Below are 113963 nucleotides of genomic sequence, written 5' to 3'. Positions count from 1 at the left end.
AGCTACAAGGGCCGTCCCGTGCTGCGCGACGTCAGCGTCAGCGTGCGCCGGGGCGAGGTCGTGGGCCTGCTGGGCCCCAACGGCGCCGGCAAGACCACCAGCTTCTACATCATGACCGGGCTGATCATGCCCGATTACGGCACCATCACGCTGGACGGGCTGGAGGTCACCGACCTGCCCATGTACCGCCGCGCGCGCCTGGGCATCGGCTATCTGCCGCAGGAGGCCTCGATCTTCCGCGGCCTGTCGGTTGAGAACAACATCCGCGCCGTGCTGGAAGTGGTGGAGCAGGATCGCGACAAGCGCGAGGCCACGCTGGACGAGCTGCTGGCGGAATTCTCCATCAGCCATTTGCGCCGCACCTCCGCCCTGGCGCTGTCGGGTGGTGAGCGCCGTCGCGTGGAAATCGCCCGCGCGCTGGCATCGGCCCCCAACTTCATCCTGCTGGACGAACCCTTCGCCGGCATCGACCCCATCGCCGTCAACGACATCCGCGAACTGGTCAGTCATTTGCGCGACCGCGGCATCGGTGTGCTGATCACCGACCACAACGTTCGCGAAACCCTGGACATCGTTGATCGCGCATACATTCTCCACGACGGTATGGTATTGATGGAGGGACTACCGTCGGAGATCGTGGCGCACAAGGACGTGCGCCGTGTGTATCTGGGGGAACGGTTCAGTCTGTAAATATAAGCGCTTATCGCGCACTTCCCTTTCGGGCCACAGTTCTTATTCGGGCGGGTGATGGCGCTTCAACAACGCCTCGATCTTCGGCAGACCCAGGCGCTGGTGATGACTCCCCAGCTGCAACAGGCAATCAAGCTGTTGCAGCTGTCTAACCTGGAGTTGGCCGACTACGTCGATCGTGAGATGGAGCAGAACCCGCTCCTGGAACGCGACGATAGTGACCGTAATCGCGACCCGGCCCCGGACGGGGTGGACCGCGAGGATCCGGTCGCGCGCGCCGACGACATGCCCGTCCGCGACACCGCCGACCTCACCTCCTCAGACCGGTTGGGCCCGTCCAGCGACGCGCCGCTGGATACCGACTTTGAGAACGTCTGGACCAATTCCAGCGCCGTGGACATGGCTGCGGAGTTGCGTGAGGGCGGTGGCGAGGGGGAAGCCTTCGGATCCTGGTCCGGCCGGGGCGGCAGCTTCGACGACGATGATGGCTCGTTCGAACAGACGCTGTCCGGCACCGTGTCGCTGCGCGACCATCTGACCGAACAGATCACCATGGACATCGTCGATCCGCTGGATCGCATGGTGGCGTTCGCACTGATGGATTACCTGGACGAGGCCGGCTACTTCACCGGCGATGTCGCCCTGGTCGGTGACCAGCTGGGCTGCACCGAACAGCAGATCCTGTCGGTCCTGGAACGATTGCAGCGCCTGGACCCGGTCGGCATCTTCGCCCGCTCGCTGAAGGAATGTTTAGCCCTGCAGCTGCGTGAGCTGGACCGGCTGGACCCCTGCATGCAGGCCTTGCTGGACAACCTGCCCCTGCTGGCCGCCCGCAACGTCCCGGCCCTGCTGAAGGTCTGCCAGGTCGATGCCGAGGACCTGTCCGACATGGTGTCGGAGATCAAGGCGCTGAATCCCAAACCGGCGCTGGCCTTCGACCATGAGCCGGTGCAGACCGTGGTGCCGGACATCATGATGCGGGCCCAGCCCGGCGGCGGCTGGCTGGTGGAGCTGAACAGCGACACCCTGCCCCGGGTGCTGGTCAACCAGCGCTACTACGCCCGCATCCAGGGTTCCGCCCGCAACAAGCAGGACAAGGAATACCTGACCGAACAGTTCCAGTCGGCCAGCTGGCTGGTGAAGTCGCTGCACCAGCGCGCCAACACCATCCTGAAGGTGGCGACGGAGATCGTGCGTCAGCAGGACGCCTTTTTCCTGCACGGCCTGCAGTTCCTGCGACCCCTTATCCTTAGGGATATAGCGGAAGCGATCGGCATGCACGAAAGCACCGTCAGCCGCGTGACGACCAACAAGTTCATGGCCACGCCGCGCGGCCTGTTCGAACTGAAATACTTTTTTACATCAGCCATTTCCGGGGCGGACGGCCAGGCCTCGCACTCCGCCGAGGCGGTGCGCTACCGCATAAAAGTCCTGATCGACGCGGAAAAGGCGGATGAGATCCTGTCGGATGACCGGTTGGTCGAGATCCTTAGGGATGAGGGGATCGACATTGCACGGCGGACGGTCGCCAAGTATCGTGAAGCCATGAAGATCCCTTCCTCAGTCCAGCGTCGCCGGGAGAAGGCCCTTGGGATCTGATGATGCGTTCGGTGCACGACGCATGATGGCCGGCTAAATCAACGCCCTGGCCGGCCGCGGGCCGTATTAAAGGCCGACGGCAAGGCACACGCCGCCGCCACTCCTGGCTTCCAACCAAGCGAGACGGACAGGCCATGCATATAATCGTCAAAGGCAAGCAGCTAGACGTTGGCGAGTCCCTGCGCACCCATGTCGAGACCTCATTGACTGGGTTGGTGGAGAAATATTTCAGCAATCCGTTGGAGGCAACCGTCGTGCTGTCGCGCGAGGCGCACCTCTACAAGGCGGATATCCAGGCCCATGTCGGGCGTGGCATCGTCCTGCAAGCCTATGCCGAGGCCACGGAACCCTATCCGGCCTTCGATGAGGCGGCCGAGCGCGTCGCCAAGCGGCTGCGACGCTATAAACGCCGATTACGCGACCATCACCAACGCGTGCATGGCGAGGCGGAAGCCGCCGTGCCCGCCCGCAAGTACATCATCAACGCCGACGCCCATGACGACGACGCCGATGAGGCGGCCGGGGGTGAGGTGAACGGGACCCACGTGAATGGCCACGCCGACGGCCACCACCCCATGATCATCGCCGAAATGCAGACCAACATCGACATGCTGACGGTCAGCGAAGCGGTGATGCGCATGGATCTGGCCGACCTGCCGGCCCTGCTGTTCCGCAACCGGGCGCACGGGCAGTTGAACATGATCTACCGCCGGCCCGACGGCAATGTTGGCTGGGTGGACCCGTCCGACGGCAAGCCCGCCGCCAACGGCAAGACCCATTAATGGTGCCGCCGGTTGGCTACCCCCATTGACCTGGGAGCAGGGATGCCCGAAGCTGGGTTTGGGGTTTGGACGGAAAAGTTGGGTAAACTTTTCCGTCCTATAAAAGCCATACGACAAGACCGGTGAATGAGTGTGGTGGCAATGCCGTCCCAGTTCCTTTTGACGCCAATGATCGAGCTTCTCAGGCCGGACGGCATTGTCGCCAACCTCAAGGTTTCCTCAAAAAAGCAGGTTCTCCAGGAACTTGCCAAGCGCGCCGCCGACCTGACCGGCCAGGGGGAACGCGCCATTTTCGATGTGCTGCTGGAGCGGGAACGCCTGGGCACCACCGGCGTGGGGCGTGGCATCGCCATCCCCCACGGCAAACTGCCCACCCTGCCCAAGGTCAGCGCCCTGTTCGCCCGCCTGGAACGGCCAGTGGACTTTGATTCCATCGATGAGCAGCCGGTGGACCTGATCTGCCTGCTGCTGGCCCCGGAATCGGCCGGCGCCGACCACCTGAAGGCCCTGGCCCTGGTATCGCGCATGCTGCGCAACCCGCTGTTCTGCGAAAAGCTGCGCGGCGCCGACACCGCCGACGCCATCTACGCCCTGCTGACCCACACGGAAGCCAGCAACGCGGCGTAGCCGCGTTTTCCCTCAGGCGCCGGGCGCCGGCATCCGCCGGCTTGGCTTCCTCGATTTCCAGTCCGCTCCGCTCCCCAGAAATCTCCGGCGGACGCCGTCGCGTCCTACGCTTCGCGCTGGGTGAACTCTTCCGTTGGGGCGGCTTGGTTTCGGTTGCCCGACCGCTATAGTGGTCGGATAAGGAATCGGGAGAGCGTCCATGACCGAGCCTGCGCCCACGTTCGGGCCCCGCGTGACGACCGTACCGCCGGGGGAGGATCGGGAGCGGCTGGTATGCCCGGACTGCGGCTACATCGCCTATGACAATCCCAAGATCGTGGTGGGGTCGGTCGCCCTGTGGGAAGACCGCATCCTGCTGTGCCGCCGCGCCATCCCGCCCCGCATCGGCTATTGGACCCTGCCCGCCGGCTTCATGGAACTGGCGGAGACGACGCAGGATGGTGCGGCCCGCGAGGCGTGGGAGGAGGCCGGCGCCCGCCTGGCCATCGGCCCCCTGCTGGCCGTCTACAACATTCCCCGCATCAGCCAGGTGCAACTGATCTACCTGGCCCGCCTGGTGAACCCGGAAATCGCCGCCGGCCCGGAAAGCCAGGAGGTGGCGCTGTTCGCCTGGGACGACATCCCCTGGACCGACCTGGCCTTCCCCAGCGTCGACTGGGCGTTGCGGGAATATGAGGCGCGGCTGGATGCGATCCGCGCCGGCCACCCCTTCGCCCCCGCCACCAACCCCGTGGAGGGGCTGTGACGACCCGTTCGCCAACAGGCGTATTTACTTTTGTACGTACACATCTTATGCTCAGATCAGCCATAGAGGCAAGGGCTTCCGGCCTTGCCGGATCGTCCATTTCCCCATTCGAACGGAGAGTGACATGACCCAAGCCATCCAGTGCCGCCCAGAGGAGATTCTGGCCAAGGCGCCAACAAGGACTGAAAATTATGGAATTCGAGTGGGATGAGAAAAAGGCTGTTCTAAATTATCGAAAACATAAAATTAAATTCGAAGATGCAATTCATATCTTTTTACGATTTACATTAGAGTGGGAAGACAACCGACATGACTATGGCGAAAGCCGATTTATCGCTTTAGGAACCTTTGATGGACGGGTCGTGTGTTGTGTTTACACGGATCGCGGCGACGTTCGTCGTATCATTTCAGCATGGAAGGCGGATAGCCATGAGCAGCGAACGTATTACACGGCGCTCTCTCGATATGCAGCACAAGGCGAAGACGGATTGGACGGAGTTTGACGCGCTAAGCGATGCCGATATCCGGGCCGCCATCAAGACGGACCCGGATGCGGCCCCCTTTGCCGATCAAAGCTGGATGTCCGAAGCCAAGATCATGGATAACGCGGGTAAAGTGCCGGTCACGATGCGGCTTGATCGGGATATCGTTGATTTCCTGAAATCCAGGGGCCCACGGTACCAGACCCAGATCAATAACATCCTTCGATCGTATGTCGATTATGAGCGGAAGAAAACCGGCTAAGCTGCGGTTCTTTCAGAAGCGGATCTTTTCATTGGAAGCCTGCCGGCTCTCCATGTCGCGCAAGCGATCGCTGGTGGGGTCAGTGTATTCCTCCGGCAGGCCGTCCAGCTTGCCCAGCCAGGACAGCCGGCTTTCCACGCCGCACTGCGCCTCCGGCACCGCCGCCTCGGGCTCATCCAGGCTGCCGATGGTGAAGCTCATCCAGTCGCTGTCGGGATAGGCGAAGGACAGGGGCGTGCCGCACTGGGCGCAGAATCCCCTCTCCGCCACCGAGGATGAGGCATAGAAGCTGGGCCGGCCGGTCCAGGTCACCGTCTCCTTCCGCACGCCCGCCAGGGCGGCGAAGAGATTGCCCACCGCCCGCTGGCACATGCGGCAATGGCAGAGGTGCACGCCCTCCGCCGCCATGGTGCTGCTGTACCGCACGGCGCCACACTGGCAACCGCCGCTGAAACCTTCCGAAGCCATGCCGTCCTCCCCGTTCTTTTCGACAGGATGGACAGCATGCGGCCGCTTCCGCGCGATGTGAAGAGCCGCCCCCAAATAACAACGGCGCGACCCCGGGACGGGCCGCGCCGTTGCCATCGAAAACCGGAAACCGCTCAGTTCAGCGTACGCACGTCCGTCAGCTTTCCGGTCAGGGCCGCGGCGGCGGCCATCTCCGGGCTGACCAGATGGGTGCGGCCGCCGGGACCCTGGCGGCCCTCGAAATTGCGGTTGGAGGTGCTGGCGCAACGCTCGCCGGGCTTCAGCTTGTCATCGTTCATGGCCAGGCACATGGAGCAGCCGGGCTCACGCCAATCGAAGCCGGCGGCCACGAACACCTTGTCCAGGCCCTCGGCCTCGGCCTGTTCCTTCACCAGGCCGGAGCCCGGGACCACCATGGCATAGATGCCGTCCTTCACATGACGGCCTTCCACCACCTTGGCGGCGGCGCGCAGGTCTTCGATGCGGCTGTTGGTGCAGCTGCCGATGAAGACCTTGTCCACCGGGATGGCGTTCAGCGGCGTACCGGCCGTCAGGCCCATGTAGTTGAGGGAGCGCTGCATGGCGGCACGGCGATGCTCATCCGCCTCGGCGGCCGGGTCGGGCACGCTGGCGGTGATGGGCAGCACGTCCTGCGGGCTGGTGCCCCAGGTGACCATGGGGGCGATATCCTCGGCCTTCAGCACGACCTCACGGTCGTAGACGGCGTCGGCGTCGGACGGCAGGGTCTTCCACCAGTTGACGGCCTGTTCCCAGGTGCCGGCCTTGGGCGCGTGCGCCCGACCCTTCAGGTATTCGAACGTGATCTCGTCCGGGGCGATCAGGCCGGCGCGGGCCCCCGCCTCGATCGCCATGTTGCAGACGGTCATGCGGCCTTCCATGGACAGGCCACGGATGACGGAGCCGGCAAATTCGATGACATGGCCGGTGCCGCCGGCGGTGCCGATCTTGCCGATGATGGCCAGCACCACGTCCTTGGCGGTCACGCCAGGCGGCAGCTCGCCGTCCACCGTAATGCGCATGTTCTTGGACGGCTTCAGCAACAGGGTCTGCGTCGCCAGCGTGTGTTCCACGTCCGACGTGCCGATGCCGAAGGCCAGGGCGCCGAAGGCACCGTGCGTGGCCGTGTGGCTGTCGCCGCAGACGATGGTCATGCCCGGCTGGGTCAGGCCCTGTTCCGGGCCCACCACATGGACGATGCCCTGGCGGATGTCAGACATGTCGTAATACTCAACACCGAATTCCTTGGTGTTGATGGCCAGCTGCTCCACCTGGATGCGGCTTTCCTCGTTCTTGATGCCGGCCAGGCGGTCGTGGCTGGTGGGAACGTTGTGGTCGGCCACGGCCAGGGTGGCGGACGGGCGGCGCACCTTGCGGCCGGCCATGCGCAGGCCTTCAAACGCCTGCGGGCTGGTCACCTCATGCACGAGGTGAAGATCGATGTAGAGCACGCAAGTGCCGTCCTCCTGCCGGTGAACGACGTGGCTGTCCCAGATCTTGTCATAGAGGGTGCGCGGCTTGCCCATGGATCTTCACTCTAATACGACCGACATATTGAAACAGCGAACCCGATGCGGCGGGTCTTTTTGTTTCACGGAGGCGCAGAATAACGATCACTCCTGTCGCGGACAAGGCCCGCCACGCGCACCCACCGCATAGGGGTTATGTCAGCCCGGGCGCCCAAGCGCTGCATTCAGCGGCATGGGCATCGGGGCCGTTTGGAGTGAAGCGATAAGCCCCAAGCGGGCGGATACCCCGCCCGCCGCCTGGGGAAACATACAAAAAAAGCCCCGACCTGTGGGGGCGGGGCTTTTTCTCCTATCACGCGCTGATCGGCTCGCGTTCGTCTTCGGTGCCGTCAGGCTCACCTTCATCCCCCGCCTCACCCTCTTCGCCCTCGAAGCCAGGCTGCGACTGGTTGGTGTAACCGCCGCGCGGCTCGGGACCGCCCCGCTGCCGCTGCTCGGACTCGTTGATCTGGGTGATGATACGGAAGTAGTGCTCCGCATGCTGCAGGTAGTTTTCCGCCGCCACCCGGTCACCGGACGACTGCGCGTCGCGGGCCAGGGCCAGGTACTTTTCATGCACCTGGAAGGCGTTGCCACGGATGCGGACATCCGGGCCGTTGCTGTCAAAGTTCTGGTGGCGCAGGGGAACGTTCTGACGGCGGTTGCCGCCACCATTGTTCCCGGCATTGCCATTACCGCCGCCGCCGCCGTTACCGCCGGCATTGCCACCGCTATTGTTACTGCCGCGCCCACGCGAACGCCTGGAGTTCGGTCCCTGTCTCATCCGACTGCTGCTCTAGCCCCGTTGGAGTTCGATGCATGCCTAAAGCCAAAGGGGGCGGATCTTGTCGATCCGCGCCGCCGCATCCGAATTCCGGAATCCACTCCCGTCATCGGGGGAACCATCCGGATCGACCATGCTGGGCAAACTGGCATGCCGTGGTGTTCATCATCGGCCCATGAACGCTAGCCACATCCCCAGGGTTTTCCCCGTTTAGGACCTGGCGCGTCGCCCCTTCGGCCTTCACCACGCAAAACGACCCTAACCGCTGTATCCCACTAATCCAACATCTTTTTTGGATAAGCCGCCCCGCGCCACCGGCATCCGCCGGCGAAAGGGCCCGTCAGGCGCCGGCGACCACCACGCGGTCGTGCCCCGCCAGGTCGTCCACCCGGTCCCGGACCATCAGGCCGGCATCCGCGAACAGGTGGGCAACCTCCGCACCCTGCCCCGCGCCATGCTCCACCGCGATAATGCCGCCGGGGGCCAGCAGATCGCCCGCCACCCGGGCCAGATGGCGATAGGGGTCCAGGCCATCCGCCCCGCCATCCAGCGCCCGCCGGGGATCAAAGGTCCGCACCTCCGGCTCCAGCCCTTCGATATCGGCGGCCGGGATATAGGGCGGATTGGACAGGATGGCGTCGAACCGGGTGCCAACGGCCAGCGCATCCACCCAACTGCCTACCAGGAAGGCGCTGCGGTCGGCGAAGCCCAGCCGCCGGGCGTTGGCGACGGCGGCATGGGCAGCACCGGGGGCGATGTCCACGCCCAGGCCCCAGGCGCCGGGCAGTTCGGACAACAGCGCCAGCAGGATGCAGCCACTGCCGGTGCCCAGATCCAGCAGACGCCGGGGATGGGCGCCGTCCGGCAGGTGGCGCAGGGCGCTTTCCACCAGGGTTTCGGTGTCGGGGCGAGGGTCCAGCGTGTCGGGGGCCAGATGGAACTCCAGGCTCCAGAACTCGCGGCGTCCCAGGATGCGGGATACCGGTTCCCGCGCCGCCCGGCGTTCCACCAGGGCCGCCAGCGCCGCTTGGGCCCCCGGTGGCACCGGACGGTCGCCCTCCAGCAGCAGGACGGTGCGCGACCAGCCCAGCGCCTCTTCCGCCAGCAGGCGCACGTCCAGGCGCGGGCTGGCGCAGCCGGCGGCGGCAAGCCGCACCTCCGCCGCCTTCAGCACGTCCTTCAAGGGAAGCAGGTCACTCACTGCAGTTCAGCCAGACGCTCCGCCTCGTCCTGGGCGATCAGCGCCTCCACCACCTCATCCAGGGCCTCGCCCGCCATGACCTTGTCGATCTTGTAGAGCGTCAGGTTGATGCGGTGGTCGGTCACCCGGCCTTGGGGGAAGTTGTAGGTGCGGATGCGTTCGGAGCGGTCGCCGCTGCCCACCTGGCTCTTGCGGTTGGCCGCGCGCTCCGCATCCAGGGCGCTGCGCTGCTGGTCGTACAGGCGGGAACGCAGCACGCGCAGGGCCTTGGCCTTGTTCTTGTGCTGCGACTTCTCATCCTGCTGGATGACCACCAGGCCGGTGGGCAAATGGGTGATGCGCACGGCGCTGTCGGTGGTGTTGACCGACTGGCCGCCGGGACCGCTGGAGCGGTACACGTCGATGCGCAGATCCTTGTCGTCGATCTGGATGTCCACCTCTTCTGCCTCGGGCAGCACGGCCACGGTGGCGGCGGAGGTGTGGATGCGGCCCTGCGTTTCCGTGGCCGGCACGCGCTGCACCCGGTGGACACCCGACTCGAACTTCAGCCGGCGGAACACGCCCCGGCCGGAAATGCTGGCGATGGCTTCCTTGTAGCCGCCCAGCCCCGTCTCGGAGATCTCCATGACCTCGAAGCGCCAGCCCTGGAAGGCGGCGTAACGGCGGTACATGTCGAACAGGTTGGCGGCGAACAGGGCGGCCTCATCACCGCCGGTGCCGGCGCGCACCTCCAGCATGGCGTTCTTGTCGTCGGCCGCGTCCTTGGGCAGCAGGGCCAGCATGACCTGGCGTTCCAGGGCCGGCAGGGCCTTTTCCGCCTGGACCAGCTCATCCTGGGCCAGTTCCCGCATCTCGGGATCGGCCTCGGCCTCCGCCATGCGGGCGAGGTCGCCCAGATCGGCCCGGGCGCGGCGCAGATGCGCGATGGACTCCGCCACCGGCGTCAGCTCGGCGAATTCCTTGCTCATCCGGGTATAGGCGTCGGCCGCCAGCGTGCCCGTCGCCAGGGCGTCGCGCAATTCGTCATGCCGGGCCGACAGCTTGGACAGCGTGTCCCCGAACCGTTCTTCCAAAGTTGTCATGTTTTATCCGTCATCCCGTGTCCGGGCTGACTAAAGCCCCTCAAGCGCCGGGCGCCGCCATCCGGCGGCTTGGGGCTTCCTCGCTTTCCAGTCCGCTACGCTTCCCGGAAAGCTCCGGCGGCCCCGGTCGGGGCCTACAGCGGCATGAGGCAAGTCCTCATGCCGCTGGCATTTCTCTACTCGGCGGCCGCGGCGGCGGCGTCTTCCGCAGCCTTCGCGGCAGCGGTTTCGGCCTGGATCTCGGCGGCCTTCTTTTCGACCAGCGACACCAGGTGATCGACGATGGCGCCATCCTTCAGGCGGTGGGCCGGCTGGCCGGCCAGGAACACCTGGTGCACGCCCTTGCCACCACCGGTGAAGCCGATGTCGGTCATGGTCGCCTCACCCGGGCCGTTCACCACGCAGCCGATGACCGACACGGTCATGGGGGTGGTGATGTGGGCCAGACGCTCTTCCAGCACCTCGACCGTCTTGATGACGTCGAACTGCTGGCGGGCGCAGGACGGGCAGGAAATGACGGTGACGCCGCGGCGGCGCAGGCCCAGCGACTTCAGCATTTCGAAGCCGACCTTGACCTCTTCCTCCGGGGGGGCGGACAGCGACACACGGATGGTGTCACCGATGCCCGACCACAGCAGCATGCCGAGACCGATGGACGACTTCACCGTGCCGGCGCGCAAGCCGCCCGCCTCGGTGATGCCGATGTGCAGGGGATAGTCGCAGGCCTCCGACAAGCCCTGGTAGGCGGCCACCGCCAGGAAGACGTCCGACGCCTTCACGGAAATCTTGAACTCCCGGAAGTCATGGTCTTCCAGGATCTTGGCGTGGGTCAGCGCGCTTTCCACCAGGGCTTCCGGGCAGGGCTCGCCATACTTTTCCAGCAGTTCACGTTCCAGCGAGCCGGCGTTGACGCCGATGCGCATGGCGCAACCGTGGTCCTTGGCGGCCTGCACCACCTCACGCACGCGGTCGGCACTGCCGATGTTGCCGGGGTTGATGCGCAGGCAGGCCGCACCCGCCTCTGCAGCCTCGATGGCGCGCTTATAGTGGAAGTGGATGTCGGCCACGATGGGCACGTTCACCGCCTTCACGATCTCCTTCAGTGCCGCCGTCGACTCCTCATCGGGGCAGGACACGCGGACCAGGTCGGCGCCGGCCTCTTCGGCGCGCAGCACCTGGGCGATGGTCGCCTGGGCGTCGGCCGTCAGGGTGTTGGTCATGGTCTGGACGGAGATCGGCGCATCGCCACCAACCAGAACGTTGCCGACGCGGATCTGTCGTGAGGTCCGGCGCAGGATCTGGCGATACGCGCGATGGGAGGTCGTCATGGCGGAACTTGCCTCATGCGGGAATTTTGATCGTAAAGTGCTGTCGTCGGGCCCCGGGATCAAGAGCCCATCACACAGGTCATGGGCGCGCCGGTCGCGGGGCGTCCCGATTTATCTGGTAACGCAATCCAGATAATTCACCAGCCGAACCGGTTTGCCAATGGCACAACCGGCCGAATCGATCGCCGTCAGTGCGCCCGGGCCTGCAGATCGTCGGCCTGCAGGGGATAGCTGCGCACCACCTGACCCTTGTTGCCCAGCACCGGCAGGTCCTTGCCGTCCAGGCTGATGACCAGGCCGCCGGCGTTGCCGGTTTCCAGCGACAGGCCCGGCACGTCGGGCGCGCGGAAGCTGTCGCCCGGGTGCAGCACGCGGGACGCCCACAGCGTGCCCTTGGCGTCGCGCACCTGGATCCAGGTCTCATCCGTGGCGCGCACCACCACCCGCGCCGGGCCGGTCTGGCCAAAGACGCGGCCCTTGGCCGGCGTGGCGGCGGCGTTGGGATCCGGTGCCGTGGTGTCAGGCCGCATGGAGGTATCGGCGGCGGCGCTGTCGCCGTCGGCGGGCACAGGCCGGGGCTGGCCCAGGTCGGGCATGGCCGGCGCCTCTTCCTCCGGTGCCTCGGACGCCAGGGCCTGGGCGGCGGGCGGGGCCGCGGCGGGCGCCTTGCCGGGGGCGGCGGGCACCGGAGTCGCCGGCGCGCTCACCGGCGGCTGCGCCTGGGGCACGGGACCCGGCACGGCATCGGCCAGGGGGGATGAGGCGTCGGGGGCGGCCCCCACCTCGGGTGCGGTCGGCTGCGCCTGGTTCAGCAGCGCCTGCACCTCGGGCGCCGGCAGCACACCCGCCGGCGGCGGGGCCTGGTCGCTGCTGCTGGTCAGGTGGGCCAGCCGCTCGGGCAGCTTGGGCACCAGGTCCAGGGCGCTGCGGTCGGCGGAGGAATAGAGGTACCAGCCGCCGTAGAGCACGGCCGCCAGCACGGCGGCCCCCACCAGCAGCAGGCCGCTGGGCACGCGGTTCTCACTGACCGGGATGGGCAGGTACAGCTCGGCCGGGCGGACATGGCCCGCCGTCTCATCCTTGAAACGGTTGATCAGGTCGCCCGAATCGATGCCCAGCAGGTCGGCGTAGCTGCGCAGGAAACCCAGGATGTAGGCCTGGCCCGGCAGATCGCCGTAACGGCCGTCCTCAATGGCTTCAAGATAAGGGCGGCGGATGCGCAGGACGTTGGCCACACCGGTCAGGTCGTAGCCCAGTTCCTCGCGCCGCATGCGCAGGATGTCGCCCACGGTTTCGCGCGGGGCCGGGGGCTCCCCCGCCCCCCGGTTGGCGTCGATCATGTCCCGGTAACGGTCGCGGCGTTCAGTCATGACGGCAGCCCCAGCGCCCATCGGCGCGCGAATTATCCCAACCGCCGGTTAACCTGTTATGCCGACGACGATATCGCGCGGAGTCTTATCAAGCGCGTGACGGCGCCGCAACTGCGCCGCCGTCACACCTTGTCGGAACTGCGGATCGAAACCCTGTGCTTAGTGGGCCTCGGGGGGATGGGCGCGGACGTCCCGCACCTGGGCGGCGGTCACCGGGGCCGCCTCGTTACCCCAGCTCTTGCGCAGGAAGGTCACCAGTGCCGCCACCTCATCATCCGAATAGCGGAGGGCGAACCCGGGCATGCCCAGGTTGGACGGCCGCTTTTCGGTGGCCGGCATGGCCGTGCCGAACAGCACCGCGCGGATCACCGTCACCGGTTCGGGCGACAGCACCGACGGGTTGTTGGCCAGCGCCGGGAAGGCGTTGGGATTGCCCTGGCCGTTCGACTTGTGACAGGCGGAGCAGCTATCGACGTAGATCTCCTCGCCCCGGCCCAGATCCTGGCCCGCCAGCAGGGCCGGCGTGGTGGCATCGTTGCCGGTGAACCTGGCATCCTCATGGGCTGCCGGCGCCAGGGTCTTCAGGTAGGCCGCGATGGCCTGGACATCGGCGTCATTCAGCTTCTGCATGCTGAGGCGGACGACGTCGGCCATGGGCGCGCCGGTCACGGCGTGGTGCGGGTTGCGGCCGGTGGTCAGCGTGGCGACGATGTCGTCCCGGCTCCAGTTCCCCAGACCCTCGGCCTTGTTGCTGCGCAGGTTGACGGCGTACCAGCCGTCGATCACCTGGCCGCCGGCCAGATAATCGGGCGAGCGGTCGTCCAGGCCCTTCTCATTCAAGGTGGGGGAACGGGGCGTGTGACAGGCGCCGCAATGGCCGGGGCCCTGCACCAGATAGGCGCCGCGCGCGACCTCAGGATCCGTATAGCGCGCGGCGTCGAACAGCGGCTGGTCGGCATTGGGTGCAAACGTCTTGCGCCAGATGGCCAGCGGCCAGCGCATGGACAGCGGGAAGGGGATGTCGCCGGCCTGGTTGGCCTGCTTCACCGGCTCCACGCCCTTCATCATGTAGGCGTAGAGGTCGGTCACATCCTGGTCCGTCAGGTGGGCGTAGGACGGATAGGGCATGGCCGGATAGAGGGTGTCGCCATTCTTGGCGATGCCGTGGCGCAGCGCGCGGTCGAAATCCGCCAGGGTGTAATGGCCCAAGCCAGTGTCCGCGTCCGGCGTGATGTTGGTGGAGCGGATGGTGCCGATGGGGGTGGCGAACGGCAGGCCGCCGGCGAAGGGCTTGCCGCCGGGTGCCGTATGGCAGGCGGCACAGTCCGACGCCGTGGCGATGTAGCGGCCTCGCTCGACCGCCTGGGCGTCGTCCAGGGCGGGCGCCAGGGTGATGGCCCGCGTCGTCGTCGGCAGGTAGGCGTAGGTAACGGCGGCGGCCCCCGCGACGACAGCGAGGGCGGCAACCGACAGGATGATCTTTTTCATCGTCATGGCCGGTTCCTCACGCCTTGACCAGGGCGCCGGGGTTTTTCAGGTACTGCTCCCGGATCGCCTTGGCCGCCCAGTAGGTCAGCGCGCCCACCATGCCGGTGGGGTTGTAGCCGTTGTTCTGCGGGAAGGCGTTGGCGCCCGGCGCGAACACGTTGGGCACGTCCCAGGACTGGAGATAGCGGTTCAGCGCCGAGGTCTTGGGATCGGCGCCCATGATGGCGCCGCCGCAGGTGTGGGTGCTCTGGTAGTTGGTGATGTTGTACTTCTCGCCCGCCTTCTTGGCGTCGCCCTTGGCGGCCAGGGGGTTCAGCGACTTCACCATGTCCAGCGCCCTGCCCACCAGGAACTGCGAACCGGCGATTTCATTGTCATGCCAGTTGAAGGTCATGCGCAGCAGCGGCCGGCCGAAGGCGTCCTTGTAGGTCGGGTCCAGGTCCAGGTAGCTGTCCCGGTAGGACATGCACGATCCCTGGACCTCGTAATAGAAGGAATGGCGGAAGTTGTCGGTGACCGCCTGCTTCCACTTGGTGCCCCATTGCGGGGTGCCCGGCGGCACGGCGACGCCGCGGACCGGGCCGTTGCCGGGCTGGCGCGCCCAGATGACGCCGCCGCCGACGAAACCGGCCTTGGGGTTGTCCAGCTGGTTGCCGTTCAGATCGTCGATCACGGCGCCACCGCCGCCGATGCCGATGAAGCCGTTGGCCTGCACGTCCTTGCCGAAGAACAGGTTCACCCGGTTCAGGTTCTGGTAGGAATAATTGCGGCCGATGGTGCCGGTGTTGCTGACCGGGTCATAAGCCTTGCCGATGCCCGACAGCAGCATCAGGTGCACGTTGTAGAGGGAGAAGGCGCACAGCAGCACCAGGCCGGCCGGCTGTTCCGTCTCCCGCCCTTGGGCGTCCAGGTAGGTGACGCCGGTGGCCTTCTTGCCGGTGCTGTCCAGATTGACCTTCAGCACCTGCGCCAGGGTGCGCAGCTCGAAATTCTTGTCCTGCCGCAGGGCCGGCAGGATGTTCACGTTGGGGCTGGACTTGGAATAGTTCAGGCAGCCGTAGTCACTGCAGAAACCGCAGAAATTACAGGGGCCCATCTGGCAGCCGTACGGGTTGACGTAGGATGCCGAGGCGTTGGCCGCCGGGATGGGATAGGGGTTGTAACCCGACTCGCGCGCCGCCTTGTAGAACAGCTCCGCCCCCAGGTAATTCCGGGTGGGCGGCAGGGGGAAGTCGCGCGACCGCGACCCTTCGAACGGGTTGCCACCCGCCACCTTCTGGCCGTTCAGCACACCGGCCTTGCCGGAGGTGCCACAGACATACTCGAACCGGTCGAAATGCGGTTCCAGCTCGTCATAGGTGACGGGGTAGTCCTGGATGGTCATGTCTTCGGGCAGGAACTTGGCACCGTACTTCTGCACCATGTTCGACCGGACGCTGAAATCCTCCGGCAACGCCCGGAACTGGCAGCCCGACCAGTGCGAACCCGCACCGCCCACGCCGGTGCCCGGCTTGAACGAGCCCATCTGGCGGTAGGGTACCGCCGTGTCCTTGATGCCGTGGCGGATGGTGACGGTTTCCTGCGCCAGGCTTTGCAGGTACTTGCGGTGGACGGAGCCCTCAAGCTCATCCACTACCTGCGGATAGGCGAAGTCCGGCTGCGTATCGCGGTCGGGACCGCGTTCCAGCGCCACGACCTTCAGGCCCGCTTCCGTCAGTTCCTTCGCCATGATGGCGCCGGTCCAACCCATGCCGACGATGACGGCGTCGACTTCCTGCTTAACGATGGCCATGGGTTCAGCCCCTGCGTCCGGAAAGGTCAACGGGCGGAAGGGGATAGGGCTTGTCCCGCACCTCCACCCAATCGGAATAGTCGGCGCGCATGCCGGGATAGCCGATCATCTTCCACGAGCCCATGCCGCGATTGCCGCCATGCTTGGGGTCGCTGAAATAACCGTTGCGCACCTCACCCAGGAAATAGGTGAAGAAAGTCTTGGCCGGGATGGCGTCCAGTTTGATGTCGCCCTTCTCCAGCCCCTTCAGCACCGTTTCCTGATCGGCGTGTTCCAGGCCAGCGAACGTCTTGCCGCCGAAGGTGGCGCGGGCGTAGTCGTCCACCGCCCTGATGCCGACGCGGATGATGTCGCGCAGGACCAGGCGCCCCTGGTAGCCGAACTCCGCCGGCGCCTCCAGGAAGGGACCCTGCATGTACCAGATGCCGCCGGCGGCGTAGGAGGTCTGCATGTGGCGGTCCAGAAACTCCGGCACGCCCAGTTCGACCGCGCCAGGCCCGACCTCGTCATGCGGGATCAGGCGGTCGCAGGCGGCCACGACAAAGGCCCATTCGTCGGCGTTGAAGAAGCTGGGCTTGTAGCCGCCGGCGGGTGCGTCTTGCGGGGCGGCGGCCACGGCGGCGGTGGCAAGCGAGGAGGCCGCGATGGGCAGCAGCGAGAAGCCCTTCAGCAGGCTGCGCCGCGACGACAGGGCATCGCCCGGCTTGGCGGGTGTCTTGGACATGGGTTCTTCCGTCTCAATTGCGCCTGCCCGATGCGGGGGGCGGCGCGTTTCTTGGGTCGGCACGTTTTTGGTCGGCAGGCGGGCTTGATCGATGAGGTGGAAACACCCTTCCGGCGGGGACGCCGGATCGAAACAGGCGGGATGCTGAACGATTAGCCCAACGCACGTCAACCGAAATGAATAATGAATTCATTTATGGGGGACAACGATTCCAGCCGGACTGAAGGTCCACGCCAGCGGGGCGGCGCCATGCCGTAACGGACATGAAGGCGGAATCGTTCCCGGGACCGAAGCGATGTCAGTCTATCATGATGGCGGGGCGGTTTTGAAAGTCGGCCCTTGGGCATATTTTACACCCGGGCGGCGCCGCCGGCACCCTAACCTTATGGTTGTGCTGGGTTTCGGCCTCAGCCGACCTTCTGGCCCAAGGCCGCGGCCCGGCCCTTGGCATCGACCATGCCGCGTTCCACCAGGTCGCTGATGGAACTGCGCACCGAGTCAGCGGTGTGGCCGACATGCCGGCGCAGGATGCCGGCCAGGCGCTGGCCGTCGCGGGCCGCCAACGCGCCCATGATCTCATCATGGTCCAGAAGGGCCTGGCGCCAATCCGTCGGTTGCTTGCGCGCCGTATGACGGATGTTCCAGATGCGCTGTTCCAGGTTCCTGTACAGCGCCAACAGGGAACGGTTGCCCGCCGCCTCGAAGATGGCGAAGTGGATGGCGCGGTTCAGGCGGCCGTATTCCAGCCGGTCCTCGTTCCCATAGGCGACGATCATCTGGTGATGCATCGCCGTGATCGCTTCCAGCTGGGCTGCCGTCATGTGCTGGCAGGCCAGTTCGCCGGCCAGCGCCTCCATGCTGCCGATGATGGGGAACAGCTCGTCCAGTTCCTCATCGGTCAGGACGGCGACGCGGGCGCCGCGCTGGGGCAGCAGTTCAATGACACCCTCGGCGGCCAGCGCCTTCAGCGCCTCCCGCAAAGGGGTGCGGGAGATTTCGAGTTGTACGCAGAGTTCCTTTTCCGGAATCTTCTGACCCGGCTCCAGCTTGCCGCTAACGATCATGTCGCGTATGGCGGCAACGATCTCGCCGTGCAAAGTCCGTCGGCCCAGGGCCGTGATTTCGGTCAACGCCTATCCTCAACCACTGGTTCAGCGGCGGCAAGGCTAGCCCATCCGCAGGAAATGCTGCAACAGCCTGTGACCACATGCCGCCCGCCTTGTGATGGTGCGCGCCCGATTCAGCACAACCGTGAAGGGGACAGGCGTCAGATTCGGATGCCGTGATCGCGGGCGAAGGCCAGCAGGTGCAGGCGCAAGGATCGGTCCGCCCGGTCCAGCAGGCTGTCCAGGAAGGGTTGCAGCATGCTCACGTCCAGCGAACGGATCATGGTCTTGACCTCGCCGAAGGCCGACGGGCTCATCGACAGGGTACGGAAGCCGCAGCCCAGCAGGGCCATGGCGTCCAGCGGCCGGCTGGCCATCTCACCGCACAGCGACAGCTGGACACCGGCGGCGTCGCAGCGCCGCACCAGCATGCGCATCACCGACAACATGGCCGGCGACAGCAGGTCATAGCGGTTGTTCAGCATGGGATTGCCGCGGTCGCTGGCGAACAAATACTGCAGCAGGTCGTTGGAACCGACGGACATGAAGTCGATCAGGGGCAGCAGGGCGTCCAGCTGGAACAGCAGGGCCGGCACCTCCATCATCACGCCCACCTGCAGGCTGCGCGGAGGGGCCACGCCGTCCTGGTCCAGGCGGCGCAATTCCAGGTCCAGCACGCGCCGGGCGCGGATGAATTCCGACACCTCCGCCACCATGGGGAACATCAGGCGCAGATCGCGACCCGATGCCGCCCACAGCATCGCCCGCAACTGCTTGCGCAGCATGGCCGGGCGGTCCAGGCCGATGCGGATGGCGCGCCAGCCCAGGGCCGGGTTCTCCTCCCCCAGATCGGGGAAGTAGGGCAGCGTCTTGTCCCCACCCACGTCCAGGGTGCGGAAGGTGACGGGCATGTCTCCCGCCTCGTCCAGCACCTTGGCGTAGGTTTCCTTCTGGACCGCGGTGTCGGGATAGGTGTGGCGCACCATGAAGGGAATTTCGGTGCGGTAGAGGCCGATGCCGTCGGCGCCGGTGGCATGCAGATGCGGCAGGTCGATCAGCAGGCCGGCGTTCAGCATCATGCGCACGGGCACGCCGTCGCGCGTCACCGATTCCAGCAGCCGGTTGGCGGCGAACTCGCGCTTGCGCTCCTCCCCCACCTCCATGCTTTTCAGGAAAGCCTCGGTGATGTCTTCCGCCGGTCGCACGAAGACCTGGCCGTGGTCGCCATCGACGATGACGAAGTCCAGCGGGTCCACCCGGCTCAGCACCCCGGTGCATTGCCCCACCACGGGGATGTCCAGAGCGCGGGCGACGATGGCCACGTGGCTGTAGGCCGACCCCTCCTCCAGCACTAGGCCGCGCAGGCGCGACCGGTCATAGTCCAACAATTCGGCGGGGCCCAAATTGCGGGCCACCAGGATGAACTCATCCGGCAGGGTGCCCCCGTCCGCCTTGTCCTGGCGGCCGGCCAGGTGCTGCAGCAGGCGGTTGGTGATGTCGTCCAGGTCCAGCTGGCGTTCGCGGATGTAGCTGTCGGTCACCGACGCCATGCGGGCGCGGTTGTCGTTCTGCACCTGCTGCACCGCGGCTTCCGCCGTCAGGCCGGTGCGGATGGCCTCGCGGATGCGGGACAGCCAGCCGCGATCGGTCGCGAACATGCGGTAGGTTTCGATGATCTCATGATGCTCACCGCCCGAGTCGCCCGACAGGATCAGCAGGCGGTCGATGGCGGAATGCATGCTGTCCACCGCCTCGCGCAGGCGGCGCAGTTCCAGCTCGGGATCGTCGGCCACCATCTGGCGGATGGTCAGCTGCGGCCGGTGCAGCACGGCCACGCCCATGGACACGCCCCGGTTCAGGCTGACGCCATCCAGGCGTGAGGGCAGCAGCACCAGGTCGTTGGCGACCTGCAGTTCGCGGTTGTCCACCAGCTCGCCCGTGGCCCACCAGTTCGGCCACCACCATGCCGATGGTTTCCAGCGTCTCCACGTCCTGCTCTTCATAGGCGCGGCGGGCGATGTGCTGGATGGCCAGCACGCCGCGCACCCGGCCGCCGCGCAGGATGGGCACGCCCATGAAGCTGTCGAACGGGTCTTCGCCCGTTTCCGGACGGTAGGCGAAATTGGGATGGCTGGGCGCATTGGCCAGCGCCACCGGCCGGGCGTGGGCGGCGATGTCGCCCACCAGCCCCTCACCCACCCGCAGCCGCGTCTTGTGCACGGCGTCGGGGTTCAGGCCGATGGTGGCGAACAGTTCCAGCACCTCGCCCGCGCGCATGACGTAGCAGGAACAGACGTCCGCCCCCATCTCCGCCGCGATCAGCATGACGATCTTGTCCAGCCGTGCCTGGGCGGAACCGCTGGCGGCCATGACGTCGCGCAGACGGGCCAGCAGGCGCCGTGCCGCACCGGCGGCATCGGCGGACCGCTGTGCCCCCACCTTCGCCGGCGGAACGCCTCCGGCCTCCGGAACCTCAAGCCCCGGTTCGATCACGGATGGGGGTGTTCCGGACGGCGACGTCACAAGCCTGCCGCTCCCGCCAACGCCACCAGCGCTGGTCCCGTGCCTTCTTGGGTATGGCCATAGCGACCGGCCAGCGCGGCCTCCGCCTGGGCCACCAGGTCGGCCAGGATGTCGGCCGTGGGCTGTTCGCGCGTCACCATGCCGACCGACTGGCCGGCCATCAGCGACCCGTTCTCCACATCGCCGTCGATGACCGCGCGGCGCAAGGCGCCGGCCCAGAAATGCTCGATCTCCAGCTGGGCGTCCTTCTGGTCGACCTCACCCCGGTTGAACCGTTCCACCACCTCGCGCTGGAAATCCATGAAGCGGCGCGTGCCCTCGTTCTGAAGCGCGCGCACGGGGATGACGGGGAAGCGGCTGTCCAGCTGGCCGGACGGCATGGCGTCGCGGGCCGCGGCCTTGATGAAGGCGCGCTTGAAGTTCGGGTGCGCACGCGATTCGGTGGCGCAGACGAAACGGGTGCCCAGTTGCACGCCGGCCGCCCCCAGTTCCAGATAGGCCACGATGGCCTCGCCCCGGCCGATGCCACCGGCCACGAACACCGGCACGTCGCGAATCTCGGGCAGGATTTCCTGCGCCAGGACGGAGGTGGAAACCGGGCCGATGTGGCCGCCGGCCTCCATCCCCTCGATCACCAGGGCGTCCACGCCCATGCGCACCAGCTTCTTGGCCAGCACCAGGGCCGGCGCGAAGCAGATGACCTTGGCGCCACCGTCCTTCAGTTGCTTGATCACCGGTGCCGGCGGCAGGCCGCCGGCCAGCACCACATGGTGCACACCGTGGGACAGGCAGACATCGGCCAACGCGTCCAGCTGCGGATGCATGGTGATGAGGTTGACGCCAAAGGGCTTGCCGGTCAGGGCGCGGGTGGCGTCGATCTCATTGGCCAGCAGGTCCGGCGTCATGGCGCCGCAGGCCAGCACGCCGAAGCCGCCGCCGTTGGAGATGGCCGCCACCAGGCCTGCATCCGACACCCAGGTCATGGCACCACCCATGACGGCGAATTCGGTGCCCAGGAAATCGCGGCCCCGGCCCCACAACGCGTCCAGCCTGTCACGGGCGGTCCCGGCAGCGAAGGTCGTGGCGTTGGTCGTCATCAAGAACAATTCCCTTATGGCGGAAAGAACCGGGTTTTCGCCCCGTTTCGGCCCGGCATCATATCGATGCGGCCCTTGAAAACAACAAGCCCCGGGCGACCTTTCGGCCACCCGGGGCTTATTGTCGCTCAGATGCTTATGCCTGGTCCAGGCCGTATGCGGTGTGCAGCGCGCGCAACGCCAGTTCGGTGTACTCCTCGGCGATCAGGACGCTGACCTTGATTTCGCTGGTGGAGATGACCTGGATGTTGATGCCGCGGTCGGCCAGCGCCTTGAACATGCGCTGGGCCACGCCGGCGTGGCTGCGCATGCCGACACCGATGACCGAGACCTTGACCACGTTGCTGTCGGCCGCCAGACGGCGGAACTTCAGGTCATCCCGGGCGCTTTCCAGCACCTGGACGGTGCGGTCGAGATCCGCCTTGGTGACGGTGAAGGTCATGTCCGTGGTGGTGCCGTCTTCCGACACGTTCTGCACGATCATGTCGACGTTGATGGCGGCGTCGGTCAGGGGGCCGAAGATGGCGGCGGCGACGCCCGGCCGGTCTTCCACGCCCAACAGGGTGACCTTCGCCTCATCCCGGCTGTAGGCAATGCCGCTGACCAGTTCCTGTTCCACGATTTCGTCCTCATCAACGACAAGAGTTCCCGGCAACGCGCTGCCGGCCGCTTCCTCAAAGGTGGACAGCACCTGGACACGCACCCGGTGCTTCATCGCCATTTCCACCGACCGGGTCTGCAGGACCTTGGCGCCCAGGGACGCCATTTCCAGCATTTCCTCATACGTGATGCGGTCCAGCTTGCGGGCCTTGGTAACGATGCGCGGGTCGGTGGTGTAGACGCCATCGACGTCGGTGTAAATATCGCAGCGTTCGGCCCCCACGGCCGCCGCCAGCGCCACGGCCGAGGTGTCGGAGCCGCCGCGGCCCAGCGTGGCGATGCGGCCGGTGCGCGACACGCCCTGGAAGCCGGCGACCACCGCCACCTCACCCGTCGACATGCGGGCGACGATGTCCTGGGACTGGATTTCCTCGATGCGCGCCTTGCCGTGCACATCGTCGGTGATCAGGGGGATCTGCCAGCCCTGCCAGGACCGGGCGGGAATGCCGATCTCCTGCAAGGCGATGGCCAGAAGGCCGCTGGTCACCTGCTCGCCCGAGGCCACCACCGCGTCGTATTCGCGCTGGTCGGCCAGGCGGCCGACGGATTTGACGTAATCGACAAGCTGGTTGGTCACACCCGACATGGCGGAGACGACCACCGCCACCTCATGGCCGGCGTCGACCTCCTGCTTCACTTTCTTGGCGACATTCTTGATCCGGTCGATGTCACCGACCGACGTGCCGCCGAACTTCAAGACGAGGCGTGCCATAACCCGAGTCTGCCTTTGCGATGCCACCCCAGTGGGGGCGGCGGTGGGTACGAACCGGGCCCTTGGGGGAAACCCTGGGGGAACCGGCGGGTGTTGCCATGCGACCCCCAGGCCGCACAGGGGGACCACCGCATCTTGGCGAGGCCAACCCCAGGCTGATGGGAAGCGCGCTATCCTTACCGCGTCGGGCGCGTCCAGGCAATGAACGGGTAATAAAAGGGCAGGGTTGCGCAAACCGAACGACAGACAGTTTCGCGTTTTGCCCTTAACCGGCCGCCAGAACGCACCGGCCAGGCAACTTTCAAACCAAGTCCGGGTCTTGTTCCGGCGGCGCGAGACGGTGGCTCGTGCCGCCGGAGGCCGGCGACGGCCGGCCCCGCAGTGAGCACCACAGGGCGCAACGAGGAAGCCAAGCCGCCGGACGGCGGCGCCCGGCGATTGAGGGAAGCCTTAATGACCGCTGGCCCACAGCAGGTAGTTCACGTCCAGATCGCGCGGATCCAGTCGGAAGCGGTCGGACAGGGGGCTGTAAGTCAGGCCCATGACCTCCTGCACCGTCAGGCCGGTGGCGCGCAGGCCCGCCGTCAGTTCCGACGGTTTCAGGAACTTGTGCCAGTCGTGGGTGCCGCGCGGCAGCCAACGCAGCACATATTCCGCACCGACGATGGCCATCAGATAGGATTTGGGCGTGCGGTTCAGGGTGGCCATGACGACCAACCCCTCGGGCTTCATCAGGGCGGCCAAGCTTTGCAGGAATAGGGGCACGTCCGCCACGTGTTCCACCACCTCCAGCGACAGCACGGCGTCGAAGCGTTCACCGGCTGCCACCAGATCCTCCGCCGTGGTGTGGCGGTAATCGACCTGGGTGCCGGTCTCGGCGGCGTGGGTGGCGGCGGTCTTGACGTTGCGCTCGGCAGCATCAATGCCCACCACCGTGGCCCCCATACGGGCCAGGGGTTCCGACAGCAGGCCGCCGCCGCAACCGATGTCCACCAGGCGCAGGCCCTTCAGCGGATAGGGGGCCAGCGGGTCGCGACCGAAATGGGCGCAGACGCGGTCACGGATGTATTCCAGGCGCACGGGGTTCAGCTTGTGCAGCGGCCGGAACTTGCCCGCCTCGTCCCACCATTCGGCGGCGATGGCCGAAAAACGTTGGATTTCCCCGGGATCGACGGTGGTGGCGGTCTGGCTCATGGGTAGGCTTCTCGTGAAAGATCGGCGCGGAGTATGGGCCGCCACCGGCCCCAACTCAACCGCGCCGGCCTCATGCCTGCCTGAACCAGGCGCACGGGCCCACACACAAATCGGCGGCATAAGCCGCCATAGGCCCCGACCGGGGCCGCCGGAAGTTTTTGGGGAGCGTAAGCGGACTAAAAACTGAGGATAAGGCAAGCGGGCGGATGCCCGCGCCCGCCGCCTGAGGGAACCCCAATCACTCACGAATCATGCTGCGGCACCCAGGGGATGCGGGTGAAGGCCACCCCCTCGTCCGCCAGGTCGGCGGCTTCCTGGTCGGTGGTCTCGCCATAGATGGCCTTGGCCTCGGTCTCGCCGTAGTGGATCTTGCGCGCCTCTTCGGCGAAGCGGTCGCCGACATGGGTGGCATTGGTTTCCACCTGGCGGCGCACCTCCCGCAACAGGCGCATCATGGCGGCGGGCCCTTCCGCCACGGCCTGGGCCACCGCCGCCGGCGTGGGCTCCGGCGCGGCGGGGACAGGTGCCGGCGGGGCCGCCTCGGGCGCGTCGCCCCCGCGGGACTTGCCGATGCGGGGCGCCATGGGCGCCTTGGTCACGCCGTGGTCGCCGCAGAGGGCACAGGCGACCTCGCCCGCCGCCACCTGCTGGTCGCAGGCATCGGCGTTGCGGAACCAGACGTCGAAGGTGTGGCCCTGGCCACATTTCATTTCGTAAAGGATCATGGGATCGCGCGGCCACCGGTAAGGGCCCAACGGCGGGGAAACCGTGCCGACGGGAAAATGTCATATACAGTCTGCATGTGGGTGGGGAAAGCCGGCGTGGCAATAATCCCGCCCTTGGCATCCCGGAAAGCCTATCCCCATGAACGAGCCCCCCGCCGCCCCGCCGCATCTCGACCCTCGGGGAACACCGTCCCCCTGGGTGCGCCGCTTCGCCCCCCTGGTGGCCCGGGGCGGCACCGTGCTGGATCTCGCCTGCGGCGGCGGGCGGCATGCCCGGCTGTTCCAGGGGGCAGGTCATCCGGTGACCGCCGTGGACATCGATTTGCGCGGCGTGGCCGACCTGGCGGGCGCCGATGGCGTCACCCTGCGTCAGGCTGACCTGGAGTCAGGCCACGCGATCGACCTGGGCGGGCCCTATGCCGGCATCGTCGTCACCAACTATCTGCACCGCCCCCTGCTGCCGCTGCTGCCCGGCCTGCTGGTGCCGGGCGGGGTGCTGATCTATGAAACCTTCGCCCAAGGCAACCAGCGCCATGGCCGGCCCAGCAGCCCGGCCTTCCTGTTGCGTGCCGGGGAGTTGCTGGCCCTGGCCAGCGAGGCCGGGCTTCAGGTGGTGGCGTTCGAGCAGGGGGAGACGTCCCTGCCCCGGGCCGCCGTGGTCCAGCGCCTGGTGGCGGTGAAGCCCAGGCCGGCGCCCGACCTGGACGGCGATCCGGAACCCCGGCCCCTGCCCCTGGCCTGAACACAAGAACGGCCCCGACCGCTGGGGCCGGGGCCGTCTTGGCACTCTTGTGAACAGGCTCAGGCTTACTTCTTCGGCGCGGCGGCGGCTTCGGTGCCGGCGGCTGCCTTCTTCACGTGATGATGGGTGGTCTTGGCCTTGGTCTCGGTCTTGCCGGCCTCGGTCTTCACCTCGGTCTTGGCGCCTTCAACCTTGGCGGCCTCGGGGGCCTTCACTTCCGCACCCTTGGTCTCAACCGTCTTGCCCTCGGGCGCCTTCACCGGGGCGGCGGCCACGGGGGCGGTGACGGCGCCGGTGGCCGCGGGCGTGGCGGCCGGGACGGCGGGGGCTTCCGCCGCGAACGCCCCGTACGACACCATCATGGCCGCGGCGGTCGCGAAGGCCAGCAGGGGACGGCGGTGGGCGAACATGTTCATGGTCTTGGGATCCTTGGAAGATTGGGTCCGGGTTTCGACCGGGCGTCCCACCATCGGGGCGCAGGGTCATAATCCCAACGGATGAGGGCCGCCGTTGGACCGGATTGTGTCAGCCGCGCGATATCATCGCGGCCTTTCCGCCGAACTGATTGCCGAATCGTTAAGACTTCCAGCCGGGGCCACCTGCCGTTAAGCCGACGCTAAGCCTTTCGGCCCCCGGCCTTTTTCCTGATGGGGTCAGCGGGAACCCGCCAAATCCTGTGTCGTTAACCAATTATGGGCGCCAACGGCACGGGCGCGTCATTTCAGGATTTCGACATGGCCACGCAGTCGACTACGGCAACCGGAAACGAACAGGCCAACCGCGAGCATGTGGCCAAGCTGGTGCGGCTTCTGGGTTCCGATTATGAGGGTGAGGCGGTGACGGCATTGGCCAAGCTGCGCCGCATGCTGCCCAAGCGGGGCCTGGGCTTCAACGACGTGGGCCAATGGATCGCCACGCCCGGCCGCACGACCTACAAGGCGGCGCCCGCGTCCCCGCCACCGGACCTCAGCCCTTACAAACACCGCATCGCCACGCTGGAGCGCCAAAAGGACGAGGCTTTACGGGCCCTACGGCAGGCCCAGGCAAGGGCGGATGAGGCCGAGGACCAGGCCGGCCAGCTGGTCAGTGAGTTGGTGGCCACCCGGATGGAGACACGGCAGGCCGACACGCCGGCGCCGGCCGAGGCACCATCCCGCCGCGCACGGCGCTGGCGGCGGTATGTCAAGACCTACGCCTTGGCGGTGGTGGCCGGCGTCGCCCTGGCCATCGTGGTGCATGCCTACGTTCCGTCCGCCGGTGCGGCAAACGTGCGCGATGGCCTGCTGTCCCGCGCGGCAATGATGTTCAGCCCACCGGCGAACACGCAAGCACACCACCCGAGGGGTTGAGCCGGCTTATTTGGGCGCCGCCCCGTCAGTCTTCTTCTGGTCCGCCTTGCCATCCGGCACGTCTTTGGCGGGATCCTTGCCGTCCAGGCGCATGATGTTGTCCTGGGCGGCGGCACCGGCGGCACTGTCGGTGCCCGCCACCTGCACGGCGTGGGCCCAGTCGGCCTTCGCCCCCGGCTTATCGCCCCGGTCAGCCTTCAGGTTGCCGCTGAGCAGCAGGGCCTGGACGTTGTCCGGGTCCAGCGACAGGGCCATGCGCAGGTCGCGTCCGGCTTCCAGGTCGCGGGCCAGGCGGTGCTTGGTCTCCGCCCGCATGACGATGGCGTCCACCCGGGCGCCGTCCAGGGTCAGGGCGCGGTCCAGGTCGCGCAGCGTGTCCCACCAGCGTTCGGCGCCGGCGCGTTCGGTGGCGCGGTCGATCAGCAAGTCGGGGTCGGTCGGTTGCAGGCCGATGGCCTTGGTGTAATCGACGTCGGCCTTGGTGTGTTCCTTGGCGTTGAACCAGGCCCAGCCGGCCTTGCCCCACAGGCCGGCCGTCACCTTGGGCGGCAGGCCCAGCTGGGGAATCAAATCCTCCAGCGCCACCGCCGATTCCTTGTATTCGCCCCGGAACAGCTGGGCCATGGCCTGGCACAGGCGGGCGTCGTTGCCGCCACCCTTGCTTTCCCACAGCTTGGCCTCGGCATAGGCGAAGTCGGGCAGTTCCTTGGCCCGTTCCAGGCAGGTGTCGCGGTTCAGCGCCACGGGGGCGGCAACGGCGGCGCCACACAGGACGGAAAAGGCGAAGGTGCCGGCGGCAAGCCGGACGACGGTGGACTTGAGGGTGTTCATCATGGCGCCTAGAGTCCCGAACGGCGGGTGGATCGCAAGTGCTTTCGTCCCCGGGCCGCGTTCCTGCGACCGGATGCCCCCTGATGTGGGGCGGCGGGACGAGGATACCACGGGCCCCACCCGTCCCGGCAGGCGCACAGACCTGCCATCTTCTGGTTGCGGGTGACGGCCCTCCGTCCCCGTTATGGTTAACGGAGCCTGCCCGCCATGACGTCCCCCACTCCCCAGCCCGGCCGCCTGTTCTGTTTCGGCCTGGGTTTCAGCGCCACCGCCCTGGCCCGGCGCCTGCTGGCGGCGGGCTGGCAGGTGGCCGGCACCTGCCGCACGGCGGAGAAGGCGGCCCGCCTGCGCGACCTGGGGATGGAGGCGCACGTCTTCAGCCCCGACCAGGCGCTGGACCCGGCCGTGCTGAAGGGCGCCACCCACCTGCTGGATTCGGTGCCGCCGACGGCCGAGGGCGATGTGGTGCTGGCCGCGTTGGGCGCCACCATCGCGGCCCTGCCCAGCCTGCGCTGGGTGGGGTATCTGTCCACCACCGGCGTCTACGGCAACAAGAACGGCGACTGGGTGGATGAGACGGCGCCGGTGCAGCCGGCGACGGAACGTGGCCGGGCCCGCGCGGTGGCGGAGGCGCAGTGGATGGCCTTGTTCCAGGCCCACGGCCTGCCCGTGCACCGCTTCCGCCTGCCCGGCATCTACGGCCCCGGGCGCAGCGCGCTGGACCAGATGCGGGCCGGCACCGCCCGGCGGGTGGACAAGCAGGGCCAGGTGTTCAGCCGCATCCACATCCATGATTTGGCCAGCGCCGTCATGGCCAGCATGGACCGGCCCGACCCGGGTGCGGTCTACAATGTGGCGGACGACCATCCCTGCCCCTCCCCCGACGTGGTGGCCTATGCCGCCCAACTGCTGGGCATGGACCCGCCGCCGCTGGTGCCGTTCGACCAGGCCGCCCTGTCGCCCATGGCCACCAGCTTCTATGGCGAGAACAAGCGCATCGCCAACGCCCGCATCAAGCAGGAGCTGGGCGTGACCTTGCTGTACCCCAGCTATCGCGCCGGGCTGGAAGCGCAATTGGCGGCGGAGAAAGCCTGACCTTAACGCGGGGCAGGCGCGTAGGCGGTGAAGGTCACGCGCGCAGTCTGCACCGCCTTTTGCGCCACGTCCAGGCCGGGCGCCATTGGGGCGGCCGCCTCGTCCGTCGCCATTTTGGCCATCGCCATCACCGGACGGCCGCCAGAGATCACCGGCTGGTTGAAGTCCACCCGGCCGACGCGGAAGTCGCGGCCGGGGAAGGCGGCGTTCAGGGCCTTCATCTCCTCGGTCACGCGGCGGTAGAGGGTTTCGCGCAGGCGGGTGCGCGCGGCCTCGTTCTCCGCCAGGGTGGGGGTGAAGTCTATCCCCTCCACCCGGATTTGCAGGCCGGCGCGGCTGGCCTGGCGGGCGCGCTCGGCCAGGCCGCCCAGTTGCGCCTCCGGCAGGCGGGCCTCAAGCTCCGCCCGCCAGCGGTCCAGGCCGGCGGCGTCCTGCTGGCGGTCGAAGGACACCACGCGCCAGTCGCCCTTGTCCGATACCGCCTGGGCCGCCTTCAGCACGTCACCGCGCGCGGAGCCTGCGTTGCCGCCGCCGGCGTCCACCGTCAGGGTCACGCGCGCCGTGTCGGTCTTGACCCAATCCTCCGCCGTCAGCGACAGGGTCACCTGGTCCTGCGCCGGCTGGGCCGCCATCACCTGGGCGAAGGCAGCGGGTGCCGAGACCAGCGGTGCTGCGGCAGTCATGACGAAAAGGGAGGCGGCGAGAAGGCTGCGCATCGGCTTCGACCCATCCGTTGGCGCCCCGGCGGATGACGGGGCTCAAGGCCCCCGTTATGCGACGGGGGCCGTGGCGGATTTATGGCGATGCGCGACAGATCTGCGAGGGATCAGAAATCCAGATCAGCGTAGTGCTTGGGCGGCGGGGCGCCCGGCAGATGGTCGGCCAGCAGGGGGCGGAAGCTGGGTCGGCACTTGATGCGCATGTACCAGTCCTTGGCCTCGGGATGCTGGTCCCAGGGCACGTCGCCCAGATAGTCGATGGTGGACAGGTGCGCCGCCGCCGCGATGTCGGCCAGCGAGAAATCGTCGCCCGCCAGCCATTTGCGGCGGTCGGCCAGATAGGCGATGTAGTCCAGGTGGTAATGGATGTTGGCCAGGCCGGCGCGGATGGCCTGGGCATGCGGCGTGCCCTGGCCGCTGAAGCGCTTGACCAGCTTTTCACCCACCAGGTTTTCCGTCACTTCCTGGTTGAACTTGATGTCGAACCAGGCGGCCAGGCGCCGCACCTCGGCCCGCAGCAGCACCTCACGCCCCAGCAGGGTGGGGGCATGGGGATAGGCTTCTTCCAGGTAATTGCAGATGGCCGCGTGTTCGGCCACCGTCGCCCCATCGTCTTCGATCAGCACCGGCAGTTCGGCAGCCGGATTCAGCGCCAGGAACTCCTCACGGCGTTCCCAGGGCTTTTCGATCTCGAGGTCGGCCTCAAGACGCTTTTCCGCCAGGACGACGCGCACCTTGCGCGCGAACGGGGAGAGGGGGTGGTGGACCAGTGTACGCATGTGGGCCGGCAATCTATCGTAAGCGCGTGAAGTTCAATAGAGCCTAAAGGCCGTAACCGGAGATCACCCTATGGTCACCCCCGCGAGCCCCGCCCTGGAAATTAAGATAGAACCCATCGGCCCGGATGACGAGGCCGCATGGCGTCCCTTATGGGATCAATACTGCGCTTTTTACCAGGTAAGTCTCGGAGACGATGTCACGGCCGCCCTGTGGGGCCGGCTGATGGACCACGGATCGCCGGTCAAGGGGCTGGTGGCGCGCACGGGCGACGGCGCCGTGGCGGGCATCTGCCACTACGTCCTGCACCTGAACACCTGGTGCGTGACGCCGGTCTGTTACCTGGAGGATTTGTTCACCGACCCCGCCCACCGCGGCCGGGGCGTGGGCCGGGCCCTGATCGATCACCTGGTGGCGCTGGGGCGGGAGCGCGGCTGGAACCGCGTCTACTGGCAAACCCACCAGGACAACGCCACCGCCCGACGCCTGTACGACGGTGTGGCCGGCGGCAACGACGGCTTCGTCCGCTACGTGATTAGGCTTTGACGGGTGCCCTCAGGCGCCGGGCGGGCCCATCCGGGCCCTTGGGCTTCCTCAGTTTCCAGTCCGCCTTCGGCTCCCCAGAAACTTCCGGCGGCTGCGGTCGCAGCCTATAGCGGCATGAGCCAACCGCTCATGCCGCTGCTTTTAAACGGTCAGACAGCCGCCGCACCGCGCTTGGGCTTCGCCGCCGCGCGTTCGTGGCTGCGGATGAAGTCGCGGACGCGGGGCATGATGTGTTCGCGCCAGCGGCGGCCGTTGAAGATGCCGTAGTGGCCCACCCCCTGCTGCAGGTGATGTTGCTTCATGTCGTCTGCCAGGCCGGAGCACAGGGCATGCGCCGCCACCGTCTGGCCAGGAGCGGAGATGTCGTCCAGCTCACCCTCGACCGTGAACAGCGCCGTCTGCTTGATGGCCGAGAGATCGACCCGCGCGCCGCGGTATTCCAGCGTGCCCTTGGGCAGGCTGTGTTCCTGGAAGACCAGGGCCACCGTCTCCAGGTAGAACTCCGCCGTCAGGTCCATGACCGACAGGTATTCGTCGTAGAAGCGGCGATGGGCTTCAGCGCTTTCACCGTCACCGCGCACCAGGTGCTTGAACAGGTCGACGTGCGCGCCGACGTGACGGTCCAGGTTCATGGACATGAAGCCGGTCAGCTGCACGAAGCCCGGATAGACGTGGCGCATGCCGCCCGGATAGTAGGGCGGGACCGTGGTGGTCACCGTGCGTTCGAACCAGCCGATGTCGCGGGTCTCGGCCAGCTGGGTCACCTGGGTGGGCGACACGCGGGTGTCGATGGGGCCGCCCATCAGAGTCATGCTGCGGGCCTGGCAGGCATCGTCCATCTGCGCCATGACGGCGGCGGCCACCATCACTGGCACGGCCGGCTGGCAGACGGCGATGACGTGGGTGTCGGGCCCCAGGAAGCGGATGAAATCCATCACGTATTCGACGTAGTCGTCGAAGCCGAAGCGGCCGCGCGCCAGGGGCACCAGCTTCGCGTCCACCCAATCGGTGATGTAGACGTCGTGGGACGGCAGCAGCGCCTCCACCGTGCCGCGCAGCAGGGTGGCGTAGTGGCCGGACATGGGGGCCACCACCAGCACCTTGGGATCACGGTGGGGGGTGGCGCGCTGGAAGTGGCGCAGGCCGCAGAACGGCTTGGACAGCACCGTCTCTTCCGTCACCGCGACCTCACGGCCGTCGATGTGGGTGATGTCCAGGCCGAATTCCGGCTTGCCCCAGCGGCGGGTGGTGCGCTCGATCAACTCACCGGCGGCGGCCATGGCGCGGCCCATCCCGGTGTAGGAGGCGGGCACGAAGGGATTGCGGAAGGTGGCCTGGGTCGCTTCCGCCACCAGGCGGAGGGGGGTCAGGGCGGCGTGGTGCAGATCGAACAGCTGGTAAAGCACGCGGATCATCCTCGTCATTGGACGGGCGGCGCCGGAACCCAGCATCTCGGGGGCCGGCGTCTGGGGGACTACAGGCTTTGCCGCCGTGGCGGCCCCAGGCGCGCCGCATACCCTAACTGCCATCCACCAGTCATACGCCGGAGGGGGTAGGCGGCCATCACTATGCCTCGTCCCTTATCCTAGGTGGGTAAGGATGAAAAGGCCCTTAATGAAGGAGGCGAACGATGCGCCGCCATCCGGGGTCGATCAACATGCGTGATCGAACGATCACATATGATGGCCAAACAACCCATGTTCCCAAAGTGTTCCATGCCCGGCCAAGGACGGGGTCAGGAAGCAGTGGACAGCCGCCCCCGGCAGCCCCTAGATATGGGCGATCAAAGCCTCTGAGCCGCTATCCCTGGCCCTGTTCCGACCATCCGGACCGGCCCGCCCGCGCCTGCCGCTTTCCATTACCGCACCCTCGAGTTCCCCATGAAGCACGCCGCCGGCCTTGACCTGGAACCCGATTTCCCCGGGATGCCTGATGAGGGCGGACCGGAGGGGGGCCTGCCCGACATGGGCGACTTCGTGCCCGACCATTATGGCGACGCGCCCGACCCGCACATCGTGCACGGCGATTGGCCGGAGGATGAGGCGCCCAAGGATCCGGCGATGGCGGCGCGCGACATCCTGAAGCGGGTCTACGGCTATTCCGCCTTCCGCGGGAACCAGGAAGACATCATCACCCACGTCATCCAGGGCGGCGACGCCCTGGTGCTGATGCCCACCGGCGGTGGCAAGTCGCTGTGCTTCCAGATCCCGGCCCTGGCCCGGCCGGGTGTCGCCATCGTCGTTTCCCCCCTGATCGCCCTGATGCGCGACCAGGTGGACACCCTGCGCCAGGCGGGCGTGCGCGCCGCCTACCTGAACTCCACCCTCGACTGGCGTGAGGCGCTGGACGTGGAGCGGGCATGCGAGCGCGGCGACCTGGACCTGCTGTACGTGGCGCCCGAACGGCTGGTGACGCCCCGCTTCCTGGAACTGCTGGACCGCTCACGCATCTCCTTGTTCGCGCTGGACGAAGCGCACTGCGTCAGCCAGTGGGGCCACGACTTCCGCCCGGAATATTTGCAGCTGTCGGTGCTGCACGAACGTTTCCCCACCGTGCCGCGCATCGCCCTGACGGCCACGGCGGACGCGCAGACCCAAGCCGACATCGTGGCCCGCCTGGCGCTGGGCGAGGCGCGGCAGTTCGTCTCCAGCTTCGACCGGCCCAACATCACCTACCGCGTGGCGCCCAAGGACAATGAGCGGCGCCAGTTGCTGGATTTCATCCGCCGCAACCATGCGGAGGATGCGGGCATCGTCTATTGCCTGTCACGGGCGCGGGTGGAGGCGCTGGCCAGCTGGCTGAAGGACCAGGGTCTGGACGCCCTGCCCTACCATGCCGGGCTGGACCCGGCCGTGCGCCAGGCCAACCAGGACCGCTTCATCAAGGGCGAGGGCGTGGTGGTGGTGGCGACCATCGCCTTCGGCATGGGCATCGACAAGCCCAACGTGCGTTTCGTCGCCCACATGGACGCGCCCAAGAGCCTGGAAGCCTATTACCAGGAAACCGGCCGCGCCGGCCGCGACGGCCTGGCCGCCAATGCCCTGATGCTGTACGGCCTGCAGGACGTGGTCATGCTGCGCCAGATGATGGACGCGTCCGACAGCAGCGAACAGCACAAGCGCACCGAACGGCGCAAGCTGGACGCCCTGCTGGGCTTTTGCGAGACCGCGCACTGCCGCCGCCAGGTGCTGCTCACCTATTTCGGGGAGGAGCATGCGGGCAACTGCGGCAACTGCGACACCTGTTTCGAACCGGTGGAAACCTGGGACGGCACGGTGGCGGCGCAAAAGGCCCTGTCGGCCGTCTACCGCACCGGCCAGAAGTTCGGCGTCGGCCACCTGATCGACGTGCTGCGCGGCGGCGCCACCGAAAAGGTGGTGCGCTTCGGCCATGACCAGCTGAAAACCTTCGGCTGCGGCGCCGACATCCCCAAGGGCGACTGGCAGACGGTGTTCCGCCAGCTGGTGGCGCTAGGCCACCTGACGGCCGATCCGGAGGGCCATGGCGGCCTGACGCTGACCGACCAGGCGGCCGCCGTGCTGAAGGGGCAGGAGACGGTACGCCTGCGCCGCGACCGCGCCGTGCTGTCCGGCGAGGGCCGCCGGGGTTCCTCGGGAAGTGCCGGCAACCGCAGCCGCAGCGGCCCGTCCCTGAACCCGCCGGACGACGCGCTGTGGCACCGCCTGAAGGCCGTCCGCCTGGAATTGGCCAAGGCCCAGGGCGTGCCGCCCTATGTCATCTTCCACGACAGCACGCTGATGGAAATGGTGATCAACCGCCCGCGCGACCTGACCGCCCTGGGCCTGCTGCCCGGCGTGGGCGTTCGCAAGCTGGAACGCTACGGCGCCACCTTCCTGGACGCCATCCTGGCGGAAAGCGTCTAGGGCGAAAGGGGCGCAGGACGGATAATTTGGGGGTCGCGTCCAAAACCTTCACCCACACTGTTGCCATCCGCGTTTTGGTCTGCTAATACCCCCGTCCATTCCAAGGGGCGCCCCAATAGCTCAGTGGTAGAGCAACCGCTTCGTAAGCGGTAGGCCGTTGGTTCAAATCCGACTTGGGGCACCATTCCTTCCCAATCCATCATCCGTGATCGTTCGACTGCGCCAACGGCAGGGCGTAGGGTCGATCCGTTTCGTTCCGCATCTGCGACGGACGGTCGCACGATTGCAATACGATGACGGTATGGTGGCGCCCGACCACCACCCTTGCTGGATGCCCGCCCATGTCCGAGCCCTTGCCCCGCCACATCGTCACGTCTTACGAGAACGAGCTGCAGCGCCTGGACGCGCTGGTGGCCGAGATGGGCGGCCGGGCCGAACAGCAACTGGAACAGGCCACCCGTGCCGTGCTGGAGCGTGACAACGCCCTGGCGCGCGAGACCGTGGTCCAGGACCAGGTGCTGGACGCGCTGGAACATGAGGTGGAAAGCCTGATCATCCGCCTGCTGGCCCTGCGCCATCCCATGGCCATCGACCTGCGCCACACCCTGGCCGCCATGAAGGCCGCCAACGCGCTGGAGCGGGTGGGCGACTACGCCAAGAACATGGCCAAGCGCGCCCTGGTGCTGAACGCCGCGCCCACGCTGGGTGCCACCGCGTCGGTGGGCCGTCTGTCGCAACTGGCCCGCCAACAGCTGGCCGGCGCCATCGAGGCCTTCACCAACCGCGACACCGTGCTGGCCGCCGACGTCTGGCGCCGCGACCAGGAACTGGACGACATGCACGCCGGCGTGACGCAGGAGATTTTCGCCTGCGTCGCCAAGGACCCCAGCCTGATCGAGGCCTGCACCAGCCTGCAGTTCATCGCCAAGAACCTGGAGCGCGTGGGCGACCTCGCCACCAACATCGCGGAAATGGTGCAGTTCGACGCCACCGGCCGCCTGGTGGAACCCGACCGCCCGCGCGGCGGCGAGGCGCATTGACCTTACGTTCGCCCTTCAAGTGCCGGGCGCCAGCATCCGCTGGCTTGGGGCTTCCTCGATTTCCAGTCCGCCTTCGGCTCCCCGTAAATCTCCGGTGGCTGCGGTCGCAGCCTACAGCCGCACGCGGCAATACCTCGTGAGGCTGGTGTCATTCGGCCCTGTTTTGGCCCCGGCGGAGCGATTCGCCGGGGTCAGTTTTTCGTGGCTTGGGTGCCGATGAAAAAAGCGGCAGACGCATCGGCCGCACGCCGCGCTGCTTTTCTTTTGCACAAGACCTGATCGGGCGAGGTAGCACTTTGGTGGCTTCGCGGCGTACGTGCAGGGATTGTGCCGTCTTTAAGAGCGATAGTCTTTTTTCTGTAATGACTTAACCCCGTTCCCAGACAAAAAGGTGTGCTGGGGTTGTTAAATCAACCCCAACCTTGGGTTCGGATTTCCATGAATTAACGCATTCACAACTTAGGCTTTTGGCTGGTTTTCAGGAAAGAAATTGAAAACGCCGCGTCTCGTAAAAGAATACGTATCCTTTTGCTACCGGTTCATTGCTTGACATCTTTTGCGGCATCGGCTTTAGGTAAGGTGTCCTGTATCACAGAGCAGGACCCAACTGCCAAAACTCTCGGCCCGCCACTTCTTGAAGTGTGCGGGCCGTATTTTATCCAGGATACACTTAGCACGCGTACCGCACCCGCCGACCGTTACGCGGGCGATCCGGCGCGCGCTTATGCCGCAACCATGGTATGTAGGGTCAATCCACGACCGGAATGGCCGACCTGATGCTGCTCGCCGAACTGACCGCCCTTCTCCAGGTTCTACTGATCGATCTTGTACTGGCGGGTGACAACGCCCTGGTGGTGGGCATGGCCGCCACGGGCGTGCCCGTGGAACAGCGGCGCAAAGTAATCTTCTGGGGCATCGGCGTCGCCGTGATCATGCGCATCGGCTTCGCCCTGCTGGCCACCCGCCTACTGGACATCATCGGCCTGACGCTGGCCGGCGGCATCCTGCTGCTGTGGGTGTGCTGGAAGCTGTGGCGCGAGTTGCGCAACCACGGCAAGGAACAGGCGCACGACCTGCCCGGGAACACCGACAGCGCCACCGGCGCCAAGGGCAAGAGCGTGGCCGTCGCCATCCGCCAGATCGCCGTGGCCGACATTTCCATGTCCCTGGACAACGTCCTGGCCGTGGCCGGCGCGGCCGAGGACCACACCTGGGTCATGGTGCTGGGCCTGATCCTTTCGGTGGCCCTGATGGGGGCCGCCGCGACACTGATTGCCCGCCTGCTGTCCCGCTATTTCTGGATTTCATATATCGGGCTGGCGATCATCGCCTATGTCGCCTGCCACATGATCTGGGACGGCGGCTGGGAAGTGGCCCCCTTCATCCAGCACCTGATTCCCATCAAGTCTTGATTGCGCATCAGCCCGGGTGGTGGCACGCCACCTGACGGCCCGGCCCGTGGCTGACCAGCGGCGGAACCTGGGCCGCGCACAGATCGGTGGCGCGCGGACAGCGGGTGCGGAAGACGCAGCCCGATGGCGGGTCCAGGGGCGACGGCAGGTCGGCCCCCAGGGCCATCGGTGTCCTGGCCCTGACGCCCGACAGCGACGGCACCGCCGCCAGCAGCGCCTGGGTATAGGGGTGCAGCGGCCGGGCATACAGGCTGTCACGGTCGGCGATTTCCATCACCCGCCCCAGGTACAGCACCATCACCCGATGGCTGAGATGGCGCACCACCGCCAGGTCGTGGCTGATGAACAGCAGCGACAGGCCCGTTTGCGCCTGTAGCGCCGCCAGCAGGTTGACGATCTGCGCCTGGACGGAGACGTCCAGCGCCGACACCGCCTCATCACACACCACAAGGCGTGGGGCCGCGACCATGGCGCGGGCGATGGCGATGCGCTGGCACTGCCCGCCGGAGAATTCGTGGGGGTAGCGCCCGGCCAGGGCGGGGGATAGCCCCACCCGGTCCATCATCTCCGCCACCAGCGCGGCCCGCGTCCCCCCGTCCAGATCGGGACGGAAAGCGCTTAGCGGTTCCGCGATCGCCTGCCCAACCGTCCGACGCGGGCTGAGGCTGGCCAGCGGGTCCTGGAACACCATCTGGATGTCGGCGCGGCGGCGGCGCAGGGCCTCGCCCGCCAGCGCCATGAGGTCGGCGCCGTCCAGCAGCGCCCGTCCCGTGATCGACGCGGCATCGGGCAGCAGGCGCAGGATGGCCCGGCCCAGGGTGGACTTGCCGCAGCCACTTTCCCCCACCACGCCCAGCGTTTCCCCCGGCGCCAAGACGAAGCTGATACCCGCCACCGCCTGCAAGGTGCCGCGGCGCGCCAGCAGCCCCGGCAGGCGCACGGGAAATTGGACCGACAGATCCTCCACCCGCAGCAGACCACCGCTCATGGCCGGACCTCCAGCGCGGCGACGGCGCGATGGCAGGCGCGGGAACGGACGCCATCAACCAGCAACGGCGGTTCCGCCGCCCGGCAATCCTCCCCCACCCAGGCGCAGCGCGGTGCGAAGGCGCAGCCCAGCGGCGGTGTCCGCATGTCGGGCGGCTGGCCCGGGATGGTGGCCAGGGGACCGTCCGCGCCATCCAGCCGGGGGACGGAGGCCAGCAGGCCCCGGGTGTAGGGATGGGCGGGGGCGTCGAACAGCGCGGCCACCGGCCCGCTTTCCACCAGGCGGCCGGCGTACATCACCGCCACCCGGTCACACAGGCCGGCCACCGTGCCCAGATCGTGGGTGATCAGCACCACCGCCATGCCCCGGTCCCGTCGCAGATCGGCCAGCAGGTCCAGGACCTGCGCCTGCACCGTCACGTCCAGCGCGGTGGTGGGCTCATCCGCGATCAGCAGGTCGGGATCGCACAGCAGGGCCATGGCGATCAGCACCCGCTGGCGCATGCCGCCCGACAGTTCATGCGGATACTGGTCCAGGCGCCGGGCGGCATCCGGAATGCGCACCAGCGACAGCATGTCCAGGCAACGGCGCCGGGCGTCCGTCCACGAGCATCCCCGGTGGGCCACCAGCCCCTCCGCCATCTGGCGGCCGATGCGCAGATGCGGCGTCAGGGCCGTGCCGCCATCCTGGAACACCAAAGCGATGCGCGTGCCCCGCACCCGGTTGAGGGCGCTGGACTTCAGGCCCAGCAGTTCCTGGCCATCGAAGCGCGCGCTGCCGCCCACACGGGCATTGGCGGCCGACAGGCCCAGGGCCGCCAGGAACAGCTGGCTTTTGCCCGATCCGCTTTCGCCGACGACGCCCAGGCATTCGCCCCGGCCCACCGCCAAATCCACGCCGCGTACCGCCCGCACGGGGCCTTCGCGCGTGGCGAAATCGACCGTCAGGCCGGACAGCTGGAACAGGGGTTCCGCCATGCCCTACCGGTCCCCGGGCTCGAGCGCGCCGCGCAAGCCCTCGCCGATCAGGTTGAAGCAGAACAGGGTCGCCGTCAGGAAGGCGGCCGGGAAGAACAGCATGTGGGGCGCCACCTCCATCTCCTGCGCCCCGTCGGCGATCAGCACGCCCCAGCTGGTCATGGGTTCCTGCACGCCCAGGCCCAGGAAGGACAGGAAGCTTTCGACCAGGATGACAGCCGGCACCAGCAGGGTGACGTAGACGATGACCGGCCCCATCAGGTTGGGGATGATATGATGGGCCAGGATGCCGGCCGGCCGCACGCCGGCGGCACGCGCCGCGTCCACGAATTCCCGCCGCTTCAGGGCCAGGGTCTGGCCGCGCACGATGCGCGCCATGGTCAGCCATTCCACCCCGCCGATGGCGGCGAAGACCAGCAGGATGCTGCGCCCGAACACCACCATCAGGATGATGACGAAAAACATCAGCGGCATGGCGTACAGCACGTCGACCAGCCGCATCATCAGGGCATCCACCCGCCCGCCGGCATACCCCGCCACCGCCCCATAGACGACACCGATGACCAGGGCCACGCCGGTGGCGACCAGCCCCACCATCAGCGAGACCCGGGCACCCAGCAGCGTGCGCACGAACAGGTCGCGGCCGATGGCGTCGGTGCCGAACCAGTGGTGGTTGGCCAGGGTGGGCGGGGTCGCGATGTAGTCCCAGTCCACGTCGTCATAGCTGTTGGGGTTCAGCCACGGGGCGACCAGCGCCAGCAGCACGATAGCCGCCAGTAGAACCAGGGCCACGACGGCCGCGCGGTTGCCCATCAGCCGCCGCCCAGCGTCCCGCCAGGGCGACCGGCCGCCCCTCATCCCCGCCAGCCTGTCCCGCGCCCCGTTCATTCGTAGCGCACCCGGGGGTCCAACAGCCCATAGGCCAAATCCACCGCCAAGTTCATCAGCACGATCAGCGTGCCATAGAGGATGACGGTGCCCATCACCAGGGTGTAGTCGCGGTTGATGGCGCCCTGCACGAAATAGCGGCCGATGCCCGGCAGGGCGAAGATCTGCTCCACCACCACCGACCCCGTCACCAGCCCCGCCACCGCCGGCCCCAGGTAGGACACGACGGGCAGCAAGGCCGGACGCAGCACGTGGCGGAACAGGATGGCCGGGCCGCCCAAGCCCTTGGCCCGGGCGGTGCGCACGAAATTGGCGCGCAAGGCCTCCACCAGGCCGCTACGGGTCAGCCGTGCCACCACCGCCACCTGCGGCAGGGCCAGCGCCGCCACCGGCAGGACCATGTGGGCCAGGTCGTCCGCCAAGGTGCCGTCGCCCCACCCCGCCACCGGCAGCCAATGCAGGGTCAGGCCGAACAGCAGGGTCAGCAGGGGGGCCACCACGAAGTTGGGCAGGGTGACGCCCACCAGGGCCAAGCCCATCACGGCATGGTCGATCCAGCCGTCCCGGCGCAGCGCCGCCACGACCCCCAGGCCCCCGCCCAGCAGCACGGCCAGCATCGCCGCCGCCAGTCCCAGCCGGAGAGAGATGGGAAAACCGGCGGCCAGCAGGTCGGCCACGCTGAAATCCTTGTAGGTGAAGCTGGGACCGAAATCGCCCCGCGCCACGCCGCCCAGATAATGCGCGAACTGCGCCGGCAGCGGCTGGTCCAGATGATAGGCCCGCTTCAGGTTGGCCTCGATCGCCGGCGGCAGGGCGCGCTCACCATCGAAGGGTCCGCCCGGCGCCGCGCGCATCAGGAAAAAAGCCAGCGTGATGATGGCCAGCAGGGTCGGCACGGCCTGCAATAGGCGCCTCAAGGCGTAGGATGCCATGTGCCGTCGATGTCCGTTTTCCCGTTTGCCCCACCCTGCGACCATCCGCGCCGCACGCAGCCCAAGTCAAGCCGGGATGATCGAACGATCACGGGCCTGACCCCGTTTGCCGCCAAATGGATAGCCGGGTGTCGCGCCGGGGATTCTCGGCAGGGGAGGCATGCGGTGTCGCCCATACCGCAACCCTCCGGGCATTTGATCGCGGGGCCAAAAAGCGGTAAACCTCGCGCGCGCGCCTTTCCGCACCCACCCTTCGATCAAGGGCGCCCCCCACCGCCTTGTTACACCTTTTATAAGGGGGCGTTCGCGAGGGTGACGGACCGGCCGTCCGCATGACGGGCCATGACACCCGCTGAAGGGTACCGGCGTGCGGCACCATCCCTTTCCCGAGGAGGCCACTCCTGTGTCCACGATCACCGGTCACGACACGCTGAAAACCCGCCGCAGCTTGAGCGTCGGCAGCAAGAGCTACGACTACTTCAGCCTCAAGGCCGCCGAGGCCGCCGGCCTGGGCGACCTGTCCCGCCTGCCCTACAGCCTGAAGGTGCTGCTGGAAAACCTGCTGCGCTTCGAGGACGGGCGCACCGTCAGCGTCGACGACGTGAAGGCCGCCGCCCAGTGGCTGGTCGACCGCCGCAGCGACCGTGAGATCGCCTACCGCCCCGCGCGCGTGCTGATGCAGGACTTCACCGGCGTCCCCGCCGTGTGCGACCTGGCCGCGATGCGCGAAGCCATGGTGGGCCTGGGCGGCAAGCCGGAGCGGATCAACCCGCTGACCGCCGTGGACCTGGTCATCGACCATTCCGTGATGGTGGACTACTTCGGCGGCCCCGAAGCCTTCCAGAAGAACGTGGACGTGGAATTCCAGCGCAATGGCGAGCGCTACGCGTTCCTGCGCTGGGGCCAGAAGGCCTTCAACAACTTCCGCGTCGTGCCGCCCGGCACCGGCATCTGCCACCAGGTGAACGTTGAGTACCTGGCCCAGACCGTGTGGACCGACGGCGACCAGACCGGCGCCACCGTCGCCTACCCCGACACCCTGGTCGGCACCGACAGCCACACCACCATGGTGAACGGCATGGGCGTGCTGGGCTGGGGCGTGGGCGGCATTGAGGCCGAGGCGGCCATGCTGGGCCAGCCCATCTCCATGCTGATCCCGGAAGTCATCGGCTTCCGCCTGACGGGCAAGCTGAAGGAGGGGGCGACCGCCACCGACCTGGTGCTGACCGTCACCCAGATGCTGCGCAAGAAGGGCGTGGTCGGCAAGTTCGTGGAATTCTTCGGCCCCGGCCTGGATGCCCTGACCCTGGCCGACCGTTCCACCATCGCCAACATGGCCCCGGAATACGGCGCCACCTGCGGCATCTTCCCGATCGACGCCGAGACCGTGCGCTTCCTGAAGTTCACCGGCCGTGACGCCGACCGCGTCGCCCTGGTGGAAGCCTACGCCAAGGCCCAGGGCATGTGGCGCGATGCCGACAGCCCCGAGCCCGTGTTCACCGACACGCTGGAACTGGACCTGAACAGCGTCGAGTCGTCGCTGGCCGGCCCGAAGCGCCCGCAGGACCGGGTGCTGCTGTCCAACGCCAAGGCCGAATTCGCCAACGTGTTCGCCAAGGACTACGCCGGCAAGGCCGACAGCAACCCCGCCCAGGTCGCCGGCTCCGACTTCACGGTCGATCATGGCGACGTGGTGATCGCCGCCATCACCAGCTGCACCAACACCTCCAACCCCAACGTGCTGGTGGCCGCCGGCCTGCTGGCCAAGAAGGCGGTTGAGGCGGGTCTGACCACGAAGCCGTGGGTGAAGACCTCTCTCGCCCCCGGCAGCCAGGTCGTCACCGACTACCTGAACGCCGCCGGCCTGACCCCGTACCTGGACAAGCTGGGCTTCAACCTGGTCGGCTACGGCTGCACCACCTGCATCGGCAACTCCGGCCCCCTGCCGGAAGCCATCGGTGCGGCGGTGGACGCCAACGACCTGCTGGCCTGCTCCGTCCTGTCGGGCAACCGCAACTTCGAAGGCCGCGTCAACCCGCAGGTGAAGGCCAACTACCTGGCCTCGCCACCGCTGGTGGTCGCCTACGCCCTGGCCGGCACGCTGCGCAAGGACCTGACCACCGAGCCGCTGGGCAAGGACAAGAACGGCAAGGACGTCTTCCTGAAGGACATCTGGCCGAGCAGCGCCGAGATCGACGCCGCCATTTCCTCGTCGCTGACGCCGGAAATGTACCGGTCGCGCTACGCCAACGTGTTCCTGGGTCCGCAGCAGTGGCAGTCGATCGAGACCGCCACCGGCCTGACCTACAAGTGGGAAGACGACAGCACCTATGTGAAGCTGCCGCCGATCTTCGAAGGCATGACCACCACCCCGGGTGCGGTGCATGACGTGAAGAAGGCCCGCCCGCTGGCCATCCTGGGCGACAGCATCACCACCGACCATATCTCCCCCGCCGGTTCGATCAAGAAGACCAGCCCCGCTGGCACCTACCTGATCAGCCACGGCGTGGAGCCGGTGGACTTCAACGGCTACGGCGCCCGCCGCGGCAACCACGAAGTCATGATGCGCGGCACCTTCGCCAACATCCGCATCAAGAACGAAATGGTGCCGGGCGTCGAAGGCGGGGTGACCAAGTACATCCCCACCGGCGACGTCATGTCGATCTACGATGCCTCCATGAAGTACCAGGCCGAAGGCACCCCGCTGGTGGTGTTCGCCGGCCAGGAATACGGCACGGGTTCGTCGCGTGACTGGGCCGCCAAGGGCACCCGCCTGCTGGGCGTCCGCGCCGTGGTGGCCGAGAGCTTCGAGCGTATCCACCGCTCCAACCTGATCGGCATGGGCGTCCTGGCCCTGCAGTTCAAGGACGGCGTCACCCGCAAGTCCCTGGGCCTGGACGGCACGGAGATCGTCGACATCACCGGCGTCGAGGCCGGCCTGAAGCCCCGTATGGACCTGACCCTGACCATCACCCGTGCGGATGGCAAGGTCGAGACCGTGCCGGTGCTCTGCCGCATCGACACCCTGGACGAGGTCGACTACTTCAAGCACGGCGGCATCCTGCACTACGTGCTGCGCAACATGCTGAACCAGCCGCAGGCGGCCGAGTAAGCAGGCGTACCGGATCCGGGGGGCCGCAGAGGGCCCTTCGGGTTCAGTCCCGGAAACGGGACATGAAAAAAGGGGCGCTACCCAAGCCGGGTGGCGCCCCTTTCTTTTGGGGAAAAGGCAGCTCAGTCCAGCGCCAGGTCGCTGACGGCGTTGCCGACCTCGGCCACGGGCAGGAGGCCCGCCGCCGTCAGGTCGCCGGCCGCCACCAGCAGGGTGCGGCCGGCGGCACCCGGGATGCCGGCGGCCTGGGCCAGGGTAGTGAGGGCGTCACGCGACGGCGCCTGGCTGATGACGCCGTTGCCGTAGACCAGGATGGAGACGGCCAGGGTGCCCGGCCGGGTCTGTTCCACCAGTGCCGCCGCCTTCACCAGGCCGCGCAGGGTGGAGACGCGGGTGAAGCCGCTGTCGGACAGGACATCACCCTCATCCCCCAGCACCCAGTGGCGGCCGCCCAAATCCTCAACGCCCACCAGGATGGCCAGCGGCATGCCGCGATGGCGCCCGGTGGCCACCGCCACCAGGCCGCCATCCTGCGGCGCCTGGGGCAGTTGCACGGTGGCGCCCAGGACGTGGGACACCCCTGACAGCACGGTGGCGACCGCCTGGGCCAGCGTTTCCGCCCCCGTGGGCCGCATCAGACTGGGCCAGGCGCCGAACAGCAGCGATGCCAGGCCGGCGGTGGTGGTGTCCGCGCCCCGATCAGCCGGGGCGGCGGACAGCGGACGGCGCAACCTTTCCTCCACGGCGTCCAGCCGGCCGGCCAGGGCCTGCACGGCATCCGGCGCCGGCGCGGAAACGGCGATCCCCGGGACCGGGGCGGCTTCGCCCGTCACCTTCTCCCGCAGGTCGCGCATGTCCAGTTGCACGCCGCGGACGGCAGCGACCACGCGCAGCAGCGATTCATGCATGTGATCGACCATGCCGCTCAGCTGTTCCGGCAGCGGACCGGGCGGCACGTCGGGCAGCAGGACACCATTCACCGCCTTGGCGTGGGTCAGCCAGTTCTCCAGCACGCCCACGCGCTGGGTGAGTTCCGTCTGGAGACGGGACAGGTCGCCAGCCGCACGGGCAAGACGCTCCGTCTCTTCCGCCGGGCGGCCGGCGTGGTGGCTGACCACCCCGGTCAGGTGGGCCACCCGCTCGCGCAATTCCTGGATGGATTGGCCCAGCGCGTTGATGCGCATCGTTTCCGGCAACGAAACGACCGCGGAATGCATGGCGGTCAGGTCGGTGCGCAGGTCCCGCAGCCGGCCGCCGACGTGCAGCGCCAGGTCACGGACGATGGCCTCCGCATAGTCGAACGGGTCGACCGTGTCCTCGATCTCCCCCTCATGCACGCGCTCCGCCTCCACCGCCCCGGCCTCGGCGTCGGCCGGAACCGCCGGCGTCATTCCCGCCGGGGGCGAAGGGGCCGCATCGGCGAGAGGGGTGCTTTCAGCAGCGGCCGCCGCGCCGGCGTCGCCATCAGGGCCTTGGGCGTCACGGTGCTCATCGGTCATGGCTTCGCTCATCCGGTCACGGGAAAGGGGGGCATGGGGAAGAAAGGCACGGGCATCAGGTTTCGCCGGAAAGGGTATCAAGCAACCGAGCCCGGCGGGCCTCCGCCACACTCCGGGCGATGCGGGGCACCGCCTTGGATGAGGGCCGGGCGGACGGCGGCCTGGTGGGTGGCGGCACCGGCGCGTCGGAGGAGGCCTGCGGCGGCGCCTCCACCACCACAGCCGTGGCAACAGCGGGTGGTGTGTCTCAGCTTCCGGTGTCGACCGCATGGGGGCGACATCCTTAGGCGTAGCCCGCAAAGTCACGCGGGTGGCGACGGCAGGGATAGTCGCCATGCGCGCGCCGCCGGGCATGGTGGGCACCGGCCTGGAAACAGCGGGGCTGGAGAGGGGGGGCGCCGGAATGGGCCCATGCATGGCCAGCGGCTTGACCGGCGTCGCCGGGGCGGCACGCAAGGACATGGCGCCGGGCACCCGCGTCGTGGGCGTCGGCATGGCCCGCATTTCGGCCCGGCCGGCCGACGTCGCGTCGCGGACCAGCGTGCCAGGCCCCCGGGACAGCAGGTTGGTGAACAACGGCGCGGAACGCGGTGGCGGAACGGCGTCCCCGCCGGCTTCGCCCACCGGCACCGATAAGGCGTCCGCGGCCGGCGGCGTATCGGGTGCCGAAGGCTGCAATCCTGACGGCGGCATGGGTGACGCTACGGCCAGGGCCGCTTCGGCTGCCGGCGCAGTTGAGGCGGCGGCAGGCGCAGCCACGGCTGGGGGCGCCGGTTCATCCACCACGCGGCCGCCATCGTTGATGTCGGCCAGCAGACGACGCAGTGCGGGCGGGGTATCGCCATCCGCCGCCTGGGCGACCGCCTTGTCGGTCAAGGCCGGGTCGATGCTGATCTGCAGGAAACCGAACTGTTCCGCCGACAGCGACCGCACCTGAAGAATCAGGTCATCGGCCTGTTCCGTACCCGCCACGAAGCGACGGATGCCGTCGATGGCGGCGGTGACGACCGCGGCGTCGCGCACGGCGCGTGAAGAGAACACAGGACCACGGGCGCCCTCGCCGCGCCCCTCACCTGCCCGGTCCTGCGGTACCTCCCCATGCGGCCCGTCCCCGTCGGGCCTTGCGGTGGGAGGGAGAGCGCCTGGCGGGGTCGACACGTCATCCCCCTTGCCGGCAATCCAGCCCATCACCTTCCGAAACATGCCACCCTGCCCCCTACAAGAGACCGGATTATGACCCCACGGGTCCCGGCACGGCAAACGGTTTACACCGGCCGTCGATCTGATCCGGCTAATGGTTAGCACGGCCCCCGGCAGCGGTTCAATTTATAGACCCGCTGAATTCTTCCGGCCGGGGCGTCCCAGCCTGCAAGCGAGAACGCGGCGCAAGAAACAACGGCACGCCTGTTAAAGCCCAAGGCCAACGCCAACCGAAATCAATTCGAACAGGCAATGGATTTATCTGCCGGCCAAGTTCCGTGTCGGCAGCGGCGGAGCCCTTATTGCATCACATTTTACTAGTTTTTTCCGCGACTTAATTGCATCCGCTTCGCAAATGCAATTGGCGCGACCGCCAAGTCATCGTACAGTCGCGTGCTTGGGGGAACCGGGTTTGGCCGTCACGCGGCCGGCCCCGTCTGTCCCCTTTTTGGTTTTCGATGATTGGCGGCGGGCCGGCGTTCCCAGTGGGCGACGATGTCGGCGTATGATCCTTAACAGGCCACAGGGAACCGGACGTGGGGCGCTTCAAACGGGGATCGCAGCATCTGGGCCATCCGCCGGGTGGCGGCCCCCGCGCCAGCGCCTTTCCCCTTACGATCAATCGGATTGCGGCCCAGGCGGGCGCCCGCATCGATCTCCTGGAATCACTGAGCCGCCGCGCCGATTCGATGCCCCGCCCGCGGCTGATCCAGCTGGGCCAGTTGATTCTGATGGCATTGAACCACCAGGACGATTCCTGGATGGTGCCCATCCTCACGACGGTAGTCGCCCTGAATTGTGCGGCCTGGGCACCATGGCCGGCCGTGGCCACCTGGATGACGTTGTCGCTGATAGCGCTGGTCCTGTCGCAATGGACATACCGCCGCTTCCTGGGCCAAGTGGACCGGTTGGGTGATCCCCACCGTTGGAACTGGCGCCTGACCGGCGCCCGGCTGGCGCTACCGGTGACGTGGAGCCTGCTGCCGCTGTTCGCCTGGCCGGTCGATGCCACCAGCCGTTCCTTCCTGGTGCTGGTGCTGAGCACCGCCATGGCCCTGCGCGTCGGCGGCATCACCCCGCACAGGCTGGCGTTGAAGCTGCAACTGGTGCCGCCGGCCCTGGCCCTGCTGGTCCTGGTCGCAACCGCGCAGGGGCCCATGCCGCGCCCAGCCATGGTGGTCGGTTGCCTGCTATATCCCGTGTTCCTCTACCGCATGGGCCGGCAGAGCTGGCTGCGCACGCGCCGCATGCTGGAACTGCACGTGGACCTGACGGCGGCCAAGCGCGCGGCGGATGAGGCCAACCGCGCCAAGTCCGGCTATCTGGCCACCTTGAGCCATGAGATCCGCACCCCCATGACTGGTATCCTGGGCCTGACCCGGCTGTTGCTGGACACGGGCCTGTCCATGCGCCAGCGCGACTACGTCCGCACGGTGCATGAGTCGGGCGAATCGTTGCTGGCCATCCTGAACGACGTGCTGGACCTGTCGAAGGTGGAGGCAGGAAGGCTGGAGGTGGAGGCGACGGCCTTCGACCCCGTCGCCCTGCTGGACGGCGTGCGCGACCTGATGGCGGGCCGCGCGGCGGAAAAGGGCCTGGACCTGCAGGTCCGCCTGTCCCCCGATTTTCCGTCCCGCCTGACCGGCGACCCGCTACGCCTGCGCCAGGTGCTGCTGAACCTGGTCGGCAACGCCATCAAGTTCACTGAGCGCGGCTGGGTGCGCATCAGCGCCTCGGCCGACCGGACGCCGGAAGGCGACCTCCGGTTCGGCGTCATCGTGTCGGACACCGGCGTGGGCGTGCCGGAAGCCGCCCAGGACCGCCTGTTCGAAACGTTCAGCCAGGCCAGTGTCGAGGTCACCCGGCGCTATGGCGGCAGCGGCCTGGGCCTGGCCATCGCCAAGCGGCTGGTGGAGGCCATGGATGGGGAGATCGGCTTCCAGAGCCAGCCGGGCGACGGCAGCCATTTCTGGTTCGCCGTGCCCTCCAGCGTGCCGGAAGCAGCAGCCGTCGCGGTGGCCAGCGGTGAAGCAGTGCCCGAGTTGCCGGCGCTGGCCGTGCTGGTGGTGGAGGATGTGACCGCCAACCAGGTGGTGCTGGACGCCCTGTTGCGCACACGCGGCCACCGGGTGACCCTGGTGGCGGATGGTGCCGCCGCCGTGCGCGTGGTGGCGCGCGGCCGCTTCGACCTGGTGCTGATGGACATGCAACTGCCGGGCATCGATGGGCTGGAAGCGGCCCGCCGCATCCGCGCCCTGCCCGACGCCACGCGGGCGGCCGTGCCCATCGTCGCCACCACCGCCAACGGCGACGTCGCCGACGCCGCGCGCTGCCAGGCGGCGGGCATGGACGGCTTCGTCACCAAACCCATCCGGCCCGAAGCCCTGCTGGACGCCATGCGGGGGGCCTGGGCCGCCCGTGGCGGCACCGTCTGGCCGGAGGAGCCGGCGGGCGATACCGCCCTGCTGGACACGCGCCAGATGGAAAGCGTGGCCCAGGCCATCGGCCGGCGTGACCTGCCGGAGTTCATCACCATCACCGTCCAGACCCTGGTGGAAACGGCGGAGCGTTTCCTGGACATGGCCAATGGGGGCGACATCACCGCCGCCGGCCACGCCGCCCATACCCTGTGCGGGGTGGCGGCGAACGTCGGCCTGGCCGCGTTGTCGGCCGATGCCCGCCGCGCGCAGCAGTCGCTGCGCGACGATCCTCCGGAAATTCAGCGGGCGCTGGCCGTGCGCCTGCGCGACAGCACCGCCACCGCCGCCGACACACTGTCGGCTTGGCTGCGCGACTGGCTGGGCGCACTGCCGCCGGAAACGGAAACGGGCTCCGCCGTCGCCTGACTGCGGAGCCCGCTGCTCATACCATCCTCAGACGCCGGGCGCGACCATCCGGCCGCTGGGCTTATCCTCGATTTCCAGTCCGCCTCGCTCCCCGGAAATCTCCGGCGGCTGCAGTCGCAGCCTACGACGGCATAACGCCGTCGAACCATGGCACCAAACGATCAGTGGGGCGTGGCGTCGCCGGACGGCACCGGCGCGGCCGTGGGCGCCCGCGGCGTCAGGGGAATGCCGCCGTCGTTATGCGGGGTCGCGGCGTCGTTGCCGTCATGCGGCGGATGATCGAAACGCCCATCCGGACCGGGGCCGTCGAACCGGCCATCGGGCCCGCGCCCATCGGGACCATGGTCGCGGCGGTCGTCGGGGCCCCAGGGACCATGCGGACCGCCGCCCAGGACGAAGGGCACCTTCATCTCCGCCAGCTTCCGCCGCCCCTCGGGCGACATCTTGGACAACGCATCCACCAGCGAGGCATGACGCGATTCCTCGAACGACCGGCGCCCCTCGGCCACCTGCGCCATCACATGGGCGAAGGCTGGCGCGTCGAAGGTGTCGGCCGCCAGCAGGCGCTGGCTCTCGGCCCAGGCCTCACGGGCCTGCTTGTCCAACGCCTGGAAATCGATTCGGTCCGGCGAAATCGCCTTTTCCAGGATTTCCGCGTCGCTGGGCGACAGGAAATCCGACAACGGCCGGGGATGGAAGTTCAGACCCGGACCGGGTTCACGCCCCGGCACGTCATGATGGCGGAAAAGATGGGGCACGACGGTGCCGGCCAAAAACAGGTTCACACCGACGGACGCGATGAGCAGGGGGCCGCGCCACCGGCTGGAAAAGAACGTCATCGCGCGCCGGTCTCCACCGTGTAGGAGGTGAACAGCAGGCTGGGCATGTCGGTGACACTGGCCTGCGCCGTTTCCACACCGGCATGGCCGCCACCGCTGGTGGCGGTGGTCAGGTTGGCCGCCGGCATGGTGACGGCACCGACCATGATACCGGCGGCGGTGGCACCCGCCAACCATCCAGCCTGCGGCGCGCGCACCGCACACCAGGACAGGGCCGTGCGCACCACGTCGAAGGGCGAGGGCAGGAAGGTTCGCACCTTGGCCGCCGGCGCCGTGGCCGCCGCAGCCTGCGGCGGCAATTCCAGCCGGGCCAGCGCACCAGCCACGACGCGGTCGACCCGCGCCGCCGAAATTTCAGGCTCCGCCACCATGGACAACAGGGCGTCCAGGCGCGCCTCGGCCACAACCAATTCGTGCGCGGCGGCATCTTCCGCCAGCACACGCACCGCCGCAGCCCGGCGGTCGCCCGGCCAGCGGGCGGGGTTGCCGCCGTAAACGGCGGTCAGTTCCGCCAAATCTTCCGTATCGAAGCTAGACCATTCCCTGTCAGTCATGACGACCCCCTAGACCTCTCCCGTATCCTGGACCACACCGGACAGACGCACCCGCAACGCGCGCCGGGCCCGGGCCAACAGCGACTCGACCGCCGAAACAGACAGGGACAGGATTTGCGCAGCGTCGGCGGCACTGCGTTCCTCATAATAACAGAGCGTGACGGCCAACCGCTGCCGTTCCGGCAGCTCCGCCAATGCCTGCGACACCAATTTGGCCGTCTGTTGCCGCGCCATCATGCTCACAGCCGATGGGGTCGGATCAGGCGGTTCCGGAATTCCTTCCAATCCGGCGAAGGCGGGACGCCGCCGCCGGTCCACACACAAATTCACCACCACCCGGTGTAACCAGGTGGAAAACCGGGCGCGGCCATCGGGGATCCAGTTCTTGGCCCCCGTCCACACCCGCAGCATCGCCTCCTGCACCACCTCGTCGGCATCGGCCGCGTTGCCCAGGATGCGCTGGGCCAGCTTCATGGCCTTGGGCGCATGACGACCGGCCAGCAGGGCGAACGCCTGCCGGTCACCCTCGGCAATACGGGCCAGCAGGGCGTCATCCCCCGGTTCCGGCAGGATCGCCGTCACCGGTTTGCAATCAGCAGCGGCCGAGACCACGCCGGAGGCGGGCTTCGGCTGGACAGGTTCGTCCATCAGTTCCCCTGAAGAGTGACCCGGGACGTCTATGTCGCGCAGTGCATACATGACCTCTTATACGGGCCGCGGGCAATGCCCTGTCGATAGGCGTGCCGAATAAAATCTGGGCGACCGGCAGACGGGATCCAAGGCTGGCCATCGTAAAAGGAATGTCACGGGATGCGGCCCTGCCCCAAACCGCCGCCCTCGTGACAGCCCTGCCGGCCCCGATCTAAAGGCAGGGTGGGGCGCTTCGGCGCCCGGCACCGCCCCCGACCTACCGCGATTGCAGCCCCGCCCGCGGAACAGAGGTCGGGGGCGGATTTGCCCGTGACCGCCGCGGGACCGCTCAGCTACCATCCGCCGCAATAATGACAAGGACCGGGAACCGGTCCGCGAATGAAAGGACCGGCAACGACCGGTCCGGCAAATGCGGTGGAGAGAGAAAGATCATGGCCGATACCGACAAGCGCGTCACCGATGCGGAAGCCCTGCTGCTGCATTCCAGCGGGCGCCCCGGCAAACTGGAGATCACGGCGACCAAGCCGCTGACGACCCAACGCGACCTGTCGCTGGCCTATTCGCCGGGCGTCGCCGTGCCCTGCCTGCGCATCCATGAGGATCCGTCGACGGCCTATGACTACACCGCCAAGGGCAACCTGGTGGCCGTCATTTCCAACGGCACCGCCGTGCTGGGCCTGGGTGACCTGGGCGCCCTCGCCTCCAAGCCGGTGATGGAGGGCAAGGCCGTCCTGTTCAAGCGTTTCGCCGACGTCGATGGCATCGACCTGGAGGTCGATACGCGTGACGTGGAGCAGTTCATCAACGCCGTGCGTTACCTGGGCCCCAGCTTCGGCGGCATCAACCTGGAAGACATCAAGGCGCCCGACTGCTTCATCATCGAGCAGCGCCTGCGCGAACTGATGGACATCCCCGTCTTCCATGACGACCAGCACGGCACCGCCATCATCGCCGCCGCCGGCCTGGTCAACGCCCTGCACCTGACCGGCCGCACCATGGCCGACGCCCGCCTGGTGGTGAATGGCGCCGGTGCCGCCGCCATCGCCTGTGTGGAACTGATCAAGTCCATGGGCGTGCCGCATGAGAACGTCACCCTGTGCGACACCAAGGGCGTCGTCTACCAGGGCCGGACCGAGGGCATGAACCAGTGGAAGTCGGCCCACGCCATCCACACCGACGCCCGCACCCTGACCGAGGCGCTGAAGGGCGCGGACGTGTTCTTAGGGTTGTCGGTCAAAGGCGCGGTGACGGCCGAGATGGTGGCCACCATGGCGGCCAAGCCCATCATCTTCGCCATGGCCAATCCGGATCCGGAGATCACCCCGGAACAGGTGAAGTCGGTGCGCGACGACGCCATCGTCGCCACCGGCCGGTCCGACTATCCCAACCAGGTGAACAACGTCCTGGGCTTCCCCTACATCTTCCGCGGCGCCCTGGACGTGCGGGCCAGCACCATCAACGACGCCATGAAGATCGCCGCCGTCAACGCGCTGGCCGAACTGGCGCGCGAGGACGTGCCGGATGAGGTGGACGCCGCCTATTCCGGCCAGCGCCTGCGCTACGGCCCGGAATACATCATCCCGGTGCCCTTTGACCCGCGCCTGATCGTCAAGGTGCCGGCGGCCGTGGCCCAGGCGGCCATGGACACCGGCGTCGCCAAGCGCCCCATCGCCGACATGGAGACCTACCGGCGGACCTTGCGCCTGCGCCTGGATCCCACGGCCGACAGCCTGCAGCAGATCTTCGACAAGGTGAAGGCCAGCCCCCGCCGCGTGGTGTTCGCCGAAGGCGAGGAGGAGCGGACGATCCGTGCCGCCCTGGCCTTCCGCTCCGCCGGCTACGGCACGCCCATCCTGATCGGGCGCGAGGACGTGGTGCGCGAGAAGGTGGCCGCCCTGGGCCTGGACAAGGTGGAACCGCTGGAGGTGCACAACGCCCGCCTGTCGCACCATAACGAGCGTTACACCGAGTTCCTGTACGACCGGCTGCAGCGCAAGGGCCTGCTGCACCGCGACTGCCAGCGCCTGGTGAACCAGCATCGCAACGTCTTCGGCGCCTGCATGGTGGCGCAGGGCGACGCCGACGCGGTGGTGACCGGCCTGACCCGCGACTTCTTCACCTCGTTCGCGGAGATCGGGCACGTCATCGACCCGCTGCCCGGCGCACCGGCCTTCGGCCTGTCGGTGATCGCACTGCGCAAGCAGACGGTGTTCATCGGCGACACCACGGTGCATGAGCGCCCCACCGCCGAGCAGTTGGTCCACATCGCCGAGGGTGCCGCCCGCATGGCCCGCCAGATGGGGCATGAGCCGCGCGTGGCCTTCCTGTCCTTCTCCAACTTCGGGCAACCGATGCGGGAGCGGGCGCAGCATGTGCGCGACGCGGTGGCTTTGATGAACCAGCGCGACGTGGACTTCGAGTATGAGGGCGAGATGTCGGTGGACGTGGCCCTGGACCACGACCTGATGAAGCGCCTGTACCCGTTCAGCCGCCTGTCGGGCCCCGCCAACGTGCTGATCATGCCGGCGCTGCACACCGCCAACATCGGGTCCAAGCTGCTGCAGAAGATGGGTGGCGGCACCCTGATCGGCCCGTTGCTGATCGGGCTGGAGAAGCCGGCGCAGATCGTGCAGATGGGCGCCACGTCCAACGAACTGCTGACCGCCGCCGTCATGGCCGCCCACGACAGCCTGCAGACCGCCGGCTGATTGGGGCATCCGAACAGGCGATCGCCGCGTGAAGGCCGGGCACGACAGGGGTAACGCCCTTGGAGTGCCCGGCCTTTTCCTTGCCCGGTGCACCAGGGCCGGAATTAAACTTCCGTGACGCAGGTCCCGAGAGGGGCCCCAAACGCGCCGGCTGCGCTATGTTCGGTGGCAACACCGCCCGGCCCCGTCACCCGGACGGGGATTTGGAGATATCTGGCTTGGAATCGCGTCCTGATCGTTTCGTGGCCATCGCCGTGCTGATGCTGGCCCCCACCGGCGCCCTGCTGGCGGCCCTGGTGCTTTCCGGGCGGCTGGACCCGTTCCTGGCCGTGGGTGCCTTCGCCCTGGTGGCCGCCGTCACCGCCGTGGCCCGCCATCTGGTGCTGCGCGACGGCCGCCTGGTCGCCACATACCTGGAACAGGTGCGCGACCGGCGCACCCCCCTGGCACCCCCCATCGCCCGCACCGCGACCGGTGCCGCCCTGCTGGAGGAGGTCGCGCACCTGCACCAGGGCTGGCTGCGCCACCGCGATGAGATCGAACACCGCCTGGCCGCCGACGAGGCGGTGGTGGAGGCGCTGCACGATCCGCTGATGCTGGTGGACGCCAAGCGCCGCGTGGCGCGGGCCAACAGCGCCGCCCGCGCCCTATTCGGCGACCGCATGCCGGCGCGCGACCTGGCCGTAAGCGTGCGCAACCCCGACGTCCTGGCCGCAGTGGACGCCGTGCTGGCCGGCGGCGACAGCCGGCGGGTGGAGTTCACCCTGCCCCTGCCGGTGGAGCGCGTGCTGGAGGTGCGGGTGACGCCCTTCCGCCCGGCCACCGGCGAAGGCGGACTGGAGGGCGAGACCACGGCCATCGTCACCCTGCACGACATCACCGCCATCAAGCGGTCGGAACAGATGCGGGCCGATTTCGTGGCCAACGCCAGCCATGAGTTGCGCACGCCGCTGTCCACCCTGGTGGGCTTCATCGAGACGCTGCGTGGCCCCGCCCGCGACGATGCCGACGCCCGCGACCGCTTCCTGGGCATCATGCAGGAACAGGCCGGCCGCATGGCCCGCCTGGTCAGCGATCTTTTGTCCCTGTCGCGCATTGAGCTGGACGAGCACACCCACCCCACGGGCGAGACCAACGTCGCCAACCTGGTGGCCAGCGTGGTCGCCATGCTGGAACTGAAGGCGGCGGCACGGAAGATCACCATCAAGGTGCAGGGGGCATCCGACCTGCCGCCGGTGCCGGGGGACGAGGACCAGTTGACCCAGGTGTTCCAGAACCTGATCGACAACGCCATCAAGTACGGCCGGGAACAGAGCGAGGTGGTGGTGACGCTGGAGCGGGCCGACGCCCCGCCCGCCCCCGGCGCCACCGGCATCCGTGCCCGCCAGACGCCGGGTGTGAAGGTGTCCGGCGTCAAGGTGTCGGTCGCCGACCGGGGTGACGGCATCGCCCGCACCCATCTGCCACGCCTGACGGAGCGCTTCTATCGCGTGGACGCCGCGCGCAGCCGGGCGCTGGGCGGCACGGGCCTGGGCCTGGCCATCGTGAAGCACATCGTGAACCGCCATCGCGGCCGCCTGAGCATCGACAGCGAAGTGGGCAAGGGCAGCACCTTCACCGTGCACCTGCCGGCGATGGAGGCCAGCACGCCCCAAACTGCCCCGAATCTGTCACAGGAAGCCGGACGTGGCGTCGCCTAAGGGCGCCGCCATGGATTCGGTATCATCAACCCATCCGCATGGGCAGGGATAAGCCGCTGACTATCAACGGCTTTCGCGCGCACCGTCATCGGGCTGTCACTGTCATAAAACTGTCGCCCCACTGTAGCAATTCCATAGCGACCTGCCGTTATGGTCCACCTGCCCGACCGGCGTTTCGTCCTGCCGGACGTTGACGTTCATGCCCCCGCCGGCACCGCCGGGGACCAGGGGCGGTGAGAGAGCCAGGGGTGGTGAGAGAATGCCGGCCGAGCATACGGTTAAGTCGTTCGAGCAGCAGTTGCAGCGCCTGTCCAACATGATCACCCAGATGGGCGGCGTGACCGAGGCCCAGGTGGATGCGGCCGTGCAGGCGGTCGTGCGCCGCGACGTGGACCTGGCCGCCCGGGTGATGAAGTCCGACCAGCAGCTGGACGATTATGAGCGCGGCATCGAGCAGGAGGCCGTGCGCATGTTGGCGCTGCGCCAGCCGGTGGGCAGCGACCTGCGCGAGGTGCTGGCCGCCCTGAAAATCTCCGCCGACCTGGAACGCACCGGCGACTACGCCGCCAACATCGCCAAGCGCAGCCTGGCCCTGGCCAAGCTGCCGGCCGTGCGCCCGGTCAGCGCCATCCCGCGCATGGGCAAGCTGGTGGAAAGCATGTTGAAGGACGTGCTGGACGCCTACATCGACCGCGACGTGGGCAAGGCCATCGACGCCTGGAACCGGGATGAGGAGCTGGACGATTTGTACACCAGCCTGTTCCGCGAGGTGCTGACCTATATGATGGAAGACCCGCGCAACATCACCCCTTGCACCCACCTGCTGTTCATCGCCAAGAATCTGGAACGCGCGGGCGACCACGCCACCAACATCGCCGAGACCATCCATTTCCTGGTGCTGGGCCGCCCGCTGACCACGGATCGGCCCAAGCATGACGAATCCAGCTTCGTGGTCGGCCCCACCGCCGACGTCGATCTGCACGGCAGCGGCCTGCACGGCGCCGACGCGCCGGAAGACCTTTGATCCACTGCCTTATCCCAATACCCGACAGCCAGTTTTAGGGACACTCCATGAACGCGTCGTTGAAGCCCTTGGTCCTGATCGTCGAGGACGAAGCCGACCTCGTCACCCTGCTGAGCTACAACCTGGAAAAGGAAGGCTTCCGGGTGCTGACCGCCGGCGACGGCGAGGAAGCCCTGCTGCTGGCCGATGAACAGACGCCCCACCTGGTGCTGCTGGACTGGATGCTGCCGCTGATGAGCGGGCTGGAGGTCTGCCGCCAGATGCGCCGCAACCCCAAGACCCGCGAGATCCCTATCATCATGCTGACCGCGCGCGGGGAAGAGGCGGACAAGGTGCGGGGCCTGAACTCCGGCGCCGACGACTATATCTCCAAGCCCTTCAGCCCGACGGAACTGGTGGCCCGCATCCGCGCCGTGCTGCGCCGGGCCGTGCCCTCGCTGGCCGAGGAACTGCTGCGCTACGGCGACATCAGCATGGACTTGGCGGCCCACCGCGTCCGCCGCAACAGCCGCGACATCCACCTGGGCCCCACGGAATTCCGCCTGCTGCGCCATTTCATGCAGCACCCGGGCCGCGTCTTCTCACGCGAGCAGCTGCTGGACATCGTCTGGGGCCACGACGTCTATGTCGAGCCGCGCACCGTGGACGTGCACATCCGCCGCCTGCGCAAGGCCCTGAACGAGGAGACGGAACTGGACATGATCCGCACCGTCCGTTCCGCCGGCTACGCGCTGGACATGAAGTCGGCGTAACGCCGACTCCCTCAAGCGGCGGTCGAGGCCTACAGCGGCTTGAGACGCGCTCAAGCCGCCGATCTTCGTACCTGGTTTTAGGCGGCCAGCGCGGTCGCCGCTTTCAGGGCGGCCTCTTCCTGCGTGGCGGTCACGTCCATGGGCACGCCGAAGGCCTTGACCGCGATGGCGGCCTGGACCTTGAAGGCGGCGCGACGCACGGCGTCGGGTTCCACCGCCACCACCAGCCGGCACAGCGCCGCCATCCGGTCGCGGTTCTGCTTCATCCAGATGGCCCGCTCACGCCGGTCCTCATGCGCCTCTTCCTCATGCATGGAACCGTCCATCACCATGACGAAGGGCTGGGCGCGCGCCAGCAGGGCGTCCATTTCCCGTACCCATTGCACGCCGGCACCGGGCGACACCGGCCCCGGGCGGGGCCGCACCACCGGGAAATCGCTGACGTCGTGCAGCTGGAAATCATCCATGGAAGCTTTCCTTAAATGACATCGGCGAACAGGGCGGCGGCGCCCTGTTCGGACAGGTGGATGGCCCGGGCCGCCCGGGTGCGCATCTCGATCTCGTAATCGCGGGCGGCGGCTTGCGGCGACAGGGGCCCGGCCAGGCGAGCCGCCAATTCTGCGGCGTCACGCAAGGCGGTGTTGGCGCCCAGGCCACCGGCCGGGCTCATGGCATGGATGGCATCACCCAGGAAGGTGACGGGGCCATCCCCCCAGGCGGGCCAGGTTCGCGCCAGCCGGGCGCTGCGCACCGGCACCAGGGCCAGGCCGTCCGCATCCGCGAAATCGACCAGGGCACGCAGGTGGGGATGCCAGCCGTCCATCAGCCGCCCGGCCACGTCGGCCGCGGCCATGCCCAGCACGGGGCCAGGCGCCCCCAACCGCGACCGGGGCGCCACCAGCGCCCAATAGAGGTAATCGGTGGCGCGGGTCAGGCCGCCCGCCGCCGCCGGCCAATCAAACCGCATGGGATCGATCACGGCGGCGCAGCCGTCGGCGAAGACCACCGTGGTGCCGGCGACCAGGACATCGCCCACCGCCACGCGCACCGGGGGCGTCAGCGTCGTGCGGCCGTAGAGGCAGACCGCACCGGTGTCCAAGGGATCGGCCTGCGGAGCCAGCAGGCGACGGACGCTGGAGTTCAGGCCGTCGGCAGCCACCACCAGGCCGGCGTTGATGTGGGTGCCGTCGGAGAAGGTCACCCGCGCCCCACCATCGGCCCGGACCGCCAGGACGTCGAAGGTCTTGCCGAAATGGACACGGGGTTCGATGCCCCTCATCAGGATTTCGCGCAGGGTCTGCCGATGGGCGCACAGGTCGGCGCCGTCATCCGGACCGGCCCCGGTTTCCCAGCTGGCGGGCGCCCGGGCCGCCTTCACGTCCAGACCACTGTCCAGGAAGCGCGGCATCGGCCCGGGCCTGGCGCAGGTTCGCCGGAACAAGTCGTAGAGGCTTGGGGGCAGGCAATGGGCCAGCGCGGCCTGCCCGTCCGCGTCGATGCGCAGGCGATAGCCCTGGGGGCGGCTGTCCAGCGCCGCGTCACGCTCATAGACGGCGCAATCAATGCCGGCGCGGGTCAGTGCCTGGGCCAGGCACAACCCGCCCAAGCCGGCGCCGATGATGGCCACGGGTGTCTCAACCATGCTTTCCCCCATCGCGGATAAAATCCCGATCTATTCGGTAACGCGGAAAGGGCTGGACACGATAACGACAGTCGGTCGAAAAATAATGCGAAGCGGCCAACGTGGATGGACACGTCGATGGACAAGCAAGCCTTCCTGGAATTTTGCGAGCGGCCGGACGGGCCGCCGGTGGTGGCCTTCTGGGGCCGCGGCAATGCCGAGGACAAGGTGCGCATGGGCTCACGCGAGCTGGATTGGCATCACCACCTGCGGGGGCAACTGTTCTGTACCGAAGCCGGCCTGGTCCATGTCCACACGGCGCACGGGTCCTGGCTGCTGCCGCCGCACCGGGCCGGCTGGCTGCCGCCGGGCCTGTCGCACAAGGTGACCTTCAGCGGCGTGGTGGTCGGCTGGGGCATGATGCTGACGCCCGAGGCCGCCGCCGACCTGCCCGATGCCCCCTGCGTCATGGGCATCAGCGACCTGTTGCAGGCCCTGGTGCGGCGGGCGACCACCTGGGAATGGACGAAAACCCTGACGGCGGAGCAGGAACGCCTGACGACCGTGCTGCTGGATGAGATCCGCCTGGCACCGCGGGAACCGCTGCACCTGCCCATGCCCACGGACGCGCGGCTGCTACGCCTGGCCATGCACCTGCTGCGACAGCCGGAGGACGACCGCACCCTGGCCGCCCTGGCGCGCGACGCCGGCCTGTCGGAACGCACCGCCCGCCGGCAGTTCGGGGCGGAGACGGGGTTGAGCGTGACGCAGTGGCGCCAGCAGGCCCGCCTGACGCTGGCCCTGGAACGGCTGGCGCAGGGGCAGCCGGTGGCGGAGGTGGCGGACGCCCTGGGCTATGCCACGCCCAGCAACTTCATCGCCATGTTCCGCAAGGCCTTCGGCCAGTCGCCCGCCCGCTATTTCTCCACCCGCCACTCCCCCACCTGGATCCCTGCCGAGCGGGCGTCGGCCTGACACCGGCCAAACGATTGCCCGGCCCGGGCTAAGTTCCCTTGCCGCCGTCACAGATCTGGGTACCGGCCAGGGCGGCCCCAAGCCCGCTACCCAAGGACGGTTGCGGACGTTATGGTGCCGCCATGGCCGACCAAACCACGCCCCCCGCCTTCGCCCCCGGTTCCACCGACACCGACGCCGCCCTGACGGCGCAGGAGCGGGAGGCGCGATCCTTCGGCTTCCGCGCCATCAACCCGGCGGAGAAGGCGCCCCTGGTGCAGGGCGTGTTCTCCAGCGTGGCCAGCCGCTATGACGTGATGAACGACCTGATGTCGATGGGCGTCCATCGGCTGTGGAAGTCCGACTTCGTCAGCCTGGTGAACCCGCGCGCGGGCGAAACCCTGCTGGACGTGGCCGGCGGCACCGGCGACATCGCCTTCCGCATGGCGGCCAAGGCGCCCGGGGCCAAGATCATGGTCTGCGACCTGACGGAGGCCATGGTGCGGGTGGGCCGCGACCGCGGCATCGACAAGGGCAGCCTGCCCGGCTGGGACCGCACGCCGGAAACCCGGGGCGGCCTGCACTGGACCGTGGGCAATGCCGAGTCGCTGCCCGTGGCCGACCGCTCGGTCGATGCCTACACCATCGCCTTCGGCCTGCGCAACGTCACCCACATCGACAAGGCCCTGGCGGAGGCGCGGCGCGTGCTGAAGCCGGGCGGGCGCTTCTTCTGCCTGGAGTTCAGCCAGGTGAACCTGCCGGGCTTGCGCGAGCTGTACGACCGCTATTCCTTCGAGGTGCTGCCCCGCCTGGGCCAGATGGTGGCGGGCGACCGCGAGAGTTACCAGTACCTGGTGGAAAGCATCCGCCGCTTCCCCGAGCGTGAGGCGCTGTGCCGCCGGCTGGAGGCCGTGGGCTTCGGCCAGGCCCGGGCGCGGCCGCTGACCGGCGGCATCGCCGCCATCCATTCCGCCTGGCGCGTCTGATCATGTTCCGCATCCTGCGCAACCTGCGCCGCCTGTACACCATCGGGCGCACGCTGGGCCGCCACGGCGCCCTGTTCCCCGATGAGTTCCGCGACATGGCGCCGGGTGTGGCCTGGGTGCTGCGCCTGGTGAACAACAACCGCGCGCCCGGCCGCACCGGCCAGCGCCTGGCCGCCGCCATCCAGGAACTGGGCCCCAGCTTCATCAAGCTGGGCCAGGCGCTGTCCACCCGGTCCGACCTGGTGGGCGACGCCGTGGCCGAGGATCTGGCCCTGCTGCGCGACCGGCTGCCGCCCTTCCCCACGGAACAGGCGGTCGCCATCATCGAGGAACAGCTGGGCCGCCCGCTGACGGAGATTTTCCAGAGCTTCGCGCCCGAAGCGGTGGCCGCCGCGTCCATCGCCCAGGTGCATTTCGCCGTCACGGCGGAAGGCAAGGAGGTGGCGGTCAAGGTGCTGCGCCCCGGCGTGGAACTGGCATTCCGCCGCGACATCGACCTGATGTTCTGGCTGGCCGGCCTGGCGCTGAAGGTACAGCCCCGCCTGAAGCGGCTGAAGCCGGTGGAGGTGGTGGAGACCTTCGCCGAAACCGTGCGCATGGAAATGGACCTGCGCATGGAGGGTAGTGCCGCCTCGGAACTGGCGGACAACTTCAAGGGCGACAACACCTTCAACATCCCCAAGGTGGACTGGGACCGTACCAGCCAGCGGGTGATGACCATTGATCGCATCCACGGCGTCCCGGTGGACCAGGTGGACGGCATCCGCGCCGCCGGCTTCGACCCCGACGACATCCTGCGCCAGGCGGCCAACTCCTTCTTCAACCAGGTATTCCGCGACGGCTTCTTCCACGCCGACCTGCACCCCGGCAACATGTTCGTGAACCTGTCCGGCCACCTGGCGCCGGTGGATTTCGGCATCATGGGCCGCCTGGACCGGCAGACCCGGCTGTATCTGGCCGACATGCTGATCGGCTTCCTGAACCGCGACTATCGCCTGGTGGCGGACGTGCATTTCGATGCCGGCTACGTTCCCGCGCACCAGTCGCGCGACATCTTCATGCAGGCGGTCCGTGCCATCGGCGAACAGGTGCACAACAAGCCCCTGCACGACATCTCCGTCGGCCGCCTGCTGGCCCAGCTGTTCGCGGTGACCGAGCAGTTCGAGATGGAGACCCAGCCCCAGTTGCTGCTGCTGCAGAAAAGCATGCTGACGGCCGAGGGCGTGGGCCGCGTCCTGAACCCCAAGCTGAACATGTGGGAGGTGGCCCGCCCCCTGATCGAGCAGTGGATGCGGGAGAACCGCGGGCCCGAGGCCCGGCTGGCCGAGGCGGTGCGGTCCATCAGCAACACCGCCGGCAAGCTGCCCCTGCTGTTGCGCCATGCCGACCGCCTGACCGACCATCTGGAGCGCGGCGGCCTGCCCATCGACCCGCACAGCATCGACGCCCTGGCCGACCGCCTGAACAACGGGCGCGGCCAAGGCCTGCTGTGGGCCGCGATCATCGCCCTGGGCGTGGCAGTCATCGTCCTGGCGCTGCGGTGATTCTTAAGTGTTCCCTCAGGCGCCGGGCGCGGCCATCCGGCCGCTTGGGCTATCCTCACTTTTCAGTCCGCTGACGCTTCCCGAAAAGTTCCGGCGGCCCCAGTCGGGGCCTACAGCGGCATGAGCCATGCCCATGCCGCTGATAATAAACTTGCTTAGGTTGCGCATGGAGACAGGGCAGACCTGCGAGTCGTCCGCTTGACGAAGGAACGAAACGAACAAGAGGATGGCGCCTCGCGTTTCACTTATTTCAACCTGTCGTCTTTGAGGATTTTAGGTCATGGCCTTGCCCGTCGTTGCCATCGTCGGTGCCACCGGTGCCGTCGGCGTCGAGCTGCTTGAGTGCCTGGAGCAGCGCGCGTTTCCCCTGTCCGAGCTGCGCCTGCTGGCGTCGGCCCGGTCGGCCGGCAAAACCATGACCTTCAAAGGCAAAGAGATCACCATCCAGGCGCTGGACGAGAACAGCTTCGAGGGCGTGGACATCGCCCTGTTCTCCGCCGGCGGCTCCATCTCCAAGGTCTATGGCCCCATCGCCGTGAAAGCGGGCGCCGTCGTTGTCGATAACTCCAGCGCCTTCCGCCAGGACCCCCACGTCCCCCTGGTGGTGCCGGAGGTGAACCCGGGTGCGATCAAGCAGCACAAGGGCATCATCGCCAACCCCAACTGCTCCACCATCATAGCCCTGGTGCCGCTATGGCCGCTGCACGCGAAGAACCGCATCACGCGTTTCATCGCCGCGACCTACCAGGCGGCGTCCGGCGCCGGTGCCGCCGCCATGGAGGAACTGCGCGAGGGCACCCGGGCCTATCTGGAGGGCCGCCCCTTCACCCCCACCGTGCTGCCCCACCCCTACGCCTTCAACCTCTTCAGCCACAACGCCAAGGTCGACCCGGCCAACGGCTATAACGAGGAAGAGATGAAGATGGTGACGGAGACGTGGAAGATCTTCGGCGACGCCGACATCCGCATCTCCGCCACCTGCGTGCGCGTGCCGGTGCTGCGCGCCCATTCCGAGGCGCTGACGGTGGAGTTCGAGCGGCCGATTACCCCGGCCGAGGTCAAGGACATCCTGGCCACGGCGCCGGGCGTGCGTATAGTCGATGACGCGGAGAAGAACTACTTCCCCATGCCGGTGGACGCGTCGGGCCAGGGCGACATCCTGGTGGGCCGCATCCGCCAGGACATCAGCGACCCCAGCGGCCGTTCCATCCAGCTGTTCGTCGCCGGCGACCAGCTGCTGAAGGGTGCGGCCCTGAACGCGGTACAGATCGCCGAACTTCTGTAACGCTTTCGCAGTATCAAATCCGGGGCTGCGTCGCCCTGGTCCTCCCCTGATGGGGAAAATGCGCCGCAGCCCCAACTTTGCCGTCGCGGAAAAGCCTCAATTGGTCTCAATATCCTAATTGCCCGGGGCGTCCATCCCGGGCGAACCCCAACCAGGGACCTCGCATGCATCCGCATGAGGCGACCGGAGCCATCAATCCGGAACCCGGCATGGCCGCCGCCGTTTTGGCAGCCACCCCCAGTGCTTTTGATCCGCCCCCTTCCGCCGCCGCCCCCGCCCGCCAGATCCTGGACGCGGTCGCGCGCTTCCGGAAGATGGGCTGCCGGGACGTCCGGCTGACACTGACCCGCCCCACCGACACCATCCTGGACGTACAGGCCATGCTGAGCCTGGCGGGCTTGGCCAGCGATGTGCTGCCGGCCGGCGGCGGCTGTTCCCGCCTGGTGCTGCGCAGCTAGCTTTCCCGACCCTGCCGGCAAGGCCGTACGCCCCCGCGCGCAAGCGTCGGGGACAGGCGGAGCCGTAGCCCGCACGGGTCCCCATCCCGCCAAAGAAAAAGGCGCCCTCCCGAAGGAAGGCGCCTTTTTCATGCATGTGTGCCGCTGTAGGCTGCGACCGCAGCCGCCGGAGCTTTCCGGGGAGCGTAGCTGACTGGAAAGTGAGGAAGCCAAGCCCGCGGATGCGGGCGCCCGGCAATTGAGGGGGCGTTTGAACGGTACCGTTCAAACGCCACACGTATCACTTCAGCCCAGGCCCTTCTGGCCCATGCCCAGGTACTTCTCGCGGCGACGGGCGATCAGGGTGCCGCCGTCCTGGCCGCGCATCGATTCCAGGCTGTCATCGATGGCGTTGCCCAGCGCCAGGATGGTTTCCTCGCGCCGGCGGTGCGCACCGCCGATGGGTTCCATGACGATGCGGTCGATGACGCCCAGTTCCTTCAGGTCCTGGGCGGTCAGGCGCAGGGCCGCGGCCGCGTCGGCGGCGTTGGTGTTGGTGCGCCACAGGATGCCCGAGCAGCCTTCCGGCGAGATGACGGAATAGACCGAGTGTTCCAGCATCAGCACGCGGTCGGCCGTGGCGATGGCGATGGCGCCGCCCGAGCCGCCTTCACCGATGATGGCGGAAACGATGGGAACGCGGGCGCGCAGGCAGGTCTCGATCGACTTGGCGATGGCCTCCGCCTGGCCGCGTTCCTCGGCCCCAACGCCGGGGTAGGCGCCGGCCGTGTCCACCAGGGTGATGACCGGCAGGTTGAAGCGGCTGGCGAGATCCAGCAGGCGCTGGGCCTTGCGGTAGCCCTCGGGCTTGGCCGAACCGAAATTGTGCCGGATGCGGGTGTCGGTATCGTGGCCCTTTTCCTGGCCGATGATCACCACCGACCGGCCCCGGAAACGGCCCAGGCCGCCGATGATGGCGCGGTCCTCACCGAACACGCGGTCACCCGCGAGCGGCGTGAACTCGGTGACCAGGGCGTTGATGTAGTCCAGGCAATGCGGCCGGTTGGGATGGCGCGCCACCTGGACCTTCTGGGCCGGGGTCAGTTTGCCGTAGGTCGACCGCAGCAGCTTGTCGACCTTGTCCTCAAGCTTGCGGACTTCGTCGGCGATGTTGAGACCGCCACCGTCGGACAGGTGGCGGAGTTCATCGATCTTGCCTTCGAGTTCGGCGATCGGCTTTTCAAATTCAAGGAAATGCATGGGTCTGGCTTACAACTGGCTTGTAAGAAGGGTGCCGCCGAGGCGGGGCCATACGCAGGCCGAAGGCGGCTGATTACCATGGGCGGGGGCTGGGGGCTAGCGCTATCACAAGGGATCAGGTCTCGCCCCCGCCCGGCTTCGGCCCCTTGGGGCCCCGGTTCATCCCCCGGGCCAGGGGGTGGTGATCCTCCACCGTGCGGCGCAACCGTTCCCCCACCACATGGGTATAGATCTGCGTGGTGCCGATGTCGGCATGGCCCAGCATCTTCTGGACGGAGCGCAAGTCCGCGCCATGGTCCAGCAGGTGGGTGGCGAAGGCGTGGCGCAGCACGTGGGGGCTGACCTTGGCCGGATCCAGGCCGGACGCCAGCGCCAGATCCTTCAGCAATTGGCCAAAACGCTGGCGCGTCAGCGTGCCGCCGGAACTGCGCGAGGGGAACAGCAGCGAGGCCTGGCGTGATTCCCGGCCCGGCGAAAAGAAGACGGCGCGGTGGGGAAGATATGCCGCCAGCGCATCGCGCGCCGGGGGCGACAGCGGCACCATGCGTTCCTTGCCGCCCTTGCCCTTCACCACCAGCACGCGGCCGTCGCGGCTGAAGGCCGACAGGGGCAGGCCCACCAGTTCCGATACGCGCAGGCCGGTGGCGTACAGCAGTTCCAGCAGGGCCACCAGGCGCAAGCCCTCCGCCCCGCCTTGCAGCGCCGCCGTGTCCAGCATGCGGCCCACGTCGGCCTCGGACAAAATCTTGGGCAGGGGCCGGCCCAGGCGGGGACCGTCCAGCACGGCGGTTGGGTCGATGTCGCGCCGCCCCTCCGACACCAGGAACTTGTAGTACTGGCGCAGGGCCGACAGCCGGCGGGCCACGGTGCGGACCGCGGCCTGGGTGCCGTCGCGGCCCAGATGGTCCAGATAGGCCCGCAGGTCGTCGGTGCCGGCCTGGTCCAGCGCCGCCCCCTGGCCGCCCTGCTGGGCGGCGATGAAGCGGGCGACGTCCACCAGATCGCGGCGGTAGGCATCGCGGGTGTTCGCCGCAGCCCCGCGTTCCGCCACCAGCATGTCCAGGAAGGCGTCCACCCCCGGCGGCAGGGCCAGGGTCGCCGCGCGCGGCCGGCCGGGGGAGGCGCGCTTGGGCGCCGCCCCGGGTTCAGCCGATTTTGCCACGCGCGGCGCCATGATCAGACGCCAGACAAGGCGGCCACCGCCTCCAGCGCCAGGCGGCGGGCATCGTCCTTCAGGCCGACGGACGACAGGGCGTTCAATGCATGCGACGCCACAGTGGCCGGCGTGGCGGCCGGACCGGCATCAGCCAGTTCGGCCAGCGCCAGCACCGCCACCTCACCCTTGCGCCCGGTCACGGCCGACTGGTCCAGCCGCATCCAGGACGCGGCGTCCGGGATCACGCCCGGCGCCTCGGTCGCCGTGGCCATGCGGGCCAGCAGCACCGGGTCCACCTTTTCCCCCGCTGCGGTCAGCAGGGCCAGGATGGTGCCGGCCCGCACGCGCGACGGAACATCGGCATCCGCCTTCACGGCGTCCAGCCACTGCGCCCAGTTGATGCCACCGGGCGGCAGCAGGCCCCCCAGCACGGCCAGGGGCACCAGGCGTTGGTAGGCCAGTACCGGCTTGCCCTCTTTCGCCTCTTGCGCCGTCTGATAGGCCAGTTCGAACCACGGCTGGGCCAGGTCGCGCCGGTTCTGCAGCAGCAGCAGGCGGACGGCCGCCGGGGCCACGTCCTTCAGCGCCGGGCTGGGGCTCAATTGCCCCAGTTCCTGGGCCAGCAGGTCGCCCCAGGCACCCGCCAGCAGGGCGGGGTCGCCGACATCCACGGCCTTGGCCAGGATGGCGCCCTTCAGCGACGGGATCGTCTCCCCCGTCAGGGCCTGGTACAGGATGGCGCGCTGGTCCGCACCCTGGCGCTTGTCGGCCACACCCACCGCGTTCTTCAGGTCGCTGGGTGCCACCTTGGCGGCCTTGTAGAGGGGGGCGAGGGCCGCCGACGGCAGGGTGCCATGGGCAGCGGCGCGGTCGCCCGCCACCAGCTTCAACGCCGCCGGCATGTCGGGCAGGTCCGACAGCGCGGCGGCGGCGGCCGGGTTCAGCCCCTGCACCTGGGCCGGCGGCAGGTCGGCCGGCAGGCCGCGCGACATGGCGCGGGCCAGCGCCAACGTTTCCGGCGTCACCGTGTTCAGGCCCTTCAACGCCACCTTCTGCCCGTTGGCGGCCAGTTCGGCCAGGCGGGCGAAGCTGTCGTCCTTCACCCCCTGCTCACGCATCATGTCCAGCGACAGCATGATGCCGTCGGTGTTGCCGGCGCGCACCTGGCAGACCACGCCCAGCATCAGGATCTCACCATCCGTGAAGCGCTTCTGCATGTCCTCCATGCGGTCGCAGGCCGCCCCGTCGCCGGTCAGCAGCGACAGGCGGGCCCAGGCCTCGGCCCCGCCGGCATCCTCCAGCGCTGTGGGCAGGCTGGCCATGGCGTCGGCCTTGGACTCGCCCAGCAGGGCCAGGCGTTCCAGACGCAGACCCAGGAAGTTGCGCACGTCCTTGGCGTTCGGGCCGGCGGGCGGGGCCGTGCCGGCCGACATCAGCACCCGGCCCAGCAGGGCACGCACGGCCGGCGAGGGGCTGGAGGCCGGCAGCGAGGCCAGCGCCCGATCGATCAGGCCGCGCGGGCTGTCCGACCACAGGGCCTGGCCCAGGCCGCCCTGGTTGGTGTCCAGGATGCCGCCGCCATCCGGCATCACCGCCGGCAGGGCCGAGACCTCGAACGACGAGGCGCGCGGGGTCGGCGGCGTGTAGGCGGGCTGGGCCGGCGGGATCGCGCCGGGCCCTACGCCGGGGGCGGCGGTGCCGGGCGTCGCTTGGCCCGCATTGGGCCACAACGGCGTGGGCGCGCCGCTCTGGGCCAACGCCACGGAAGCGGTCATCAGCCCGGCGGCCCCGGCGGCAAGGATGCAAGCGCGGGCCAGCATCCTCTTACTGCGGGAAGCGGTCATTCGAGATCACCCGTTCGGTGGGCGCGGACGGCGCCGGAGAGGTGGTGGCGGCCACGACGACGGCGGCGCCGGCACCAGCCAGAATCACCAGGGCGATCAGGATCAGAAGAAGCTTTTTCATCGCGGGATCGGCACTCGGGTCACGAAGGGAAAGGAATGGGTTGGTCGCAAAAGCAGGGCCGCAGTGCGCCATACCCAAGGTGGAGTCGGGGGACAGGCGGAAGCGACTGTGTTATGCAGTGCCCCCGAAACGTTTCCCGGGGCGGCTGCATCAGCCATCCCACGGGGCGACGGTCACCGGACAGTCCGCCTAAAGCCGCAGGGCCGGGGCGGGAAGGCCGGTAACAGGGATGAAGAACAAACCCGGGCACGGGGCCCCGCCCAAGCGGAAGCGGTCCAGGGTACGGGAACGGTTTTGCAGGTCTCGGCTGTGATGGAAGAAACGGCAAAAATGGTGTTAGCGCCTGGCACTGTAGCGTCCACCCCCCGGACGCGCAACGCCACCCCGAGCGGCCGTGCGCCGGTTCCGGCATGCGGAGGGGTGCTGTGATGCGGCCGACCCTGAACCAGCGCCCGCCGCGCACCTTGGTCCTGGTGGGCCTGATGGGGGCCGGCAAGACCAGTATCGGCCGCCGCCTGGCCAGCCGCCTGGGCCTGCCCTTCGTCGACGCCGATCAGGAGATTGAGCGCGCCGCCGGATGCAGTATTCCGGAATTCTTCGACCGTTATGGCGAACCCGCCTTCCGTGAGGGTGAGCGCCGGGTGATTTCCCGCCTGCTGGACCAGCCGCTGCAGGTCCTGTCCACCGGCGGCGGCGCCTTCATGGACGCCGACACCCGCGCCCTGGTGGGCCAGCGCGCCCTGTCCATCTGGCTGCGCGCCGAACTGGACCTGCTGGTCCAGCGCACCGCGCGGCGGGGCACCCGCCCCCTGCTGAAGGACAGCGACCCGCGCGAAACCCTGCGCCAGCTGATGGAGTTGCGCCACCCCTATTACGCCCAGGCCGACATCATCGTCGACAGCGGCGACCGGCCGGCCGAGGACACGGTGGACCGGGTGGTGGAGGCGCTGCAGCACTATCTGGACAACGACACCCCGGCCGGCAACGGCCCTTCGCCCCTGGAAGCGTTGCCCCTGGCCGCCGCGGTGGAACCATGAACGCGTCCATTCCCACGGTCGCCGTCCCTGTCGCCCTCGGTGACCGGTCCTATGACGTGCGGGTCGGAAGCGGCCTGATCGCCAACGCCGGCCCCCATGTCGCCGCCGCCATCGGCACCAAGCGGCCCCTGGTGGTGCTGAGTGATGAGACGGTGGCGCCCCTGTACCTGGCATCCTTCACCCGCTCGGTCGAGGCCGCCGGCTGCCGCGTGCTGGATCCCATCCTGGTCCCGGCAGGCGAGGCGACCAAAAGCTTCCGCCACCTGGAAACGGTGATGGAGACGCTGTTGTCCCGCCGGATCGAGCGCGGCACCGTGCTGGTGGCGCTGGGCGGCGGGGTCATCGGCGATCTGGGCGGGTTTGCCGCCGCCATCGCGCTGCGCGGCATCGATTTCATCCAGGTGCCCACCACGCTGCTGGCCCAGGTGGACAGCAGTGTCGGCGGCAAGACCGGCATCAACACCGGCCACGGCAAGAACCTGGTGGGCGCCTTCCACCAGCCGCGCCTGGTGCTGGCCGACATCGCCGCGTTGGACAGCCTGCCCCGGCGCGAGGTGCTGGCCGGATATGCCGAGGTGGTGAAATACGGCCTGATCGACCGGCCGGCCTTCTTCGACTGGCTGGAAGTCAACGGCCCCGCCCTGGTGGCCGGCGACGCGGCCCTGCGCATCCGCGCCGTGCAGGAAAGCGTGGCCGCCAAGGCAGACACCGTCGCCCAGGATGAGCGCGAGAGCGGCGTACGCGCCCTGCTGAACCTGGGTCACACCTTCGGCCACGCGCTGGAGGCGGAGGTGGGCTACGGCGGCGAACTGCTGCATGGCGAGGCGGTCGGCATCGGCATGGTCATGGCCTTCGACCTGTCGGTGCGCCTGGGCCTGTGCCCGCCCGACGACCTGGCCCGCATGCGCCGCCACCTGGCGGCCGTGGGCCTGCCCACCGGTGCCGCCCATCTGAGCCGGGGCCGCTGGACGGTGGATGCCCTGATGGCCCACATGGCCAAGGACAAGAAAGTGCTGGACGGCGGCATCACCTTCATCCTGGCGCGCGGCATCGGCCAGGCCTTCACCGCCCGCGGCATCGACCCGGCGCCGGTGCGTGACGTGGTGGCGGCGGCCCTGGAAGCCTAAGGCCAAACCGCATCACTTGACCGCTTTGGAAACGGGCGCCCAATATGAACGGGCGTCCGTTTCTTTATTGGGTCACACCCATGCCCCTATCCCCTCCGGCGGCACGCCAGCCGCTGCACACCCGCCGCGTCACCTGCCAGGGTTATGAACGCGAAGACGGCCTGTGGGACATCGAAGGCCACATCACGGACGAGAAGGCCTATCCCTTCGCCAACGAATGGCGCGGCACGATAGAGCCCGGGCAGTTCCTGCATGAGATGTGGATACGCCTGACGGTGGACGACACGCTGACGGTGCGGGCGGTGGACGTCGCCACCGACAATTCGCCCTTCGCCCACTGCCCCGCCATCCTGGACAACTTCCAGCGCCTGGTGGGCCTGAGCATCGCCGCCGGCTGGACCCGCGCCGTGCGCCAGCGCCTGGGTGGCACGGAAGGCTGCACCCATCTGGTGGAACTGCTGGGCCCCGTGGCCACCACCGCCTTCCAGACCCTGGCTCCCCGGTTGAACGCCAAGCGGAACGGCGGCGACGGCACCAACCGCCCGCCCCCGGTGCTGAACACCTGCCACGTCATGGCCAGCGACGGCCCGGTGGTGCGCCGCTGGTTCCCGGAGCATTACGATGGGCCGGAAGGGGTGGCATAACGTGTTAAGATTTTTCGATTTCTTTAACGCGTTCGGCGAACATGTTAAAGAAATCGAACTTTCTCGACATGAGCATCCATCATGTTAAAGCGCTGGCGACGTACGAGAATTAGCCCATCTCATCCGGGGTGAAGGTCTTGACCGACAGGGCGTGCACGCGTTCCGCCAACTCGTCCTTCAACAGGTCGTAGACCAGGCGCTGGCGGGCCACGCGCGACTTGCCCTGGAAGGCGGCGGAGACGACCGTCACCTCGAAATGGGTCTCACCACCGGGGGCGGCCCCGCCGTGGCCGGCATGCTGGGCGGACTGGTCATCGACCACCAGCGACAAGGGCGCCAGGGCCTGGGTCAGTTTGGCGTGGATGCGGTCGGCGTAGCGCATGGATGAGGGCCCCTGGCCTGGGTGGGTGATTATCCCCATCAGGTGCGACGCCGGGCGGGCGCTGTCAATGCCGGCGCGGCGATTCCGGACGCTGGCCGCAGCAGCCCAGCCTTGACGCGCGGAGGCGCGACGAACCCGCCCGCCGCGCTTGTCACGGCGGGGGCCTGCCCCCATACTTTCGCCCATGCAGAAACAGCGCCCCGGATTCCATTTCACGTTCGACGAGCCGCCGCAGGTCCAAGTCAGGGCCTGCGACCATGAGGGCTGCGCCGAGGTGGGGGAGTTCCGTGCGCCCAAGAACCGCGCCCAGTTGAACGAGTACTATTGGTTCTGCCTGGAGCATGTGCGGGCCTACAACAAGGCCTGGGACTATTACCAGGGCATGAGCACGGACGAGATCGAGCGCGCGCAGCGTTACGACACCACGTGGCAGCGCCCGACCTGGCCCATGGGCGATTGGCGCACGCGCGAGCGCGACCTGCGGGACAGCATGAGCCGGGGCCACAGCTTCGGGGCCGACTGGGAAGCCGGTGCCGCCTCGCGCCCGCCGCCCCCGCCGCGCACACCGGAGGATGAGGCGCTGGAGGTGCTGGGCCTGCGGGCGCCGGTGGAATTCACCGAAATCAAGCTGCGCTACCGCGAACTGGCCAAGCGCCACCATCCCGACGCCAACGGCGGCGACAAGGACGCGGAAGAGCGGCTGAAACGCATCAACCAGGCCTACAACCTTCTGAAGGCCGCCCATAACGACCACGGCTAGCCCCCAGACGCCGCGCCGCCCGAACAAAAACCAAGACCGACAGTTGATCGTAGGAAAGCCGTCCCATGTCCCAGGATTTGCCCCAGATGAACGCCGCCGCCCTGCCCGACATCAAAGTCTCCGTCCGTCAGACCTTCGGGATCGACAGCGACATGGCTGTGCCGGGCTTCAGCGCGCCCACGGAACATGTGCCGGAGATCGACGACACCTATCGTTTTGATCGCGAAACGACCATGGCGATCCTGGCGGGCTTCGCCCATAACCGCCGTGTCATGGTCCAGGGTTATCACGGCACGGGCAAATCCACCCATATCGAGCAGGTGGCCGCCCGCCTGAACTGGCCCTGCCTGCGCATCAACCTGGACAGCCACATCAGCCGTATCGACCTGATCGGCAAGGACGCCATCGTCCTGCGTGACGGCGTGCAGGTGACGGAGTATCGCGAGGGCATCCTGCCCTGGGCGCTGCAGCACCCCTGCGCCATCGTGTTCGACGAATACGACGCCGGCCGGCCCGACGTGATGTTCGTCATCCAGCGCGTGCTGGAGGTCGAGGGCAAGCTGACCCTGCTGGACCAGAACAAGGTGATCCGCCCCCACCCGGCCTTCCGCCTGTTCTCCACCGCCAACACGGTGGGCCTGGGCGACACCACGGGCCTGTACCACGGCACCCAGCAGATCAACCAGGGCCAGATGGACCGGTGGAACATCGTCACCACCCTGAACTACCTGCCCCATGACGCCGAGGTGAAGATCGTCCTGGCCAAGGTGCCGAGCTACGACACCGAGGAGCGCCGGGTGCTGGTCAACGCCATGGTGCGCCTGGCCGACCTGACCCGCGCCGGTTTCATCGCCGGCGACATCTCCACCGTCATGAGCCCGCGCACGGTCATCACCTGGGCGCAGAACGCCGACATCTTCGCCGACGTGGGTTTCGCCTTCCGCGTCACCTTCCTGAACAAGTGCGACGAGGTGGAGCGCGCGGCGGTGGCGGAATACTACCAGCGCTGCTTCGGCACCGAACTGCCCGAGAGCGGCGTCCGCGCCACCCTCGTCTGATCCCGCGGGGCCGAGCGATGTCTGACCGGGAATCGCCGCTGGAGGCGTTCAAACGGGCCACCGGTGCTGCCGTCCGCGCGGTGGCGGAGCGCGCCGACCTGACGGTGGCGTTTTCCGCCGAGCCGCCGGGCTTCACCGGCACGCGGGTGCGGGTGCCCCTGCCGACACGCGACCTGAACGTGCGCGACGTGGCGCCGGTGCGCGGTGCCGCCGACGCGGCGGCCCTGCGCCTGCGCCACCACGATGCCGGCCTGCACGCCCGCCTGCTGCCCACCGGCGACACCGCCCGCACGGCGTTCGAGGCGATGGAGCAGGCGCGGTGCGAGGCCCTGGGCGCCAACGCCATGGCCGGCGTGGCCGACAATCTGTCGGCGGCGCTGGAAGAGCGCTTCCGCCGCCAGGGCCTGGACCGGGTGACCTCGCGTGAGCAGGTGCCCCTGTCCGACGCCCTGCGCCTGCTGGCCCGCGAGGCCTTGACCGGCACGGCCACCCCGCCCGCCACCCGGGCGGCGCTGGACCTGTGGCGGCCGTTCATCGAGGAGAAGGCGGGCGCCGATCTCGCCCGCCTGAAGGCCGCCATGGCCGACCAGCAGGCCTACGCCCGCGAGGCGCGCCGCATCCTGGCCGACCTGGACCTGGAAGTGGGCGGCGAGCCGGAAAAGTCCGAAGAGGATGAGACCGCCGATACCGGCGACGCCCAGAGCCCGGACGGGGCCGAGAACGACGATTCCGGCGGCGGCCAGTCGGACGAGGCTGAACCTGAACCCACCGGTGAGCAGGAACAGGCCGGCGGCCAGACCGAGGAATCGGCCGGCTCATCCGAAAGCGGCGAAGGCGAGGAACAGGAGATGGAGGGTGCGGGCGCGGAGCAATCCGGTGAGCCCGGCGCGCCGTCCCGCCCCGAATTCGGCCGCAATAGCCTGGACAACAGCAGCTATCGCCCCTTCACTACCGAGTTCGACGAGGTGGTGGGTGCCGCCGACCTGTGCGACCCGGATGAGTTGGCCCGCCTGCGCATGATGCTGGACCAGCAGTTGCAGCATTTGCAGGGCGTCATCTCAAAGCTGGCCAACCGCCTGCAACGCCGCCTGATGGCCAAGCAGACCCGGTCCTGGGTGTTCGACCTGGAGGAAGGCATCCTGGACGCGGCCCGCCTGGCCCGCGTGGTGGCCAACCCCGTCCTGCCGCTGTCGTTCAAGCAGGAGAACGACACCGATTTCCGGGACACCGTCGTCAGCCTGCTGATCGACAATTCCGGGTCCATGCGCGGCCGGCCCATCACCATCGCCGCCATGAGCGCCGACATCCTGGCGCGCACGCTGGAGCGCTGCGGCGTGAAGGTGGAGATCCTGGGCTTCACCACCCGGGCGTGGAAGGGCGGGCAGAGCCGCGAGCGCTGGCTGGCCAGCGGCAAGCCGCCGGCGCCCGGCCGCCTGAACGATCTGCGCCATATCGTCTACAAGGAGGCCGACGCCCCGTGGCGCCGGGCCCGGCGCAACCTGGGCCTGATGCTGCGCGAAGGCATCCTGAAGGAAAACATCGATGGCGAGGCCCTGCTGTGGGCCCACAACCGCCTGGCCGCGCGGCCCGAACAGCGCCGCATCCTGATGGTGATCAGCGACGGCGCGCCGGTGGATGACAGCACCCTGTCGGTCAACAGCGGCAGCTATCTGGAAAAGCACCTGCGCACGGTGATCGACTACATCGAGACCCGCAGCCCGGTGGAACTGATCGCCATCGGCATCGGCCATGACGTGACCCGCTATTACCGTCGCGCCGTCACCATCGTGGACGTGGAACAGCTGGGCGGCACCGTCATGGAAAAGCTGGCCGAGCTGTTCGATGAGGATGACCGCCGGGGCGGTGGCCGCCGCCCTGTGCGCCGGGCCGGCGGGCGGCGCTGAGGCCCTTCCCCGCACCCAATCGGGATAGGGGGCGATCCTTGAGGACCGCTCCCCTCCCACACCACCCGGCATGCGGGTCCGCACCGGGCGGTTCGAGGAGTTGAGGTCAAGAGAGACGGGGCATTCCCAGGGCGTCCGCCCATTGCAGGGAGAGGACGGCATTGAGGGCCATCCCGCTGTTGCGCCACCAGCGGCGGCTATTGGCCGCCACCTGATGGAGCACCTTGGGTTTGGCCCCGAGTGCTTTCAGTTCCCTGTAGATGGTCGTGCCCCGTTTCCAATGCTTGAGCTGGATGGCCCGCAGCCGATGGCGCATCCACTTGTCCAGGTCGTTCCAGACCCGGGGTGTCTGCGCCAGGCGGAAGTAGGCCTTCCATCCCAGAACATAGGAACGCAGGCGCATCACCACCTCCTGCACACTGTTCCCGCCGGAACGGCGGGTCAGCTGCCGGATGCGATGCTTGAAGGTCGCCAGCGGCTTGTCGGCAACCCGCCGCTTGATGACGCCACCGGGCGCCACCCAGAAGCCGTAGCCCAGGAACTTGCGGCCGAACACGCTGGTCACCGCGCTCTTGGTCTCGTTGACCGAGAGACGCAGTCGGCCGTAGAGCCGCCGCAACAGCGCCATCACCCGTTCACCCGCCTTCCGGCTGCGAACGTAAACGTTCGCATCGTCAGCGTAGCGCACGAAGCGATGACCCCGGCGCTCCAGTTCCCGGTCCACCTCGTCGAGCAAGACGTTGGCCAGCAGCGGCGACAGCGGGCCGCCCTGCGGCGTCCCCCTCTCCCGTGCCTGGACCACGCCCCCCACCATGATCCCGCTGTCCAGGTACGACCGGATCAGCCGGACGATGCCGGCATCCCCAATGCGCTTCCAGAGACGGTCGATCAGGATGTCGTGGTTCACCCGGTCGAAGAACTTCTCCAGGTCCACGTCAACCACAACCCGCCGGCCCGACTGGACGTACGACTGTGCCTTCAGCACCGCGTCGTGCGCCCCTCGCCCCGGACGGAAGCCGTAGCTGTACTCGCTGAAGCTCGGATCAAGGAGCGGCTGCAACACCTGCAGCAGCGCCTGCTGGATCAGGCGATCCGTCACCGTCGGGATGCCGAGTTCACGCTCGCCACCGTCCGGCTTCGGGATCGCCACCCGTCGTACCGGCCAAGGCCGGTACGTCCCCGACAACACCTGGCTCCGGATCGCGGGCCACACCGTGCGCAGATGGGCCGCCGTCTGGTCAATGTCCAGACCGTCAACCCCCGCCGCGCCCTTGTTGGACCGCACCCGTCGCCAAGCCCGTTGCAGGTTCTCTCGCGTCAGGGCCGCCAGCAGCAGCCCTGACCCCGTGTTTTCCATTTCCGGGCGCGGGCGCAAGGCTTCGTCGCTGCCGGGCCCGGGCAAGGCTTCACCTCGCCCCCCTCCCGACCGCCCCGCTTGCGCGGACATCTGACGCTCTGCCTTCCGCATCGCCACGGTGGATCAACACTCCTCCTCGTTCGGTCCTTCGGCACCAGTTGAACCGGCCCCTACTATGACCTCTGCTGACTTCCCGCTCCGGCTCGACACCGTCACCCTTTCAGGCATAAGGCGGGATCTCCCCAGGTAAGAGCGCGCTCCTTCACCACACAACCGCCGGATCTACGGCGCCGACCCTTGATCACGAGAGCTTCGCGGTTCATGGCCCGCTCGCCCTGCTCGGCACCGCCTTCTATCCGGTTCTTGTTCATCGGCTCGTGGTTTCGCTCCACGCTTCCTCCCCACGATCAGTCGCCCTCTCGCAGTTGCGTTTCGCTTCGTTCACCGTGATCAGCTTACGGAGGGACTTCCACCCTCAAGAACGCGCCCATGCTGGGCGCACCATGAAAAAACCCGGCCCCGCGATCCATGGGGCCGGGTTTTCTTTTGAAGTGCCGCGCTTACTTGCCGGCGGGCTTGGCCGCCGGGGCAGCCGCGCCGGGGGTGCGGGCCTTGAACACGCGCAGCTGTTCGTTGAAGCGCGCCGCCATGACCTGCATGTTGTTGATGACGATATCCTGCAACCGGCTCATCTGCAGGTAGCGCGCCACCGTCAGCTTGTCCGGGTGCAGGGCCACCTGATCATCGACGCAACGGACAAAACTCTGCCCGCTGGCGACGTAGGCCTGCAGGTCCTCATGCGCCTTGCGGATGTCCGCCTCGGGCGCCGTCCTGCCGTCGGGAACGGCGGGGGCCCGCGTCGGCAAGCTGCAGTTGGTGTCGTCAAAGGCGCCGGGCTTGGCGCCGCCGATGGGCGGGGTGACCGGCGCGGCCGGCCGGGCCTCCGACGGAATCAGGGTCGCGGGCGGCGCTGCCGACGGGGCGGACTGGGCCCAAGCGGCACTGACGGTGGCCGCCGAGGCGAGAACGGGCAGGATCAACAGGGACCGGCGAACGGCGACACGCAGACTCACGGGGATGGTTCCTCGAAAAAAAAGGTCGGCGACGGGATGCGAAGCGGCGACAGGATAATGGAGCGCTGCACTAAGGCATAGCCGTTATGCGCTTGGCAAGGTGGGGCGGCATCCCGCCGCAACAGCGGTTGCCGCCGGCCCCACCGATCATGCTAAACCGGTGGCGGGGCAGCGCCGCCGGGCGCGCCCGATGGCCCAAATGGGCGGTTCGGCCAGGAACGGTACGGTTGCGAGCATGATCGGCGTTTTCGATTCAGGGCATGGCGGGTTGACGGTGCTGCGCGCCCTGGCCGACCAGATGCCGGAGCGGCGCTTCGTCTATCTGGGCGATCACGCCAACGCCCCCTACGGCAACCGCACGCCGGAGGAAATCTATCGTTATACCGTCGCCGGGGTGGAGCGGCTGTTCGGCCTGGGCTGCCCCCTGGTCATCCTGGCCTGCAACACCGCGTCCGCCCAGGCGCTGCGCCGCCTGCAACAGACCTGGCTGCCCTCAGCCTACCCCGACCGCCGCGTCCTGGGCGTGCTGGTGCCGATGGTGGAGGCCATCACCGGCGTGCCGTGGATGGCCGAGGTCGCCGCCGGGTCGCGCGCCGGCGAGCCGCGCACCGTCGCCATCTTCGCCACCCAGCACACGGTCAGCAGCGGGGCCTATCCCATCGAGATCGCCAAGCGTGCGCCGGAGGTGCGGGTGGTGCAGCAGGCCTGCCCCGACCTGGTCCGCCTGATCGAGGCCGACGCGCCGGTGGAGACCGTCCGCGCCGCCATCCAGGGTTATGCCGGCCAATTGATGGACCAGATGGACGGCGTGCCGCCCGACGCGGTGGTGCTGGGCTGCACCCACTATCCCCTGGTGACCAACCTGTTCGCCCAGGCCCTGCCGCCGGGCGTGGAGATCCTGGACCAGCCCAACCTGACGGTCAGCAGCCTGCGCGCCTATCTGGACCGCCACCCGGAATTCGACCTGCCCAGCCGGGCAAAGGAGCAGGGCGGCGTGGAAGCCTTCCACACCACCGGCACGCCGGAGCCCATCACCCGCCTAGCCACCCGCTTCTTCGGCGGCGAGGCGCGGTTCAACGGCGTGGGGCCGGACCCGATTCCGGGCAGTTTGAAGGGCTGAGCCCGTCCTCTACCGGGGAAATTCAAGCTTTATGGCCGGGAACTCGCACCAAACCTGAACGGCGTGCGGGCGAATGAAAAGATGCCAGCTGGAAAGCCGCTTGGGCTTCTTGCCGACGAAACCCTTAGGCGTGAGCAAGGCGATATTGGCGCCCCCTGACGGGTCGCGCACCGACTGATAGCGGATCAGGTCCGTGGCCGCCTCACGCGCGGCGTCGGCCAAATCCTGACAGGCGGCGTAATCCGCCTTGTCTGTCCACAGCCCCTTGTCGCGATCCAGCGGCGGCGCGGTAAGGTCCAAGGCACGATCCACGCCGCAGGACACCTCAATCCCCGTGCGCTCCATCGGGCGGCTGGGCAAGACGGTGTCCGGCGACTCGATGAAGAACAGCGCGGCGTAAAGCGCCATTTCGGCCGCCGCGGTCTCCGGCCGTTCGGCCGCGTAATAAACACCCTCCGGCTGCTGGGCGCGACGGAAACGTGAGCCGTAGGGATAGGGCGCGTAGCGGAACGGCGTGGCCAGGAGGAAATCCAGCCCCTGGCATTCCGGCGGCATGGGCGGCTTGGTTTCCTCCAGCAGCTCTTCCAGCAGGGATTGGTCTTCCAGCGTGTCCACCAGACGCATGGTGGACACACGCGCCTGGTTTTCCACCAGGCGCCAGAGATCGTGCCGATAAGGATGAGCGTTAGACGCGAGCGCGGCGGGCGTCCACATAACTCACAACCGAGGTCAATCCGCTAATGGTCTGGGCGAGGTCGATGGGCCGGCCGCGAAGGGCCAGATTTTCCGCCCGCAGCCAAGATCGCGAACTGGCGTCATCGCCGCCCGTGATGGCGTCCACCCCCCGGAACATGCGGATGAACAGGAGGGCAAGTTCGAACGCCTTGTCCTTTTTGGACAGCTTGAATGCCCCTGTCCTGAGGCGGCTGACGGAGGCGGGCGACACGCCGATGACGCGGGCCAGGATGGCATCGGAGACATCAAGGATGCCTGCCGACCGGCACAGCGCCTCGGCAACCATCGCGCCCTCACGATCCGGAGAGCGCTGTTGGACAACATCCTTCCGTTCCATCGTCACCTCCATGGAAAGATTCAATGGAAAATCTTTCCATGGAAAGATAGAGCCGCAACGGCGACTCGTCAACGGACGCCCGTCAGATCCCCTGAAAATCCAGCCCGATGTCGAAGTTGGTGACGGAGTGGGTGAGCCAGCCCAGTGAGATCAGGGTGACGCCCGACTCGGCGACAGCCCGCACCGTCTGGGGCGTGATGCCGCCCGAGGCCTCGGTGATCATGCGGCCGGCCACCATGTCCACGGCGCGGCGCAGGGTGGGCGAGTCCATGTTGTCCAGCAGGACGGCGTCCACCGGCAGGGTCAAAAGGTCCTGAAGCTGGTCCAGGGTGTCGACCTCCACCTCGATCTTCACCATGTGGCCGACATGGGCCCGGGCACGCTCCACCGCGGCGCGGATGCCGCCAGCCGCCACCAGGTGGTTGTCCTTGATCAGCACGGCGTCATCCAGGCCGAAGCGGTGGTTGCTGCCGCCGCCCACCCGCACCGCGTATTTCTCCAGCGCGCGCAGGCCCGGCGTGGTCTTGCGGGTGCAGACGATGTGGGCGCCCGTGCCCTCGATCGCCTGCACCAGTTCGGCCGTCTTGCTGGCGATGCCGCAGAGGCGGCCCAGCAGGTTCAGGGCGGTGCGTTCGCCCGACAGGATGGGGCGGGCCGCCCCTTCCACCACCGCCACCACGTCGCCGGGGCGCACCGCCGTGCCGTCCGGCACCAGGGCCCGCACCGACAGGCTGGGGTCCAGCAGGGAGAAGGCGCTCAAGGACGGCGCCAGGCCGGCGATGACACCGGCGTGGCGGGCCTGGAACAGGGCGCGCGCCTGGGTTTCCACCGGGATGCAGGCATCGGCGGTGATGTCACCGGCCCGGCCCAGATCCTCCAGCAAGGCGGCGCGGACCAGCCCCTCGTACATCACGGGATAGAGCGGGGCGGCGGTCACAGGCGGGGTCATGAATGGGTTTCCCGGATGGTGGCGGGTTCAAGCCCGCCCCGGCCCAGATCGGCCAGGGTCAGGATCTGGTGATGGCGCCAGGCGTCCAGCGTGTCGGGATGGTCGGCACGGGTGTGGGCGCCCCGGCTTTCCTGGCGCCGCCGTGCCGCCTCCACCACCAGGCGGGAGACGGCCAGGCGGTTGCGCAGTTCCAGGCCGGCGCGGATATCCGCGTAATCGGCGGCGGGTGCCAGCCGGTCGGCGGCGGCGCCGAGGCCTTGCAGGACCAAGGCGGCCTCCGCCAGGCCGACGCCGTCGCGCACCAAGCCGGTCTTTTCCGCCATCAGCACCTGCGCCTGGGCCGCCAGGGCGGCCACCTGCGCATCGCCCGGGACGACGGGGGCGTTGGGAATGGCGACCGGCTGGGTCACCGCCGGCTCCGCCACCAGGGCGGCGGCCACGCGGCCGGCAAACACCACCGCCTCCAGCAGGGAATTGCTGGCCAGGCGGTTGGCGCCGTGGACATGGGTGCAGGCGACCTCACCCGCCGCCCACAGGCCGGGGATGGAGGTGCGGCCGTCGGCATCCGTCAGCACGCCGCCCATGTGGTAGTGCGCGGCCGGCGCCACCGGCACCGGGGCGGCGGCCGGGTCCAGGCCGGCTTCAGCCAGGATGCCGGCCACGGTGGGGAACTTCCGGGCACCGCCGGCGGCCCACAGGGGCCGCAGGTCCAGGAACACCTTTTCCCCGCGCGCCACCCGGCGGCCGATGGCACGGGCCACCACGTCGCGGGGCGCCAGTTCGGCATCGGGATGTTCATCGGCCATGAAGGCATGGCCGTGGCCGTCCAGCACCTTGGCGCCAGCACCGCGCAGCGCCTCCGTCAACAGCGGCCGGCGGCCGGGCGGACCCGCGACCGCCAGGGCGGTGGGGTGGAACTGCACGAATTCCAGGTCGGCCAGATGGGCGCCGGCGCGGGCGGCCAGGGCGACGCCATCGGCCGTCGCCTCTTCCGGATTGGTGGTCACGGCCCATAGCTGGCCGGTGCCGCCGGTGGCCAGCACCACGTGCGGGGCGACATGAAAGACCCAGCCCTGCCCGTCCTCATAAGCCATCACGCCCTGGGCGCGGCGCTGGCGCCCGGCCTCGCGCACCACCAGGTCGGCGGCCATGGTCCGGGCGGACACGGTGATGGCGGGGGTGTTGCGCACCAGGCCGGCCAGGAACAGCACCAGCGTGCGGCCGGTGGCGTCACCGCCGGCATGCAGGATGCGGTGGCAGCCGTGTGCCGCCTCACGCCCCAGCAGCACCTGGCCATCCGGCCCCCGGTCGGCGGGCAGGCCCAGAGCCAGCAGGGCCGACATCTCGGCAATGCCGGCCTCGGCCAGCAGGCGGGCCATGGCGGGATCGGTCAGGCCGGCACCGGCGGCCACGGTGTCGGCGGCATGGTCGGCGGCACTGTCGCCGGCCCCCAGCGCCACGGCCACCCCGCCCTGGGCCCAGAAACTGGAACCGCCGGGCAGATCATCGGTCTTGGTCAGCAGCCGCACGCGGCGGCCGGCCTTGGCCAGCGCCAGGGCGGACGCCATGCCGGCGGCCCCCGATCCGATAACCACCACATCGCTGTGCACCACCGTCACCGGTGTTGCGGGATAAGACGCGCCATCCATGGGATCAGGCTCCGTTCCAGAAAACGGGCCGGAGGCAGCCCCCAACAAGGGGAAGGGGGCCGGCCCCGGTCAGAGGCTTATGAGGGGATCAGCGCCCCACCTTCAGCATGCGTTCCACCGCCAGGCGGGCGCGACCGGCCACCGCCGGATCGATCTCCACCTTCGGTTCCAGGGTCTGCAGCGACTCCAGGATGTTGGAGAGGCTGACCCGCTTCATGTGGGGGCACAGGTTGCAGGGACGGATGAACTCGACATCCGGATATTCCGTGGCGACGTTGTCGCTCATGGAGCATTCGGTGACCATCAGCACGCGGCGCGGCCGCGCCTCGCCCACATATTCCACCATGCGGGCGGTGGACCCGACGAAGTCCGCCTCGGCCAGGACCTCGGGCGGGCATTCGGGGTGGGCGATGATGGTCAGGTCCTTGAAGCGGCCGCGATAGTCGCGCAGCTCGGCGCCGGTGAAGCGCTCATGCACCTCGCAATGGCCCTTCCAGGCGATGATCTTCTTCTTGGTCTGGGTGGCGACCCAACTGGCCAGGTATTCGTCCGGCAGGAACAGCACGCTGTCGCTGTCCAGCGATTCCACGATCTCCACGGCGTTGCCGGAGGTGCAGCAGATGTCGCTTTCAGCCTTCACCTCGGCCGAGGTGTTCACATAGGTCACCACCGGCACGCCGGGGTGCGCCTCGCGCAGCAGGCGGATGTCGGCGGCGGTGATGCTGTCGGCCAGCGAACAGCCCGCCCGCATGTCGGGCATCAGCACCGTCTTGTGCGGGTTCAGGATCTTGGCCGTCTCGGCCATGAAGTGCACGCCGGCCATGACGATGACGTCGGCGTCCGTCTCCGCCGCCTTGCGCGCCAGCGCCAGGCTGTCGCCCACGATGTCGGACACGCAGTGGAAGATTTCCGGCGTCTGGTAGTTGTGCGCCAGGACGACGGCGTTGCGTTCACGCTTCAGGGTGTTGATGGCGTGCACCAGCGGCGCGTGAAAGGGCCATTCAACCTCCGGGATCACCTTGGCCACCCGGTCGTACAGCGGGCGGGTCGCGGCGGCGACGGCGGGGGTGTAGGCGAGATCGAGCTCGGCGGGCATGGGCAAACACCTGGCAAACAAACGCGCCCTGACGTGCGGCCCGCATGGCCGGCCCCCGCGGCGCGGCTGGCGGGGGCGTGGTCCTTGAAACTTCCCTGTCCTGCCCTGTCGTGAGGGCCCCCTTATGCTCTATTTGAGCATTAGGGTGACTAATGCTCGCTCGGAGCATAAGGGGTGTCAAGCCCGGTTCTGCGGGCCATTCATGTAACCGTCACAAGGGAGATCTGGGTCCGCCGCAACGCTGCACGTGCGAGAAAGGGCCGCAGGCAGACGAAAAAAGCGGCTGAAATCAGCCGCTTCCTCGTATTGGTTAATGTTAACGGCCGCCTGAGGCGGATCAGTCCAGCGCCAGGACTTCAGCCTTCAGATAAGCGCTCTCGGGCAACAGGGGGTGCACCGGATGGTCGGGACCGGCGCCGGCGAAGCGCAGGATGCGGCCCTGGCGGCGGGCGTCCCCCAGCCCCTTGGCCACCAGGTCGGCGAACATGTCGGCCGGCATGTTGTGGCTGCAGCTGGCGACCAGCAGGATGCCGCCGGGGGCGGTGATCTGGGCGCCCAGCTTGGCCAGCTTGCGGTAGGCGCGGGCGCCGTTGGCCAAGTCTTTCTTGGACTTCACGAAGGCCGGCGGGTCGCAGATCACCACCTCGAATGTCTCGCCGGCTTCGGCCAGGCGTTCCAGTTCGGCGAAGGCGTCGGCCTTGCGCAGCTCCACCTTGTCGGCCACACCGTTGGCCGCCGCCGCCTTGCCCGCCAGTTCCAGGGCGCCGGCCGACCGGTCGACCAGCACGGTGCGCGCCGCACCGCGCGCGGCGGCCAGAACGCCGAAGCCGCCGCAATAGGTGTAGAAGTCGATGACGGAGCGGCCCTGGGCCAGGTTGGCGACGAAGGCGCGGTTGTCGCGCTGGTCGTAGAACCAGCCCGTCTTCTGCCCGCCCGCCGGGTCGGCGAAGAAGGTGGTACCGTTTTCCTCAAGCTGAAGCGGGCCGTCCACGCTGCCCACCGCCACGCGCACCTCTTCCCCCACGCCTTCCAGGCCGCGGGCGGCGCTATCGTTGCGCAGGATGACGGTGGCACCGGGAAACACCTGGTCCAGGCCTTCCAGGATTTGCGGCAGCAGGCGGTCCATGCCGGCGGAATTGGCCTGCACCACCAGCGCGTCGCCATAACGATCGACGATCAGCGCCGGCAGGCCGTCGGCCTCGGCATGGATCAGGCGGTAGAAGGGCCGGCCGATCAGCCGGTCACGCAAGGCCGCGGCCGTGCGGAAGCGGCTGGCGAAGAAGCCGGCATCGATGGCCACCGACAGGTCGCGAGTCAGGACGCGCGCCGCGATCAGGGTGTGCGGGTTGAATGTCGCGATGCCCAGCACGCCGCCACCGGCGTCGGCCAGCCGCACCAGCCCGCCCTTGGGCAGGGCCTTGGCGGCGGCATCCATCTGGATTTCGTTGGAATAGGCCCAGGGGTGGCCACCGGCCACGCGCTTGTGCCGGCCCGCCTGGAACAGCAGGGTGGGGAGCTTTTCAGTCATGGGCCGGAGAATAGCGCGCGACCGCCCCCGCACAACGGCAAAGGGTGCAGGGGCCATCGGCGCGAACCGAAACTCTATGCGCTGCCGCCAGTGGCATGAGCCCACTCAATGCCACTGTAGCCCGCGACTACGGGCGCCGGACCTTTCCGGGAAACGAAGTGGACTGGAAAGGGAGGATAGCCAAAGGTCCGGATGGACCTGCCGACGCCTGAGGACAGGTGAAGATCAAGCCGCCGGCGGGGCTGCCGCCACCGGCACCAGGTGCTTGCACAGGCGCCGGCCCTCCGGCACATGGCCGCGGGCGCGGAAACGGGCCAACGAGGGGTGCGCCGCCTCCTGCTGGTCCGGCAGGGTGATGTGGATGGCGTCGCAGCCATGGAACTGGGCCAACCGGTCCATCTCCGCCAGCAGGGCATCGGCCGCGGCAACGGGATCGAACAGGTCCAGCGCCACGAACACGTCGACCTGCAAACCCCGGCGGTGGTCCAGATCCGGCACCACGAGGTAGGAGAACAGGCCGTGCATGTAGCGGTGGTCCAGTTGCACGGTGACGATGCCGCCCAGGGGGGCGTTGGCATTGGCGCCCCGGCCGACGGGCGCCAGCAGGGCCGTCGCATGCTCACGCCAGCGTTCCACCGTGAGGCCCGGATAGAAGGGGCGCATCAGGGCATAGGCTTGGTCGATCTGCCGCGGGTCGAGGGGGCGGGTCACGAAGGTGGCGGGCATGGCGGCAATCCGGCGCTGCAATCCGAGACGGGTGGACCGGCATCCTGAATCGGTATTCCCAATGGCGGCCATGATCTGGATCAAACCACCCACCTTTGGGCCCATACGGTCAGGTCGGATCAATCCGGGCTTTCCCTCCGTGGTTTAGCGGCTATATGCTGATCCCACGGCATTGCTTGGGGAATGAAGGGCCGGCCGTCTTTTCGATCTCCCGTCTTTATCGATATCGGCGCCCCGCGCCATATTCGGATCTGGACCGGGGGCAACGATCCGGGGGATGATCGGATCACACCATCACCGTCACACGCGTGGGCTTCCCCAGTTCCGCAGAATCGTGATGCCGTGATGAACCGAGGGCGGAGCGCAGGCGATGGCCAATGCCAATATCGATTTTGCCTATTCCCGGGATGGTGACACCAAGTCCACGTCCTCTGGGCCCGCCCCCGCCGGTGACATGCACCCGTGCAGCGCCTGCACCGTCCGCACCCTGACCGTCTGCGCGGCACTGGAGGCGGATGAGTTGCGCCGCCTGGCCGAAATCCTGCAAACCACGCGCTTCGACGGCGGCCACACCGTGTTCGGCGAGGGCGACCCGGCGGAGACGCTGTACAACGTCACCTCCGGCACCGTGAAGGTCTACAAGCTGCTGCCCGACGGGCGCCGGCAGATTACCGGTTTCCTGCTGCCCGGCGATTTCTTCGGCCTGTCGGTCAACGACAGCTATGCCTACACCGCCGAGACGGTGACGCCGGTTTCGCTCTGCCGCTTCCCCCGCCGCCGGATGGAGGCGCTGCTGGAGGAATTCCCCAAGATGCAGCGGCGCCTGTTCTCCATGGCGTCCAACGAGCTGGCGGCCGCGCAGGACCAGATGCTGCTGCTGGGTCGCAAGACGGCCAAGGAGAAGATTTGCTCCTTCCTGCTGCTGCTGTCGCAGCGGGCCAGCCGGCGCGGCCACAAGACCAACCCGGTGCACGTGCCGATGAGCCGCGCCGACATCGCCGATTACCTGGGCCTGACCACCGAGACGGTCAGCCGCACCTTCACCCAGCTGAAAACCAGCCACGTCATCAGCCTGCTGGAAGGCAACAAGGTGCAGATCCAGGATATGGACGACCTGCTGGATTTGGCCGAAGGCGCTTAAGCCGCCCCCCGTCATCGGCATGAGCCTGTTCATGCCGATGTAGCCCCCGACCGGGGGCGCCGGAGATTTTCGGGGAGCCGCAGGCGGACTGAAAACCGAGGACAAGGCAAGGCCCCGGATGGGGCCGCCCGCCGCCTGAGGGCATAAGACCAACAACCGCAACCCGGCCCCGCGTATTTTTCCCGAGTCTCCCCTTTGACTCCGGGCCGGATCTGCCCCATCTATCGCCGCCATGGGCGTTGAAAATCACATGACGGAATTCGCCCCGCCGCCGATTCAGGCGGACGGGCGGGTGAACCTGGTCGGCCTTTCGCGGGACGACCTGGAAGCCGAGGTCGCGCAGGCCGGGCTGGAGCGCTTCCGCGCGCGTCAGCTATGGCACTGGATCTACCATCGCGGCGCCACCGACTTCGCGGTGATGAGCACGCTGGCCAAGGGCGTGCGCGAGAAGCTGGCCGAGCGCTACGTCATCGAGCGCCCCACCGCCGTCAAGGATCTGAAGAGCGAGGACGGCACGCGCAAGTGGCTGGCCCGCATGCCCGACGGGCAGGAGATCGAGACCGTCCACATTCCCGAGGAAGACCGCGGCACGCTCTGCGTCTCCTCCCAGGTGGGCTGCACCCTGACCTGCCGTTTCTGCCCACACCGGCACCCAGCGCCTGGTGCGCAACCTCGACGCCAAGGAAATCGTGGGCCAGGTCATGCTGGCGCGCGACCATCTGGACGAATGGCCGGCCCCGCCCGACGGGCGCATGCTGAGCAACATCGTCATGATGGGCATGGGCGAGCCGCTGTTTAACTATGCGCATGTCGCCAAGGCGCTGAAGATCGTCATGGACGGCGAAGGCATCGCCATTTCCAAGCGGCGCATCACGCTGTCCACCTCCGGCGTCGTGCCGATGATGAAGCAGTGCGGCGCCGATCTGGGCGTCAACCTGGCCGTCAGCCTGCACGCCGTGAACGACGAGCTGCGCGACCGCATCGTGCCGCTGAACCGCAAGTACCCCATCAAGGAACTGATGCAGGCCTGCCGGGACTATCCGGGCCTGAGCAACGCGCGCCGCATCACCTTCGAATACGTCATGCTGAAGGGCGTGAACGACAGCCTGGCGGACGCGCGCGAACTGGTGCGCCTGCTGCGCGGCATTCCCGCCAAGATCAACCTGATCCCCTTCAACTACTGGCCCGGCGCCCCGTTCGAGTGCTCCACCGACGCGCAGATCACCAAGTTCGCGGATTTCGTGAACGAGGCCGGTTACGCCTCGCCCGTGCGCACCCCGCGCGGCCGCGACATCCTGGCCGCCTGCGGCCAGCTGAAGAGCGAAAGCACGAAGCCGTCCGTCCAGGCCCGCGTGGCGGCCATGGAGGCGCACAAGGCCTTGCAGGCCGAGTACGCCGCCCAGGTGGCGGAAAAGGAAGCCAGCCTCACGGCCACGGGGACCCTGTAAGTTCCTCAGGCGCCGGCAGGGCCGTCCGGCCCTTTGGCTGTCCTCCCTTTTCAGTCCGCCTTCGGCTCCCCGAAAAGGTCCGGCGACCGCAGTCGCGGTGACTTTTTAATTTCCTCAGGTGCCGGCAGGGCCGTCCGGCCCTTTGGCTGTCCTCCCTTTTCAGTCCGCCTTCGGCTCCCCGAAAAGGTCCGGCGACCGCAGTCGCGGTGACTTTTTAATTTCCTCAGGTGCCGGCAGGGCCGTCCGGCCCTTTGGCTGTCCTCCCTTTTCAGTCCGCCTTCGGCTCCCCGAAAAGGTCCGGCGACCGCAGTCGCGGTCTACAGCGGCCTGAGAATTGTCAGGCCGCTGGATGGGCGGTCGGTTGCCTTGATCGACCTCAAGGCGCCGGGCTCGGTTCCGCTGGTAAACCCTGCCCTCTGTAAACCCAGCGGTCCTTTGGCTATGATCCGGCCATAAGAACGTGGGTGATTTGGGGGGACATGTTTTGGATCTCGGTACCGACCTGGCCCACAGCCTGCTGATCCATCTGGCGATCACGGCGCTGCTGTTGTGGCCGGCCCATCGCCTGGTGGTCCGCGCCGGCCTGCCCCGGCCCTGGCCCCTGTGGCTGGTCCTGCCGCTACTGGGCCCCGTCATCTTCCTGTATCTGCTGGCGAAGACGCCCTGGCCCGCCCTGCCCGCGCGGGCACCCAAGTTGCACCCCCGCGAACGCCTGAAGCGGGAGCGCGCAACGCAAACCGCCACCGCGTCGGAGTAAGCGCCCATGCTGCCCCTGGCCTACGCCCCCATCCTCAGCCTGGCCCTGCCCAATTGGGCGGCATTGCTGGTCGTCGTCATCCTGGCCACCGTGGCTGTCTGCGCCGCCGGCCTGGTGCTGGCCAAGGTGGGGCGCAATCCCTACTGGGCCCTGCTGCTGTACTTCCCCGTGCTGGGGGTCCCGGCCCTCTGGTACCTGGCCTACACCCGCTGGCCCCGGCAGAAGGCTTGAGGCGTCAGCTGGGCATCGTCCAACCACCTGCACTGGCCAGATAGGGCGGAGCATCCGCCGGAATGGTCCAGTCGAAAGCGGCGGCAACACTCCGCACCATACCGGCCACACAGCGCCGAATGTCCTCATAAGGTTGGATGCCGGTGAATTCGGGTCGCTGCCTCAGGTCTTCCAGCTTAGGCAGCACGGCCTCGGCCTGGGTCCTTATCGCCGTTTCCACAGCCCTCAAGGCCCCCGGTGTCCCCGCCGCCGCCAATGAAAGCCAATTAACCCGGCGGATCGCCTCCGGCCGAACAGCGCCGCCGATGGCCATGGCCAAATCTTCCGTGACCGGGAAGATACGGGTGCACACCATGTCATAGGCCGGCGCCAGGGCAGGGGCGGCGCCAGGCACGTCGTACAGCAGGCTGAAATTCTTGGCGTGGGCGTCGGCGTTGGCCAACAGCACCGAAGCGACGATGCGACGCATCAACTCGGTTCGCGCCAGCAATGGTGCCGTCGCCTGCCGTACCAGGGCGAAGCACTCGCTTAATCCAGGGCCAATCTTCTCGCCGGTGTCCGAGAACTCATATTTCCGCTCTGGTGGATAACCCAACGCCTGGCAGAAATCCTCCTGGTGAATTTCATGAACGCGGCCGCCCTCGACACGCCGGTCATAACGTTCAACCAGCAGGCATTCCCGCCCGGCAAAAGAACGGAGCACCGTTCCCGCCACGTCCACGCCCAAACTGCCGGCCAGCGCCATGGAGAACGCCTCGGCCTTATGCATCAGGGGGAAAAAGTCCGGCCGCGCCACCTTGATAAGATGGGTGGAGGGTGAGCCGTTCAGCGGCCGGTGGAACTGTCCATCCAGCAATGCCACGGCCGTCTTGGGCTGGGCACCGGCCACGGACAGCCGCACGCGCCGGTCACCGGCGAAATTTGGCGATGCCGGCAGTTCATCGATGACGCGGGCCAGTCCGTCCTCATCGAGTGGCTCATAGTCCTGCGGAATCTCCGGCCGGCTGCCGGATGGCAGCAAACGCACGGCCCCGGCACACTCCGCCCCATATTCCCGCAGCAGACCGAAGGTTTCATAGGGTTGCAGGCGGCGCTGGGCGGCGGCGGCGCGCAAGGCATCCCCTTCCGGCAGCAAGCCGGCGAAGAAGGGGCGGCATTCATCATCGGAATAGGCTTCGGCACGGGTCGGCAGGCTGATCGACAGACGCGACGAGGGACTGCGGTCGGCATAGGTGAAGGTCATTCGCCCCTGCGCATCGGCCTCGAGCACGCCGACACCCCGCTCGCCCAGGAAAACCTCCAGCGCGGAACCGCCGGCCATCACCGGATAGCCCCGAACAGGTCTATGCCCAGCGCCTGCATATAGCTCATAACCTTGCCCAGTTCGGCCGTGGGCTTGCCGTTCTCCACCGCCGACAGAAAGGACAAGCTGAGGCCGGTGCCGGCGGCGGCGGCGCGCAGGGTCATGCCCAATGCCCGTCGCCGCGCCCGGATGAGGGCGCCCAACCGATCCGGCCCATCCAAGGGAACCGCCTCATCCACCGCCTGAACGATGGCGCCGAATTGGGCCAAGGCTTCCCCTCGGGCCTGATTTCTGTTCTGCGTTCGGCTAACAACGGACATGGCCTGCCTTTATAAAGCGCTCCGTTCGTCGTACGGCGAACATATCCCATCCTTGGCCGCTTGACCACACCGTGTTCGCCGCTCGGCGAACAACAGCCGTGAGCGCCACTATCCGGCGCGGGCGGGGGATGCGGCCGCCACAGGCGCAGCATTCTTGCCAGCCGGGCGCCCGGCGGATAACGTCCGCGACGAATTCCCCCCAGCAAAGCGGGCGTACCGTCATGAGCGTCAAGAAAGTTGTCCTCGCCTACTCCGGCGGCCTCGATACCTCTGTCATCCTGAAGTACCTGCAGGAAACGTATAGTTGCGAGATCGTGACCTTCACGGCTGACCTGGGCCAGGGTGAAGAGCTGGAGCCCGCCCGCAAGAAGGCCGAGCTGCTGGGCGTGAAGCCCGAGAACATCTACATCGACGACCTGCGCGACGAGTTCGTGCGCGACTTCGTCTTCCCGATGTTCCGCGCCAACACCCTGTATGAGGGCGTCTACCTGCTGGGCACCTCCATCGCCCGCCCGCTGATCGCCAAGCGCCAGATCGAGATCGCCAAGGAGGTCGGCGCCGACGCCGTCGCCCACGGCGCCACCGGCAAGGGCAACGACCAGGTGCGGTTCGAGCTGGGCTACTACGCCCTGAAGCCCGACATCCGCGTCATCGCCCCCTGGCGCGAATGGACCCTGAACAGTCGCACGGCCCTGCTGGAATTCGCCGAGAAGCACCAGATCCCGATCGCCAAGGACAAGCGCGGTGAGGCCCCGTACAGCACGGACGCCAACCTGCTGCACATCTCCTACGAGGGCAAGGCGCTGGAGAACCCGTGGGAAGAGCCCGACGAGGACATGTACACCCGCACCGTCGCCCCGGAAAAGGCGCCGGACACCCCGACGTACGTGGAGATCGAGTTCAAGGCCGGTGACCCGGTGGCCGTGGACGGGCAGAAGCTGGGCCCGGCGGCCCTGCTGACCCGCCTGAACGAACTGGCCGGCGCCAACGGCATCGGTCGCCTGGACCTGGTGGAGAACCGCTTCGTCGGCATGAAGAGCCGCGGCGTGTACGAGACGCCCGGCGGCACCCTGCTGTCGGTCGCCCACCGCGCCATCGAAAGCCTGACGCTGGACCGGGGTGCCATGCACCTGAAGGACGACGTCATGCCGCGCTATGCCGAGCTGATCTACAACGGCTTCTGGTTCAGCCCGGAGCGCGAGGCCCTGCAGGCCCTGATCGACAACACCCAGCAGCGCGTCACCGGTGTCGTCCGCCTGAAACTGTACAAGGGCTCCGCCCGCGTGGTCGGCCGCCAGAGCCCGAACTCGCTGTATCGCCTGGACTACGTCACCTTCGAGGCCGACAGCGTCTATAACCAGAAGGACGCCGAAGGCTTCATCAAGCTGAACGCCCTGCGCCTGCGCCTGGGCGCCATGGCCGGCAAGGAATAAGCGGCGGCATCATTCCCATCGCTGAAGGACAAGGCCCCGTCCCGGGAAACCGGGCGGGGCTTTTTCTTTGGGTCTTCGCGCCCCTTTGCGGGGCCGTATCCATCGCGTAGCCTTTGAGGGCTGAGGCGATAATGCAGGGGAATGACGCGATGACGGACCAAACTCTATCGGGGCCGAACACCTCGTCCGATTCACCATTGGAAACGGATGGACAGCCAGACGACATCCGTATCCCCGACATCTATGCTTATGCCATGGTGATCGTTCCACCAATCGGCGCATTGATCGAACATGCGCTTCACCAATTGCACGGCACACCGCCACACGACGTGAAGTTGGTTGGAAGTTTCGCCACTGGCATCGCCTATCTGGTGCTGGCAGGCCTGGACCGGGGCGCCATCCGCCCGGCGCTGAACCGGCTGGGACGGAATTTTTCCTTCCTCTGGGTGCTCTTGACGCCCGCCTACCTCTGGCGGCGAACAAGCTGTCTCAATCAGCCGCGCAAGGTCTTCTGGGTGTGGTGGCTGGGCCTGGCCGCAGGCGTCCTCGTTGAAGTGGGGCTGCGTGGTGGCTGAGGGATGTCACCCTTCCCAGGGCGCGAGAATCACCGCCAGCAATTCCCCCGCATCCCCCGCCACCTGCACCACCTTGTTGCGGTCGGTCTGGCCGGCAACGATGGTCAGGCTGGATTTGGGCACACGCCAGGCCTTGGACAGCAGCTTCAGCACGGCTTCGTTGGCCTTGCCATCCTCGGGCACGGTGGTGACGGCCACCTTCAGTAGCTGTCGGCCCTCAGGCCCGTCCATCGGCCCCAGGACGGCGTTGCGCGACGCGCGGGGGGTGACGCGAAGGTACACGCGCACGCCGCCATTCACCGCCTCAACCGCCGCCTTGGCATCCGTCATGGTGGCTTAGAAGGCCGAGTAGGCCATGAAGTTGACCAGCAGCCGCTGCAGCGCGAACAGGATCAGGATGGCAACGATGAAGGAGATATCGACGCCGCCGATGTCCGGCACCACGCGGCGGATGGGGCGCAGCAACGGCTCCGTCAGGCGGCCGGTGATGTCGACCACCGTGTTGACGAAGCGGTTGTAGGTGTTGACGACGCCGAAGGCGATCAGCCAGCTCATCACCGCGCTGATGATGAACACCCACTGATACAGGTTCAAGACCGTCAGCAGCACTTCGACGATGGTGCGGATCACAGGATCCATGGCGGCGCCGTCCCTAATGGTTTCAACGGTGTGGCGCCACCCTAAGGGCGCCCCACCGCCTTGTCCATAGGCGGACGGCATTGGACAAGGGCGGTTGTCGCCCAAGCGGCCCCATGGCTTGACGGCCATCGGCGGGCGCATGACGCGCATTCCGCTAATTCAGCAGAATGGCCGCTTGACACCTCCCCCCGTCCTGAGCATTATCCCGCCCACTTCAGGCGCCCGGGCCAACCAGCCCGTTGCCGGATTTGAGTGTGGGGCCGTAGCTCAGCTGGGAGAGCGACGCGTTCGCAATGCGTAGGCCAGGAGTTCGATCCTCCTCGGCTCCACCAAATCCCCTTCTTCCTGTCGGACGATTTGATGCCGCGCCTTGGGCGCGGCTTTTGGCGTTGGTGTATCCAATTGCCAGATCGGCCCGAATGAAAACGGCGCGGGGAAGGTTGCCCTGCCCCGCGCCGTTCGCAAGCCTGTGCCGATCCCTGGGGATCAGAGGGCGAAGCTGTAATAGGCCACCAGGTTGTTCGCCCCGGGGTTCACCGTGCGGGTGCGCGGCGTGCCGGGGATGGTGACGGTCTTGCCCAACTCGGCGTTTGAGATATGGCTGAGGGCGAAGGAGAAGCGGTCACCGTTGTCGAATCGCCAGCCGGTTTCGATCTGGGTGCGAAACTCCAGGGGATAGCCCATGTCCTTGCCATCACCATGGGCGTAGTAGCCGGCGGCGACGCTGGGCGTGATGAACAGGTGGCCGTAACGGAAATCCGCACCGAAGCCGCCATAGGTGTAGACGCTGCCCTTGAAGGTGGTGAGGACGCCCACCAGCGGCTTGACGGCGAACCAGTCGCCAACCTTCAGCGGCGACCAACCGAAGCGGTATTCGGCGGTGACGAACTGGGTGCGGTCATGGGGGGTGTCGGCGTCCACCTGGAAGAAGGCCGGCGGATCGATCCAGGACTGGTCATAGACGCCCACGCCCACGGCCAGAAGATCGGGGTCCCGATCGGCGGCCCGCGCGGATGCGGCCCCCATCACGGCAACGGCCAGGGCAAACAAGGAAGCGGAGGCGCACAGGGCACGGCCGCGCAGAACGCTGCGTAGGGTTTTCGTCATGATCCAGCTTGGGTCAGAGGGCGGTGGGACATAAGGGGATATGCCCTCTCTTATGCAGAGCAAATCCACGGCAACTCAAGGGGGGAAATGAGCTGGCTCGTCCCCCAAGTTTTTGGGGCGCGCGACGCCGCGCATAATCGTCGCGGCCGGGTATCTACGCCGCCTGTTTCTTGGGTGCCCGTCCCATATGGTTCAGCCGCCGTTCCGCCGCCTGCACGCCCCGGGTGATGAGGAAACTCAAGGCGAGGTAGACCGCGCCCGCCAGGCAGTACACCTCGATGGGCTGGAAAGTGCGGGCGGCGACGGCCCTGGCGACACCCGTCAGTTCCATCAGGGTGACGGTGCTGGCCAGCGCCGTGCCCTGCAGCATCAGGATGATCTCATTGCCATAGGCCGGCAGCGCAAGGCGGAAGGCCTGGGGCAGGATGATGCGGCGGAACAGCAGGACCCCGTTCATGCCGCAGGCCTTCGCCGCCTCGATCTGGCCATGGGGCACCGCCTCGATGCCGCCGCGCATGATCTCGGCCGTGTAGGCGCCGGTGTTCAAGGTAAAGGCAATGATGGCGCACCAGTAGGGTTCGCGCAGGATGGGCCACAGCACACTCTGCCGCACGGCCTCGAACTGACCCAGGCCGTAATAGATCAGGAAGATCTGAACCAGCAGCGGCGTGGACCGGAAAATGTAGATGTAGCCGCGCGCCAGCCAGGCCAGGGGGGCCGTGTGCGACAGGCGCATCACCGCCACCCCCGTGGCCAGCAGCAGGCCCACCAGCAGCGACAGGGCCACCAGTTGCACCGTCAGCCAGGCGCCGGCGGCGAACTGCGGCAAGGCATCCCACAAGGCGCCGATCAGGGAGGAGTTCATCGCGCAGCCCTCCGCACGCCCCGCGTGGTCCGCGCCTCGGCCCAGGCGAACAGACGACCCGACACCCCCGCCAGCACCAGGTACAGCACGCCGGCGGTGGTGAAGAACAGGAAGGGCTGGCGGGTGGCGCCCTGGGCCAGGTAGGCCACGCGCATCAGTTCCACCAGCGCCACGACGGACACCAGCGAAGTGTCCTTCAGGGTCAGTTGCCAGACGTTGCCCAGGCCCGGCAGGGCGTAGCGCAGGGTCTGGGGCAGGTGGATGCGACTGAAGGTCAGCCAGCGCCCCATGCCCAGGGCCTTGGCGGCCTCAAGTTGGCCCTGGGGCACGGCCAAGGCGCCGCCGCGCAGCACCTCCGCCGAATAGGCGCCGGACACCGTGCCCACCGCCAGGATGCCCACGGGCAGGGCGCTCAATTCCACCGGGCCGTTGAAACCCAGCAGGTTGGCGACCCAGGCGGCAGCACTGGCGCCCCCGAAGAACAGCAGATAGATGACCAGCAGGGAGGGTACGCCGCGCACGATGGTGGTGTAGGCGTCGGCCGCCACCCGGCCGCCCCGGTGGCCCGACAGCTTGCATGCCGCCGCCGCCCCACCCAGCACCAAGCCCAGGACATAGGCCGACACCGCCACCAGCACGGTCATCCCCATGCCCTGCAGCAACTGCAAACCCCAGCCCTTGGCCCCGAACCCCAGCAGGTCAAAGTTCACTTTTCAGTTCCTCAAGCGCCGGCGGGGCATCCGCCCCTTGGCTTATCCTCGATTTCCAGTCCACTGCGTTCCCCGGAAATCTCCGGCGGCCCCGGTCGGGGCCTACTCGCTTCGCTCGCTTACTCGGCACTTCTCAAATCCTAGGCCGCGACCGCGGCCGCCGGAGCGAGCACCGCAGGGCGCAGCGAGGACAGCCAAGGGGCGGATGCCCCGCCGGCGTCTGAGGAAAAACAAAAAGCCCGCGCCCGGCGATTGAGGGCGGCGCTTAATGCGCCGACGCGTCAAAATGGAACCACTGCTCCGCCATCTTCTTCAGGCTGCCGTCTTCCTTGGCGGCGGTGATGGCGCCGTTCAGCGCGTCCAGCAGGCGGCCGTCGCCCTTGGCCAGCGCCACGGCGATGCCGGGACCGAACAGGCCGCCGGCGATGCCGGGGCCGAACACGGCGCTGTTCTGGCCATCCGTGCCCTCCAGGAAGGGCTGCCAGCCGGTCATGTCGGCCAGGCCCGCGTCGATGCGGCCGGTCGCCAGATCCAGCGCCAGGTTTTGCTGGGTGTCATAGCGGCGGATGGTGACGGTGTCGGCGAGATACGTGTCCAGGAAGTTGGCGTGGATGGTGGCCACCTGCACGCCCACGGTCTTGCCCTTCAAGGCCGCCTTCAGCTTGTCCAGCGCCGTGGTCGACGCCTCATCCATGTTGGACAGGTCCAGGCGCTGCAGGCCGTAGTCCACCTTGGTCAGGGGGCTGTCCTTGGGCGCCACGAAATAGGCGGCGGTGACGGCATAGGGGATGGTGAAGTCCACCGCCTGGCGCCGTTCCTCCGTGGCCGACATGCCGGCCAGGATGACGTCGTACTTGCCGGCCTGCAGCCCGGGGATGATGCCGTCCCAGGCCTGGGCGGTGATCTCGCACCGCACGCCCAGGCGGTGGCACAGATCCTTGGCCAGGTCGATCTCAAACCCCTTCAGGGTGCCGTCGGGCTCCGCCACGTTGAACGGGGGGTAGGCCCCCTCCGTCGCCACGCGCAGCGGGTCGGGCACGCCCCGGTCGGTCATGGTGGGCGCGCCGCCGGTCCCGGCCGGCTTGCGCCCCGCCATCCAGAAACCCACGCCGGCGATGACGGCCACGGCCACCACGGCCACGATCACCTTCTTCATGAAACCCCCTGAAAACCCGATGAATGGGACGGTCCGCTGTCCCGCCGGCGCTGGCCGGGGCCAGTTCGGCCGTCCGTCTTGCTGTGCAGTATGCCCTATGCGCGGTGCGCCAGGAATTGCCGGCAGCGTTCGCTGCGGGGATTGCCGAACACTTCGGCCGGCGTCCCCTCCTCCTCCACCCGCCCCTGGTGCAGGAACATGACGTGGGAGGAGACGTCGCGGGCGAACGCCATCTCATGCGTGACGATCAGCATGGTGCTGCCCTCATCCGCCAATTGGCGGATGACGCGCAGCACCTCGCCCACCAGTTCGGGATCCAGGGCTGACGTCGGCTCATCGAACAGCATGACGCGGGGCTGCATCGCCAGCATGCGGGCGATGGCGGCGCGCTGCTGCTGTCCGCCCGACAGCTGGCTGGGGTAATAGTCGCGGCGCTGGCCCAGCCCCACCTTGTCCAGCAGGGCCTTCGCCCGTTCCACCGCCTCGGCCCGGGGCACGCCCAGCACGTGGACGGGCGCCTCGATGACGTTTTCCAGGGCGGTCATATGGGTCCACAGGTTGAACCCCTGGAACACCATGCCCAGCCGCTGGCGGATACGGTCCACCTGGCGGCGGTCGGCCGGGATGGCTTTGCCCTGGCGGTCGCGTCCCATGCGTATCAGTTCGCCGTTGACCCACACCTGCCCCTCGTCCGGGGTTTCCAGCAGGTTGATGCAGCGCAGGAAGGTGCTTTTGCCGGAACCGGAGGACCCGATGAGGGAGATGACATCGCCATCCCGCGCCGTCAGGGAGATGCCCTTCAGCACCTCCGTCTCGCCAAACCGCTTGTGCAGATCCCGCACGACGATGGCGTTGTTGGTGGCTTGATCGTCCAAGGCGACCGCCGGCGATTGCGTCATAAGACCCCAAGAATTCCCAAGAGGCCCCTGGCGCGGGGTTGGCCGCGCGCCGCCGGAACCTGAAATGCCCGTGGGGCCCCATGCCTTCAAGGCCGGCCCCGAAGCCGGCAAAACTACCGTGCGCCGCCCGGGACGCAAAGAGGTTTCCTGTCGCGGGCGCAAGGCAGGCATCCACGGCCGCCTGCGGCGATGCAGCATTCACCAAACGTGGTACTCTCTGCCCGATTCCAGCCTATTCGGTCCCCCAGGTCCGCTTCCCAGTCCGTCCGACGCCCCGTGAGCACCGGCATGCAGCCCAGCCCAAACCGCAGCACCCATTTCCTGTTCGACCACAAGGTCTTCACGGTGGATGGGTGCCGTTTCATCCTGTCCAAGGGCAATGACGAGCCCGTGATGTGCATGAAGCTGGGCAAGCTGGATGTCGAGGTACCGCTGGAAAAGCTGTGCAACGAGTTCGGCATCGAACCCCGGTCCTTCGACGGCCAATTGTTGAGCATGGCGGCCAAGGGCCTGAAGTATGTGCGCGAGATTCGCCCCGGCGACACCATCCCCAATGAGCTGATCGACGGCACCTCCTCCTGGCGGGTGGACGACCGGCACTATAACATCGCGCGCGGCCGCCTGACGGTGCAGCTGGTCACCTGGATGACCGGCGGCGAAACCGTCGTTTCCAGCCCGGAACAGTTGGAACAGGTGGTGGAGGACCCCAGCACCAAGGCGCGCGTGCGCGAAGCCTTCCTGGTCATCGCCAACCGGCTGTCGCTGACCGGCGACCCGGAGGAAGAGATCGGCATGCACATCGACATGCTGGCCCGCGAGCTGTCCTATATCGAGGCCTTGCGGGAAAAGGCCGCCACCCTGCAGGCGATCCGCACCGGCCTGGAAACCGCCCACCGCCTGTATAAGGCCGAGCGCATGGTCAAGGAAGAGGTCGTGCGCATGCAGACCCTGTCGCTGCCGCCCATCGCCGACCTGGAACAGCGTTTCGCCCAGATCGATGCCCAGACCGGCGAAATCCTGGCGATGCTGAAGAAGTTCGACCAGAACGTCGTCTACATCCGCGAGATGCGCGACGACCTGCACCAGTCGCTGCTGCCCTGGGAAGACATCCTGAACGACTGGCGCGACGTCGTCGTGGAGAAAAGCCCGGAACTGGATGCCCTGCTGAAGCGTACCTACCACTTCCTGGCCAAGCGCTTCAGCCAGGCCAGCCAGTGGCGCCTGGCCAACCGCGCGGCGCCTAAGTAGTTTTGTTCCTCAGGCGCCGGCGGGCCCATCCGGGCCCTTGGCTATCCTCGGTTTTCAGTCCGCTACGCTCCCCGAAAACCTGCGGCGGCCCCAGTCGGGGCCTAGGGCCGGCTGATCACCGGCCCGGTGCGCCCCTTTGGTGAGGGGTGCGCCTTTTCAACTACCACAATTACAGTTATCGGAACCGCAGGAGCCGGCGGGCACCTTGCCGGCGGCGACCTGGCGGCGGCGCACCAAACGCAGGACGGTGGGGCGCAGGACCCAGGCCAGGGCCAGCACCACGATGATCCCGACGACGGCTTGCTGAAGCATCATGCCCTCCTCACGCCCAGCCCAGGCTGGCGGCGATATGGTATGTGGCGAAGGACGCCAGGTAGGCCAAGGTCAGCATGTAGAAGAACATGATGACCGGCCAGCGTAGCGAGTTGGTCTCACGCCGCACCACGCCCAGGGTGGCGGCGCATTGTGGCGCGAAGATGTACCAGGCCAGCAAGGATAGCGCGGTGGCCAGCGACCAGCTGTGCCCCAGCGTGTCCATCAGGCCGGTGACGTTCTCTTCCCCCCCGCCCACGGCGTAGACGGTGCCGAGGGCCGCCACCGCCACCTCGCGCGCGGCCATGCCGGGGATCAGCGCCACGGTGATCTGCCAGTTGAAGCCGATGGGCGCCACCAGCGGCTGGAGCCAATGGCCGACCATGCCGGCGATGGAATAGTCGATGGCCGGTTCGGTCGCCCCCTCCGGCGCGCCGGGAAAGGAGCTGAGGAACCAGATCAGGATCATGATGCTGAGGATGGTGGTGCCGGCGCGTTGCAGGAAGGCCCGGGCACGCGTCCACACGCCCATCACCAGGTTCTTCACGTCCGGCACCTTGTAGGCCGGCAGTTCCATGATGAAAGGCTCCACCGTGCCCCGCCACACCAGGCGGCGCATGACGAAGGCCACCACCAGCGTCGCTGAGGATGCCGGCGGCATAGAGGCCGAACATCACCAGGCCCTGCAGCGCGAACACCCCGCCCACCGTGCGGTCCGGCACGAAGGCGGAGATGATCAGGGTGTAGACCGGGATGCGGGCGGAACAGGTCATCAGCGGCGCCACCATGATGGTGGCCAGGCGGTCGCGCCTATTGTCGATGACCCGCGTCGCCATGATGCCGGGGATGGCGCAAGCGAAGCTGGACAGCAGCGGGATGAAGGCGCGGCCGTGCAGGCCGGCGCCGCCCATGATCTTGTCCATCAGGAAGGCCGCGCGCGGCATGTAGCCGAAATCTTCCAGCAGGATGATGAAGGTGAACAGGATGACGATCTGCGGCAGGAAGACGACGATGCTGCCCACGCCGGCGATGACGCCGTCGGAGATCAGGCCGCGCAGGATGCCGTCGGGCATGGTGCCGTTGACCCAGGCGCCCAGCCAGTCGAACCCGGCCTTGATGGCGTCCATAACCGGCTGCGCCCAGGTGAACACCGCCTGGAACATGAAGAACAGCACGGTCAGCAGGATCAGCAGCCCCGCCACCGGGTTCAGCAGCACCCGGTCCAGCCGGCTGGTCCAGGTGTCGGGACGCGTCGGCGGGCGCACCGCCAGCTTGATGATGCGGTCGGCCTCGCGGTGGGTGGCGCGCACCTCTTCCGCCGAAGGCTCGTGCCAGGTGTTGGTCCCGGCCGTCGCCGTCGCCAGGCCATCGGCCATGCTGTCGATGGTCTTCAGGAAATCCACCGTGCCGGCCTTGCGCACGGCCACGGTGGGCACCACCGGCACGCCCAGTTCCCGGGACAGGCGGTCAACGTCGATCTCGATGCCGCGATGCTTGGCGATGTCGAACATGTTGAGCGCCAGCACCAGCGGGCGACCCACCATCTTCAGTTCCAGCACCAGGCGCAGCACCAGGCGCAGGTTGGTGGCGTCGGCCACGCAGACCAGCACGTCGGGTTCCGCCTCACCCCGGAAGCGGCCCAGCACGACGTCGCGCGTCACCTCCTCATCCGGGCTGCGGGCGCGCAGGGAATAGGTGCCGGGCAGGTCCAGCACCTGGATGCGGCGGCCGGCCGGGGTGCTGAAGCTGCCTTCCTTGCGCTCCACCGTCACGCCGGCGTAGTTGGCCACCTTCTGGCGGCTGCCGGTCAGCGCGTTGAAAAGGGCGGTCTTGCCGCAGTTCGGGTTCCCGACCAGGGCGATGCGCGGCGCAGTGGCGACGAGGTTCATGAACGGCTGTCTTCGGCGATGATCTTCAGGGGGGCGGCGGCTTCAGCGGTCCAGCGGGTGACCAGGATGGCCTCGGCCTCGCGGCGGCGCAGGGCCACGCGCATGTCGTCCACCCGCACGGCGATGGGGTCGCGGCCGAACAGGCCCTCATGCAGGATTTCCACCCGCGCGCCCTCGACAAAGCCGATCTCCAGCAGCCGGCGCTCCAGCTCATCGGCGTTCAGGCTGTCGTGGATTTCGCCATCGATGCCCACCCGCACCACCCGGCCGACCTCACCCCGCTTGGCCAGGCTCAAGGGCCGGGCGTCGGCGGGAATGGCGTCCTCCGCCGGTGAAGCGGATGAGGCGGGACGGGGTGAGGGCTGCATCGCGTACGCCTTGGGTCCCCTGGAGGGGCCCTCAAAGAATCGAGGATCGTCCCGGATATCCGGGCCACCCTCGAATTAATAGTTATTCTCAGGCCTGGGCACAAGGGATGCCGCAGGGTCCATTCACGCGCCACGGCGTCGCATAGACGCGGGCGGGCACCTCAGCGATGCAGGCATGCGTCCAGGCGATCACGCGCCACCAGGGCCGCCCGCTGTTCCAGGATGCCGATGCGCCGGGCAACGTAGGCACCGGGGTGGTTGGCGCTCCACTTCCGGGGGCTGGGCAGCACGGCCGCCAGTGCGGCCGCCTGTGACGACGACAGCGCGCTGGCCGACACACCGAAATAGGCGCGCGACGCCGCCTCCGCCCCATAGATGCCGTCGCCCCATTCCACGATGTTCAGATACATCTCCAGGATGCGGCGCTTGCCCCACACCAGTTCGATCAGTTCGGTGAAGCCGAATTCCACGCCCTTGCGCACCCAGGTGCGGCCGGGCCAGAGGAAGGCGTTCTTGGCCGTCTGCTGGCTGATGGTGCTGGCGCCGCGCAGCTTGTGCCCGTCCTCATCCTCATCCAGGGCCGCGTCCACCGCGTCCCAGTCCACGCCGTGGTGGGAACAGAACCGGCTGTCCTCCGCCCCGATGACGGCGCGTTGCAGGGAGGGGGCGATGTGGTCCAGGGCCACGGGCGTCCAACCCCGGGTCGGCACGCCCTGCATGCGGCGAATCAGCATCAGGGGCGTGCCCGGCGGATCCATGACGGCATAGAGGCCGACCCAGGCCAAGGTGAACACCACCCCTGCGAGAGCCGCGTATTGTGCCCAGCGCAACACACGCCATAGCATCGCGCGCTGCTGCGGTCGGCGTCGGGCGCCGGCTTTCACTGAGGGGGATCCGTCCATGGCCTATACGCTGTTCTATTTCCCGGGAAATGCCAACCTGGCTCCGCACATGGCGCTGGAGGAACTGGGCGTTCCCTATGAACTGGCGCTGCTGGACCGGACCAATGCCGAGCATAAGTCGGCCCCCTACCTGGCCCGCAACCCCACCGGCCGCATCCCCACCCTGCTGGACGGTGACGAGACGGTGTTCGAGACCGCCGCCATCCTGCTGTACCTGGCGGACCAACACCCCGAATCCCGCCTGGCCGCCGCCCCGGGAACGCCCGGCCGCGGCCGTTTCCTGACATGGCTGTTCCACCTGACCAACACCATCCAGCCGGAATACCGCGTCTATTATTACCCGGAACAGCACGTGACCGACCCCAGCAACGCCGCCGACGCCAAGGCCACGGCGGAGCGGCGGCTGGGGGAAATGTTCGCGCTGATCGACCGGGAATTGGCCGGGCGGCCCTACATCGCCGCCGACCACGTCACCGTCGCCGATTTCCTACTACTGATGCTGGTGCGCTGGGGCCGCAACTTCGCCCACCCGCCGCGCGACCTGCCCCACCTGGGCCGGCTGTGCGCCGAGTTGCTGGCCCGCCCCGCCGTGCAGCGGACCTTCGCGCAGGAAGGACTGGCCGCCCCCTTTATCTGACCGCCTCACGCATGCGCGGGCGGGAGGTGCCGGGGTGCCAAATCCAGCGCCGCGATGCCGTCCCGCAGGACGATGGTCCAGCTGCTGCCGCTACTTTGCAGCAGGATGCCGTCGGTGCCCGACATGCGCAGCACCATGATCAACGCCTCACGCAGGGGAAGGCCGGCGTAGGGCGCTTTCAACCGCGCGTCGCGCCTGGAAGTATGGAGGACGGGCATGACCCCGGCCGGCAGCTTGGCGGTCTGGATGGCCACCTTGCCCGCGTAGGCCGCCCGCGCCAGTTCGGCCGGCGGCAGGTCGGACGCGCCGGTCACGTTGAAATAAATCTCATCATCCAGGAACGCCATCAGCACCAGGGCGCCGTCCGCCCATGCCGTGCCGTCGGCGACAATCTCGTCCAGGCCCATGACGCTTCCCCCGACATGCCACCGGAAATGCCACACCACTTAGGGTATCGGCGCGGCCAAGACAATATCACCAAACGTTTTCCCGCCATCGCCCATCAGCCGTACCGCTTTTGTTCATGAAATGACGCTGGGCGCCGTCTATACTCCGCCGCCATGACCGAGTCCCCCCCCTCCTCCACCGGTTCCAAGCCCCCGCCGGCCAGCCTGGTGTCGGCCCCGACCGGGCCGCGGCGCCTGCTGGTACCCGACGCGCCGGCCCTGATCCCCGGTGCGCGCCAGGCGGTGTGGCTGAGCGCCGATGGCGAGGTGGAACTGATCGACAAGGGGGAGGCGGCGCGGCGGGCCAGCGCCAAACCCCACCTGCTGTGCCATGCGCGGGCCACGGCGCGGCGCCTGGGCACCGACCGGCTGCTGCAGGGTTATGACCTGCTGGAGCTGTACGCCTTCGTGCGGCCGGCCACCTTCTGCCTGCCCACGCCGCGCGGCCTGGCCCAGGCGCTGGGTTTGCCGCGACCCGAGGATGCGGAGGCTGAGGCCCTGACCCTGGTGCGCGCGGCCGAGGCCCTGCTGCGCGAACTGATGGGCCCCATCCATGATGAGCGGTCGGACCCCATCGGCCTGGCCTGGGCCATGGGCGGGGGCGACAATGACGACCGGGGCGGTGGCTGGCTGTGGTCGCCCCTGGTGCTGGCGGCCCTGGGCGCGCCCGCGGGGCCGGAAAAGGCACGCTGGCGCGGCGGTGCCATCCGCGCCTACCAGGTGTGGGCCGGCATGAAGGAATGGCAGGCCGACGCGCCGGAGCCGCCGCCCGGCCATTTGCCGGTCGAACAGGCCGAGGCGCGCCGCCGCCTGGCCGACATGGTGATGAGCGGCCAGGCGGCCGAACCCCGGCCACAGCAGTCGGACTACGCCAGTGCGGTGTCCACCGCCTTCACCCCCCCGCGACGTGGAGGGTGAGCCCAACCTGGTGCTGGCGGAGGCCGGGACCGGCGTCGGCAAGACCCTGGGTTACCTGGCGCCGGCCACGGTGTGGGCGGAGAAGAACAAGGGCCCCGTCTGGATCTCGACATATACCCGCCAGTTGCAGCACCAGATCGATAAGGAGATGGACCGCCTGCACCTGGACCCGGCCACCAAGGCGCGCAAGGTCGTGATCCGCAAGGGGCGGGAAAACTACCTCTGCCTGCTGAACCTGGAGGAGGCGGCGGGGGTGGCCACCGCCAACCAGCAATACGCCGTGGCCATCGGCCTGATGGCGCGCTGGGCGGCCAGCACCCGCGACGGCGACATGCAGGGCGGCGATTTCCCCGGCTGGCTGGTCGATCTGCTGGGCAAGGGCCGCACGTTGGCGCTGGCCGACCGGCGGGGCGAATGCGTCTACAGCGCGTGCAGCCACTACACCAAGTGCTTCATCGAGAAGAGCGTGCGCCGGGCGCGCCGGGCCGACATCGTCATCGCCAACCATGCCCTGGTGATGATCCAGGCGGCCCTGGGTGGCGGGGACGACGCCTATGTGCCCACGCGTTATGTCTTCGACGAAGGCCATCATGTGTTCGACGCCGCCGACAACGCCTTCGCCGGCCACCTGACAGGGTTCGAGACGGCGGAGCTGCGCCGCTGGCTGCTGGGCGCGGAAAGCGGCGGGCGCAGCCGGGCGCGCGGCCTGCGCCGCCGGGTGGAGGATCTGATCGGCGGCGATGACCACGCCGCCCGCCTGCTGGATGAGGTCGCGCGCGCCGCCCACAAGCTGCCGGGCGAGGCCTGGCCCCAGCGCGTGGGCGGGGGCGAGCCGGTGGGCCCGACGGAGGCCTTCCTGGCGCAGGTGCGCGGCCAGGTCTATGCCCGCGCCCACGGACCGGACAATCCCTACAGCCTGGAGGTGGAGGTCCAGCCCCTGGTGGACGGGGTGCTGGAGGCGGCGCAGGCGCTGTCATCCGCGCTAGGGGAACTGTCGGCCCCGCTGGAAGCCCTGGCCGACCGGCTGCGCGAACGCCTGGATGACGAGTCGGATGAGTTGGACAGCGACACCCGCCGCCGCATCGACGCCATCGCCCGCAGCCTGAAGCGCCGCTCCGCCAATGAAATCGGCGGCTGGCGCCAGATGCTGGCGGCGTTGGCGGAGGAGCCGCCCAACCGCTACGTCGACTGGTTCGGGGTGGAGCGGCAGGACGGCCGCGACCTGGACGTGGGCATGTACCGCCATTGGGTGGACCCCACCTGGCCGTTGGCGCAGATCCTGGCGGCTCAGGCCCACGGCCTGGTCATGACCTCCGCCACCCTGACGGACGGCACCGGCGATGTGGAGGCCGACTGGCAGGCGGCCCAGGCGCGCACCGGCGCCATCCACCTGCCGCGCCCGGCCTTGCGCGCCCAGGTGCCGTCCCCCTTCGACTATGCCAAGCAGACGCGCGTCCTGATCGTCAACGACGTGCGCAAGGACGATCTGGCCCAGGTGGCGGCTGCTTATCGCGAGCTGTTCCTGGCGTCGGGCGGCGGCGCCATCGGCCTGTTCACCGCCGTGCAGCGCCTGCGCGCCGTGCATGAACGCATCGGCGCGCCCTTGGAGGCCGCCGGCCTGCCCCTGCTGTCCCAGCATCTGGATGGGCTGGACGTCTCCACCCTGGTGGACATTTTCCGGGGGGAGGATAACGCCTGCCTGCTGGGCACCGACGCGGTGCGCGATGGCGTGGACGTGCCCGGCCGGTCCCTGCGCCTGATCGTGTTCGACCGCGTGCCCTGGCCCCGGCCGGACATCCTGCACAAGGCGCGGCGGGAATATTTCGACCGCACCGCCCGGCGCCGGCATTACGACGACATGATCACCCGCCTGCGCCTGCGCCAGGCGTTCGGCCGGCTGGTGCGCCGGGCCGACGACACCGGCGTCTTCGTCCTGCTGGACCCGATGATGCCCAGCCGGCTGAAGGGCGCCTTCCCCGGCGGGGTGGAACCACAGCGCGTGGGCCTGGCCGAGGCTGTGCGCATCACGCGGGAGTTCCTGCATATGCCGGATGCAGGGCCGGAGCAATTGGCGCCCCCACCGCCGCCGATGCTGCCCGGCGGTCCGCCCATGGACGACAATGGCCGGGATCCCTGGGGGGATGAGCCCTTCCACCTCCAGGGCTTCGATCTCGACTGATGCCAGCGGCATGGGACGAACCCCATGCCGCTGTAGGCTGCGACCGCAGCCGCCGGACCTTTCCGGGGAACCGCAGGCGGACCGGAAAGGGAGGACAAGCCCAGCGGCCGGATGGCCGCGCCCGGCGCCTGAGGGACGCCTTATTGATCAGAAATGCACGCCCAGGGTCAGGCCGTAGGTGCGTGGCGGGGCCGCGACCCAGTTGTCGCCCACGTTCAGTGGGTTGACCTGCTGGGTATAGAACTCATCCGTCAGGTTCTTGCCCCACAGGCGCGCGGTGTATTGGCCGTCGTTCGACGCCCAGGTCAGCGAAGCGTCCAGGGTGTTGTATGAATTCTGGCGCGTGCGGTTCTGCGGGTCCGCGTAATAACCACCGTTGTAATAGTAATTGCCGGCCAGCGTGAACTTGCCGACCGCGGTTGGGATGTCGTAGCTGGCGCCGGCATTGACGGTGACGGCCGGGGTGTTCTGCAACTGCTTGCCGGTGGCGTTGCCGTTCTGGTCGAAGGAATTGCCGCCCGTCGCCAGCGGGAACAGTTCGAACGCGTTCTCGAATTCCTTGTACCGGGCGTGCAGCAGGCTGAGGCCGGCGTTCAGGGTCAGATGGCTGGTCGCCTGGAACTGCACGTCGGCGTCCATGCCGTAGCTGGTGGCACCGCTGGCGTTGTAGACCAGCAGCACGCCCTGGACGATCTGGTTCACCTGCAGATTGGTCTGGTCGTAATAGAAGGCCGACACGTTGACCCGCAGGCGGCGGTCCCACAGGTCGGACTTCAGCCCCACCTCATAGGCATCCAGGGTCTCGGGCTTGAGCGCCTCCACCGGGAAGGTGTCGGGCGCGAACGAGCCGCTCTTGAACCCCCGATTATAGGAGATGTAGCCCAGCAGTTCGGGGGAGAAGCGATGGTCCAGCGACAGGCGCCAGGTCAGCTTGTCGAAGGTCTTGGCATCATCCACCGGCGCCTCCGCCACCGGGAAGCCGGCAACGGTCAGGGTCTGGTTTTCCGTGATGGCGCGCTGGTCGACGGTGTAGCGCAGACCCGCCGTCAGGTTGGTGGCGTCGTCCAGGGCGTAGGTCCCCTGGGCGAACCCGGCGTAGGAATTCAGCGACTGGTCCACATACAGGTCGGTGCGGGTCAGCGGGAAGGTGGGCGATGACAGGAAGGCGCCGCTGGTGCTGAGCGGATCGTACAGCCCCTTCGACCAGAAATAATAAAGGCCGGCGGTCCATTTGAACGGGCCGTCGCCGATGGACTGCACTTGCAGTTCCTGGCTGAACTGCTGGTCCCGCTGGGTCTCATTCAGGACCAGGCCGGTGACCGGTATCTGGTCGGCGTCGAAGATGGTGTGGAAGTAGGAGTTGCGGTAGGCGGTGATGCTGAGCACCTCGACATTGTCGAAGTCGTGCTGCGCGGTCAGGCTAGTGCCCCACTGCCGGGTTTGCAGGAAGGGCTGGACGTCCAGGTCGATGTCGTAGGGGCCGCCCGGCGTGGGCGTGCCCAGAGTGGTCAGGCCGTAGGTGCGGATGGCGGGGTCGGCGGCGTGGTAGGTCTCATAATCCGCCGACAGCAGGAATTTGGTGTCGGCGTCCGGCTTCCACAGAATCTTGGCCCGCACGGCGCTCTGGTCGTGGTTCTGCACGTCCTGGCCGTTGTAGAGGTTCTTCCCATAACCATCGCGCTGGTCCTCGCGCAAGGCCGCCAGGCTGACCGCCACCGTGTCGGTGATGCCGCCGGACAGGAAGGCGCTGCCCTGGAAGGTGTCGTAGTTGCCGTAGGTGCCCTCCACATCCGCGTGGAAGTCCTGGGTGGGTTCCTTGGTCGTCACCTGGATCAGGCCACCGGTGGCGTTGCGGCCGAACAGGGTGCCCTGCGGCCCCTTCAGCACCGCCACCTGTTCCACGTCGTTCAGCGCGAACAGGGCACCGGCGGAGGAGCCGATATAGACCCCGTCCACATATGTGGCGACCGGGTTCTCAATGCCGGGACCGGTGGCGGTGGTGCCGACGCCGCGCACGCGTGGCTGGCCGAAGCCGCCCAGGTTGGTGTTGAAGTTCAGCCCCGGGGTCAGCGACTTCAGGTCGCTGGTGTCGGTCACGCCGGCCGCCGCCATCGCCTCCGGGTTCAAGGCGGTGATGGCGATGGGCACATTCTGCGCGTTTTCCGACCTTTTTTGCGCGGTGACGACGATTTCCTGGATGCCGTTCAGCATGTCGGGATCCTGCTGCGGCGCGCCCTGGGGTGCCGCCCCCTGCTGGACCGCCGGCGCCGCCGGCAGGACCTGGGCCACGGCCGTCCCGGGCACATGAGGGCGCAAAGCGCCACCATGCCGGTGCCCGCCATCCACCACCCTATGCGCTTTCCACCTAATTCCATCACCCGGTACCCTCCCGTTCCGGGCCCGCGTCTTCGCACGGTGCCCGGTCATGACAAGCCATTGCACGGGCACCACCCGTCCGCCGGGGGGCCTCGTCGACGCCGAGGGCAGGCGCGAACCTGCCGGAGACCGGAACCCTTGGGAGGAAGACCGGCCGGCGAACGTTCAAAATGTGCGGATATGCTTGGGCGCCACCCTTGTGGAGCCATGCCTGTCGCGGAGCGCTCCCTCCCGAGTCGGGACCACCCACACCTGGACCTGATATCCCTCCCTGATCAGCGCAGGGACGGATGCACGCCGCCCTGATCGCCTTTTCCTGGAAGATTAGGCCGGGCAACGGTGCGGGATCGACTGAGCTAACGTTAATCCTTATGTTGCAGGATCCGTCTTAATCGATGCGGTTTCCTGTCCGGAAACCGCCCGACGACGCCAGCAACATCTTGGATTTCCGCAATAAAACCGAAGCGGATCACATCGCCTTGAGCATGGTGGTGTAGATCGCCCAGGCGACCTCCACGCTCACCCCGCCGGCGCGCGCGCCGGCCGTCAGCATCTCGGTGGTGGGTTTCAGCGGCGCCTGGGTGTGGGTGACCACGCCGGCGTCGCCCATGCGGGCCTCACCCGACCCGAGGTTCAGGAAAGCGCCCTGTTCAGTCACACGCGACGTGTCCAGTTGGCCCATGGCCGTCCTCCACCGTTGATAAAGTCCGGACGGGAAGACGCAAACCGGGTGCCAATGCGACAGCTATCGAAAGGTCATGCCGGCGGGCCCCACGGAACCAAAGGAATCGGCCGCTTTGCGATTGCTGCGCACCGTCGGTCATAAAATTTCAGCGCGGTGGTAATGTCATTTTGCGACGACGCCCCATCACTCTTCTCAATTTGCAAATGGGCGAATTCTCATCCTGCCTCGCCCTGCCCGCCAAAAGGCATCCCGCACACCCCTGCATCGCCCCTCAAGGGCCTATTCGTGCATTTCCCATCACGCCCGGCGGAAAAATAATCTAGGGTCGCGCCCAGACGGGGACCAACACCATGCCGACGCCCATGCCCACACCGAAAAACGATCTGATCTTCCATATGTGCCGTGAGGATGAATGGGCCGCCGCCCAGGTGTCGGGCGGCTATCCGGGGTCATCGCAGGACCAGGCGGACGGCTTCATCCACTTTTCCACGGCCGGGCAGATCGTGGAGAGTGCCGCCAAGCACCGCGCCGGACAGGCCGGCCTGCTGGTGCTGACGGTGGATCCGGCCCCGCTGGGCGACGCCCTGAAGTATGAACCGTCACGCGGCGGCCAGCTGTTTCCCCATCTCTACGGCATCCTGCCGGTGGCGGCGGTGCGCCGCGCCGACCCGCTGCCGCTGGGCGCCGACGGGCGCCACGTCTTCCCCGCCCACGTGCTTGAAGGGGCCCCGAAGTGAGCCTGGCCTATCGCCTTGCCCGTCCCATCCTGTTCGCCATGGAGGCGGAGCGGGCGCACGACCTGACCGTCACCCTGCTGAAATCCGGCCTGATGCCCGGCGCCCTGTTCGGGGCCGGTGGCGCCGATGACCCCGCACTGGCGCAGACCCTGCTGGGCCTGACCTTCCCCAACCCCGTGGGCCTGGGCGCCGGCTTCGACAAGAACGCCGTGGTGCCGGACGCCATGCTGGGCATGGGGTTCGGCTTCGTGGAGGCCGGCACGGTTACGCCCAAGCCGCAGGCCGGCAACCCCAAGCCGCGCCTGTTCCGCGCGGTGGAGGCGGAGGGGGTGATCAACCGCTTCGGCTTCAACAATGAGGGGCTGGACGCCTTCGCCGCCCGGATCGAGGCGCGACGGGCGGCGGGCCGGCGCGGCATCGTCGGCGTCAACATCGGCAAGAACAAGACCAGCGAGGACGCGGCGGCCGACTACGTCACCAGCATCCGCCGCCTGGCGCCCACCGCCGATTACCTGGTGGTCAACGTCTCCTCCCCCAACACGCCGGGCCTGCGGACGCTGCAGGGCCGCCAGGCCCTGACCGACCTGCTGGCCGCCTGCCTGGAGGCGCGGGGCACGAGCCGCACGCCCCTGCTGCTGAAGGTGGCGCCGGACCTGACCGAGGATGACAAGCTGGACGTGGCGGAGGTGGCGCTGGCCAGCGGCATCGACGCCCTGATCGTGACCAACACCACGCTGGAGCGGCCCGACAGTCTGCCGCCGCACCTGCGGGCGGAAACCGGGGGCCTTAGCGGCCAGCCGCTGTTCGAAAAGGCGACGGCGGTCTTGCGCGACTTCTATCGCCTGACGGGGGGCAAGCTGCCGCTGATCGGCGTGGGCGGCGTGGGATCGGGCGCCCAGGCCTATGCCAAGATCCGCGCCGGCGCCAGCCTGATCCAGCTTTATTCCGCCCTGATCTACCAGGGGCCGGGCCTGGTGACGGTCATCAAGCGCGACCTGGTCGATCTGCTGCGCCGCGACGGTTTCACCAGCATCGGCCAGGCCGTGGGCGCGGATCATCGCTGAACGGGAACAATCACCAAGTTTTCCTAGGCCCCGACCGGGGCCGCCGGAGATTTCCGGGTAGCGTTAGCGGACTGGAAATTGAGGATGAGCCAAGGGGCGGAGGCCCCGCCGGCGTCTGAGGCAACTCAACACTCCGGCGCCTGAGGGGACATGCATATGACCGTGCTGCGCCATATCATCTTCGCCGCCTGCTACGTCGCTGTGGCCCTGGCCGTGGCCTTGGTCCTGCCGCTGGCGGGGCTGGGCGTGGACCGATCCTATGGCCTGCTGATGGGCCTGGTGGTGTTCGTCTTCGGCGGCCTGCTGCATGAGTTCTATGCCCGTATGGAGCAGGCCGAGCGGCTGGAGCATCGCCTGGACCGCCTGCTGGACCGTCAGCGCGACGTGCTGGCGGCGCTGGATCGCCTGATGCGCCCGGATGAGGCCGACGACGCCGTGGCGGCCGTGGTCAGCGACGCCCGCATGCTGCGCACCCTGGCCGGCCAGATGCCGGTACAGGCCGCCGCCCCCGCACCCATGGCGGTCGCCCCCGCCGCCGCGGCTCCGGCCCCCGTGGCCCCCGTCCCACCGCCCGCCCGCCCGGTCCCGCCCCTGCCCAGCCTGGGGTCCGCCTATGGCCCGCTGCCGGGGGCGGAGGCGCTGGTGGGCGCACCGGTGGACGACGACGCCCCGGTCATGGCCGGCATCCGCGAGGCCCTGCGGTCCGACCGGGTGGACATCTTCCTGCAGCCCATCGTCAGCCTGCCGCAGCGCAAGCACCGCTATTATGAGGTGTTCTCCCGCATCCGGCTGGAGGACGGCAGCTATCTCACGCCCGACCGCTACCTGGGCGTGGCGGCGCGCCACAATTTGCTGGCGCCCATCGACAACCTGCTGCTGTTCCGCTGCGTCCAGCT

101 protein-coding genes, 2 tRNA genes and 4 pseudogenes (2 of these 107 running past the window's edge) are annotated in these 113963 nt (G+C 68.0%); 46 read left to right on the top strand and 61 right to left on the bottom strand.

The features are described from left to right. The 7 genes from lptB to PW843_22220 all read left to right on the top strand — a co-directional run. Window positions 1-690 carry the 3' portion of an LPS export ABC transporter ATP-binding protein gene (gene lptB / locus PW843_22250; protein MDE1149291.1) on the top strand. It extends 147 nt beyond the left edge of the window, so the window shows 690 of its 837 coding nt (coding positions 148-837); its start codon lies off the left edge, out of view; the stop codon is at window positions 688-690. A gap of 57 nt (window positions 691-747) precedes the next feature. Then, a complete protein-coding gene (gene rpoN / locus PW843_22245; GenBank protein MDE1149290.1) occupies window positions 748-2289 on the top strand; it encodes an RNA polymerase factor sigma-54 in 1542 nt (513 codons plus the stop codon). A gap of 134 nt (window positions 2290-2423) precedes the next feature. Further along, on the top strand, window positions 2424-3071 hold the full coding sequence (gene raiA / locus PW843_22240) for a ribosome-associated translation inhibitor RaiA (protein ID MDE1149289.1): 648 nt from the start codon (window positions 2424-2426) through the stop codon (window positions 3069-3071). A 168-nt stretch (window positions 3072-3239) separates the two neighbouring features. Further along, window positions 3240-3698 (top strand): PTS IIA-like nitrogen regulatory protein PtsN, encoded by a 459-nt coding sequence (gene ptsN, locus PW843_22235; GenBank protein ID MDE1149288.1) that lies wholly within the window; start codon window positions 3240-3242, stop codon window positions 3696-3698. A 199-nt stretch (window positions 3699-3897) separates the two neighbouring features. Continuing rightward, entirely contained in the window at window positions 3898-4443 is a 546-nt protein-coding gene (locus tag PW843_22230; GenBank protein MDE1149287.1) for an NUDIX hydrolase, read from the top strand. 191 nt (window positions 4444-4634) lie between these two features. After that, window positions 4635-4946, top strand: coding sequence for a BrnT family toxin (locus PW843_22225; protein MDE1149286.1), 312 nt, complete (start codon window positions 4635-4637; stop codon window positions 4944-4946). Then, window positions 4873-5187 (top strand): BrnA antitoxin family protein, encoded by a 315-nt coding sequence (locus PW843_22220; protein ID MDE1149285.1) that lies wholly within the window; start codon window positions 4873-4875, stop codon window positions 5185-5187. Before PW843_22225 ends, PW843_22220 begins: the two co-directional genes overlap by 74 nt. Before the next feature lie 12 nt (window positions 5188-5199). On the opposite strand, the gene PW843_22215 is transcribed toward PW843_22220, so the two are convergent. The 16 genes and pseudogenes from PW843_22215 to PW843_22140 form a co-directional block, all read right to left on the bottom strand. Then, entirely contained in the window at window positions 5200-5655 is a 456-nt protein-coding gene (locus PW843_22215; GenBank protein MDE1149284.1) for a GFA family protein, read from the bottom strand. A gap of 134 nt (window positions 5656-5789) precedes the next feature. Then, window positions 5790-7199 carry a 3-isopropylmalate dehydratase large subunit gene (gene leuC, locus PW843_22210; protein MDE1149283.1) on the bottom strand — a complete coding sequence of 470 codons (1410 nt, stop codon included), beginning with the start codon at window positions 7197-7199 and terminating at the stop codon, window positions 5790-5792. 295 nt (window positions 7200-7494) lie between these two features. Then, window positions 7495-7965: a DUF4167 domain-containing protein gene (locus PW843_22205; GenBank protein MDE1149282.1), complete on the bottom strand. Its 471-nt coding sequence runs from the start codon at window positions 7963-7965 to the stop codon at window positions 7495-7497. Between the two features lie 340 nt (window positions 7966-8305). Next, entirely contained in the window at window positions 8306-9166 is an 861-nt protein-coding gene (prmC, locus tag PW843_22200) for a peptide chain release factor N(5)-glutamine methyltransferase (GenBank protein ID MDE1149281.1), read from the bottom strand. After that, window positions 9163-10248, bottom strand: a complete 1086-nt coding sequence (prfA, locus tag PW843_22195; protein ID MDE1149280.1) for a peptide chain release factor 1 — start codon at window positions 10246-10248, stop codon at window positions 9163-9165. The genes prmC and prfA overlap by 4 nt, the downstream gene beginning before the upstream one ends. A 176-nt stretch (window positions 10249-10424) precedes the next feature. After that, the gene (ispG, locus tag PW843_22190) at window positions 10425-11576 is read right to left on the bottom strand and encodes a flavodoxin-dependent (E)-4-hydroxy-3-methylbut-2-enyl-diphosphate synthase (protein ID MDE1149279.1); all 1152 of its coding nucleotides are present in this window, start codon (window positions 11574-11576) and stop codon (window positions 10425-10427) included. 188 nt (window positions 11577-11764) lie between these two features. Continuing rightward, window positions 11765-12946, bottom strand: a complete 1182-nt coding sequence (locus PW843_22185) for a DUF4115 domain-containing protein (protein ID MDE1149278.1) — start codon at window positions 12944-12946, stop codon at window positions 11765-11767. A 159-nt stretch (window positions 12947-13105) separates the two neighbouring features. Next, complete coding sequence (locus PW843_22180; GenBank protein ID MDE1149277.1) at window positions 13106-14440, bottom strand: cytochrome c; 1335 nt, start codon at window positions 14438-14440, stop codon at window positions 13106-13108. 10 nt (window positions 14441-14450) lie between these two features. Continuing rightward, entirely contained in the window at window positions 14451-16226 is a 1776-nt protein-coding gene (locus PW843_22175) for a GMC family oxidoreductase (GenBank protein MDE1149276.1), read from the bottom strand. Window positions 16227-16230: 4 nt separating this feature from the next. Next, the gene (locus PW843_22170; protein MDE1149275.1) at window positions 16231-16950 is read right to left on the bottom strand and encodes a gluconate 2-dehydrogenase subunit 3 family protein; all 720 of its coding nucleotides are present in this window, start codon (window positions 16948-16950) and stop codon (window positions 16231-16233) included. 407 nt (window positions 16951-17357) lie between these two features. Beyond that, window positions 17358-18080, bottom strand: coding sequence for a GntR family transcriptional regulator (locus PW843_22165; GenBank protein ID MDE1149274.1), 723 nt, complete (start codon window positions 18078-18080; stop codon window positions 17358-17360). Window positions 18081-18217: 137 nt separating this feature from the next. After that, window positions 18218-20426: pseudogene (ptsP, locus tag PW843_22160) on the bottom strand (phosphoenolpyruvate--protein phosphotransferase). A gap of 149 nt (window positions 20427-20575) precedes the next feature. Beyond that, complete coding sequence (locus PW843_22155) at window positions 20576-21676, bottom strand: nitronate monooxygenase (GenBank protein ID MDE1149273.1); 1101 nt, start codon at window positions 21674-21676, stop codon at window positions 20576-20578. Window positions 21677-21812: 136 nt separating this feature from the next. Then, a complete protein-coding gene (locus PW843_22150; GenBank protein MDE1149272.1) occupies window positions 21813-23048 on the bottom strand; it encodes an aspartate kinase in 1236 nt (411 codons plus the stop codon). 450 nt (window positions 23049-23498) lie between these two features. After that, window positions 23499-24242 (bottom strand): bifunctional 2-polyprenyl-6-hydroxyphenol methylase/3-demethylubiquinol 3-O-methyltransferase UbiG, encoded by a 744-nt coding sequence (ubiG, locus tag PW843_22145; GenBank protein MDE1149271.1) that lies wholly within the window; start codon window positions 24240-24242, stop codon window positions 23499-23501. A 242-nt stretch (window positions 24243-24484) separates the two neighbouring features. Further along, window positions 24485-24967, bottom strand: coding sequence for a DUF1178 family protein (locus PW843_22140; GenBank protein MDE1149270.1), 483 nt, complete (start codon window positions 24965-24967; stop codon window positions 24485-24487). 139 nt (window positions 24968-25106) lie between these two features. Between PW843_22140 and PW843_22135 the strand changes: the two genes are divergently transcribed. Then, window positions 25107-25709, top strand: coding sequence for an SAM-dependent methyltransferase (locus PW843_22135; protein MDE1149269.1), 603 nt, complete (start codon window positions 25107-25109; stop codon window positions 25707-25709). A gap of 65 nt (window positions 25710-25774) precedes the next feature. On the opposite strand, the gene PW843_22130 is transcribed toward PW843_22135, so the two are convergent. Then, window positions 25775-26125, bottom strand: coding sequence for a hypothetical protein (locus PW843_22130; protein ID MDE1149268.1), 351 nt, complete (start codon window positions 26123-26125; stop codon window positions 25775-25777). 318 nt (window positions 26126-26443) lie between these two features. Here PW843_22130 and PW843_22125 point away from each other — a divergent pair, with 318 nt between their 5' ends. Continuing rightward, a complete protein-coding gene (locus tag PW843_22125) occupies window positions 26444-27058 on the top strand; it encodes a hypothetical protein (protein ID MDE1149267.1) in 615 nt (204 codons plus the stop codon). Between the two features lie 6 nt (window positions 27059-27064). On the opposite strand, the gene PW843_22120 is transcribed toward PW843_22125, so the two are convergent. Next, window positions 27065-27892: a tetratricopeptide repeat protein gene (locus PW843_22120; GenBank protein MDE1149266.1), complete on the bottom strand. Its 828-nt coding sequence runs from the start codon at window positions 27890-27892 to the stop codon at window positions 27065-27067. Between the two features lie 204 nt (window positions 27893-28096). Between PW843_22120 and PW843_22115 the strand changes: the two genes are divergently transcribed. Then, entirely contained in the window at window positions 28097-28984 is an 888-nt protein-coding gene (locus PW843_22115) for an SDR family oxidoreductase (GenBank protein ID MDE1149265.1), read from the top strand. Between the two features lie 2 nt (window positions 28985-28986). Here PW843_22115 and PW843_22110 read toward each other — a convergent pair whose 3' ends face one another. Next, a complete protein-coding gene (locus PW843_22110) occupies window positions 28987-29700 on the bottom strand; it encodes a hypothetical protein (GenBank protein MDE1149264.1) in 714 nt (237 codons plus the stop codon). A 110-nt stretch (window positions 29701-29810) separates the two neighbouring features. Next, a complete protein-coding gene (locus PW843_22105) occupies window positions 29811-30482 on the bottom strand; it encodes a glutathione S-transferase family protein (GenBank protein ID MDE1149263.1) in 672 nt (223 codons plus the stop codon). A 223-nt stretch (window positions 30483-30705) separates the two neighbouring features. Here PW843_22105 and PW843_22100 point away from each other — a divergent pair, with 223 nt between their 5' ends. Further along, window positions 30706-31026: a GNAT family N-acetyltransferase gene (locus tag PW843_22100; protein MDE1149262.1), complete on the top strand. Its 321-nt coding sequence runs from the start codon at window positions 30706-30708 to the stop codon at window positions 31024-31026. Window positions 31027-31175: 149 nt separating this feature from the next. On the opposite strand, the gene phaZ is transcribed toward PW843_22100, so the two are convergent. Further along, window positions 31176-32441 (bottom strand): polyhydroxyalkanoate depolymerase, encoded by a 1266-nt coding sequence (phaZ, locus tag PW843_22095; GenBank protein MDE1149261.1) that lies wholly within the window; start codon window positions 32439-32441, stop codon window positions 31176-31178. A 645-nt stretch (window positions 32442-33086) separates the two neighbouring features. On the opposite strand from phaZ, the gene recQ reads away from it, so the two are divergent. The 4 genes from recQ to PW843_22075 all read left to right on the top strand — a co-directional run bounded on the left by recQ (window position 33087) and on the right by PW843_22075 (window position 37362). Next, window positions 33087-34910 (top strand): DNA helicase RecQ, encoded by a 1824-nt coding sequence (gene recQ / locus PW843_22090; GenBank protein ID MDE1149260.1) that lies wholly within the window; start codon window positions 33087-33089, stop codon window positions 34908-34910. Between the two features lie 109 nt (window positions 34911-35019). Next, a tRNA-Thr gene (locus PW843_22085) sits at window positions 35020-35094 on the top strand. A gap of 157 nt (window positions 35095-35251) precedes the next feature. Continuing rightward, on the top strand, window positions 35252-35950 hold the full coding sequence (phoU, locus tag PW843_22080) for a phosphate signaling complex protein PhoU (protein MDE1149259.1): 699 nt from the start codon (window positions 35252-35254) through the stop codon (window positions 35948-35950). A 764-nt stretch (window positions 35951-36714) separates the two neighbouring features. Continuing rightward, window positions 36715-37362 (top strand): TerC family protein, encoded by a 648-nt coding sequence (locus tag PW843_22075; protein MDE1149258.1) that lies wholly within the window; start codon window positions 36715-36717, stop codon window positions 37360-37362. A 7-nt stretch (window positions 37363-37369) separates the two neighbouring features. Here PW843_22075 and PW843_22070 read toward each other — a convergent pair whose 3' ends face one another. Genes PW843_22070 through oppB form a run of 4 tightly spaced genes read right to left on the bottom strand, consistent with a single transcriptional unit; the run spans window position 37370 to window position 41147 of the window. After that, a complete protein-coding gene (locus tag PW843_22070; GenBank protein MDE1149257.1) occupies window positions 37370-38350 on the bottom strand; it encodes an ATP-binding cassette domain-containing protein in 981 nt (326 codons plus the stop codon). Continuing rightward, window positions 38347-39327, bottom strand: coding sequence for an ABC transporter ATP-binding protein (locus PW843_22065; protein MDE1149256.1), 981 nt, complete (start codon window positions 39325-39327; stop codon window positions 38347-38349). The genes PW843_22070 and PW843_22065 overlap by 4 nt, the downstream gene beginning before the upstream one ends. Before the next feature lie 3 nt (window positions 39328-39330). Beyond that, window positions 39331-40185 carry an ABC transporter permease subunit gene (locus tag PW843_22060; GenBank protein ID MDE1149255.1) on the bottom strand — a complete coding sequence of 285 codons (855 nt, stop codon included), beginning with the start codon at window positions 40183-40185 and terminating at the stop codon, window positions 39331-39333. 26 nt (window positions 40186-40211) lie between these two features. Beyond that, entirely contained in the window at window positions 40212-41147 is a 936-nt protein-coding gene (oppB, locus tag PW843_22055; GenBank protein ID MDE1149254.1) for an oligopeptide ABC transporter permease OppB, read from the bottom strand. 403 nt (window positions 41148-41550) lie between these two features. Between oppB and acnA the strand changes: the two genes are divergently transcribed. Beyond that, a complete protein-coding gene (gene acnA, locus PW843_22050) occupies window positions 41551-44259 on the top strand; it encodes an aconitate hydratase AcnA (protein MDE1149253.1) in 2709 nt (902 codons plus the stop codon). Window positions 44260-44381: 122 nt separating this feature from the next. On the opposite strand, the gene PW843_22045 is transcribed toward acnA, so the two are convergent. Next, window positions 44382-46799, bottom strand: a complete 2418-nt coding sequence (locus PW843_22045) for a hypothetical protein (GenBank protein ID MDE1149252.1) — start codon at window positions 46797-46799, stop codon at window positions 44382-44384. A 695-nt stretch (window positions 46800-47494) separates the two neighbouring features. Between PW843_22045 and PW843_22040 the strand changes: the two genes are divergently transcribed. Continuing rightward, on the top strand, window positions 47495-49804 hold the full coding sequence (locus PW843_22040) for an ATP-binding protein (GenBank protein ID MDE1149251.1): 2310 nt from the start codon (window positions 47495-47497) through the stop codon (window positions 49802-49804). A 161-nt stretch (window positions 49805-49965) separates the two neighbouring features. On the opposite strand, the gene PW843_22035 is transcribed toward PW843_22040, so the two are convergent. Genes PW843_22035 through PW843_22025 form a run of 3 tightly spaced genes read right to left on the bottom strand, consistent with a single transcriptional unit; the run spans window position 49966 to window position 51845 of the window. Further along, the gene (locus PW843_22035; GenBank protein MDE1149250.1) at window positions 49966-50643 is read right to left on the bottom strand and encodes a periplasmic heavy metal sensor; all 678 of its coding nucleotides are present in this window, start codon (window positions 50641-50643) and stop codon (window positions 49966-49968) included. Further along, complete coding sequence (locus PW843_22030) at window positions 50640-51197, bottom strand: hypothetical protein (protein ID MDE1149249.1); 558 nt, start codon at window positions 51195-51197, stop codon at window positions 50640-50642. The genes PW843_22035 and PW843_22030 overlap by 4 nt, the downstream gene beginning before the upstream one ends. Before the next feature lie 9 nt (window positions 51198-51206). After that, window positions 51207-51845 (bottom strand): RNA polymerase sigma factor, encoded by a 639-nt coding sequence (locus PW843_22025; GenBank protein ID MDE1149248.1) that lies wholly within the window; start codon window positions 51843-51845, stop codon window positions 51207-51209. 434 nt (window positions 51846-52279) lie between these two features. Here PW843_22025 and PW843_22020 point away from each other — a divergent pair, with 434 nt between their 5' ends. The 4 genes from PW843_22020 (at window position 52280) to phoB (ending at window position 58032) form a co-directional block, all read left to right on the top strand. After that, window positions 52280-54556, top strand: coding sequence for an NADP-dependent malic enzyme (locus tag PW843_22020; GenBank protein ID MDE1149247.1), 2277 nt, complete (start codon window positions 52280-52282; stop codon window positions 54554-54556). Window positions 54557-54765: 209 nt separating this feature from the next. Then, window positions 54766-56256 (top strand): ATP-binding protein, encoded by a 1491-nt coding sequence (locus PW843_22015; GenBank protein MDE1149246.1) that lies wholly within the window; start codon window positions 54766-54768, stop codon window positions 56254-56256. A 259-nt stretch (window positions 56257-56515) separates the two neighbouring features. Further along, window positions 56516-57280 (top strand): phosphate signaling complex protein PhoU, encoded by a 765-nt coding sequence (gene phoU / locus PW843_22010; protein ID MDE1149245.1) that lies wholly within the window; start codon window positions 56516-56518, stop codon window positions 57278-57280. 47 nt (window positions 57281-57327) lie between these two features. Further along, entirely contained in the window at window positions 57328-58032 is a 705-nt protein-coding gene (phoB, locus tag PW843_22005; GenBank protein ID MDE1149244.1) for a phosphate regulon transcriptional regulator PhoB, read from the top strand. Window positions 58033-58109: 77 nt separating this feature from the next. Here phoB and PW843_22000 read toward each other — a convergent pair whose 3' ends face one another. Both PW843_22000 and PW843_21995 read right to left on the bottom strand, forming a co-directional pair. Next, entirely contained in the window at window positions 58110-58499 is a 390-nt protein-coding gene (locus PW843_22000; protein MDE1149243.1) for a hypothetical protein, read from the bottom strand. Between the two features lie 11 nt (window positions 58500-58510). After that, window positions 58511-59674: an NAD(P)/FAD-dependent oxidoreductase gene (locus PW843_21995; protein MDE1149242.1), complete on the bottom strand. Its 1164-nt coding sequence runs from the start codon at window positions 59672-59674 to the stop codon at window positions 58511-58513. 117 nt (window positions 59675-59791) lie between these two features. Here PW843_21995 and PW843_21990 point away from each other — a divergent pair, with 117 nt between their 5' ends. The 5 genes from PW843_21990 (at window position 59792) to PW843_21970 (ending at window position 64880) form a co-directional block, all read left to right on the top strand. Next, complete coding sequence (locus tag PW843_21990; protein ID MDE1149241.1) at window positions 59792-60628, top strand: helix-turn-helix transcriptional regulator; 837 nt, start codon at window positions 59792-59794, stop codon at window positions 60626-60628. Between the two features lie 122 nt (window positions 60629-60750). Continuing rightward, a complete protein-coding gene (locus PW843_21985; protein ID MDE1149240.1) occupies window positions 60751-61593 on the top strand; it encodes a class I SAM-dependent methyltransferase in 843 nt (280 codons plus the stop codon). Window positions 61594-61595: 2 nt separating this feature from the next. After that, window positions 61596-63137, top strand: a complete 1542-nt coding sequence (gene ubiB / locus PW843_21980) for a 2-polyprenylphenol 6-hydroxylase (protein ID MDE1149239.1) — start codon at window positions 61596-61598, stop codon at window positions 63135-63137. A 280-nt stretch (window positions 63138-63417) separates the two neighbouring features. Further along, window positions 63418-64422 carry an aspartate-semialdehyde dehydrogenase gene (locus PW843_21975; GenBank protein MDE1149238.1) on the top strand — a complete coding sequence of 335 codons (1005 nt, stop codon included), beginning with the start codon at window positions 63418-63420 and terminating at the stop codon, window positions 64420-64422. A 209-nt stretch (window positions 64423-64631) separates the two neighbouring features. Further along, window positions 64632-64880, top strand: a complete 249-nt coding sequence (locus PW843_21970; GenBank protein MDE1149237.1) for a hypothetical protein — start codon at window positions 64632-64634, stop codon at window positions 64878-64880. Between the two features lie 285 nt (window positions 64881-65165). Here PW843_21970 and PW843_21965 read toward each other — a convergent pair whose 3' ends face one another. The 4 genes from PW843_21965 to PW843_21950 form a co-directional block, all read right to left on the bottom strand. Next, window positions 65166-66119: an acetyl-CoA carboxylase carboxyltransferase subunit alpha gene (locus tag PW843_21965; protein MDE1149236.1), complete on the bottom strand. Its 954-nt coding sequence runs from the start codon at window positions 66117-66119 to the stop codon at window positions 65166-65168. A gap of 115 nt (window positions 66120-66234) precedes the next feature. Then, window positions 66235-67293, bottom strand: a complete 1059-nt coding sequence (locus PW843_21960) for a site-specific tyrosine recombinase XerD (protein MDE1149235.1) — start codon at window positions 67291-67293, stop codon at window positions 66235-66237. A 2-nt stretch (window positions 67294-67295) separates the two neighbouring features. Continuing rightward, window positions 67296-69050, bottom strand: coding sequence for a hypothetical protein (locus tag PW843_21955; protein ID MDE1149234.1), 1755 nt, complete (start codon window positions 69048-69050; stop codon window positions 67296-67298). A 49-nt stretch (window positions 69051-69099) separates the two neighbouring features. Then, on the bottom strand, window positions 69100-69240 hold the full coding sequence (locus PW843_21950; GenBank protein ID MDE1149233.1) for a hypothetical protein: 141 nt from the start codon (window positions 69238-69240) through the stop codon (window positions 69100-69102). A 428-nt stretch (window positions 69241-69668) separates the two neighbouring features. On the opposite strand from PW843_21950, the gene PW843_21945 reads away from it, so the two are divergent. From PW843_21945 to PW843_21935, 3 genes are all read left to right on the top strand, one after another. Continuing rightward, entirely contained in the window at window positions 69669-70277 is a 609-nt protein-coding gene (locus PW843_21945; protein MDE1149232.1) for a shikimate kinase, read from the top strand. Next, window positions 70274-71404 (top strand): 3-dehydroquinate synthase, encoded by a 1131-nt coding sequence (aroB, locus tag PW843_21940; protein MDE1149231.1) that lies wholly within the window; start codon window positions 70274-70276, stop codon window positions 71402-71404. The genes PW843_21945 and aroB overlap by 4 nt, the downstream gene beginning before the upstream one ends. An 80-nt stretch (window positions 71405-71484) precedes the next feature. After that, the gene (locus PW843_21935) at window positions 71485-72048 is read left to right on the top strand and encodes a DUF2889 domain-containing protein (protein MDE1149230.1); all 564 of its coding nucleotides are present in this window, start codon (window positions 71485-71487) and stop codon (window positions 72046-72048) included. Window positions 72049-72157: 109 nt separating this feature from the next. Here the strand turns inward: PW843_21935 and PW843_21930 are convergent, their stop codons facing one another. Then, window positions 72158-72430 (bottom strand): BolA family transcriptional regulator, encoded by a 273-nt coding sequence (locus PW843_21930; GenBank protein ID MDE1149229.1) that lies wholly within the window; start codon window positions 72428-72430, stop codon window positions 72158-72160. Window positions 72431-72614: 184 nt separating this feature from the next. On the opposite strand from PW843_21930, the gene PW843_21925 reads away from it, so the two are divergent. The 3 genes from PW843_21925 to cobT all read left to right on the top strand — a co-directional run bounded on the left by PW843_21925 (window position 72615) and on the right by cobT (window position 76152). Then, on the top strand, window positions 72615-73190 hold the full coding sequence (locus PW843_21925; GenBank protein MDE1149228.1) for a J domain-containing protein: 576 nt from the start codon (window positions 72615-72617) through the stop codon (window positions 73188-73190). A gap of 65 nt (window positions 73191-73255) precedes the next feature. Next, the gene (cobS, locus tag PW843_21920) at window positions 73256-74248 is read left to right on the top strand and encodes a cobaltochelatase subunit CobS (protein ID MDE1149227.1); all 993 of its coding nucleotides are present in this window, start codon (window positions 73256-73258) and stop codon (window positions 74246-74248) included. 17 nt (window positions 74249-74265) lie between these two features. Beyond that, window positions 74266-76152, top strand: a complete 1887-nt coding sequence (cobT, locus tag PW843_21915; protein MDE1149226.1) for a cobaltochelatase subunit CobT — start codon at window positions 74266-74268, stop codon at window positions 76150-76152. 106 nt (window positions 76153-76258) lie between these two features. On the opposite strand, the gene ltrA is transcribed toward cobT, so the two are convergent. Together ltrA and PW843_21905 are read right to left on the bottom strand one after the other, a co-directional pair. After that, entirely contained in the window at window positions 76259-77509 is a 1251-nt protein-coding gene (ltrA, locus tag PW843_21910) for a group II intron reverse transcriptase/maturase (protein MDE1149225.1), read from the bottom strand. Between the two features lie 560 nt (window positions 77510-78069). Beyond that, the gene (locus PW843_21905; protein ID MDE1149224.1) at window positions 78070-78582 is read right to left on the bottom strand and encodes a hypothetical protein; all 513 of its coding nucleotides are present in this window, start codon (window positions 78580-78582) and stop codon (window positions 78070-78072) included. 235 nt (window positions 78583-78817) lie between these two features. Here PW843_21905 and PW843_21900 point away from each other — a divergent pair, with 235 nt between their 5' ends. Next, window positions 78818-79702: an aspartate/glutamate racemase family protein gene (locus PW843_21900; protein MDE1149223.1), complete on the top strand. Its 885-nt coding sequence runs from the start codon at window positions 78818-78820 to the stop codon at window positions 79700-79702. A gap of 9 nt (window positions 79703-79711) precedes the next feature. Here the strand turns inward: PW843_21900 and PW843_21895 are convergent, their stop codons facing one another. The 7 genes from PW843_21895 to PW843_21865 all read right to left on the bottom strand — a co-directional run bounded on the left by PW843_21895 (window position 79712) and on the right by PW843_21865 (window position 86722). After that, complete coding sequence (locus PW843_21895) at window positions 79712-80416, bottom strand: RES family NAD+ phosphorylase (protein MDE1149222.1); 705 nt, start codon at window positions 80414-80416, stop codon at window positions 79712-79714. Then, a complete protein-coding gene (locus PW843_21890; protein MDE1149221.1) occupies window positions 80388-80786 on the bottom strand; it encodes an MbcA/ParS/Xre antitoxin family protein in 399 nt (132 codons plus the stop codon). Before PW843_21890 ends, PW843_21895 begins: the two co-directional genes overlap by 29 nt. Window positions 80787-80856: 70 nt before the next feature. Then, window positions 80857-81723: a carboxylating nicotinate-nucleotide diphosphorylase gene (nadC, locus tag PW843_21885; GenBank protein MDE1149220.1), complete on the bottom strand. Its 867-nt coding sequence runs from the start codon at window positions 81721-81723 to the stop codon at window positions 80857-80859. Beyond that, entirely contained in the window at window positions 81720-83372 is a 1653-nt protein-coding gene (gene nadB / locus PW843_21880) for an L-aspartate oxidase (GenBank protein MDE1149219.1), read from the bottom strand. Before nadB ends, nadC begins: the two co-directional genes overlap by 4 nt. A gap of 88 nt (window positions 83373-83460) precedes the next feature. After that, on the bottom strand, window positions 83461-84468 hold the full coding sequence (nadA, locus tag PW843_21875; protein ID MDE1149218.1) for a quinolinate synthase NadA: 1008 nt from the start codon (window positions 84466-84468) through the stop codon (window positions 83461-83463). Between the two features lie 337 nt (window positions 84469-84805). Next, entirely contained in the window at window positions 84806-85996 is a 1191-nt protein-coding gene (locus tag PW843_21870) for a class I SAM-dependent rRNA methyltransferase (protein MDE1149217.1), read from the bottom strand. A gap of 225 nt (window positions 85997-86221) precedes the next feature. Further along, window positions 86222-86722, bottom strand: a complete 501-nt coding sequence (locus PW843_21865) for a hypothetical protein (protein ID MDE1149216.1) — start codon at window positions 86720-86722, stop codon at window positions 86222-86224. 454 nt (window positions 86723-87176) lie between these two features. Between PW843_21865 and PW843_21860 the strand changes: the two genes are divergently transcribed. The 4 genes and pseudogenes from PW843_21860 to PW843_21845 all read left to right on the top strand — a co-directional run bounded on the left by PW843_21860 (window position 87177) and on the right by PW843_21845 (window position 90299). After that, window positions 87177-87863, top strand: a complete 687-nt coding sequence (locus tag PW843_21860) for a cyclic nucleotide-binding domain-containing protein (GenBank protein ID MDE1149215.1) — start codon at window positions 87177-87179, stop codon at window positions 87861-87863. Between the two features lie 232 nt (window positions 87864-88095). Further along, window positions 88096-89311, top strand: a pseudogene (gene rlmN / locus PW843_21855) (23S rRNA (adenine(2503)-C(2))-methyltransferase RlmN). 484 nt (window positions 89312-89795) lie between these two features. Beyond that, a complete protein-coding gene (locus PW843_21850; GenBank protein ID MDE1149214.1) occupies window positions 89796-90068 on the top strand; it encodes a hypothetical protein in 273 nt (90 codons plus the stop codon). A 6-nt stretch (window positions 90069-90074) separates the two neighbouring features. After that, window positions 90075-90299, top strand: a complete 225-nt coding sequence (locus PW843_21845) for a hypothetical protein (GenBank protein MDE1149213.1) — start codon at window positions 90075-90077, stop codon at window positions 90297-90299. 4 nt (window positions 90300-90303) lie between these two features. Here the strand turns inward: PW843_21845 and PW843_21840 are convergent, their stop codons facing one another. Together PW843_21840 and PW843_21835 are read right to left on the bottom strand one after the other, a co-directional pair. Further along, window positions 90304-91620 carry a HipA domain-containing protein gene (locus tag PW843_21840; protein ID MDE1149212.1) on the bottom strand — a complete coding sequence of 439 codons (1317 nt, stop codon included), beginning with the start codon at window positions 91618-91620 and terminating at the stop codon, window positions 90304-90306. Continuing rightward, a complete protein-coding gene (locus tag PW843_21835) occupies window positions 91620-91871 on the bottom strand; it encodes a helix-turn-helix domain-containing protein (GenBank protein ID MDE1149211.1) in 252 nt (83 codons plus the stop codon). The genes PW843_21840 and PW843_21835 overlap by 1 nt, the downstream gene beginning before the upstream one ends. 272 nt (window positions 91872-92143) lie before the next feature. Here PW843_21835 and PW843_21830 point away from each other — a divergent pair, with 272 nt between their 5' ends. Together PW843_21830 and PW843_21825 are read left to right on the top strand one after the other, a co-directional pair. Further along, window positions 92144-93355: an argininosuccinate synthase gene (locus PW843_21830; GenBank protein MDE1149210.1), complete on the top strand. Its 1212-nt coding sequence runs from the start codon at window positions 92144-92146 to the stop codon at window positions 93353-93355. A 149-nt stretch (window positions 93356-93504) separates the two neighbouring features. Then, window positions 93505-93930, top strand: a complete 426-nt coding sequence (locus tag PW843_21825; protein ID MDE1149209.1) for a hypothetical protein — start codon at window positions 93505-93507, stop codon at window positions 93928-93930. 6 nt (window positions 93931-93936) lie between these two features. Here the strand turns inward: PW843_21825 and PW843_21820 are convergent, their stop codons facing one another. Further along, the gene (locus PW843_21820; GenBank protein MDE1149208.1) at window positions 93937-94260 is read right to left on the bottom strand and encodes a DUF167 domain-containing protein; all 324 of its coding nucleotides are present in this window, start codon (window positions 94258-94260) and stop codon (window positions 93937-93939) included. Window positions 94261-94266: 6 nt separating this feature from the next. Beyond that, complete coding sequence (locus PW843_21815) at window positions 94267-94569, bottom strand: YggT family protein (GenBank protein MDE1149207.1); 303 nt, start codon at window positions 94567-94569, stop codon at window positions 94267-94269. A 256-nt stretch (window positions 94570-94825) separates the two neighbouring features. Between PW843_21815 and PW843_21810 the strand changes: the two genes are divergently transcribed. Further along, window positions 94826-94901: transfer RNA gene (locus PW843_21810), tRNA-Ala, on the top strand. Window positions 94902-95055: 154 nt separating this feature from the next. Here the strand turns inward: PW843_21810 and PW843_21805 are convergent. From PW843_21805 to PW843_21785, 5 genes are all read right to left on the bottom strand, one after another. Continuing rightward, on the bottom strand, window positions 95056-95595 hold the full coding sequence (locus PW843_21805; protein ID MDE1149206.1) for an acyloxyacyl hydrolase: 540 nt from the start codon (window positions 95593-95595) through the stop codon (window positions 95056-95058). Window positions 95596-95830: 235 nt separating this feature from the next. Then, window positions 95831-96541: an ABC transporter permease gene (locus PW843_21800; GenBank protein MDE1149205.1), complete on the bottom strand. Its 711-nt coding sequence runs from the start codon at window positions 96539-96541 to the stop codon at window positions 95831-95833. Continuing rightward, the gene (locus PW843_21795; protein MDE1149204.1) at window positions 96538-97251 is read right to left on the bottom strand and encodes an ABC transporter permease subunit; all 714 of its coding nucleotides are present in this window, start codon (window positions 97249-97251) and stop codon (window positions 96538-96540) included. Before PW843_21795 ends, PW843_21800 begins: the two co-directional genes overlap by 4 nt. A 265-nt stretch (window positions 97252-97516) precedes the next feature. Beyond that, entirely contained in the window at window positions 97517-98407 is an 891-nt protein-coding gene (locus tag PW843_21790) for a transporter substrate-binding domain-containing protein (protein MDE1149203.1), read from the bottom strand. Between the two features lie 95 nt (window positions 98408-98502). Further along, window positions 98503-99306 (bottom strand): ABC transporter ATP-binding protein, encoded by an 804-nt coding sequence (locus tag PW843_21785; protein ID MDE1149202.1) that lies wholly within the window; start codon window positions 99304-99306, stop codon window positions 98503-98505. Between the two features lie 288 nt (window positions 99307-99594). On the opposite strand from PW843_21785, the gene PW843_21780 reads away from it, so the two are divergent. Then, complete coding sequence (locus PW843_21780; protein MDE1149201.1) at window positions 99595-100554, top strand: hypothetical protein; 960 nt, start codon at window positions 99595-99597, stop codon at window positions 100552-100554. 156 nt (window positions 100555-100710) lie between these two features. On the opposite strand, the gene PW843_21775 is transcribed toward PW843_21780, so the two are convergent. The 4 genes and pseudogenes from PW843_21775 to mtgA all read right to left on the bottom strand — a co-directional run bounded on the left by PW843_21775 (window position 100711) and on the right by mtgA (window position 103968). Then, window positions 100711-100869: a hypothetical protein gene (locus PW843_21775; GenBank protein ID MDE1149200.1), complete on the bottom strand. Its 159-nt coding sequence runs from the start codon at window positions 100867-100869 to the stop codon at window positions 100711-100713. Between the two features lie 7 nt (window positions 100870-100876). Further along, window positions 100877-102755, bottom strand: a pseudogene (feoB, locus tag PW843_21770) (ferrous iron transport protein B). Then, window positions 102752-103123, bottom strand: coding sequence for a FeoA family protein (locus PW843_21765; protein MDE1149199.1), 372 nt, complete (start codon window positions 103121-103123; stop codon window positions 102752-102754). The pseudogene feoB and the gene PW843_21765 overlap by 4 nt, the downstream one beginning before the upstream one ends. 161 nt (window positions 103124-103284) lie before the next feature. Then, window positions 103285-103968 carry a monofunctional biosynthetic peptidoglycan transglycosylase gene (mtgA, locus tag PW843_21760; protein ID MDE1149198.1) on the bottom strand — a complete coding sequence of 228 codons (684 nt, stop codon included), beginning with the start codon at window positions 103966-103968 and terminating at the stop codon, window positions 103285-103287. A 55-nt stretch (window positions 103969-104023) separates the two neighbouring features. Here mtgA and PW843_21755 point away from each other — a divergent pair, with 55 nt between their 5' ends. Then, window positions 104024-104662, top strand: a complete 639-nt coding sequence (locus PW843_21755) for a glutathione S-transferase family protein (protein ID MDE1149197.1) — start codon at window positions 104024-104026, stop codon at window positions 104660-104662. Between the two features lie 5 nt (window positions 104663-104667). Here PW843_21755 and PW843_21750 read toward each other — a convergent pair whose 3' ends face one another. Then, window positions 104668-105069, bottom strand: coding sequence for a hypothetical protein (locus tag PW843_21750; GenBank protein MDE1149196.1), 402 nt, complete (start codon window positions 105067-105069; stop codon window positions 104668-104670). A 153-nt stretch (window positions 105070-105222) separates the two neighbouring features. Between PW843_21750 and PW843_21745 the strand changes: the two are divergent. Beyond that, window positions 105223-108052 (top strand): annotated as a pseudogene (locus PW843_21745) (ATP-dependent DNA helicase). Between the two features lie 300 nt (window positions 108053-108352). Here the strand turns inward: PW843_21745 and PW843_21740 are convergent. Both PW843_21740 and PW843_21735 read right to left on the bottom strand, forming a co-directional pair. Further along, window positions 108353-110509, bottom strand: a complete 2157-nt coding sequence (locus PW843_21740) for a TonB-dependent receptor (GenBank protein ID MDE1149195.1) — start codon at window positions 110507-110509, stop codon at window positions 108353-108355. Between the two features lie 541 nt (window positions 110510-111050). After that, entirely contained in the window at window positions 111051-111263 is a 213-nt protein-coding gene (locus PW843_21735; protein ID MDE1149194.1) for a hypothetical protein, read from the bottom strand. A 365-nt stretch (window positions 111264-111628) separates the two neighbouring features. Here PW843_21735 and PW843_21730 point away from each other — a divergent pair, with 365 nt between their 5' ends. From PW843_21730 to PW843_21720, 3 genes are all read left to right on the top strand, one after another. Beyond that, entirely contained in the window at window positions 111629-112003 is a 375-nt protein-coding gene (locus PW843_21730) for a DUF952 domain-containing protein (GenBank protein MDE1149193.1), read from the top strand. Then, window positions 112000-113067: a quinone-dependent dihydroorotate dehydrogenase gene (locus tag PW843_21725; GenBank protein MDE1149192.1), complete on the top strand. Its 1068-nt coding sequence runs from the start codon at window positions 112000-112002 to the stop codon at window positions 113065-113067. The genes PW843_21730 and PW843_21725 overlap by 4 nt, the downstream gene beginning before the upstream one ends. A 156-nt stretch (window positions 113068-113223) precedes the next feature. Then, a protein-coding gene (locus PW843_21720; GenBank protein ID MDE1149191.1) for an EAL domain-containing protein crosses the window boundary here: on the top strand, window positions 113224-113963 show its 5' portion. Its footprint extends 517 nt past the window's final position; only the first 740 of its 1257 coding nucleotides appear in the window; its start codon is at window positions 113224-113226; its stop codon lies beyond the right edge, outside the window.

It is taken from the genome of Azospirillaceae bacterium (assembly GCA_028283825.1).
Lineage (GTDB): Bacteria > Pseudomonadota > Alphaproteobacteria > Azospirillales > Azospirillaceae > Nitrospirillum.
Note: the sequence above shows the minus strand (reverse complement) of the source record. Positions and strands in the feature narration are given on the sequence as shown.

What these genes read in the sequence shown, in the direction of transcription:
- PW843_21800 (MDE1149205.1), bottom strand. Translation starts at nt 96,541, where the DNA reads ATGAACTCCTCCCTGATCGGCGCCTTGTGGGATGCCTTGCCGCAGTTC.
- PW843_22105 (MDE1149263.1), bottom strand. Translation starts at nt 30,482, where the DNA reads ATGCGTACACTGGTCCACCACCCCCTCTCCCCGTTCGCGCGCAAGGTG.
- PW843_22215 (MDE1149284.1), bottom strand. Translation starts at nt 5,655, where the DNA reads ATGGCTTCGGAAGGTTTCAGCGGCGGTTGCCAGTGTGGCGCCGTGCGG.
- PW843_21830 (MDE1149210.1), top strand. Translation starts at nt 92,144, where the DNA reads ATGAGCGTCAAGAAAGTTGTCCTCGCCTACTCCGGCGGCCTCGATACC.
- PW843_21815 (MDE1149207.1), bottom strand. Translation starts at nt 94,569, where the DNA reads ATGGATCCTGTGATCCGCACCATCGTCGAAGTGCTGCTGACGGTCTTG.
- ispG (MDE1149279.1), bottom strand. Translation starts at nt 11,576, where the DNA reads ATGACGACCTCCCATCGCGCGTATCGCCAGATCCTGCGCCGGACCTCA.
- PW843_22205 (MDE1149282.1), bottom strand. Translation starts at nt 7,965, where the DNA reads ATGAGACAGGGACCGAACTCCAGGCGTTCGCGTGGGCGCGGCAGTAAC.
- cobT (MDE1149226.1), top strand. Translation starts at nt 74,266, where the DNA reads ATGTCTGACCGGGAATCGCCGCTGGAGGCGTTCAAACGGGCCACCGGT.
- PW843_22100 (MDE1149262.1), top strand. Translation starts at nt 30,706, where the DNA reads ATGGACCACGGATCGCCGGTCAAGGGGCTGGTGGCGCGCACGGGCGAC.
- PW843_21825 (MDE1149209.1), top strand. Translation starts at nt 93,505, where the DNA reads ATGACGGACCAAACTCTATCGGGGCCGAACACCTCGTCCGATTCACCA.
- PW843_21790 (MDE1149203.1), bottom strand. Translation starts at nt 98,407, where the DNA reads ATGAAGAAGGTGATCGTGGCCGTGGTGGCCGTGGCCGTCATCGCCGGC.
- nadB (MDE1149219.1), bottom strand. Translation starts at nt 83,372, where the DNA reads ATGGATGGCGCGTCTTATCCCGCAACACCGGTGACGGTGGTGCACAGC.
- PW843_22170 (MDE1149275.1), bottom strand. Translation starts at nt 16,950, where the DNA reads ATGTCCAAGACACCCGCCAAGCCGGGCGATGCCCTGTCGTCGCGGCGC.
- phoU (MDE1149259.1), top strand. Translation starts at nt 35,252, where the DNA reads ATGTCCGAGCCCTTGCCCCGCCACATCGTCACGTCTTACGAGAACGAG.
- oppB (MDE1149254.1), bottom strand. Translation starts at nt 41,147, where the DNA reads ATGGCATCCTACGCCTTGAGGCGCCTATTGCAGGCCGTGCCGACCCTG.
- PW843_22120 (MDE1149266.1), bottom strand. Translation starts at nt 27,892, where the DNA reads ATGATGAACACCCTCAAGTCCACCGTCGTCCGGCTTGCCGCCGGCACC.
- PW843_22155 (MDE1149273.1), bottom strand. Translation starts at nt 21,676, where the DNA reads ATGACGACCAACGCCACGACCTTCGCTGCCGGGACCGCCCGTGACAGG.
- PW843_21775 (MDE1149200.1), bottom strand. Translation starts at nt 100,869, where the DNA reads ATGATGCTTCAGCAAGCCGTCGTCGGGATCATCGTGGTGCTGGCCCTG.
- PW843_21945 (MDE1149232.1), top strand. Translation starts at nt 69,669, where the DNA reads ATGCGGCCGACCCTGAACCAGCGCCCGCCGCGCACCTTGGTCCTGGTG.
- PW843_22135 (MDE1149269.1), top strand. Translation starts at nt 25,107, where the DNA reads ATGAACGAGCCCCCCGCCGCCCCGCCGCATCTCGACCCTCGGGGAACA.
- nadC (MDE1149220.1), bottom strand. Translation starts at nt 81,723, where the DNA reads ATGACCCCGCCTGTGACCGCCGCCCCGCTCTATCCCGTGATGTACGAG.
- ltrA (MDE1149225.1), bottom strand. Translation starts at nt 77,509, where the DNA reads ATGGAAAACACGGGGTCAGGGCTGCTGCTGGCGGCCCTGACGCGAGAG.
- PW843_22075 (MDE1149258.1), top strand. Translation starts at nt 36,715, where the DNA reads ATGGCCGACCTGATGCTGCTCGCCGAACTGACCGCCCTTCTCCAGGTT.
- PW843_21960 (MDE1149235.1), bottom strand. Translation starts at nt 67,293, where the DNA reads ATGGCGCCGCGCGTGGCAAAATCGGCTGAACCCGGGGCGGCGCCCAAG.
- PW843_22180 (MDE1149277.1), bottom strand. Translation starts at nt 14,440, where the DNA reads ATGACGATGAAAAAGATCATCCTGTCGGTTGCCGCCCTCGCTGTCGTC.
- PW843_22220 (MDE1149285.1), top strand. Translation starts at nt 4,873, where the DNA reads ATGAGCAGCGAACGTATTACACGGCGCTCTCTCGATATGCAGCACAAG.
- PW843_21985 (MDE1149240.1), top strand. Translation starts at nt 60,751, where the DNA reads ATGGCCGACCAAACCACGCCCCCCGCCTTCGCCCCCGGTTCCACCGAC.
- recQ (MDE1149260.1), top strand. Translation starts at nt 33,087, where the DNA reads ATGGCGGCGCGCGACATCCTGAAGCGGGTCTACGGCTATTCCGCCTTC.
- PW843_21870 (MDE1149217.1), bottom strand. Translation starts at nt 85,996, where the DNA reads ATGACTGAAAAGCTCCCCACCCTGCTGTTCCAGGCGGGCCGGCACAAG.
- PW843_21895 (MDE1149222.1), bottom strand. Translation starts at nt 80,416, where the DNA reads ATGTGGACGCCCGCCGCGCTCGCGTCTAACGCTCATCCTTATCGGCAC.
- PW843_22140 (MDE1149270.1), bottom strand. Translation starts at nt 24,967, where the DNA reads ATGATCCTTTACGAAATGAAATGTGGCCAGGGCCACACCTTCGACGTC.
- PW843_22115 (MDE1149265.1), top strand. Translation starts at nt 28,097, where the DNA reads ATGACGTCCCCCACTCCCCAGCCCGGCCGCCTGTTCTGTTTCGGCCTG.
- aroB (MDE1149231.1), top strand. Translation starts at nt 70,274, where the DNA reads ATGAACGCGTCCATTCCCACGGTCGCCGTCCCTGTCGCCCTCGGTGAC.
- cobS (MDE1149227.1), top strand. Translation starts at nt 73,256, where the DNA reads ATGTCCCAGGATTTGCCCCAGATGAACGCCGCCGCCCTGCCCGACATC.
- PW843_21730 (MDE1149193.1), top strand. Translation starts at nt 111,629, where the DNA reads ATGCCCACACCGAAAAACGATCTGATCTTCCATATGTGCCGTGAGGAT.
- leuC (MDE1149283.1), bottom strand. Translation starts at nt 7,199, where the DNA reads ATGGGCAAGCCGCGCACCCTCTATGACAAGATCTGGGACAGCCACGTC.
- PW843_21890 (MDE1149221.1), bottom strand. Translation starts at nt 80,786, where the DNA reads ATGGAGGTGACGATGGAACGGAAGGATGTTGTCCAACAGCGCTCTCCG.
- PW843_22060 (MDE1149255.1), bottom strand. Translation starts at nt 40,185, where the DNA reads ATGAGGGGCGGCCGGTCGCCCTGGCGGGACGCTGGGCGGCGGCTGATG.
- PW843_21820 (MDE1149208.1), bottom strand. Translation starts at nt 94,260, where the DNA reads ATGACGGATGCCAAGGCGGCGGTTGAGGCGGTGAATGGCGGCGTGCGC.
- phaZ (MDE1149261.1), bottom strand. Translation starts at nt 32,441, where the DNA reads ATGATCCGCGTGCTTTACCAGCTGTTCGATCTGCACCACGCCGCCCTG.
- PW843_22065 (MDE1149256.1), bottom strand. Translation starts at nt 39,327, where the DNA reads ATGGCGGAACCCCTGTTCCAGCTGTCCGGCCTGACGGTCGATTTCGCC.
- PW843_21750 (MDE1149196.1), bottom strand. Translation starts at nt 105,069, where the DNA reads ATGGGCCTGGACGAGATTGTCGCCGACGGCACGGCATGGGCGGACGGC.
- PW843_21865 (MDE1149216.1), bottom strand. Translation starts at nt 86,722, where the DNA reads ATGCCCGCCACCTTCGTGACCCGCCCCCTCGACCCGCGGCAGATCGAC.
- PW843_22110 (MDE1149264.1), bottom strand. Translation starts at nt 29,700, where the DNA reads ATGCGCAGCCTTCTCGCCGCCTCCCTTTTCGTCATGACTGCCGCAGCA.
- PW843_22020 (MDE1149247.1), top strand. Translation starts at nt 52,280, where the DNA reads ATGGCCGATACCGACAAGCGCGTCACCGATGCGGAAGCCCTGCTGCTG.
- PW843_21785 (MDE1149202.1), bottom strand. Translation starts at nt 99,306, where the DNA reads ATGACGCAATCGCCGGCGGTCGCCTTGGACGATCAAGCCACCAACAAC.
- phoU (MDE1149245.1), top strand. Translation starts at nt 56,516, where the DNA reads ATGCCGGCCGAGCATACGGTTAAGTCGTTCGAGCAGCAGTTGCAGCGC.
- PW843_22230 (MDE1149287.1), top strand. Translation starts at nt 3,898, where the DNA reads ATGACCGAGCCTGCGCCCACGTTCGGGCCCCGCGTGACGACCGTACCG.
- PW843_21975 (MDE1149238.1), top strand. Translation starts at nt 63,418, where the DNA reads ATGGCCTTGCCCGTCGTTGCCATCGTCGGTGCCACCGGTGCCGTCGGC.
- nadA (MDE1149218.1), bottom strand. Translation starts at nt 84,468, where the DNA reads ATGCCCGCCGAGCTCGATCTCGCCTACACCCCCGCCGTCGCCGCCGCG.
- PW843_21930 (MDE1149229.1), bottom strand. Translation starts at nt 72,430, where the DNA reads ATGCGCTACGCCGACCGCATCCACGCCAAACTGACCCAGGCCCTGGCG.
- PW843_21990 (MDE1149241.1), top strand. Translation starts at nt 59,792, where the DNA reads ATGGACAAGCAAGCCTTCCTGGAATTTTGCGAGCGGCCGGACGGGCCG.
- PW843_22130 (MDE1149268.1), bottom strand. Translation starts at nt 26,125, where the DNA reads ATGAACATGTTCGCCCACCGCCGTCCCCTGCTGGCCTTCGCGACCGCC.
- PW843_21840 (MDE1149212.1), bottom strand. Translation starts at nt 91,620, where the DNA reads ATGGCCGGCGGTTCCGCGCTGGAGGTTTTCCTGGGCGAGCGGGGTGTC.
- PW843_22225 (MDE1149286.1), top strand. Translation starts at nt 4,635, where the DNA reads ATGGAATTCGAGTGGGATGAGAAAAAGGCTGTTCTAAATTATCGAAAA.
- raiA (MDE1149289.1), top strand. Translation starts at nt 2,424, where the DNA reads ATGCATATAATCGTCAAAGGCAAGCAGCTAGACGTTGGCGAGTCCCTG.
- PW843_21735 (MDE1149194.1), bottom strand. Translation starts at nt 111,263, where the DNA reads ATGGGCCAACTGGACACGTCGCGTGTGACTGAACAGGGCGCTTTCCTG.
- PW843_22070 (MDE1149257.1), bottom strand. Translation starts at nt 38,350, where the DNA reads ATGAGCGGTGGTCTGCTGCGGGTGGAGGATCTGTCGGTCCAATTTCCC.
- PW843_21860 (MDE1149215.1), top strand. Translation starts at nt 87,177, where the DNA reads ATGCACCCGTGCAGCGCCTGCACCGTCCGCACCCTGACCGTCTGCGCG.
- PW843_22000 (MDE1149243.1), bottom strand. Translation starts at nt 58,499, where the DNA reads ATGGATGATTTCCAGCTGCACGACGTCAGCGATTTCCCGGTGGTGCGG.
- mtgA (MDE1149198.1), bottom strand. Translation starts at nt 103,968, where the DNA reads ATGCTATGGCGTGTGTTGCGCTGGGCACAATACGCGGCTCTCGCAGGG.
- PW843_22035 (MDE1149250.1), bottom strand. Translation starts at nt 50,643, where the DNA reads ATGACGTTCTTTTCCAGCCGGTGGCGCGGCCCCCTGCTCATCGCGTCC.
- PW843_22125 (MDE1149267.1), top strand. Translation starts at nt 26,444, where the DNA reads ATGGCCACGCAGTCGACTACGGCAACCGGAAACGAACAGGCCAACCGC.
- PW843_21845 (MDE1149213.1), top strand. Translation starts at nt 90,075, where the DNA reads ATGCTGCCCCTGGCCTACGCCCCCATCCTCAGCCTGGCCCTGCCCAAT.
- PW843_21925 (MDE1149228.1), top strand. Translation starts at nt 72,615, where the DNA reads ATGCAGAAACAGCGCCCCGGATTCCATTTCACGTTCGACGAGCCGCCG.
- prfA (MDE1149280.1), bottom strand. Translation starts at nt 10,248, where the DNA reads ATGACAACTTTGGAAGAACGGTTCGGGGACACGCTGTCCAAGCTGTCG.
- ptsN (MDE1149288.1), top strand. Translation starts at nt 3,240, where the DNA reads ATGATCGAGCTTCTCAGGCCGGACGGCATTGTCGCCAACCTCAAGGTT.
- PW843_21755 (MDE1149197.1), top strand. Translation starts at nt 104,024, where the DNA reads ATGGCCTATACGCTGTTCTATTTCCCGGGAAATGCCAACCTGGCTCCG.
- PW843_21950 (MDE1149233.1), bottom strand. Translation starts at nt 69,240, where the DNA reads ATGAAAAAGCTTCTTCTGATCCTGATCGCCCTGGTGATTCTGGCTGGT.
- PW843_21995 (MDE1149242.1), bottom strand. Translation starts at nt 59,674, where the DNA reads ATGGTTGAGACACCCGTGGCCATCATCGGCGCCGGCTTGGGCGGGTTG.
- ubiB (MDE1149239.1), top strand. Translation starts at nt 61,596, where the DNA reads ATGTTCCGCATCCTGCGCAACCTGCGCCGCCTGTACACCATCGGGCGC.
- rpoN (MDE1149290.1), top strand. Translation starts at nt 748, where the DNA reads ATGGCGCTTCAACAACGCCTCGATCTTCGGCAGACCCAGGCGCTGGTG.
- PW843_21965 (MDE1149236.1), bottom strand. Translation starts at nt 66,119, where the DNA reads ATGCATTTCCTTGAATTTGAAAAGCCGATCGCCGAACTCGAAGGCAAG.
- PW843_21780 (MDE1149201.1), top strand. Translation starts at nt 99,595, where the DNA reads ATGCAGCCCAGCCCAAACCGCAGCACCCATTTCCTGTTCGACCACAAG.
- ubiG (MDE1149271.1), bottom strand. Translation starts at nt 24,242, where the DNA reads ATGAGCCAGACCGCCACCACCGTCGATCCCGGGGAAATCCAACGTTTT.
- PW843_21765 (MDE1149199.1), bottom strand. Translation starts at nt 103,123, where the DNA reads ATGCAGCCCTCACCCCGTCCCGCCTCATCCGCTTCACCGGCGGAGGAC.
- PW843_21900 (MDE1149223.1), top strand. Translation starts at nt 78,818, where the DNA reads ATGATCGGCGTTTTCGATTCAGGGCATGGCGGGTTGACGGTGCTGCGC.
- PW843_22025 (MDE1149248.1), bottom strand. Translation starts at nt 51,845, where the DNA reads ATGGACGAACCTGTCCAGCCGAAGCCCGCCTCCGGCGTGGTCTCGGCC.
- PW843_22185 (MDE1149278.1), bottom strand. Translation starts at nt 12,946, where the DNA reads ATGACTGAACGCCGCGACCGTTACCGGGACATGATCGACGCCAACCGG.
- PW843_21935 (MDE1149230.1), top strand. Translation starts at nt 71,485, where the DNA reads ATGCCCCTATCCCCTCCGGCGGCACGCCAGCCGCTGCACACCCGCCGC.
- PW843_21805 (MDE1149206.1), bottom strand. Translation starts at nt 95,595, where the DNA reads ATGGGGGCCGCATCCGCGCGGGCCGCCGATCGGGACCCCGATCTTCTG.
- PW843_22150 (MDE1149272.1), bottom strand. Translation starts at nt 23,048, where the DNA reads ATGGCACGCCTCGTCTTGAAGTTCGGCGGCACGTCGGTCGGTGACATC.
- phoB (MDE1149244.1), top strand. Translation starts at nt 57,328, where the DNA reads ATGAACGCGTCGTTGAAGCCCTTGGTCCTGATCGTCGAGGACGAAGCC.
- PW843_22175 (MDE1149276.1), bottom strand. Translation starts at nt 16,226, where the DNA reads ATGGCCATCGTTAAGCAGGAAGTCGACGCCGTCATCGTCGGCATGGGT.
- PW843_22030 (MDE1149249.1), bottom strand. Translation starts at nt 51,197, where the DNA reads ATGACTGACAGGGAATGGTCTAGCTTCGATACGGAAGATTTGGCGGAA.
- PW843_21970 (MDE1149237.1), top strand. Translation starts at nt 64,632, where the DNA reads ATGGCCGCCGCCGTTTTGGCAGCCACCCCCAGTGCTTTTGATCCGCCC.
- PW843_21955 (MDE1149234.1), bottom strand. Translation starts at nt 69,050, where the DNA reads ATGACCGCTTCCGTGGCGTTGGCCCAGAGCGGCGCGCCCACGCCGTTG.